We start from the raw sequence: 92,100 nt of genomic DNA, 5'->3' as shown, positions 1-92,100 counted from the left end.
CTATTTATATGATGGAATCGTGGAGATTGATACGAAGCTTACTGAGAATGCGCTTAGACCCCTTACAATCGGAAGAAAAAACTAGTTGTTCGCCGGGTCTCATAATGCACCACAGCGATCGGCGTGTATTTATTCCTTTATGCCTATCTGCAAAAAGCACGATGGGAATCCGGAGGAATGGTTAAACCATACCCTGCAGAATATTCTCACTATCAATCATAAAAACCTCCCGGATCTGTATCCACACAATTATAAAAAACTAAAGAATACCTAATAGATGTTCACCGCTAAGTTCTGTTATAAGTATATTCAGATTAACTTCCTAGATGTACTTGGTGGGGTGCATACGGTTTACTGGGTATTTGTGCAGGCGGGGGCTATGCAGCAAATGCAGCAATGAGCGAAAAAAGAATTAAAGCAGTGGTCACAGTTGTGGGCACTAATACGGGTAGGGCATTTAGAGAAACCAATTTTTTAGAAACATTAAAAGCTGTTTCTTCACAACGAACTATGGAAGCAAAAGGAGCAGTTCCAAGGATCACCAATTGGACACCAAATTCTGCTGAAGAAGCAACAAATGCAGGAATAAACGAATTGGATATGTTAGAGGCAATTGATTATTACAGAACATCAAGAGGGGAACACCCAACGGCTAATAACAAATTACTTTTTACAAGTATGGCAAATTTAATAAAGTTTGATGCTTTTCATCTAGCCGAAGTTTTGTTAACGCAGCCCTTATTTGTTATCGTTGGTGATAAAGTGGGTGCGTTTGGTTCTTACCGTGATGGTTTTGAGCTATATAATAAAGCCGCTTCGAAAAGCAAAAAAATACATATAGTAAAGGGCGCAAGTCATTATGATTTATATGACCAACCCCAAGCCACTACAGAGGCATTAGAAAATTTAGTGTCTTTCTTTAGCAATAATCTTTTAGAGAAATAATGACTATTTCTCTAAAAATAATAGGAATTGTTTTACTTATTTCAGGTCTCGTACTCGCTTTTAAACCAACTATAATCAGCAAAACCCCTTTGCCTAATAATTCATATCAAATCATTGAAATGCGGGTGGTTTGGGGTTTTCCAATAGGAGTAGGGATGTTGTTTATTTTCCATAATCAATGGGGCGATTTAAAATTAACCCTATGTGCACTATTAATTTTTCTAACTTTAGGAATTATCTTCGCTCGGTTATTGGGAATGGTTTTAGACGGTTTTTTAAAAAAACAATTGCTTTGGCTGACGATGGAAATTGTTGCTTTCATCTTTTTTGTAGTTTTATATAGATATGCAGACAATTAACTCTTTATCCGAATTTCATCGGTTATTATCCATTCCTCCTCCTGCGCATCCGCTGATAAGTGTGGTTTCAGTTTCAGAAATACACGCTGTAAATTCTGATTTGTGGATGCAGTTTTCTACCGATTTTATACGATCTCTATAAAAAACAATATTCAATCCAAAGTAAAATATGGGCAGCAGTATTATGATTTTGCCAAAGGAACAATAATTTTTACTGCTCCTAAACAAGTCCAATCCATTGAAGTGGATAAAACCAATGCTTTTAATGAAACGATTGGAACAGGATATGTGTTGATTTTTCATACCGACTTTTTGAAAAAACACCCATTGCAAAGCATCATTAAAAAATATGGTTTCTTTTCCTATGCGGTAAATGAAGCCTTGCACCTTTCTGAACAGGAAGAAAAAAATGTCGTTGAGATATTTCAAAAGATAGAGAAAGAATATCAGCATATCGACAAGCACACACAAGATATTATTTTATCGCAAATTGATTTGCTTTTAAATTATTGCAATAGGTTTTACGAACGCCAATTTATTACCCGAAAAATCGTAAATGATGATTTACTTTCTAAAATGGAAATGATGTTGAACGACTATTTCAATACTGGAGAAACACTAAAAAGAGGTTTGCCTACCGTAGAATATTTAGCCAATCAACTCAATTTTTCCGCAAATTACCTAAGTGATATGTTACGTTTGTTAACAGGGCAAAACGCCCAACAACACATTCACGAAAAACTAATTGAAAAAGCAAAAGAAAAACTTTTAACAACAAACTTGTCCGTCAGCGAAATTGCCTTTGAATTAGGTTTTGAACAATCACCATCATTCCACCGACTTTTCAAAAAGAAAACCGAAATGTCGCCTTTGAAGTATAGGCAATCGTTTAATTAAATTTTCCTTCCTGAATTTTTGTTTTTGTAAAGAATTGAAACCTATGTACCGCCAATAGTGTATACTCAAAGCAATAGCAATAAAAAGAACAGGCGGCCATTCTAGATTTCAGGTAAAGCTTATTTTCCAATGATCACTTTTCGATGTGCTATTCCCCAATCTGTAAGATTGTTAATGATGGTTTTTAGTGATTTTCCGTGTTCAGTAAGTTGGTATTGAACAGTCACGGGATGGGTATCTAAAACTTTACGTTTGACCAATTGGTTAATTTCCAATTCCTTTAATTCTTTACTCAACATTCTGTTGGAAATCCCATCGATGTCATTCAAAATATCGGAAAAACGCCTTTGGTTGTAATAACACATTGAGGAGATAATAGGTATTTTCCATTTTCCACTCAATACGTCCATTGAATCCTGTACGGCTCTCATTTCTTTCTTGTGTTCCTGTCCAAAATCGTTTGTATGACAATTCATAATGTTACTTTGTTACACCGGTGTTACTGTTATTTTTAGACACAAAGTTACTTAAAATAACTTCCCTAATATACCTTTGTCCCCATAAACATAACTAAATTTAAAAAAATGGATTTTACCAACAAAAATGTAGTGATTACAGGGGGTACCACAGGAATAGGTTTTGCAACCGCAAAGGCATTTATCGAGGCAGGAGCAAGCGTTTGGATAACCAGCAGAAGTGCCGATAACCTGCAAAAAGCAGCACAAAACCTTGGCAGTGCTAAACTGAAAACAGTGGTTTCAGACACTTCCAGTTTATCAGGGATTACTGTTTTAGAAAAAGCAATGGCAGAAAGCGGAAGCAAAATAGACGTACTTTTTTTAAATGCAGGAATAGCGGTATTCAATTCTATTGAGCAGGTAACTGAAATCGATTTTGATGCTCAATTCAACACTAATGTAAAAGGAAGTTTCTTCACGTTACAAAAATTACTTCCTCATCTTAACGATGGTGGAGCTGTACTATTTACTTCGTCAACTGTAGCAACAGCGGCCAGTCTAGAATCAAGTGTTTATGCTGCAACCAAAGGAGCACTCAATAAAATTGCCCAGGTTGCTGCCAATGAGTTAGCACCAAGAAAAATCAGGGTAAACATCGTAAGCCCAGGACCAACGCAAACCGAAGGTCTTGATGGAGTTGTATCTGAGGAAGCAAAGGATTACTTAGCTTCCACCACCTCTTTACAAAGATTGGGCAATCCCAATGAGATTGCAAACGCTGTTTTGTTCTTAGCTTCTAACAAAGCTAGTTTTATTACAGGAACAGAACTGCTGGTAGATGGTGGTGCCATCAACAACTTAATGAAATAATCTCGCTACACCTCTTATTCAATAAAAACCGCTGACAATAAAACTGTTAGTGGTTTTTGTTATTCCATTGGCAGGTGTAAGTTAGCCTACCATCTTGCTTACGATTTTAGACCGATCATCAATGAACTTGAACTAAGGACTAAAAAATATATAGAATTTAAATAGAAGGCTAAGACCAAAGCCTAGGGCAATTAGCAGGATCTTGAATTTAAATACGCTTATCCTTGATTTGCAAACTTTTTAAAGCGATGTACCCTATAGTTTTGTAAAAAAACAATTATGAAGAGTACACAAAAAGTTTGGTTGATTACCGGCGCCTCTAAAGGAATGGGACTTGAAATCACAAAAGCAGTTTTGAAAAATGGCGATAAAGTCATTGCAACTTCTCGAAATACGGACACGCTTTTAGAAAAAATTGAGCTTAACGCTATCCTAAAAGAACGAAAATTACAACTCGAGGATAATTTGCTCCCGTTAAAATTGGATATCACCAATGAAACCGCCGTAGAAAGCGCTATCTTAAAAGGCATAGAGAAATTTGGACAAATAGATGTTGTAGTCAATAACGCAGGATATAACCTGTTGGGGAATATGGAAGAACTAAGTGATGCCGAGTTTCGAAAAACAATGGATGTGAATGTTTTTGCAATGGCTCATATCCTTAGATACGTGTTGCCCCATTTACGAAAGCAACAATCTGGACATTTTATTAACACTGCTTCGATGATGGGGTATATGAGCTATCCGGGCAATGGAAGTTACAGTGCTTCCAAATATGCAGTTATAGGATTATCGGAAGCTTTGGCACAAGAAGTTAGGCCATTTGGCATTAAGGTGACCATTTTGGTACCAGGAACCTTTCGCACCAATTTTATGAATGAGGACACTCTAAATGTGGCACAACATAAAATAGACGCCTATAATTTAGATACACAGGTAGAACAGTTTACGGGGTTGGATGGCAAACAATTGGGAAATCCTAAAAAATTAGCACTGGTAGTCATTAAACTTCCAGAAATGCCCAATCCTCCTTTGCACCTTCCTTTAGGCTCTGATAGTTATAGAGCCATTGTAGAAGTTCGTAAAAATGAACAGAAAGAAATGGAAGAATGGAAAACCTTATCTTTATCTACTGATTTTAAGAAAAAATAAGTTGAAAAAAGCTGCTCCATATAAAATTGAGTCCATAGCTGAACTTCATAGGTTATTCAATTTGCCAACACCAATTCATCCTTTAATAAGTGTGATTGATTTTGAGCATTTAAAATTCGATGCCAATAAAATTTGGAACAGCTTTTATTATGGTTTCTATTGCGTAGCCATTAAAAAAGGTGCTTCCGGCAAGTTTCGGTATGGGCAAGGAGATTATGATTTTGATGAAGGCATAATGAGTTTTACCAAACCAGGTCAAATCTTTTCTGTTACGAATCCTACAGATGACCCTGTGTCTGGATATATGATGGTTTTTAAACCAGACCTTATACGTCATTACGAATTAGGAAAGAAGATTGGGAATTATGGATTCTTCTCTTATGCTACCGCAGAAGCACTTCACCTTTCTGAAAAAGAGGACAAGGTTATTATATCCCTGATGCATCAAATACATGAAGAAATAAAAACTAATATAGACTATTACAGCCAGGATTTAATAGTTTCGCATATTGACCTGCTTCTCAATTACGCAAAGCGTTTTCACAACAGGCAATTTCTAACGAGAAGTTCCATCAATAATGATATCGTAATAAAAATGGAAGCATCAATGGATGCATATCTAAAAAGCGATGCTACACAACTGGGTGTTCCCACAGTCAATTTTTTTGCAGAAAAACTCAATCTCTCTCCCAATTACTTAAGTGACCTCCTGAAAAATATCACCGGTAAAAATGCGCAAGCACATATTCAGGAATCCCTGGTAGAAAGAGCCAAAGAACTACTCTCGACGACCAATTTAAGTATAAAGGAAATAGCCTATGATTTGGGCTTTGAATACCCCCAATCCTTTAGTACGATGTTTAAAAAGAATACACAACAAACACCTTTACAATTTCGAGCATCATTTAATTGAAGAAATTACTACCGCTAACAAAGATGCTGAGTTAAAATCAAATCATTTAGCTCAATTTTGAAATAAAACCTTCATCATAGGGCATTCCGCTTTTTGCAATTACGAAGGCCTGTTTCAAAAGCTTGTTGTCCACTGCAATCAATGCTAGTTTTTCGTTTTTTTCTTTTCCCACAATCCGCTCATAGATTTCCCTCCAGGCCTTATTGTACTTGCAGGCTGAAAATGCGCATAGGAATAAGAGGTTACGAAGTCTCTGGTACCCTACCTTACTGATTCGTATCCTGCCCACCAACCACATCTTTTAAGTTCGCATAATTTTATTTACCTGGTTACTTTCTGGTAAGCTTGATCTAACCTTGCTGTAATTTCTTGTAGTGCTGTGGGTAGAGATTCCGGTCCTTATGGTAGATGGACATGATATTCTTCAGGGTATATTTGAGCCACTGATATAGATTCACTTCGTGTTTTTTGCAGATGGCAAAGAAGGAATAGATTACTGCGGCTCTTTGTGTTGCTGAATGAGAACCTGCAAAGAGGTAATTCTTTCTACCTGTAAGCTTTCCTTAATTATAACTACCTGATTTAGAGATTTTCAGTTTCCTGAATAAAACGCTAACTAATCGAAATCTGCTTTATCACAAATTCAGCCACTTATATGCATTGTGGCAAAGTTGTTGTAAATTTCCCCCGGTAGAATAACTAGTGGAAAATTGAAACGATTTATGAAAGTAAGTATTTGGTCAGATGTTAGATGTCCTTTCTGTTATATCGGAAAGAAGAAATTTGAAGACGCTCTTGAAAAGTTTTCAAATAAAGATGAAGTAGAAATCGTATGGAAAAGCTTTCAGCTTGACCCCTCTTTAAAGACAGATACGCACACTTCTATGCTGGATTATTTTGTGAAGACTAAAGGTGTAAGTGAAGAGCAGGCCATGCAAATGTTCAGTGGAGCTACAAAAATGGCAGAGGAAACAGGTATTGCCATGAATATTCAGAAAGGAATCCTGGCGAATTCTTTCAATGCACACCGCCTTATCCAATTTGCTAAAACCAGGGGCTTAGGGAATGAGGTTAAAGAAGCTCTCTTTAAAATTCATTTTGAAGAAGGGAAGAATATTGATGATATTTCTATACTCACAGAGGTTGCTGTATCTATAGGCCTGGATGCTGAAGAGGTTAAGCAGGTTTTAAAATCAGATGACTTTGCTTATGAAGTGAAACAGGACGAGATGGAAGCCCGTAATATTGGTGTAAGAGGAGTTCCATTTTTTGTATTTGATGATAAATATGCAATTTCCGGAGCCCAGCCAGTTGAAGCTTTCCTTCAGACCTTAGAAAAAGTCTGGGAAGAAAATAAATCTGAGCTTAAAATCTCCGAAGGGGATTCTTGTTCCAGCGAGGGAAACTGTGACTAAGAAACAAGTGACTTAAGCCATTATGCCTAGCTTTTCTTAGAATCCTTTAGATTAGTCATCGCTAAAAGAGAAATAAACGTACCGATACGTTTATACATATGTTAGGCTTTATTAAAAAAAATATGACTATACTGAAATTCTTATTTCATTATTATGGACTTGAAAATGGACCATTCCGAAAAATTACTGAATTTGGTTATGAAAAAGCTGAAGAAATCCAAAATCAAATCTCGAAAGGATGGAATAGTAAAGGACCAGAGAATTATATTAAATTAAGGGAAAATTTATCTAAAAGGGAGGTAAACTAAATAGAAATGACCCTTTCTATTTTACATTAGGAGAATGTGAGTGGGCGAAATCTTGGTACATAAATCCAGGTATTATAAAAATTCCTATAACTGTTTTTAAGCCTGAACATATAAGTTTTACTTATCCTGATCGTTATCATTTCAGTTATACGATGAGCCAAAACTTGAAACTTATAGAAAGGATTGTAACGGGCAAGTTTTTTTATTGAGTGAAATAAACAATCTGTTTAATAACTATGGACTGCCGACCGAGGAAAAATCACAAATTCAAGAAAGTTCAAAGTACGATAGATAATATATAGAAGTTCAAGTTTGGGATAGTGAAATAGTAAATGAATATAAAAACAAAGCCTAATAACTAAGTCTTCGTTCTAACATGAAGATCCTGCTGACTGGTGTTTTTGGAGAACGTTTTATTAGCATCCGTTAGGCTAGCGGAGTTTTGAGAGTAATACAGATGTAGTGCTTACGGCCAAACACCTCGAAAACCAATAATTGGCAAAAAAAGTCCCCTAACAGGCTATAAAAATAATGTTCTAAAAAAAACTATTTTTATAGCTATCGTTGTGTAACAAGCCGGAACATAACCCAAACTTCGAAAGAACAATTTATTTCAAATTATAAATTGATTATATTAGCCTGATGAAAATTAAAGATAGCATAGAGGCAAAAATGATTGATTTTACTTCGTTGTGTAGACTGTACAACGTGAAAAATCTATATGCTTTTGGTTCTGCTACCACGGATGATTTTGATGAAAGCTCAAGCGCATCGTGTTATTCAAGCATCGGGTAACATTGGCGGTTATATGTGGGGCAATACAAGAAAGACCGCTATTATCGGTTGGGAAAGTGCAAAAACCGATATTTTGGAAATGTAGCAAGTTTCGGGTTTTCTGCCATAATACACATTCCAATCTTTGCAACAGAAATTTTAAACAAAAAACAATGCAAAGATTTAAAAACAAATTCGCACTTATTACAGGCGGGACAAACGGAATGGGATTTGCAACAGCCCAACAATTTATCAAGGAAGACGGTAAAGTAATCATTACAGGGCGAAGTGCCGAAACAGTAAACAAAGCCGTTGAACGGTTAGGAAAAAAAGCGTTTGGAATTGTATCCAATGCAGGCAGTATGAAAGATATAATGCTTTTACACGAACAGGTTAAACAACATACGGAAAACATTGATTTACTTTTTGTCAATGCAGGTTACGGAAAATTTGCACCTGTTGAATTTGCCGATGAAACCCATTTTGACGAGTTGTTTAATATGTTGGTAAAAGGAACATTTTTTACAGTTCAACAAACTTTACCTTTAATGAAAAAGGGAAGTGCCGTTGTATTCAATACTTCATTTGTTACAGAAGTTGGAATGACCAATTTTTCCGTTTATTCGGCAGCAAAATCAGCCGTGCAATCATTTATTAAAACTTTTGCGGCAGAGTTTACTGAAAAAGGTATTCGTGTGAACGGCATTAGTCCGGGACATATTAAAACCAACATCTTTAATAATACAGGTTTGAACACTGAACAAATTGAGGGAGCAATTCAAAGCATTATTCCTACAATTCCTTTTAAAAGATTAGGTGAACCTACTGAAATTGCAAACGCTGTTCTGTTTCTTGCTTCGCAAGAAGCCTCCTACATTCACGGAACAGAATTAACAGTGGACGCAGGAATTTCAGTGATAAGATGATAAAGCAAAAGTTACAAAATACAGATTGGCAAAAAAAGTCCCTAACAGGCTATAAAAATAATGTTCTAAAAAAACACTATTTTTATAGGTATCGTTGGCAACAAAATGAAAAATCTAGGATTCATATTATTTCTTGGAATTTTTTCCTGTAAATCGGGATTTGACTCCTCTTCGACTTGTAGCCTTACCTTTCTTAGGACATCATAAAATTCGATAAATAGCTGAACCTTAAATATTTAATAAATTTGAATCGGCCAAGTATTGTACTTCGTGGCTAAGGCTAGCCCCGAATAATAAAATATCGGGCGGAAAAATCTTAAGCCATAGCATCCAAAAGGAAGCAACCGATTAAAAATAGCATTAAGACAGGCAGCAAATTCCATAGGAAACTTAAAAGACATGCATCTCTCCAATTTCTTTAAAAGGGTAGCTTTTAGAAAATGAAGTACAGTTGCAGTATCGGCTACAGCCAGGAAACTGGCAGTAATCGTTGGGAATATGATGGTGAAAAAAGTTCCCTACCTTTCACCAACAGAATATCTGTTCCTTGATCAAAAGCGAAAACTAAAGATGGTAGCAAGATTAAAGAAAAATATTGCTAAATTGGAGCTTAAACCTGAAGATCTGGGGTTTTCACTAACCTTAGTCTCTACAAACTAATTTAACGTTAGTCAGAATTTATCTAAAAACCGAAAAACAAATGAAAAAAAGCCTTGTCATCCTTTTGACAATAGTATTTTTTTGCAGTTGCAAGGAAAAAACTAAAATTGATACAAATGACGTCATTGCCAAATTTCAAGAGAATGCTGAAAATATAAATTCATTGGAATATCGAATGCAGAGAATTGACACTTTTGCTCAAGGTGGAACTGTGTGGAATAATTCTGGAGTTGCCCTAATCGAAAAAGATGATAATGATAAAGTTTTTGGATTTTCTTTTTATGGCAAAAGAGATGACATTGATAAAGAATATATTTATGATGCTGGAAATGGATTCGAAATATCTAAAAAAGATAAAACCTACGAAGTAAAACCTGGACATTTTGGATTTATTGGTAGTCCAGGAGGACAAATGGTTCACCAAAATATATTCAAAATTGACTCAATCTATAAAAGTGTTTCTCTTTCCGAAACAGAAAATTCCTATTTGCTTTCTTTCGAGTTTGAAAATGATATAGTTTACAATGTTTCCGATAGGACAAAGGTTTATGAGCTTAATAAAACGGATTTTTTTCCAATCCAGATTAAACAAAAATCAAATCAACTAGGGAACAAATCAGTTTCTATCGCAAAATTTAGCGATGTGAGAATAAATGAAAATGTCACAAATTCAATACATGATTTAAAACGAGATTTTCAGGATTATTCAATTATACAACCTGAAAAAAGAGAGCCAAATAAATTACTGTTAAAGAAATTACCAACATTAGAACTGCCTGATTTATTTGACAAAAATAAAATTGTAAAAATTAATAGTAACCAATTGACTTTAATAGACTTTTGGGAAGTCTGGTGTGGACCTTGTATCGCATCATTTCCTAAGGTGGAAAACCTAAAAAACAAATTTGTATCTGAACTAAACGTAATTGGAATAGTGTCTGAAGACCACGAAAATGCAACTAAGTTGGTAAGGAAAAAAGGAACAACTTTTCAAAACCTGATTGGAAATAATGACCTGGAAAAAGAATTTAGTGTCAATAGTTGGCCAAGATACTTTTTGGTAGATAAAAACGGAATTGTTCAAAAAGAGTATTTTGGATTTTCTGACCAAATCGAAAAAGATATTGAAGATTTTATAACCAAATAAAAACTAGTTACAATAACTCAGTCTTCGTGTGGTCGGTACGATCTAACATGAAGATCCTGTTGATTAGCAGTTATTTGGTAGTTTATTTTTTGATGAGCCTTTTAATCGTAGTCGTTAGGCCAATAAAGTTTGAGTTTTTATGGGGCAAACCAATCCATAAGACTGCTGAAATTTATACACAATTAGCTATAAAAACATTTAGAAAAAGAACAAAATCAGTTAGATTATAAAAACAGATTTATACAACTTTTTGGTTTATAGGTAGGAAACTATAAGAAAATGAAACACAAACTAGGGAATACAGAAATCGAAGATATCAATGCGACGCTGCCGCCGTTAGGTTGAAAGCTTAAAAGTTTAGAGTTAGAAAGTTCGAGTTTTAATTTTTCTATTATATCATTTTCAAATCACCCAGTTCTCTCCTCTTGTTTCTTGTTTCTAGAATCTAGCATGTTTTTATCTCTAGTCTATTTTCTAAATTCTAACAGCGAAGCGGTCTAACTTCTATATTCTAACAGTTTCAGGATAGATGCTATCGTAACTTACGATTTCTTCTCCTACTTTTTTATGAATTAGGCTACGATTTAATTCTTCAAGATTGGAACAACCGGCAGCTGCAAAAAGCTCTAGGAAATCTTTTAGGATTTCTTCGTGGTAATTTCTTACACGTTTCCACTTATCTTCTACCACAAGTCCTCTCATAAATTTAGGATCGTTAGAAGTTACTCCCGTAGGACATTGATTGGTGTTACATTTTAAAGCTTGAATACATCCCAATGCTAACATCATTCCACGAGCTGAATTACAAAGGTCTGCGCCTAAGCATAAAGCACGGAAAATATCGAAAGCGGTAAAGATTTTTGTAGCGGTAATAATCTTTATATCCTTTTTTAAATCATATTTTCTTAGCGTATCTACTACAAAAACAAGTGCTTTTTCCCACGGCATTCCCACATAATTTGAGAAATCAATGGGGGCAGCTCCCGTACCACCTTCAGCACCATCTACGGTAATAAAGTCAGGTTTTATTCCGGTGGCTTTCATTGCTTCGCAGATGTCAATAAATTCTTTTTTGTTACCAATACATAGTTTAAACCCAATAGGTTTTCCATTGGATAAATCACGGAGTTGTTGGATCCATTTCAGTAAACCTTCAGGGGAATCAAATGCAGAGTGTCCCGGAGGTGATAATACATCTGTATGTGGTTTTACTCCTCGTATTTCTGCAATCTCTTCGGTGTTTTTAGCTGCCGGTAATACGCCTCCGTGACCGGGTTTAGCTCCTTGGGAGATTTTAATTTCAATCATTTTTACTTCCGGATAGGCGGCAACTTTTTCATATTTTTCAGCTGAAAAATTTCCATCTTCTGTTCGACAACCAAAATAGCCGGTTCCTATTTCGTATACCAAATCACCTCCTTTTCTGTGGTAATCTGAAATACCACCTTCTCCGGTATCGTGGAAAAAGTTTCCAGCTTTTGCTCCTTTGTTAAGTGCCATTACCGCATTACTACTCAACGCACCATAACTCATTGCCGAAATGTTGAATAAGCTGGCAGAGTAGGGATGTTTACAATCCGGTCCGCCTATGGTCACTCGGGGAGCTTGATCTAGTTTTTTGGTAGGATAAATGCTGTGTTCCATCCAGGCATAGCCTTGCTGGGTAACGTCTAATTCGGTACCAAAAGGATGATTTTCTTTTTCTTTTTTGGCTCGCTCGTAGATATAACTGCGATGATTCTTGTCAATAGGTTTGCCGTCGGTATCACTTTCTACAAAATATTGGTGCAATTCTGGACCAATGAGTTCCAGTAGAAAACGCATATGACCAAGGACAGGGAAATTTCGGGTGATGGAATGCTTTTTTTGAACGATATCATAAATACCCAAGATAATGATAGCGGCTGCCATTATTGAAAATCCCCAGGCAGGCCAGATTGCCGTGCAAACGATGAGGGCGACAATAATTAATGCTATTGTTGTAAACCGTATAGCTTCTTTCATATTAAAATAGTGTTTGTGTAGTGTTATTAGTTATTTGGGTTGGACCTTTTTTTATCCTTCAGCAGGAAGTCCACCACATCTTCAAGTTCTTCTTTGGAAAGCGAACCTCCGTAAGCCGGCATATTTTCTGCCCCGTTTACGATTCTTATAATTATTTGTTCTTTAGTGAGCCTATTTTGAACATTGGTTAAATTTGGACCCCGAATTCCACCTTGATCATTAATCTTATGACAGTACAGACAACCTGCTGTATTGAATACATTGATACCTCGTTGCACTGAAGGTTTTGCTTCGGGTACGGTGGTATATTCTGAAAGTGGTTCGGCATCGAATTTTGGATGCCAAGGTTCTACATCTCCTATGTACCAAAGTCCGCAAATCGTAATAATTAAAAAAGCGACCGCGCCTATGGCCCAAGGTCTTTTTAGTGGACTACGTTCGCCGCCTTTGGATAAAAACGGAACGGCTAAAAGAACCGTGATGGTTAATACGGGTCCGAGCATAATGACATAAGAACCAATATTTCTGGGCATTAAGGCGAAAATGGCGAATATCCAGGTGAAATACCAATCGGGTTTAGGATCTACTTTTACATTCGTTAAATCTGGTGCGCCTACCAATTCGGGAGCGCCCACAAACCAAGCTATAAAAACTAAAACGATAAGTACTAGCGCGCTAAAACCGCATCTCTCCAAATAGCATTTGGGAAAAAGGGAACTCCTTTTTCCTTTAGCATATTTTCGTACCAATTTCTATAGGTTTTCGGATTTAAATAACGTCCGACTTTAGGTGGTTCAGAAATTCCGTTTCTAAACACCAAAAATAAGTGGTAGGCTACAAAGCTGAAAAGCAACGCGGGAATCACAAATACGTGAAGAGAGAAAAAACGATTTAATGTTTCGCCATTAATATTTTCACCTCCCATTAAAAAGTGGGCTATACTGTCACCTATCAATGGAATTCTTCCCATTTGTTCAGCGGCGACTACACTAGACCAAACCCCGTTATCATCCCAACGCAGTAATTGTCCCGTGAAGGCCATTACAATAGTGAGTGCCATTAGTACCACTCCGGTGATCCAACTCATTTCGCGTGGATATTTGTACGCAGCAAAAAGATACACACGAATCATATGCATCCCCATTAGCAATACCATTCCTGAAGCTCCCCAATTGTGCAAGCCTCTTATAAAACTTCCTAAAAAAGCTTGATTTTCTATGTATTGAAGCGATTGGTAGGCAACGTCTGCTGAGGGCTGATAGAGAAATGCTAAAGCAATTCCTGTAACTACCTGAATAATAAGACAGGATAGGGTGGCACTTCCCCAAACGTAATTCCATTTAGATCCCGGTGGCACCAAATGAGTGGTGAGTGGTTTCACCAATTCGCTTAGTCCTCCACGGTCATCTACCCAATTCCATATATTTTTTAAAGCCTTTTTCACGATGTTAGGTTGGTTATGGGGATGTTTTGTGTTTTAATCTGTACGTTATTGTTGTGTACTCTTACTTCATAATCAAACATTCCGCGGGGTGGGGGGCCTGCGGCCCAGGATCCATCTTTATGGTAAACTCCGCCGTGACAGGGACAAAGAAAGATTTCTGATTTTTCTACCCATCGTACGGGGCAACCTAAATGCGCACAATTTACCGATAAGGCTAAAAAGCTATCATCTTCTTTGCGTCTTACATAGGCTGCAGAACGTGCAATGCCACCACTCCATTCATAGGTCGAGGCATTTTCAAAAGTGACCATTTTTGTTTCGCCTATTTTGAAATCGGTTAATTTTCCTACGGAACGCCAGACTTCAGTTTTTTTCCTGATGATAGGATCTAGCATTGCAGCGACTAAAGGAAAAGACAGTACCGCGGCAAAAAAAGCTCCTACGCCCAAGGTGATCCTTGTCATAAAACTTCTTCTGTCTAGTGACTCCTTGTGGTTATTTGGTGGATTTTGATTTTCGCAATTACAAGCCATTATTCTTCATCGTGTTTAATTTCTTTATTGATTTCTACGATCCAGCCGATAAGTGCTACCACAAAAACGATAGCGCCCATTCCCGATAAAAACCAGTTGGTCAAGATTCCCCAAAAGATAAATACTATTCCAAAAGCCAGAAAGAATGGCCAATAGGTAGGTCTGGGAAGTTCTTCGGGTTTTGCTTTATATTTTTTTTCTTGGTTCATCATTTCCTTATTTCGTAGTGTGAATTATTGTTTCGGTTTTTTCTGTCGGATTTTCCTCGTACCAGTTCAGTAAAATAGAAACCGAAGCCAATACGTAAAGAATACAACCGGGCACCCACATTAACATTCCTGCTAATTCCTGATCTGCTCTTAAAGTTAAAGGAACCGGACTTCTTAAAGTGGTAAATGCTGTTAATGAACTGTTTAAGGTATCTGTGCTTGCAGAAAAAGCTACATATAATCCCAATAATGAGCAACTTACACAGGCTGTAAAAAGATAAATCACACTTTTTAAAGGAGCCAGGCGTTTGCTTTTAACAGGATTAAAAACCGGCAATGCAAATAATATTCCCGCAATAAACAATAAGCTTAAAATAAGACTTTCTGGTATAGCTGTGATCCAACTATCTTTAGTGGCGGTAATACCGCAAATGGCCGTTCCGGTTTCTGCGGAAAGAATGCCCGCGCTCAAAAAATGTCCGCCCCACATCATTACAGCACTTAACCACCAAAACATTAGGTAATAGTTTTTCGGTTGCTGTAGGATATTCAGCTTAAATTTTTCTGAAAATAAAATTGTATTTGATGGAATGGATTTTAAGAATAGGATAGGGGCAATCATCAACAAAACGATATGCTGAAGCATTGTAAGACTATGCAAACCATAGTCTCGGAGCAAGGCTATAGGAGAACCAAAACTTACATATCACAGGATTACCGTTACTATAAAATAAGCCTTTTGTGAAGTTTTTGTCTTTAAAAACAACAGGTATGCTACAATGGTCAAAACAGAAAGTATTATTCCTGCAAATGACCAGTTATCCGGAGTTATGAAAAAATCTGTATTTATCATAATAAAGGAGTTATGTACACAAAGTAAAAAACAAATAACCAGACAACATCTACAAAATGCCAGTAAACTTCAACACCGCCAAATCCGGCTATGGATACTCTTCTTAATTTTCCCAAACTCATTATTAATAAAATGAGCAGGGCCAAAATACCTAAAATTACGTGAAAGCCGTGAAAGCCGGTTAGGGTAAAGAAACTGGAACCAAATACATCTTTACTTAAGGTGATTTGTTCTTGATAAAGTCCTATGTATTCGGTGACCTGTCCAGTTATAAAAACAATTCCCAATACGATAGAAAGCAATAAGAAGATATTGAATCCTTTAAAATTTTCTTTGTTCAGGGCTCTTTTACTTATCATCAGGGTGCCACTGCTGGCAATTAAAAATAGTGTAAAAATCCCCGCCCTTACGGCATCGAGGTGTTGAGCAACCGTATCGGTAGCTTCCGTAAAATTCCGATAATATACATAACCAATGATAAGGGCAATGAAAAAGAACGTTTCAGAGCCGATCATTAGAAGCATTAATAATTTTCCTTTATCCTTCATCAATTAAGTCGCTTATCAGGATTATCGGGATTGGCCAAATCCCACAAAGGCCGTCTGCTGTGTACTCGCGGTACTTCTTCAAAATTCTTTAAGTCTGGTGGGGAGTTGGTCGCCCATTCTAAGGTCCAGGCCTCCCAAGGGTTTTTGGGAGCAGTACGTGGCTTTTTCAGGGTAATGAATAAATTCCACAGAAAAACAGCAATGGCCACAAACATCATTACCGCTCCCAAGGTAGAGATCATATTGAAAATTTCCCAAGATCCAAATCTTGATGGATAGGTATAAATTCTACGGGGCATTCCAAAAATTCCGAGTACGTGCTGAACAAGGAAGGTGAAATTAAAACCTATCACAAATAACCATAAATGCCATTTTCCTAATTTTTCTGAAAGAAAACGACCGCTAATTTTAGGAAACCAGTAGTAAATACCTGCAAAGATCCCAAAGGCGGTTCCTCCTAAAAATACGTAATGAATATGCGCTACTACGTAATAGGTATCGGTTAATTGCCAATCGATGGGAACGATTGCAAAAGAAGCGCCGCTTAACCCACCAATAGTAAAATCGATTAAAAAAGCTACGGCAAACATCATTGAGACCGTCATTCTAATACTTCCTTTATATAAAGTACCTATCCAGTTAATGACTTTTACTCCTGTTGGAATCCCGATCAGCATAGAACTTGCCGCAAAAAAACCGTTTACGGTATTGGTCATTCCCACCGCAAACATATGGTGAACCCACACGCCAAAGGCGAGTAGTGCAATGGCTACGGTAGAGGCAGCTACGAATTTATATCCAAAAATTTTATTTCTTGAAAAAACCGGGATCACTTCAGAAATAATTCCGAATGCCGGCAATGCTAAAATGTATACTTCAGGATGTCCAAACGACCAAAAGAAATGTTGCCATAATATGGCCGAACCTCCTGAAGAAGGAATAAAGAAGTGCGCATCAAATTGCCTATCGATAAGCATCATAAAAAGGCCTGCATTCAATAGGGGAAAGGCTGCTAATATTAAAAATCCATTGATAAATATCATCCAGGCAAATAGCGGAAGCATATTTAGTTTGATATCTGGGGAGCGTAGGGTTAAAATAGTGGTCACAAAATTAAGACCGGCACCTATACTTCCCATTCCGGTAAGAATAAGTCCTACCAAATAATAATCGACACCCTGAGTTGAAGAGTAGTTGCTTTCACTCAACGGCGCGTAATTGAACCATCCTGCATCTGGTGCGCCACCGGCAAAAAAACTAAAGTACATTAAGAATCCACCTAAACACGTCATCCAAAAACTAAAGGCGTTCAATCTGGGAAAAGCCATTTCGTTCGCTCCAATCATTAATGGGATCAGGTAGGTAGCAAGTCCGATGAGAGCAGGCATCAATACCAAAAAGATCATCGTGGTACCGTGCATCGTAAAAAGCTGGTTGTAAAATTCTGGTGAAATCAGATCGTTATCACCAACCGCTAATTGTGCTCTAATGAGCATAGCTTCCAGCCCACCGATAATAAAAAAGAAAAGGGCGAGCCATAAATACATAATGCCTAATTGCTTATGGTCTACTGAGCTTATCCAGAGTAGCCTTCCTTTATCTGAGGTGACTTCCGGAAGTTGATCTTCGCCTTCTTGTATGTTTATAAATAGACTCATTTAAGGTGTATAATATATTCTACGAGTGCATTGAGTTCTTGTTCAGAAAGGATAAAGTTGGGCATTTTTGCGCCTTCTTTTAACTTTTGTGGGTCATGAAGCCAAGCTCTTAAATTGGTAGCATTTATTTCTTTAAAATCTCCCAAAAACCGCTTTCTGCTTGCAAAATGGGTGAGATTTGGACCTATATTTTCGTTATACCTGGTTCCGTTGATTGCGTGGCAGTTGGTACAGGTTTTTTGCTCAAATAGGTTTCTCCCTTTTTCAAAAAGAGCACTGCCTTCAGTAATCACGGGTTCCAGTTGTTCTTCCTGCCATTTTTTAAAATTCGCTTCATCATCGGCAATAACCCGTATACGCATTCGTGCGTGCTGCATTCCGCAGAACTCACTACAAGTCCCTAAATACTCTCCGGGTTTTTCGGCATACATCCACATATAATTGGTCATTCCGGGAATCATATCTATTTTCCGACCTAATTCTGGCACCCACCAGCTGTGGATGACATCTGCGGAATTAAGCGCCAATAATACTTTTTTTCCTGCCGGAATATGAACTTCGTTAGACGTAATTACTTTACTATTTGGATATTCTGCTTCCCACCACCATTGATGCCCGGTGATGATAATATCCGGCTTAGGATCATCGGGTATGGTTTGTATCTCCTTCATCGACTGAACGGTAAAAAACATAAAAAATACAGTGATGAGAAAAGAAGTGATAAGGGCAAATACTTCGAATTTATGACTTACTGAACCGCTTTGCGGTTGATCTGTTGGACTTTTCGCTTTGTATTTGGTGGTGTATCTATACGTGAAAAAAATCACAAGCCCCAGAATTATAGCGGCTACAACGGCAAAAGACCAATATAGGAAATTAGTGTACTCCAGTACTTGGGTACTGTAAAAGGGTAATACTGCTATCATCTACTCTATAAGTGTTAACAAATATAATATTTATATTTTATGGGAAGTCTTTTCTATAATTTAAATGTTAAATTAAGTGAAAAAAATAACGTTGTATTTACAAATTAAATCTATTCTTACTCTTTTATTAATTTTAAGCTGTTTTTAACCGATAAACTGATAGGTATTTAAGTTGAAGTGTATAATGTGGAGAAAAGGGGTGTGGCGAAATTGGAAATTAGAGAAGTTAAGATAAATCTGGGAGTAAGATTTAAAATAAATCGATTTGAAAATAGGTTAGAGAGTGCACTGTGATCACAGTGAATTTGGCCAAAATTTTGAATGCCGATGAATGTATATTGTGTACTGAATACTGAAAAAAAACTTCTTCATTCCATTTAGGACCAACCTGGGATTTTCAATGTTGAATTGTGAATGGCTTTAAACTGTGAACCGTGAACTTTAAACCTTAGAACTTTCTACTAATTCTATTTTCTTGTCTTTGTTGCGTAGTATAATTGCTTTATATTCCCATTCTCCTGCATTACGAGCGGCTTTAATATCCATAACGCCATTTGCTTTACTTCCTTTAAACTTAAAAGTAAGTTCAACTTTGTTATGATCTTCGCTATACTGCACATCACCGTTTAAAAGGGAAAGGTTATCCTTTAAACTTATTGTGCCGAAGTAATCTGTAACTTTAGGGTCGTTATTCGCTATATCCAAAGCATCTTTATGAAGGCCTTCATCGGCATAGATTTCGGTAAAATTGGAAATATGAGTACCTAAATTTGTGGTAGAGAATGCTAAAATCAATAGTACTGCTATAATGCCAATACTAATTACCAACCATTTTTTCATGTGTTCAATTTTTGATTTTATTCGCTTCAAATAAAGCGCTTACCTCTGGTTTTTGAATCTCAATAATAGTTAAAATCCCGAGAACAATACCTAAAATACCAGTTAAACAGTTTATTACAGAAACTACAATTATAAACGTAGCATTTTTATGCTCTCTAAGATATTTAGCCGCTAAAAAGGTAAGTACGGTTATTAATAGAGAATAGAATAAAAAGACCTCCGAAAATAAAAAATATCAAGTTGAAGTAATTAAACGGAAAATCGTCGGGTATATCTGCATTGGTAAAAGCAACACCCATCACCATGTACATCAGGCCTACGAAGCAAATGAGTAAATTTAAAACTGCCTTTATAATGAATAAAATTCTATAAGTTTCTAAATTTCTTCCTGGCTCGACTTTTGATGATTCCATTTTTAATCAATGATGATTTATGAGCAATTTACTAATATTAGGCGATAACCGCCGGTTTTTTAGATAGGTATTTAAAGAAATTATAGGTATTTTTCAGAATAGTTTATAAATACTTTGAAATGGAAAATAAAAAGGAAAAACTTTTGATTCAATTTAATGAAGCTTTTGCTAATGGGAATCATCAATTTATGCTGGATCAGGTTACTGAAGACTTTCATTGGATCATGATTGGTAAAAAGGAAATTAAGGGAAAAACACAGTTTGCAGAGGCGCTTAAAGATATGAAAGAATTTAACAGTGAGCTGGAGCTTGTAGATGTCATTACGCATGGTAAAAAAGCCTGTGTTAACGGAAATATGAAGATAGTAGCTCCTAAAGCTGAAGATCAAAGCTTTTCTTTTTGCGATGTTTATGAATTTAACTCCTTTAAAGATCCCAAAATTAAACGGATGACGTCCTACGTGGTTGAGCGTTAATAATTCCGGAAATAATGAATATCAAAATCATGCAAAAAAACTATACATTATAAATTAGAGATCAACAATAACTACTACTACTATGAAAAAACTATTTCTTCCGGTCTGTGCTTTATTTGCCATGTCTTTCACCAGCGTCCCAAAAACTGAAATTTTAATATCTGATCGTTCTGAAATTTCAATAAAAGAAGGTATCAAAATGGATTTAAAGGAATACTTTAAAGAAACCAGAAAAACGATTGAAGATCATATTAATGGCCTTTCTGAAAAGCAGCTGAGTTTTAAACCTGCACCAAACCGTTGGTCGGTTAGTCAGTGTCTCGAACATATTATTAAAACCGAAAAAATGCTATTTGGAATGACCAAAGCCGCTTTAGAAGGTGATGCTAATCCAGAACGCAAAAGCGAAGTTAAAATGAGCGATGAAGATCTTATCGCTGGAATTACCGATAGATCTACTAAAGCTCAGGCGAGTGAGTCTTTAATGCCTAATGGAACTTACGAATCTCCAGAAGCCGCTTTAGAAGCCTTTGATGAACAACGCGATGAAATTATGGACTTTATCAACGATCAAACTGAAGAAGATCTAAGAAATCATATTTCAGATTCTCCTTTTGGTCCGGTAGACGGCTATCAATCCTTATTATTTATTGCTGGACACACGGCCAGGCACACATTACAGATTGAAGAGGTGATGCAGGCTGAAAATTTTCCGGAAGAATAAATATTTAAAATCGATAATAATTAAAAGACCATCCGGATGCGGTTGGTCTTTTTATATATGAAATTCTTCGGGGTATACTACAATTCCAAAAATATGCTTTGCAGCATCGGGTACTAGCTCCTTTAGCATAAAGTTCTTTTTTGGGACCTCAAAGGGCGCCTGAATATCAAAGTTTATAGCCGGTTCGTATTCAAATCTTGGATAATATTCTTCATGCCCCAGTACAATTACAAGTTTATAATCCAGTTCCCGTGCTTTTTGATGTGCCTGTTTAAGAAGCTTAGAGCCTATTCCTTTTGATTGAAATTCAGGTGAAACAGCCACGGGGGCTAGTGCCAAAGCAGGGAATTTATTTTTGTCGTTTTGGATGGTAATTTCACTTAGTAATACATAACCCACAAGTTTATTATCTACCTCAGCAACAAGCGAAAGTTCAGGTATAAACGCGTAAGATTTTCTGATGCGGTCTACTAAAAACTGTTCCTGGTGATCACTATTTGATTCATTTAGAAATGCAGCTTCAATAAGGCTAAAGACATCTTCGTGATCTTCGGGCTTTTCCTGTCTAATGTGTACTTCCATCTATTTCAAAAATTAAAGCAATGTAAGTAAATTAAATATATCTTACCGCTATTCAGCATTAATTATCAAAAGGGATTCTTCTGCATTTAAGCTTTCAATTTTTTCAGCATAACGATTATAGGCAAAACTATTTCCGCAGCAATTCATTTCATCAGCTTTACCAGTATTATTCACCAATAACACAGGAATTTTATAGTTGTCTGAAATAAACCGAAGACGATGTTCAGCATCTTTCATACCTTTTTTATGTTTAGCCACACTAGCCACGTAGAAATCAACTTTTTCTAAAATTATATCCTGTAGATGTTCTTCTACAGTTATTTCATAGCAAATGGCCAGTTTTATTTTTTTCTTCTGAAATTGGATTATAGAGTCACTTTTTTTTGGATGGAAAAAAGGGTGTTCATCCTCGTGTAAATATTGTTTAAAGTAAAACTGAATATCGCTTTTGGGCTTAAAAATAGCCATCGCAATATGAATTTTATTATTCAACTTTAAAGGTAACCCAAGGCCAATTGCCAGCTTATATTTGGTGCTATAATCTTTGAAAATTGTTAGTTTGCTGTCGTTTTGTTTAAATGCGAGCTCTCTTGCCAAATGCGGTTCGTAGTTGGTTAAAGAAAGTTCTGGGAAAACTATAAAATCTGCTTTTGCCGCAGCTGCTTTGTCGATATAATCGAGATGCTTTTTTATATTCGCTTTAATATTTCCCGATTCCGATTGCAGTTGGGCCAGTGCTATTTTCATTTCCGTTTAATCTTTTTTTATGCTGAATAGTTTTCCGTAGCTCAGGCAACGCCAACACCATTCTAAAGGACCAAATTTAAAGTACTGAAGCCACAATTGACTTAACACCACCTGAAATATAAACAAGACTGTAGCAGTAAGAAAGCATTGCAGTAAGCTCATTTTCTGATACATCGAAAATCCAATTCCGCTAAAAATCAACACTCCTATTAAGCTTTGAAAAATATAATTGCTAAGCGCCATCTTTCCAACGGGCTGGAAACGTTTCAAGAAACCGGTTAACTTTCCTGTAAACCACAACCACGCGATAAACCACATATAAAAAAGACCAAAAAGCGTATCGCAAATTACCATTAATTTAAGCCAGACAGGATTAAAAAAATCATCTTTGTAAAGATCGAAATTGGGTAAAATAAACAGAAAAATAATTCGGTATATAGTGGTAATAGTAAACAGCCAAATAAATGCATTTTTATTTTTTAAGATAAAATCTTTAAGCCTTAAAAGTTTACCCGATTTCACGAATGCTGCTCCTAAAAGCATCATGGAAAAAGCAATCGGCGCTAAAAACACCAACAAAACCGGGAGATTAGCGCAATATTCCAAAACCCTGAAAGTTAAAGCTTGTTTGTAGCTTCCATTTCTTAAAATCTTGGTGACCTTTTCGAAGTTATATTTTTCTAAAAACCTTTCAGGTGAATAATTTATCCGGGAGAACATATATTCAGCAATCAAATCATAAAGAGGAAATACTAAAATAAAAAGACATAATAGGAGTAAACATTTGCTATTTAGTTGATACAAAAAGTAGATAAAAATACCTAAAATCGCATAAAGATGAATCACATCACCTCCCCAAAGCACCAGGACATGTAGCATACCAATTACAAATAAAATAAGCATGCGTTTAAGCATAAAAAGGCTATTCTTTTTTCTATGCTTCAGTTTCTCAAGCTGCATGGCGATGCCCATCCCGAATAATAATGAGAATATCGGGAAGAATTTAGTGTAAAAAAATAGCTGTAAAATTCGTTGAATTAGCCTATCAAATCTTCCTGCCGACTGATCGTAATACATATCCTGATTCATAAACACCGCGTTCATGATTTCAATATTTACAACGAAAATTCCGAAAACCGCAACCCCACGCCAAATGTCCAGAATTTCGATACGAGTATCGGGAGTGACAGGGTTTAGGTTGGGTGATTTCATATTAAATTTATGTGGGTTGTAATTCAAAAATGGTGATTTCTGGTCGTACATTAAATCGCATCTGGCGCAAACATCCCAAGGCACGGTTTATATAGAGCGTTCTCCCATCATAAAGATCGATAATCCCGGCATCGTAACGTTTATTTTCTACCGGTAAAATAGGAGCTCTTAAAAAAGGCGGTTTACATTGCCCGCCATGGGTATGGCCACTTAAAATCCAGCCTTGATAACTATTCCAAACATCCAGATCACAAACATCTGGATTATGACATAAGGCTATATTCGCAGTTTTGGGATTATAATTTTGGGTAGCATTTTCAGGGTGAAAATTAATACCCCAATAATCATCTATTCCCAGAAAATGGAGGCCGTTTAATTCTTTGGTTTCATTTCTTAAAATTTGGATGTCTCGGGAAGCCAATTGATCGATTATATTTTGGGCCACGTGCGCTTCTTTATAGTCTATACCATAATCGTGATTTCCTAAAATTCCAACACTTCCTAAATTTCCTGTAGGAAAATAGGGTATAACTTCAGCAAGCTGCTCCAGATTTTTTGGTTCTTCATAGGTTACAAAGTCACCGGTATAGACTACAAAATCCGGGTCTAATTGCTGGGCTCGTTTAAAGGAATCTATAATGTACTGATAATCGAAAAAATCACCTATATGTACATCACTAATCTGCATTAGGCTTTTCCCGTAAAGATGCTTAGGCAGATTTTTAACCGGCATTTTGTGCCGAACAAACTCTAACCAAAATGGCTCAACCTGCCAGGCATACAGCCCTGGAATTGCTGCAATTCCGCCTAAAATGGCGAGCCTTTTTAAAAACTTTTTTCGTCTCATTTAGTCTATTTGAAGATCGGTATTCAAATCTAAATCGATAATTTTTAAATGTATATCCCTAATTTATTCAGGCATTTAATCCAACTATTATCTAATTAGTAAATATAAACAAATGAAAAAAATATAGGCGTTATTTTCGATTCTTAGCTTGTTGGCCTGTAGCCGTGATGATGATGAAAATTTAGATTGTACTCCAGACATGCATTAGTGCTTTTTATGAGCAGAACCAGGGAATAGCTGTGGCAGAATTTATGCCAGCAAAATATGCTATCGATGATGGTGAGCATCTGGTTTTTGCTAATCCTTTTATTGCTGAGCAATGTGTGAATATTGCAGATGATGATTACAGAGAAAACATATTCTTTGAAATTACTCCAGATCTAAAGGAATTTTGGTTACGACGATGAAGAGCTTTAATCGATAAAAGTGCATTTTGAAGCTTTTGGTACCTGGATAAATAATAATGCAATAACTATTGAGGGTGGTTTGATTTCGGGAAAACGAGTCAGCTTATCTCCCTATCATATTTATATAGATCTTGTAAATTTAGAAGATATCAATTTTAAAAAGATCAATTTCGAATCTGATTTAGTAAAGCAGGCTGAAAATTAAAAATATTAAGTAAATCTAATTTTTGCAGCCAATTAATTCCTATTATTAAGATATGATAAATTGCTTTAACTTATATATTTAATCTTATTGTGGTGGTGATTTCTACCAGTAATGAGAACTAAAAGGTTTGGATGTCTCAAAAATTATAATTGTTTTCCCGATTTATTGATCAGATCAATAGTCCGGGATTTTATTAAAATCTATTTATAAGGATCGCCACTGGCGGCAGTAACAATACAGATAAGATGTAAAATAATTCCGGGAAAAATGAATAAGATATAGCCTATGGTCACAAATATTAGCCATAAAATTCCGACTAAGACTTCGCCTTTATAAATATGCCCAACACCAGGAAAGAAAATACTAAGTAAAATTGCTACTCCTGCACTCCATTTTGGATAATTATTAATAACGGTTACTGGTGCTTGGGATTGTTGTGGGACGTTTATTCTGCCAGTATCAAAACGTTCGCCGCAATGCCAGCATTTAATTGCTTCAGATTTTATAGTTTCTGCACAATAAGGGCATTTTTTGGTTTGGTAATCCATAAATTTTTTAATTAATGATTTTACGTTTGGGCGATGAATGCTTATTTGGTTATAGGTATTAGTTTTATTGATTTTGTTACATACTTTAATCATTAACGATTATAAACAGTTATTTACATAAATTAATTTTTTTTGCATTTTGTTTTCTACTTTATCTTTTCCTTTTTTTATGGCTGTTTAAAACATAATGCTCATGAGTTCCTTATATTTTAACTTTAAATGATACTATATTACCCATAAATCAAGTTTTCATTGGTTATTGAACAAATATTTTACAACTTTACGCTAAACTCTCTACTTATACTTATGAATAGCAAATTATATTTCCTGATTTTATTGATTTTCACGGCAATTTCTTTAAAAGCTCAGGAAACTCAATTTACTCATGCCGATACGCTTAGAGGAAGTATTACTCCTGAAAGAGCCTGGTGGGACGTGATGCGTTATGACATTTCAGTAACACCAGATTTTGATAAAAAATATACTTCAGGATTTAATAAGATCAGCTATAAAGTAGTTCAGCAAGACCATCCTAATTTTATGCAAATCGATCTTCAGCAACCTCTGGTGATCGATAGTATTATTTACGATAAAAAGCAATCCTTAAGTTTTAGTAGAGAAGGGGATGTGTATCACGTAAAAACGCCTGCTCAAAAAATAGAATCTGAGCATGAAGTAAAAATTTATTTTAGTGGAAAACCGCACGAGGCGATTCGAGCACCCTGGGATGGTGGATGGACTTTTGCCAAAGACGAAAAAGGCAGACCTTGGATGACGGTTACCTGTCAGGGCCTTGGTGCTTCTATCTGGTATCCCAATAAAGATCATCAAAGTGATGAGCCAGATCATGGAGCTTCCTTAACAATGCGAATACCAAAGGATTTAATGGCGGTGGCAAATGGCCGAATGCTAAATAAGACCGAACATAAAGATGGTACGGTTTCTTATAAGTGGGGTGTTGAAAATCCAATAAGCAATTATACCATTATACCGTATATAGGACATTATAAAAACTTCTCTGAAGTATACACCGGGATAAAAGGCGACTTAGACCTTAATTACTGGGTGTTGGATTATAATTTAGAGAAAGCCAAAGATTATATGCCGACTGAAGTTCATAATCTTTTAAATGCTTTTGAATATTGGTTTGGGCCTTATCCCTTCTATGAAGATGGTTATAAACTTGTAGAGACAGAACATACCGGGATGGAGCATCAATCTAATGTCTCTTACGGAAACTGGTATGCCGGTGGTTATCGCGGCAGGGATTTATCGGGTACTGGTCTTGGTTTAACCTGGGATTTTATCATTATCCATGAGAGTGGTCACGAGTGGTTCGGGAATAATATTACCACTAACGATCTGGCCGATATGTATATTCATGAGAGTTTTACCAATTATAGCGAAACCCTGTTCCTGGATTATGTGTATGGCGAAGAAGCTGCGAACGATTATAACTACGGTACAAGAGCAGGAATCAAAAATGACAAACCAATTATTCCTGCCTATGATGTTAATGCGCAGGGGAGTGGTGATATGTACCCAAAAGGCGGAAATATGCTGCACAGCATTCGGCATAGTATGGATGATGATAAATTATTCAAGAATGTTCTTACCGGTTTAAATATGACCTTTCATAACCAAACGGTAGACGGTTCAGAAATCCTGGAATATGTTTCAGAGAAATCAGGTTACGATTATTCTAAAGTTTTCGAGCAATATTTAACCACAACAAAAATTCCGAAACTTCAGCTATATATAGATGCACCGAATAGTAAAATGTTTTATAAATATACCAATATCGTAGATGGTTTTAATTTACCATTGGTGCTAAAAGGCGACGAGGAAAAAATAAAGATTATCCCTTCATCAGAATGGCAAAGTGTAGCTATTCAGCATAAAAACCAGTATTTATTTACACCCTGGAGGATAGAGCGAATGTATTATGTAGATGTAGAATTACTCGATAATCGGGATTAAATATTCAGATCCCGATCCCTATAGCTATAGGGGATCGGGATACCTCGAATTAAGAAATAATTTTCTGATAAATACCCAATGGGTTTGAACAGAAACAGGTAACTAAAAAATGTAAGAATAGATGTTTTCAAAAGAAACTTATGTAGCGCGAAGAGAGAGCTTAAAGAAAAAAGTGGGATCCGGACTCTTAATATTCCCTGGGAATAAGGAAACCGGAATGAATTATAAAGACAATTGGTATCCCTTTAGGCAGGATAGTACCTTTTTATATTACTTCGGAATGAACCTTCCCGATCTTTATGTACTTATCGATTTAGATAATGATAAAGAGATCCTTTTTGGAGATGACCTTACTCCTGAAGATTTTGTTTGGGTTGGAGCAGTAGAACCTTTATCGACGTATGCTGAAAAATCTGGTATTGCTGAAGTACAGCCAATGTCAAGATTGGAAGCTTATATTAAAAACGCACAGCAAAAAGCTCAGCCTTTGCATTATTTGCCTCCGTATAGAAATAAAGTAACGATCGAGATCAGTAATCTTACCGGAATTCCGGTGAACGAAGTTGAAGCTAAAAAGTCGACTGAATTTACCAAAGCAGTCATCGCACAACGTTCTATAAAGTCTGCTGAAGAAATTAAAGAAATTCATAAAGCGGTGAACATTACTGCGGCCATGCATCGACATGCGATTAAATGGACGAAGCACGGGGTAACCGAAAAACAAATTGCCGGGGAGTTACAGGCCATTGCTATTGCCGGTGGCGGAAATATCTCTTTTCCTATTATTTTAACTAAAAACGGCCAATACCTGCATAATCATGCTACACAGGCGGTAGTAGAAAACGGAGATATCGTTTTATGTGACTGTGGTGCTGAGACGGCTATGAATTATGCGGGAGATATGACACGTTCTTTTCCGGTAGCCGAACGATTTACAGCTATTCAGCGAGAAGTTTATTCGATCGTTTTAGATGCTCACGAAAGCGCAGCCGCAGCATTAAAACCCGGCTATCGTTTTAAAGATGCCCATTTATTGGCGTGTAGCCGAATTGTAGAAGGCTTAAAAGGTCTTGGTTTAATGAAGGGCGATACGCAGGAGGCTGTAAATGCCGGTGCACACACTTTATTTTTTCAATGTGGTTTAGGCCATTTTATGGGAATGGATGTTCACGATATGGAAAACTTTGGTGAGCAGTTAGTCGGGTATACCGATGATCTTGAAAAGAGTACTGAGTTTGGACTTAAATCTCTGCGATTAGGTAAAGCACTGGAAGAAGGGAATGTACTTACTGTAGAACCCGGAATTTATTTTAATCCGTTTTTAATCGATTCCTGGAAAGCACAGGGAAAATATACCGATTTTGTAAATTATGACGAAGTCGAAAAGTTTAAAAGCTTTGGTGGTATGCGTGTAGAAGAAGACTTTTTGATTACTGCAAACGGAAAAGAACTGCTGGGAGATCCCCTGGCAAAAACAATACAAGAAATAGAAGAACTTAAAAACTCATAACTATAGAAAATCTGAAAATGCTATGAACCACTTTCTCTCCTTTAAATTTCTCCACTATTTTAGCCTTTTGTTCATAGCATTTTCTTTTTCATTACAAGCACAGGAATATCCTGAGTGGCAGCGTTTAGACATTTTATCTGTAAATACCGAAGATCCAAGGGCTCATTTTCATATTTATGATTCAGAAGCTGATGCGTTGACCGGCGAATACCAAAAATCTGGAAACTATAAAAGTTTAAACGGAAGCTGGAAATTTCATTTTGCGGCGGTTCCTGAAAAAAGACCCGTAGATTTTTATAAAACTGATTACGATGTAAAAGATTGGGACGATATTGAAGTTCCTGGAGATTGGCAATTACAGGGATACGATTTTCCGTTATATGTGAGTTCAGGTTTCACCTTTAAAATTAATCCGCCATTTGTAGACGCTACCTATAATCCGGTAGGATCTTATAAAAGAACATTCGATTTACCAAAGTCGGAATTCGATAAAAATGAAGACTATTTTTTACATTTTGGAGCGGTAAACAGTGCATTTTATGTTTGGATAAACGGAGAGAAAGTCGGTTACAAAGAAGGAACTAAAACTCCGGCTGAGTTTAAGATTACCAAGTATTTAAAACAGGGAAAAAACAGTATTGCGGTTGAAGTATATCGATGGTCCTCTGCAAGTTATTTAGAAGATCAGGATTTTTGGCGATTAAGCGGCATCGAGCGCGATGTGTATATCTACAAAACTCCTAAATCCCGAATTAAAGACTTTTTTGTAACTCCCGGTTTGGATAAAAATTATGATAAGGGAATTTTGGACGGATATGCGGTTATTGATGCAGAAAGTTCTCGTAAAAATCTTCAGGTAAATTTAAAAATCTGGGATGATGGGAAGGTAATTTCAGAAATAACAACACCAATTGGTGAAGCTAAAAGCGATACACTAAAATTTCATATTTCAGATCTGGACATAAAACATTGGTCGGCCGAAAAACCAAATCTTTATTCCTTAACATTAAATCTTAATGATGCCGACAAAACGCTAATGGCTACTTCAGCAAATATTGGATTTAGGACTTCAGAAATTAAAGGCGGACAACTTTTGGTAAATGGGAAACCGATTTTACTTAAAGGAGTGAATAGACATGAGCATGACCAATACGCAGGCCACGTGATCTCGCATGAATCCATGCTTCAGGATATTAAACTTTTTAAAGAATATAACATCAATGCCGTTCGAAACTCGCATTATCCTGCCGATCCATATTGGTACGAGCTATGTGATAAATATGGCATTTATATGATAGACGAGGCGAATCTTGAAAGTCATGGCTTTGGTTATGATGAGGATAAAACCCCTGCAAATAAACCAGAGTTTGAGAAAATGCATCACGATCGTATCGCCAGAATGATGCAAACCAATAAAAATCATCCTTCGATCATTATCTGGTCTATGGGGAACGAGGCTGGCGATGGTCCGGCATTCATAAAAAATTATCACTGGTTAAAGAAAAACGACCCTAGCCGTCCCGTGCAATATGAGCGAGCCGAGCGTGGTAAAAGTTTCCAGGAACCACATACCGATATCATTCCCTGGATGTATGCCAGCGTTGATTATATAAAAAATAACTACCTGGGCAACTATCCGGATCGACCATTTATTTGGTGCGAATATGCGCATGGTATGGGGAACAGTACCGGTGATCTTGTAGATCTTTGGGATTTTGTATACGAAAATCCACAAATACAGGGCGGATTTATTTGGGACTGGGTCGACCAGGGATTTGTAAAAACTGATAAAAACGGTGAGGAATATTGGGCTTATGGCGGGGATTTTGGACCAGATCGCTATAGGCATGATGCTAATTTTGTGATTAACGGATTAGTAAATCCAGATCGTACACCACATCCTGCACTTTACGAAGTAAAAGATGTTTATCAAAATGTAGCTATTAAGTTAAAAGACAAGCAGGCAGGAAATTTCACCTTTGAAATTGAGAATCGTTTCTTTTTTACCAATTTAAATGAATACGAAATCTTTTATGATTTAATAAAAGACGGACAATTTGTTGAGGGTGGCGGTCCCACAACGATCGATCTGGCACCTCAGAAAAAAACATTCCAAATCCAGGCGTTTAAACTAGAAAAAGGAGCAGAGTATTTTATAAATTTCTATGTAAAAACTAAGAATATTGGTGCTGTACTTGCTAAGGGTTATGTAATTGCCAAAAATCAAATTCAGCTTCAGCAAGGTAGTGAGGTAAAACTACCGGTTGTAGCTTCAGAGAAGCTGAAAACAAAAAATAAGGGCAAAAATCTTATAATTTCGAATATCGATGTAGAGGTTGTTTTTGATAAGAAAACGGGCGTACTTTTAGCATATAGATTTAAAGGAAAAAACCTGATCAAGAAAGGACCACAACCAGATTTTTGGCGGGCACCAACAGATAATGACTTCGGAAACAACTTTCAGAAACGGGCAAGAGCCTGGAAAGAAGCAACGGATAATCCTAAATTAATGGATTTCACTTCTGAAAAAAAGGATGGATATGTTGAAGTAAAAACGAACTATCAGTTAGATTCGGTTTCTTCTAATCTCAACATTACCTATAAAATTTACGGAAACGGACGTATTGAAGTCGGTAATGATTTTCAATTCAACGGCGGTACAGAAAAGCTAACTTCCTTGCCGAGATTTGGTAACTCCATGGTACTTCCGTTAGCCTACGATAACGTAGAATGGTATGGTCGCGGGCCTTACGAAAATTATTGGGATCGTAAAACTTCTGCTTTTGTAGGGATTTATAATTCGAGTGTAGAGGATTTATACGTACCCTACATTCGCCCGCAGGAAAATGGCTATCGTACTGATAATCGCTGGGTAAAACTTACGGATAATGAAGGAAACGGAATAAAATTCAGCGGAATGCCTTTGATTTCTTTTAGTGCATTAAGAAATCCAGTTTCAGATTTTGATCCGGGTATGGAAAAAGCACAACGACATACCACCGATATCAAACCTAAAGATGCGATTTATCTAAATATCGATTATAAACAAATGGGTGTTGGTGGAGATAATAGTTGGGGCGCAAAAACCTGGGAAAAATACCAGCTCAAACCTAAAAATTATAGCTATACCTATTTTATAGAACCGATTTTTGAATGATCTTTTTTAGTCATTTCGAGCGTAATGCAATGAAGTCGAGAAATCTATTTGTGTGAAAGTAAAAATTGAGTACTGAGAAGTTAGATTGTATATCGTTTCGCTGTAAGCGAATAATAAGTAAACTAGAGATTTTTTGATGCATGTTGAATGTTAATTTTTTTCTGTCATTTCGAGCGTAATGCAATGAAGTCGAGAAATCTATTTGTGTGAAAGTAAAAATAGAGTATTGAGAAGTTAGATTGTATATCGTTTCGCTGTAAGCGAATAATAAGTAAACTAGAGATTTTTTGATACATGTTGAATATTAATTTTTTTCTGTCATTTCGAGCGTAATGCAATGAAGTCGAGAAATCTTTAAGGAGTTAGAGTATAGAAAAGAGATTCATGGTTTATGCTCAATGTTCTTTTGTCATTTCGACAGAAGCATAGCGTATTGGAGAAATCTCTTTTAAATAGGTGTATTAATGTTGGATTCATACAGAAAGCTGAATTTTGAGGGATGCTTTTAAAAATGCAGCATGGGATATCACGTTAGCTATTGGGAGAAACGGAATAACTAAATAAGCTAGAAAAACCTTAATGTATATAGATCCCTCCACTACGCCTGCCTGCCGGCGAGGCAGGGTCAGGATGATGTTAGTAAGAATCAATAAAGGTATGATTATTAAAAGCTGAAACCATGCGCTAATAATCACAAATCAATTATAAAAAAATGGCTAAAAATTACCTTTTAAGAATAGCGGTACTGTTTTTCTTTTCCTCCTCAATAATTGCGCAGGAAGACCCTGAACTTTTAAGCTTAGAGCGTATTTATTCTTCATCAGAATTTAGTAGCGATTACCAGCGCCCTATTTTCTGGATAGAAAACGGAGATGCTTTTGTAAGTATCGAAAAAGATGATTCGGGTAATGATGAGCTTACTCGTTACATGAGTAAAAATCATCAATCAAATACATACCTGGCGGCTCAACATCTTGCTGTAAATGGTAAAAACCTGGCAATAGAGGATTTTTCGTTATCCCCCGATGGTAGCAAGGTACTTATTTTTACCAATTCCAGTCGGGTGTGGCGTTCCAATACCAAAGGTGATTTTTGGGTTTATGATTTTGATACCAAAGAATTAAAACAATTAGGAAAAGATTTTCCATCCTCATCGTTGATGTTTGCTAAATTTTCTGAAGATAATCAGTTTGTGGCCTATGTACAAGATTTCAATATTTATAAAGAAAATTTTAAAACGGGGGAAATTACTCAGTTAACTAAAGATGGTACCGGAGATATTATCAATGGAACTTTTGATTGGGTGTATGAAGAAGAATTTGGAATGCGCGATGGGTTTACTTGGAGCCCCGATGCTTCCAAAATTGCATTTTGGCAATTGGATGCTTCAGACATTGGTACTTTTTACATGATTAATTATACAGATTCGGTATATTCACAATCCATTGCACTTCAGTATCCAAAAGCGGGATACAATCCTTCTTCAGCAAAAGTCGGAATTGTAGATACAAAAACTTCCGAAATAAAATGGATTCCGATGCCGGGTGATCCTGTTCAGCATTATTTACCGGCAATGCAATGGCTTAGTGAAGATTTACTACTTATTCAGCAAATGAATAGGAAACAAAACCAACTCAATATTTTCACTTATAAGCCTTCAACAGCAGAATTGAAAAAAGTCTATACAGAAACTGAAGATACCTGGGTGGATTTACGTTACCCAGACATTTCATCTAATCAATGGGGGAATAATGATCAGTTAATCGTAGATAATGGAAAGGCATTTTTACGAATGACGGAAAATGATGGTTGGCGTCATATTTACAAAGTGGATTTAGCATCTGGCGAGAAAACAATATTAACGCCAGGTGATTATGATGTAGCGACCTATTATCAAACCGATGATAAAAATTTATATATCGTAGCCTCACCAGATAATGCCACGCAGCGCTATTTATACCGTGTGCCTTTAAATGGAAGCGGAAAGTTAACCAGAATAACTCCGCAGCAATTCAAAGGCGTAAATACCTACGATGTTTCGCCTAACGGAAAATATGCCATTCATAATTTCACTAATGTGAGCACACCAAATACAGTTAGTTTGGTGAGCCTGCCAAAGCATAAATCAGTAGAAACGTTAGTAGATAATGAACGATTAAAAAGTAAACTAGCTTCTTTAGCGTTGCCGGAAACGACTTTTTTTAACGTAACTACTGATAACGGTATCCAAATGGATGCTAGAATGACCAAACCTTTAAATTTTGATGCAAGGAAAAAATATTCTGTTCTTTTTCATGTGTATGGTGAGCCCTGGGGCGTTGTTGCCACCGATCAATGGGTTGGATTATATGAATTATTTATGGCGCAGCAAGGATTTGTGGTGATAAGTATAGATAATCGAGGAACACCAACGTTAAAAGGTAGCGATTGGCGAAAAAGTATTTATCAAAAGGTGGGAGTGATTAATACGAACGATCAGGCTGCAGCAGCAAAAAAAGTATTGGCAACTTATGATTTCTTAGATAGAGACCGAGTAAATGTTTGGGGATGGAGTGGTGGAGGCTCCATGACGCAAAATTTATTGTTTAGATATCCTGATGTGTACCAAACAGGTGTTGCGGTTGCCGGTGTTGCAAATCAGTTATTCTACGATAATATTTACCAGGAGCGTTATATGGGATTGTCCAGTGAAGATAAAGAGAAGTTTATCGAAGGTTCGCCGGTAACCTATGCGAAAAATCTGGAAGGAAACTTATTGCTAATCCATGGTACTGGCGATGACAATGTACATTATCAGAACATGGAGTATTTAGTAAACGAACTAATAAGACATAATAAGCAATTTGATATGATGGCGTATCCAAACCGATCTCATGCCATTTATGAAGGGAAGAATACTTCTATCCATTTATATACGTTGATCACCAACTATTTTTTGGAGCATAATAACATGTAATCAGGATTTAAATAGTAATAATTAATCGGTTTGCTGCCTGTACTGTGTAGGTGTAATCCCTTTTAGTTCTTTAAATTTTCGATTAAAATTAGCGATATTCTGAAATCCGCAAAGTTCAGAGATCGCTGAAATCGATAAGTCATGATCTTTATAGAGTAATTTGCAGGCATGTTCTATCCTTATTTCTATTAGAAACTGAAAAAAAGTTTTGTTGGTTCGTTTTTTAAAATATCGGCAAAAGGCATTTTTACTCATAAAAGCGATATCAGCGATATCGTCTAAAGATATATTTTCCTGAAAGTTATCCATGGCGTATTGAAAAACATCGTTCATTCGTTTTCCTTCATCTTCGGTATATTTTTTCTGATAAACAAAAGAGGATAGCGGCTGTCTTTCAGCATGTGTAAGTTCGTTTAGCAGTAATAATAAAGTGGCAACCCTTTCAATTTTACTTTGTCTTTTCAGGTTATTAAAAAGATGAAATTTCTTCTCATCAGCTTTAATTTTCATTCCGTATTCAGACTCATCAAAAAACTTCTGGATTCCGCTAAGATCAGTTAGGTTAAAGAATTCTTTTCCAAAAGACTTTTTTGTAAAAAACAGGGTATACATTATAGAATTTGGATGCGCTTCAGCATCACTTCTAAAAACATGGGGAATGTTTTCTCCAATAATAAGAATATCGTGGGGCTGATATTCGTTAATGCTATCCCCTAAGATTAGAGATCCGCTACCTTCCATAATGTAGCTAATTTGAATCTCTTCGTGTTGATGAAGTTTATCATAAAATACAATTTCATGATCTTCCTGGTAAACCAAGGCTTCCTTCTCTGGCTTAGGGATTTTAAAGGGCAGAACTTTCATTTGGCTTTAGTTTTTGTAAATATTATTAAAAAAAACTGGATTAGTCAATTTATATGATAATATAGTATCAGGTTTAGTTAATCACTACAAATTGAAAGCGATCTAATGCATATATTTTTGTTAAAAAATTAAACACATGGCAATAAAATGGGAAGGGGTAATGCCCGCAGTAACCACTAAATTCACAAAGGATGACGAACTGGATTTAGTAACCTTTGAAAAGAATATTAACGCACAACTGGAAGCAGGTGTAAACGGAATCATCTTAGGAGGAACTTTGGGTGAAGCTAGTACTCTTACACCGGCAGAAAAGGAAACGCTTGTAAAGAAAACTTTAGAAATTACAGCAGGACAAGTGCCGGTAATCATTAATATTGCCGAGCAGTCTACCAAGGAAGCCATTCAGGTCGCTAAAAATGCTGAAGCCTGGGGAGCGCAGGGATTAATGTTATTACCACCAATGCGTTACAAAGCTACAGACTACGAGACTGTAGTGTATTTTAAAGAGATCGCTAAAAACACATCTTTACCGATTATGATCTATAATAACCCTGTGGATTATAAGATCGAAGTCACTATCGACATGTTTGAAGAGCTTCTAGCAGATTGTCCAAACATTGAAGCCGTAAAAGAATCTACTCGTGATATTAGTAATGTAACACGTTTAAAAAACAAATTTGGTGACCGTATTAAAATCTTATGTGGTGTAGATACATTAGCTTTAGAAAGCATGGTTGCAGGCGCAGATGGTTGGGTAGCAGGCCTCGTTGCTGCTTATCCGGCAGAAACCGTAGCTATCTATAAGCTTGTAAAATCTGGTGATATTGCGGAAGCTTTAAGAATCTATAGATGGTTTATGCCATTACTGGAACTGGATATTTCTCCACAATTAGTACAAAACATAAAATTAGCGGAAGTGGCCACTGGTTTAGGAACCGAGTACGTGCGCGCTCCAAGATTAGTTTTACAGGGAGCAGAAAGAGAAAGAGTGCAGGGAGTAATTGACGCTGCAATGGCTGTAAGACCAGATTTAGTAGAATACAAATCTTTATAAATTAAGAAAAAAAGAAAGCATGATTACAGGAAAAAATTATATTGGTGAGGAGCTTTCCAGTAAAGGTGAAGTAACCTTTAAAACTTTTGATCCAAAAGAAAATAAAGAAACGGCCGCTATTTTTTATGAAGCTACACCCGATGAGGTTGATGCTGCTGTAGAAAAAGCGGCAGCCGCTTTTAAAGTATATAAGCAAAAACCTGATGCTGATAAAGCCGAATTTTTAGAGGCAATTGCTGAAGAACTTGAAGCAAATGCTGAAGCTTTAAAACAAATTTACAGAGTAGAATCCGGTTTGCCAGAAGGACGTTCTAATGGCGAATTAGCACGTACTGCCGGACAGTTAAGAGCTTTTGCAGAGATGCTTAAAGAAGGTAGTTGGGTAGAGGCGATAATTAGCAATCCCGAAGGAAAACCTGATATTCGAAGAATGCAGGTACCTTTTGGACCCGTTGCGGTTTTTGGAGCGAGTAATTTCCCCTTTGCGTTTTCTACAGCAGGAGGAGATACCGCTAGCGCATTAGCATCAGGTTCTCCGGTTGTCGTAAAATCACACCCCTTACATGCAGGTACGGGAGAATTGGTTTCTGAAGCAATTATAAAAGCGGCTAAGAGAACAGGAATGCCAGATGGTGTGTTTTCTAACTTAAATAGCAAAGGGATTGAAGTTGGAGAATGGCTGGTAAAACATCCAAAAATTAAAGCGGTTGGATTTACCGGAAGTTATAAAGCGGGTACTGCACTTTGTAAATTAGCTGCAGATCGTGCTGAACCTATACCGGTGTATGCAGAAATGGGAAGTATTAATCCCGTTTTGGCTTTACCTTCAGCCTTAGAAGAAAAAGCTGATTTTTGGGCTGAGCAATATGCAGGTTCTATAACCGCTGGATGTGGCCAGTTTTGTACAAATCCAGGATTAATTTTGGGAATAGAGAGTACAGACTTAAATAATTTTGTTGAAAAATTAGGAAAGAATTTATCGAATCTTGCACCTTCAGTGATGCTTAGCCCCGGAATCCAACATCAATATGAGGCTTCAAAAACGGAAGTTTTAGAGCAAGAAGGCTATTCTGAAGTTAGCAAGTATAATGGCGATCTTCAGCCAAATTTTGGCAGACAGCAAGTAATCACGGTTTCTGGTGCAAATTTCCTTCAGAATAAAAACTTCCATAAAGAAGTATTCGGTCCATTTTCAGTAGTGGTAAAATGTAAAGATAAAACCGAGTTAGGTGAAGTGCTTGAGCAACTAGAAGGGCAATTAACCGGTACAGTATTAAACTCCGAAGAAAAAGAACTAAGTGAATTTGCGACGATTATCGATACTTTAACCGATACGGTAGGCAGAATTATTTACAACAGTGTGCCAACAGGTGTAGAGGTTTGTGCGGCGATGACGCATGGCGGACCATTCCCGGCAACCTCTAATGTCAAATTCACTTCAGTAGGATTAACAGCGGTACAACGATGGGTACGCCCGGTTTCTTTTCAGGACTGGCCTCAGGCATTGCTACCACAGGCCTTAAAAGATGAAAATTCTTTAGGAATTTTACGTAATATCAATAATAAGTACACAACAGATAGCTTATAGACTTTAATGGCAAGAAAAACTTTTTTTTGTGTTGATGCCCATACTTGTGGGAATCCGGTAAGAGTGGTTGCAGGTGGCGGCCCTTTTATCGAAGGAAAAAACATGAGTGAAAAGCGTCAAAATTTTATGCGGGAATACGATTGGATTCGCCGTGGTTTAATGTTTGAACCACGCGGCCACGATATGATGAGCGGAAGCATTTTGTTTCCGCCTTCAGATCCCCAAAATGATTGCGGAATTCTTTTTATTGAAACCAGCGGATGCCTGCCAATGTGTGGGCATGGTACTATTGGTACGGTCACTGTTGCGATTGAAGAAGGCCTGGTTTCTCCTAAAAAACCAGGAACGCTTAGGCTGGAAACCCCCGCCGGACTCGTGAAAGTGAGTTACGTTCAGGAAGGAAAAAAAGTAAGGTCGGTTAAAATCGTGAATATAAAATCTTATTTGGCAAAAGAAAATATTACGGTGCATAGCAATGTTCTGGGTGAGTTAAAGGTAGATGTTGCTTACGGTGGTAATTTTTACGCTATTGTAGAGGTTCAGGATAACTTTAAAGGTTTGGAGCATTATCAGGCCAGTGAATTGATTACGTGGAGCAGGGAGTTGAGAAGCAAATTAAACGAAGCACATCAATTTATTCATCCGGAAGATCCAACAATTTTTGGTTTAAGCCATATCCAATGGACGGGGGCTGTGATGGATGAAACCTCTACTGCACGTAATGCTGTTTTTTACGGAGATAAAGCTATAGACCGTTCTCCTTGTGGTACCGGGACATCTGCAAGAATGGCGCAGTGGTATGCCAAAGGAAAACTAAAAAAAGGCGATCAATTTGTGCATGAAAGTATAATTGGTAGTAAATTTATTGGCAGAATAGAAGAGGAAACAGAATTAGGTGATAAAAAGGCGATTATACCGAGTATAGAGGGTTGGGCAATGGTAACTGGTTATAATAATATAGTTATCGATGATGAGGATCCTTATGCTCACGGATTTCAGGTACTTTAAATTTTAATCTATGAAAAAAGTTGCAATTATTGGAGGAGGAATTACGGGCTTATGTTCTGCTTATTACCTGGTTAAGGCCGGCTACGAGGTAACAATCGTAGATAAGGGTAATATCACAAAAGGAGCCTCTTTTATTAACGCCGGTTATGTAACTCCCAGTCATTTTGTACCGCTCGCAGAACCTGGTATGATTAATCAGGGAATTAAATGGATGTTCAATAATTCCAGTCCGTTTTACATAAAACCACGATGGGATATAGATTTCTTTAAATGGTCCTGGTATTTCAAAAAATCTTCAACCAAACAAAAAGTAGCCAAAGCTATTCCTGTGCTTAAGGAATTAAACGAAAAAAGTAAAGAACTTTACGAGGAGATGTTAGAATCTTTGGATTTTGAATTTCACATAGAGCGTAAAGGTCTGCTTATGGTTTATAAAAGTGCTAAGAATGAAGAACATGAAACTAAGCTTGCCGAAAAAGGAAAAGACTTAGGCTTAGATGTTAGTGTTTTAGATAAAAAAGCACTGCATGATTTAGAGCCCCAGTTTAGTGAGGATGTTATTGGTGGTGTACATTATGAATGTGATGCCCACAGTACTCCAAATCTTTTTATGAAAAACCTGAAGCAATGGTTAGAAAATAACGGTGTTCGGTTTGTTTTAGAGGAAGCGGTTACCGGTTTAGAAGTAGATGGAAAGACTATAAAAGCAATGCATACCAGTAAAAACAGCATCGAGGCAGACGAATTTATTATGGCAGCTGGAAGCTGGACTTTTCCTTTAGCTAAAAAATTAGGTCTGAATATACCTATCCAACCCGGTAAAGGCTATAGTATGAGCATCACCAGAGAAACCAATATTAATTTACCGGCTATACTTACTGAAGCAAAAGTAGCAGTTACCCCAATGAAAGGTTTTACAAGATTTGCTGGTACCATGGAATTATCGGGCGATAATAATATTATTTTACCCACTAGGGTAGAAGCCATAGCTAAAGCAGCTTCTAATTATTATTCAGGTTTTACCTTAACCCCTGAAGAGAAACAATCGGCCACCAGCGGATTACGACCGGTATCCCCGGATGGCTTACCATTTATTGGAAAATCTTCAAAATTCAAAAATTTGAATGTTGCTGCAGGTCATGCGATGATGGGATGGAGTCTTGGCCCGATTACTGGAAAACTAATTTCAGAAATTGTAGAAGGCAATCACACTTCAGTGTTATTAGAACCATTTGATTTGGAACGATTTTAGAAAAAAAATCTGTTTCAAATATTTATATAAGTTTTTGAGACTGTCACTTTTATAGTGATAGTCTTTTTTTTTGCTATGATTTTTCTGAGATCTGGATTTTGATATTATATGTAAAGATTATTCATAAATTACGTTAGATCTGATTGATAGATTTTGGGTATCTGCCATGGTATCATCTGTTTAACTTTTACCAAAAAGCAGCCATTAAATATTCTATTTCAAAAAAGGAAATACTCATCATTCTTTCTATAAAAATTTTAGAATAATACTTGTTAATATAGTATTATATAAAGCTAATTTTTTCACAAAAGGCTCCTTAATCTAATTGTAAGTTTATCCTCTAAATTTTAATGTTTATCCAGTTTTAATGGATTAAAATCAATCAAAACTCACAAAAATTTCAGTTATGATGAAAAAATTATGTTTTTATGTGGGAAAATTAAATGTTAAGAAAATGCAATATTCATTGCTTTTTTTAATGCTATTTTTTTCTCAGCTAAGTATTGCTCAATCACAATTTGAGGGTACGGTAATAGATGAAGGAGGTGTACCCATTCCAGGTGTTTCGGTAAAAGAAAAAAATACGGGTAATGGGACCGTTACAGATTTTGATGGTGCATTTTCTATCTCCACTAATTCGGATGATGCTATACTGATATTTTCATTCGTAGGATATAAAACTAAGGAGTTAAACACAAGCGGTCTAAGTGGTAATCTAAGTGTGACTTTAGAAGAAGATCTACAAGCCCTGGAAGAGGTTGTTTTAATTGGCTATGGAAAACAGGATAGAAGCCAGGTGACCAGTGCTGTTGCCAGTGTTTCTGAAAAAGATTTTAATCCTGGAAAAATACAGGATGCGGCTGAACTCGTTAAAGGTAAAGTAGCCGGTTTAGTGGTGACTAATAGTTCCGGAAATCCTAATGATGAATCTAATATTATGCTACGTGGGGTCACTACTTTAAATGGTAGTACAAAACCGCTTATTTTAATAGACGGAGTTCCTGGAGATTTGACAATGGTCGCTCCAGAAAATATTTCTTCGGTAGATGTACTAAAGGATGCCAGTGCAGCCGCTATTTATGGGACTCGTGGTGCTAATGGAGTTATTCTTATTAGTACAAAATCAGGAAGTTTTGATCGCAAAACCAGTGTAGTATATGATGCCTTTGTGTCTGTATCAGATTTTTATAAGGAAGCTGATTTTATGACTCCACAGGATATTCGGGATGGATTAACATCTTTTAGTGATGGAGGTTTCGAAACAGATTGGTTAGATGCGATTTCGCAAACAGGATTTATGCATAATCATGCTCTTACTATTAATGGAGGATCAGAACTAACATCTTATTCAGGAAATATTTCCTATAGAAAAGAAGATGGAACTATTAAAAAATCGAATAATGATCAATTAAGATTACAACTAAATTTAGAGCAATATCTTTTAAAAGATATTTTGAAAGTTGGTTTTAAAATCTTTTCTGAGCAGCGTAAAAGAACGCCTAATAATATTGAGGATAATGGGATTAGCAATATTTATCGCCAGGCAGTTATTCGTAATCCAACTTCCCCCATTTATGGTGAAGACGGAGATTATTTCGAAGAATTTGGACGATATCAATATTTTAATCCGGTTGCTATGAATAATGAGCTGATTGGGGAACGTGAGTTACGACGAACTAATATTACCGGTAATATTACTTTCGAACCAATAAAAAACTGGGTAACCAATCTTTTAATTGCAAAAAACCTTTCGGCTACAGATATTTCTACCTACACTACTTCCAGATATTATTCATCTAAAACTACTGGATTTAGTGGTAGTGCTTATAAAAGTTATGAGAAAAAAGAGGACAAATTTTTAGAACTTACTACTAATTACGAATTCGATATTAATACTGTTCATCGTTTTAATGCATTAGCAGGATATAGTTATAATTACTTTAGCAATAGTAATTTTTATGCCAGTAATTCAGATTTTCCTACAGATGGCTATCTATATAATAATATAGGAGTTGGTGCCAGGCTGAATGAAGGAAATGCCGGTATGGGTAGTGGAAAGTATGACTCTCGCTTAATAGGGTTTTTTGGAAGAATTCAATATGGTTATGAAAATCGATTTAATCTGCTTGCCAGTATACGTAGAGAAGGTTCTTCCCAGTTTGGAGACAACCATAAATGGGGACTTTTTCCTTCAGTATCGGCTGGTTGGACGCTTAGTAATGAAGCATTTTTGGAATCGGCTAGTTGGATCAATAATTTAAAACTTAGAGCAGGTTATGGAGTAACGGGGCAGCGACCTAATGCTAATTATCTTTCCTTAACCACCTATAATTATGATAGCAATTACGGAAATTTTGTAAATGAGGACGGACAATGGGTAGCTGGTTTAATGGTAACCCAAAATCCTAATCCAGATTTGAAATGGGAACGAACTTCTGAAGTTAACATTGGACTTGATTTTTCATTCTTTAATAGTCGTTTAGGGGGTTCCTTAGATGTATACAGAAAAGACACAGATGATTTGTTATACTCATATAATGTGCCTTTACCCCCAAACATCTACGGTCAAACACTGGCCAACGTAGGTTCGATTAGAAACCAGGGTTTTGAGCTAATGATTAATGCCCTTCCTGTAAGCAATGACGATTTTTCATGGGAAACTACGGTTACGCTAACACATAATGATAATGAACTTTTAAGCTTGTCTAATGATTTATATGAAACAGAAGATTATTTGGATGTGGCCTATGCAGGTGATCCGATTAATGTTCCTACCCATAGAGTTGAAGTAGGGCAGGCCATAGGAAATTTCTGGGGATTAAAATCGGTAGGAGTGACGGAAAATGGACTATTCCTGGTAGAAGATCCAAATACCGGTGAGGCTATTCCCTATTCCACAAGTCTTAACACTAACGATTATCGCCAGTATCTAGGTAATGGATTCCCTACTGTTTATATGGGATGGACCAATACATTACGATATAAAAACTTCGATTTAACCGCCTTAATTAGCGGGCAGTTTGGTTTTGATATTTTAAATACGCAACGTATGTTTTACGAAAATAATTCAATTCAATATAATCGTTTAAAATCTGCGGCAGACCCCGTTTATGGAGAACGTCCATTATCTGGAGCCCAAGCGCAGGCCTTTGTTAGCCATTATTTAGAGAAAGGGGATTTTGTAAAACTGGATAATATCACTTTAGGGTATAATTTTAAAATTGAAAAAATATCAAATTATATTTCTGATGTACGGGTGTATTGTTCTGCCAAAAACTTTTTAACTATTACTAATTATAGCGGAATGGATCCTGAATTAGCTAATAGAGACTTTTATGCCGCCGGGAACGACTTTAGGGATAAATATCCTACCATCAAATCTTTCACCATTGGTACCAGATTAAACTTTTAAAACTACATCATGAAAATTTTCAAAAATAAACTAATAAAATATACAGGAATAGCAGCCTTTTTTCTGACCTCGTTTTCCTGTACAGATCTTTCTGAAGATACCTATAGTATTCTTACAAACGAGGATATAGACTTTAATAACGAGCAGGACATTTCAAGATTAACGGGCTATGTATACAACCATTTGCGGTATACATACTGGGAATGGAATGGATTATTTGATATCCAGGAAGAGTCTTCTGATTTAATTATGACTCCCTTGCGTATAGGAGTGGGGTGGGGAGATTTATATATCTCTATGCATAAGCATGATTTTAATTCTAATATAGGGCACTTTAGTACAATTTGGGATAATGCTTATTCTGGCATCGGTTATGCCAATACTATTTTGGACCTTCCTGAAATTCAGGAAAATGCTTTACAAAGTGCCAGACTTCGTACCATGCGTGCATTATATTATTATATCTTATTTGATTGTTTTAGAAATGTGCCTTTAGAAACAACACAAGCTGTAGAAAGCGGTTACCTGCCAGAGCAGGCCAGTCCAGAAGAAGTTTTTGAATTTGTTGTATCTGAGCTTAATGCTGTGAAAGAAGATTTGGGAACCGAAAAAGTTTATGGCTATCCCAATAAATATGCAGCCGAAATGATTCTTGCCAAAATGTACCTGAATCATAATGCATGGTTCAACGATTATGGTAATAATGAATATTTTGAACTGGCTTTAGAACAGGTCGATGATATTATTAATAATGGTGGTTATTCTCTTTCACCAAATTATAAAGACAATTTTAAGGCCAATCTAGCTGGAAATAATGAGATTATTTTTGCAATTCCTTTAGATTACACCTATGCCAGTGGTAATTATTTGGTAAACAAAGCACTTACTAGTGAGGGTGCTAAAGCTTTTGGATACGACGGGTCTCCATGGAATGGCAGCTGTGCAGTGCCGCAATTTATAGATACCTATCATGAAAATGATTCGCGTTTAGAAGATACCTGGGCTTATGGGCAGCAATATCATTATGAAACCGGAGAGCCATTGAGGATGAATGCAGATGATCAGGGAGAAGTTAACCTGGTTTATACAAAAAGAGTACATTCTATAGATAATCCGGGAGCTTATATGATGGAAGGCTATCGTTTTGTAAAGAATGAAATTGTACCAGGTGTCGATGGAACTTATGGTGATGATGTACCCTTCTTTAGACTCTCAGACGCTATGTTTATCAAGGCAGAGTGTTTATTGAGATTGAACAGGGATCAGGCGGAGGCCGCAAGATTAGTAAGTGAAGTACGTGCGCGTGCATTTGAAGATGGAACCGAAGCCGTACGCTCTGTACAGGATTTAACCTCAGGAAGTATTTATGACTATGGACATAGAGAATATACCAGTGAAGGTGCTACCAACTACAGCAATCTTGTAGCTACTTACGAAGGAGGAGATGATATAGAACTAGGAGGCCTTCTAGATGATTTGGCCTGGGAATTTGTAGGAGAGCACCATCGTAGACAGGATCTTATCAGGTTTAGATTATCAGGGTCTAATACCAATGTTTATAATGGTAAATCCTGGTTTTGTAAAGATGCAGAACCTGAGGCAACATATAAAAATGTGTTTCCAATTTTTCAAACCTTTTTAGATGCTAATCCTAAGCTTCAACAAAATCCTGGATATTAAGATTCTGTTTTTTTAGACTATGAAGACGGAGTGATAATTGTCACTCCGTTTTATTTTGTAGAATCTATACTATAAGGTCGTAAAAGCATATAAAACTTATTAATTAATGTTAATATAATATAAATATATGTTAATGATCGATTTAAAATTAAACAGGTTTTCATTTAATTTTAAACTATGAAAACACCTGTTTACACCTATTTTATTTTTTTCCTGATTTCCCTAGTGGCCAGTGCCCAGGGGACAGTAGAGGATTATAAGAGAGCAGAATCTCTGGATACGCTTTTCAGAAATAAAGTCTTTAACACTCCAAATTCTTTCAACTGGTTAAACAAGAAGGAGTTTTGGTATAAAAACAATACCGAAAAAGGTAGTGAATATATTTTTGTAAATGCAGAAACTCTAGAGAAGGAAACAGCTTTCGATCATGAAAAACTGGCACGCGCTATTTCAAAATTAGTAGATAAAAAAATCAAAAGTTCAAAAATGGATATCACTAAGCTGGAATTTGATGAAGCTAAGTCGAATTTAAGATTCCAGTTAGATACCATACAATATAATTTAACTCTTTCGGATTATAAGCTTAGCGTCATTGATACCCTAGCTTCCAAAGATAGATCCAGAGGATACTGGGGAAAACGCGGGAACGAAAGAGAAGGTGATCCGGTACCATCGCCAGATCAGAAATATACCGCATTTATAAAAAATTCTAACCTGTATGTAAAAGACAGTAAAACCAAGGAAGAAACACAATTAAGTTTTGATGGTACAAAAGGATTCTTTTATTCCGCCAATATTATCTGGTCACCAAATAGCGAAAAAATTATAGCCTATAAAGTAAAACCGGGAGAAGAGCACAATATTTATTTTGTAGAGTCCAGTCCAAAAGATCAGTTGCAGCCAAAATTACACACCAGGGACTATACGAAACCGGGGGACGAATTAGATTTTAAAAGTCCGCAACTTTTCCATGTTTCTTCCAAAAAACATATTCCAATAGCGACAACTCTTTTTAACGCTCAATTTTCTTTGTACAATTACCAGTGGAAGGACGATAGTTCTTCGTTTACCTTTGAATTTAATCAGCGTGGTCATCAGGCATACCGGGTTATAAAAGTAGATGCTAAAACCGGAAAAGCCACAGCAATAATCGATGAAACAAGCCCAACTTTTATAGATTATAACGGTAAAAAATATCGTCATGACGTGAAGGGGAAAGACGAAATTATATGGGCCTCAGAGCGTGATGGCTACAACCATCTTTATTTGTATGATAGCAATACCGGGAAAGTTAAAAATCAGATTACTTCTGGAAATTGGCCGGTAAGGAAAGTAATAGAAGTAGATGATAAGAATAGAACAATTTACTTTACGGCAAGTGGGTTGGATAAAGATCAGGATCCGTATTTAATTCATTATTGCAGTATAGATTTCGACGGAAAGAATTTTACCCGTTTTACTACTGAAAATGGAAACCATAAAGTCACTTTTTCTCCAGATAAAGAATATTACGTAGATCAATATTCCAGAGTAGATATGCCGGCGGTTACGGTATTAAAGAAAGCAGGTAAAAAAAAGCCATTATTGACTTTAGAGAAAGCTGATCTTAAGGCCTTAGAAAAAACGGGATGGAAAACCCCTGAAGTCTTTACCGCAAAAGGTAGAGATGGTGACACCGATATTTGGGGAATTATTGTAAGACCCACCAATTTTGATCCTTCAAAATTCTATCCTATTATTGAATATATCTATGCGGGGCCTCATGATTCATTTGTTCCAAAGGATTTCAATAGTTATTACTGGGCACTGAGTTCTTTGGCAGAACTTGGATTTATCGTAGTGCAGATTGATGGTATGGGAACGTCTAACCGATCTAAAGCTTTTCATGATGTATGCTGGCAAAATTTAAAAGATGCTGGTTTCCCCGATCGTAAATTATGGATTACGGCAGCGGCTGAAAAATATCCTTATATGAACACTGATAAAGTAGGTATTCGTGGTACTTCTGCCGGTGGGCAGAGTGCCGGTGCTGCTTTGGTTTTTAATTCAGATTTCTATGATGTTGCCGTAGCTTCCTGTGGTTGCCATGATAACCGAATGGATAAAATCTGGTGGAATGAGCAATGGATGGGCTATCCAATTGGTCCCCATTATGCGGCAAACTCCAACATCGAAAATGCCGCCCAATTGAAAGGAAATTTAATGCTGATCGTAGGTGAAGTAGATGATAATGTAGACCCGGCATCGACCATGCAATTTGCAGATGCACTTATAAAAGCAAAGAAGGATTTTGATTTAGTGGTTTTACCGGGAGAAAACCATACTTCAGGAGGTGAATTTGGGGAACGTAAACGAAGAGATTTTTTTGTAAAACATTTGTTGGACGTTGATCCACCTTCCTGGGATCAGGTTTACAACTAGTTACGTAATCATAGAAATACGCTTAATTTTTTATACCGAAAGATTTATAATATGAAATTGTACAAAATTATCACCTGTTTTATTTGTGTTATGATTGTAGGACTAGTGCAAGTCCGCGCTCAGGGCGATCAGATTCTTGACGGAATTGGAGAGACAGGATTAATTGCGCGCTATGTTTTTGATAAAGATGCCAAAGACTGGTCACGTAATAACCTGCATGCAGAAATTAAAGGTGATGCCAAATTTGTAAAAGACGCGCTATTTAAAAATGTACTTGCGCTTTCGGGACAAGCTTATATCATTTTGCCTTCTTCAGCACTTAACAATGTAGAATCCATTAGTATGGCAGGCTGGATAAAGTTAAATGTTCCAACTTCAGATCAATTTTTTTTTGACTTCGGAAAAAATCAAAATGCGCATGCTTATGTAGCTCCTTTCGGAACAGGAAAAAATGAAAATTTCACAACTGCAGTTTCTGAAAACAGAAATAAAGATTACAAGTTATCATCTTCAAAAGTAGCACTGGCAAAAGATCGTTGGTCACATTTGGTATTGGTGATCGATGTGCCTTCAAAAACTATAAAAGCATTTGTGAACGGCGTTCAGGTTAGTCAGGAAGGAGAAATTGAACTTGAATTATCCGATATTTTTAATGTCGAATCTGGAGAAGAGAATCAGTTATATATTGGTAAGGCTATATCACAAAATAAGGCTTCTTTAGATGCCAGCATCCACGATTTCAGGATCTATAGAATTGGATTGACCAATAATCAGGTAAAAGGAATTTTTGAAAATGCCTTAAAAAAACGCGATGGTGTGGTAAATGAGCGTAAAGAACCTCAGGATAACCTGCCTGAATTCTCAAGGACAAGTCCGCAACTTTACAATGAATTTTTAGTTTCCGTAGATGATATCGAAGTGGAAACTCAGGTAGGCGTTTTACCACGATTGCCAAGAACGCTTAAAGCTACCTATAAAAATGGGCTAAAAGGCCCACAAGTAAAAGTAACCTGGCCGTCTCCCGATGATAACAGCGAAGTTTTAAAAACTGGAACCTATATCATAAACGGAAGTGTGGCCGGAACAGATTTGAAACCCAAAGCGACGGTGAATGTTGTAGAGAGTACAATCGCTGAAAAGCCGGCTAGAGCATTAGAAGCTTTTGATTTAGATCAGGTAAGTTTAGAGTCAAATGCAAACGGACAAAACACGAAATTCATTGAAAATCGTGATAAATTTATAAATACGCTGGCACAAACCAATCCAGATTCGTTTTTGTATATGTTTAGAAATGCATTTGGACAGGAGCAACCAGCGGGAGCAAAACCTCTTGGCGTTTGGGATACTCAGGAAACGAAACTACGTGGGCATGCGACCGGTCATTATTTAACAGCGATTGCTCAGGCATACGCCAGTACAGGTTATGATAAAGCTTTACAGCAAAATTTTGCAGATAAAATGGAGTATATGGTAAATACCTTATACCAATTATCCCAAATGTCTGGAAAACCAGCTGAAGAAGGAGGTGATTTTAATGCCAATCCAACAGCAGTTCCTATGGGGCCTGGAAAAGAAATTTACAGCTCTGATCTTAGTGAAGAAGGTATTCGTACCGATTATTGGAACTGGGGAGAAGGTTTTATAAGTGCTTATCCTCCAGATCAATTTATTATGCTTGAAAATGGAGCGGTGTATGGTACTGAAGAAACAAAAATTTGGGCACCCTATTATACACTACATAAGATCCTTGCCGGATTAATGGATATCTATGAAGTAAGTGGAAATGAAAAAGCCTTAGCTGTGGCTGAAGGCATGGGAGATTGGGTTTACGCGCGCCTAAGTGAATTACCAACCGATACGCTTATAAGTATGTGGAATCGCTATATCGCGGGTGAATTTGGCGGGATGAATGAAGCAATGGCTCGTTTATATCGTATTACCGGAAAAGATACTTATTTAGAAACCGCCCGACTTTTTGATAATATCAAAGTGTTTTTTGGTGATGCTAATCATTCGCATGGCTTAGCCAAAAATGTAGATACGTTTAGAGGTTTACATGCCAATCAGCATATTCCCCAGATTGTGGGGGCTCTAGAAATGTATCGGGATTCTGATAAACCGGAATATTTTAATGTAGCCGATAACTTTTGGGTAAAGGCAACCAACGATTATATGTACAGTATCGGCGGAGTTGCAGGAGCCAGAAATCCTGCAAATGCCGAATGTTTTATTGCACAGCCAGGCACCTTATACGAAAATGGCTTATCTGCCGGTGGCCAAAATGAAACCTGTGCGACCTATAATATGCTAAAACTTACCCGTAATTTATTTCTTTACGAGCAGCGTCCGGAACTTATGGACTATTACGAGCGTGGCTTGTATAATCATATTTTAGCCTCGGTAGCAGAAGATTCCCCGGCAAACACCTATCATGTTCCGTTGCGCCCGGGTTCCAAAAAAAGTTTTGGAAACCCTAATATGACCGGTTTTACCTGTTGTAATGGAACAGCTCTGGAAAGTAGTACAAAACTGCAGAATTCGATTTACTTCAAAGGAGCTGATAATAAAGCACTATATGTGAATCTTTATGTGCCGTCTACTTTGCATTGGCATGAAAACAATATAGAACTTACTCAGGAAACTAATTTTCCAAAAGAAGATCACACCAAACTCACGATTAATGGTAAAGGTAAATTCGACCTTAAACTACGTGTGCCGGGTTGGGCTACAAATGGATTTACCGTAAAGATCAATGGGAAGGATCAAAAAGTGAAAGCCACTCCCGGAACCTATTTAAGCCTTAGTAGAAAATGGAAAGATGGTGACACGGTAGAATTACAAATGCCGTTCGGTTTTTATTTAGATCCCATCATGGATCAGCAGAATATCGCAAGTTTATTTTATGGTCCTGTTTTATTAGCGGCTCAGGAAGATGAGCCAAGAACAGATTGGCGTAAAGTAAATTTTGATGCTGAAAATATTGGAGCTTCCATAAAAGGGAATCCGGAAGAACTGACTTTTGAAATTGACGGCGTGATGTACAAACCATTTTATGATACCTACGGAAGACATTCAGTTTATCTTGATGTCGATTTAGACTAGACATCTAAATATTTAAAAAAAACTTTTTAAATCATATAACCTAAATCATCGCATGAATAAATTATTAAGTTGCCTTTTCGTATTTGTAAGTCTTTCCGCCAGCATGTATGCTAATGAAATGATTGATGTGATTAACACATTTAGAGCCGATAAATTTGCGTTAAGGCGTACTTATACTATGCGCGAATCCAAAGAATATTACGAACGTTACAACCGGTTCTATGAAAATTGGGAGACCAAATTAAACAATATAGATTTTAATGAACTGTCAAAAGATGGAAAAGCCGATTATATACTTTTAAAAAATCTTATTGGAAAAGAGGAGTATCTCTTAAATCAGGATTACGATGCTTTTAAGGAAGTAGCTTCCGTTGTTGATTTTGCAGATGATCTATATGCTTTTATTCAGCAGCGAAGAAGAGGAACGCAACCCGATGCAAAAACATTGGCAATGGCTTTTAATGATGCTGAAAAAAGTATCTCAGAAAAAATAAAAGCGCTTAAAAGTAATCAATTTGAGGATTGGCTTAAAGCTGAAAAGGCTGCAGCTATAATCTCTTCATTACAAAGAGGTTTAAACGAAGCTTATAGTTTTTATTATGATTATGATCCAGATTTTACCTGGTGGATAAAAACTCCGCATGCCTCTTTGGATCAAAAATTAAAGGAATATACTGAATTTCTTAGGGAAAACTATTCAGAAGCAAGTCAAAAGGACGATGGTAGTGGAATTATAGGTCAACCGGTAGGGAGAAAAACCCTGATTAAAAATCTGGAATATGAGTTTATTCCTTATACGCCGGAAGAACTGATAGAAACGGCTGAAAAGCAATTTGACTGGTGTAAAGCTGAAATGATTAAAGCTGCCAACGAAATGGGCTATGGGAACGATTGGAAAGCGGCTTTAGAGCATGTAAAGAATACTTATGTGGCTCCTGGTAAACAACCAGAAGCGATCAATAATTTATATGATCATTCGGTAGATTTTATCGAAGAACGTGATCTTATCACTATTCCGGAACTAGCCAAAGAGACCTGGGGAATGATCATGATGACTCCGGAACGCCAAAAAGTGAATCCCTTTTTTACCGGAGGTTGGGAGATTAGTATTTCGTATCCCACTGAAGGCATGGAGCATGAGGATAAATTAATGAGTATGCGTGGTAATAATCCGAATTTCTCCTTTCCTACGGTGCAACACGAATTACATCCGGGGCATAATCTTCAGTTTTATATGAATCAACGTAACAAAGCCTATCGTAGTTCGTTTGATACCCCTTTTTGGATGGAAGGTTGGGCATTGTACTGGGAAATAAATTTATGGAACAAAGATTTTCCCAGAACACCTGAAGAAAAAATGGGAATGCTTTTTTGGAGAATTCACCGTTGCGCGCGAATCATTTTCTCATTAAAATATCAGTTGGGAGAATGGACGCCACAACAATGTATCAATATGTTAGTAGACGAAGTAGGGCATGAGTATGCCAATGCCGAAGCTGAAGTTCGCCGATCTTTTGCAACATCGTACACCCCGCCATTATATCAATTAGCGTATATGATAGGTGGACTTCAGTTTTATGCCCTTAGAAATGAACTTTTAGAACAAGGATGGACAGAAAAGCAATTTCATGATCGTGTCATGAAAGAAAACATAATGCCGGTAGCCGTACTTCGATTATTGTTGGAAGATAAAGACATTCCAAAAAATTATAAAGCGAACTGGAAGTTCTCAACCGATTTTAAATAATTCCCCTCAAAATTAAAAAATGAGAATATTAAACGTATTACGCTTTTTGCTCCTTACCGGTATAATTTGGTCGTGCGGCAAAGAAGATAATAAAGTCTTATTATCTCCGGAAAAGGAAACAGCTATAAAAGAAAGCCATTGGCAATACGAGCCATGGAGTGCCCCGGTACATTATACTGATGCACTTTCAGAGCAATTCAACTCTCAAGTACTTATGCTTTCTTCAGATACCTTGACTGCGGAACGCTGGTTTAAAAAGATAAATGTAAAACCTTTTGCAACTTATAAAGTAACCGGTTATATAAAAACCGAAGGGGTAGTAGGTGGCAGCGAGCAAAGTGGCGCTGGATTAGGTTTAGGGAAATTCGAATTTACCGGAGATACCATTTTTAAGGGGGATACCGATTGGACAAAGGTTGAAATGCAATTCTCTACAGCTATGGACGATAGTTTTATGCTGGAGCTTTTACTGGGAAAGAGAGGACAGGCAAAAGGAAAAGTTTATTTTGATCATTTTCAGTTAGAAGAAATCTCGGTTAAAGAGTTAAAACCTGAAATTACGGTAAATCTCGACAAAAAATTAGAACCCATATCGCCTTATATCTATGGTCAGTTTATCGAACACATGGGAAAATCTATTTATGGTGGAATGTGGGCAGAGATGCTGGACGATCGTAAATTTTATTATGTTCCCGGTACGGCGAAATCACCATGGGAAACGGCTGTTGATACCAACTTGGTTAAAATTGATAGTTCCTATTCTTATGCTCAGGGAAAATTACCGGTGTATCAGGTAAAAAATAGTTTAAACTTAAGACAACAAAAATTAGCCATTGTTTCTGGTAAAACCTATCAAGGCCGATTGGTTTTTAAAGGAAGTGATATTAAAGAAGTTTCTATTTCTTTAAACGGAAAAGAAGAGCATCTTGAGGTTTCAGACCATAATTTTCAGCAGCTACCATTTGAGATTTCTTCGGAAGAAACTAGCGATAATGCCGTTTTAGAAATTACTTTTAAAGGGAAAGGAAGGCTAACATTAGCAGCGGTTTCTTTAATGCCCTCAGATAATATTAAAGGCTTTCGCCCTGAAGTGATCGAATTAATGAAGCAATTAGACGCGCCAATTTACAGATGGCCAGGTGGAAATTTTGTTTCGGGTTACGACTGGAAAGATGGGATTGGCGATCCTGATAAACGCCCAACCAAATTTGAAAGAGCCTGGAATGGTTTAGAATACAATGATGTTGGGGTACACGAATTTATGGCGCTTTGTGAGATTTTAGACACCAAAGCCAATATTGCGGTTAACACCGGTCTTGGTACTGCTGAACTTGCTGCGAATGAGGTTGAATATTTTAACGGAGCTGTTTCTACAAAAATGGGCCAATGGAGAGCTAAGAATGGCCATCCAGAACCTTACCATGTAAAACTTTGGGCAGTAGGAAATGAGATGTTTGGCGATTGGCAATTAGGGCACATGCCTATCGAAGATTACGTAAAAAAGCATAATAAAGTGGCTAAAGCCATGTGGCAAGTAGATCCCGATATCGATCTGATCGCCGTGGGTTATCCCGGGAAATGGAATGATATGATGTATGAGAACAGTGGAGCGTATATGACTTATATAAGTGAGCATTTTTATAAGCAAAACTGGCATGCCGGTGGTTTACTAACCCACGTAAACCAGATGCCAGAAGTGATCTCGGCTGTGGCTGAAGAGCATCGCAGAGCACGCAAGGAAATTCCCGGGATAGCAGATAAGAATATAAAAATCGCTATGGATGAGTGGAATTACTGGTACGGACCACATGTGTATGGTTTATTAGGTACTCGTTATTTTTTAAGAGATGCATTGGGTATCGCTGCCGGATTGAATGAATTCTCTCGTCAGTCGGATATTTATTATATGGCCAATTATGCACAAACCGTTAATGTAATCGGAGCGATAAAAACGACTAAAACCGATGCATGGTTAGAGGGAACAGGACTAGTTTTAAAATTATACCGTAAAGAGTTTGGTACGCAGCCGGTTGAATTTAACGGATCGCCACAACCATTAGATGTTTCGGTTACTTTAACTGAAGATGGTGAATATCTGACGATTTCAGTAGTCAATGCGACGCATGAACAACAGGTTTTAAAATTAGATGGTCTTTCAGGAAGTATAGCAACTTCTGGAAAAGCATTTATCATTTCAGGGGAACATGATATGGTTTTTAATGATGAAGACAATAAGGAGCGCATCAGCATTACTGAAGCGGGCATAGAAATTTCAGAAAATAGTATTGCCGTTCCTAAGGAAAGTGCCGGGATCTATAAGTTTAAAATACATCAATAATTCGGCAATTTAAATAAGCATAAACAACTATAGTTTGGGATTGGACATTTTCGTCGCAATTCCTGATAATTGAGCAAACAATGAACATGAGAACGAAATTACAAACATTCCTACTATTGTTTTTAATAACGGTAAGGGTGAATGCGCAAGAGAAATCAACGTATTGGGATAACCTTAAAGATCGGGAATCTACTCTGGGGATAGAGGGTGGTTTTACTGAAGTAAAAACCGATGAGTTTACTTTAAAACTGGTAAATGCTTCACAAACCGTAGCCGGATTATATCCAAATTCAGATCCTGATTTTGATTTTACTACGGGTGAACGTATCGAAATTCGTGATAAAGATGGCATTTATTACATAGGTGATTTGAATTTCAGAATAAAAGGAGACAATGGCCAATGGGAATCATTTTCAACAGCTAAAAACCGAAAAAAGGTAGAAGCCTTAACGGTTTCTGGCGATGTCTTAGCTGCAGCAGATTTGAGTAATACTTTAGGTAACAACAATCCGCTTAGCATTAAAAGATATTATGAGAAAAAAGACGGGGCTTTAGTGTTGAGATTTGAAATTACAAATCCTACAAACAAATCTGTAGAGATTGGAGCCTTAGGAACACCAATGGCTTTCAATAATATTTTAGAAGGAAAACATCTTGATGAAACTCATGCTGACAATGTATTTTTTGATCCTTACATTGGTAAAGATGCCGGTTATGTAGAAGTAAAGCACCTTACCGGAGAAGGACAGGTTTTATTGGTGTTACCAGAGCAAAATATGCCTTTCGAGGCTTACCGTCCCTTAAATGATGATCCTACGACAAGAAGCATTGTTTTTGAAGGAGTACATGAATGGATGGCTTTAAGTAAAGCATATGCTGAAAAGGAGTGGAAAGGTAAAGAACAGTGGAACAAACCCACATCTTTGATTCTTAGAGGTGGGGAAACCAAAAATTTCGCATTGAAATTTGTCCTGGCACCTGGTATTAAAGAAATTCAGGATAAATTAATCGAAGAAAAACGACCAGTGGCAGTTGGCGTACCGGGTTATGTATTGCCAATGGACGTAAACGGAAAATTATTCCTGAATTATCCAGAAGACGTTGACAATATTTTAGTAGAACCCCAAGGTGCTCTTAAAATTACTGAAATCGATAAAAAAGGTGCCGGTTTTACCGAATATCAGGTAGAAGGGAAAATTTGGGGCAGAAGCCGTGTAACTGTGACTTATAAAGATGGTATAGAACAAACTATTAATTATAAGGTGATTAAGCCTGAAACCGAAGTTGTAGATGATTTTGGACATTTTTTAATGACGGAACAGTGGTTTGATCAACCCGATGAATTCTTTGGAAGAACAAATTCAGTGATCTCTTATGATTATGAAGACAAAAAGCAGATCACACAGGACAGTCGCGCCTGGGTAGCTGGATTAAGTGATGAAGGCGGTGCAGGAAGCTGGTTAGGAGCAATGATGAAACAGCTTATTCAGCCAGAAAAGGAAGAGATTGAAAAACTTCAGTTATTTATCGATGAAACACTTTGGGGTGGGATTCAGTATGATGAAGGAGATCGAAAATACGGTGTTAAAAAAAGTGTTTTCTTTTATGAACCTGATTCTTTACCAAAAGGCACCTATAGCGACTCGATAAACTATAATACCTGGGCTGCGTGGAATAAAAAAGGAGCAGACGATCCTGGAAGATCGTATAATTATCCTCATGTTGCAGCGGCCTACTGGGTAATGTATCGTTTAGCCAGATATCACGAAGGTTTAGTTGATAATCACGACTGGAAATGGTATTTGGGGCAAGCTTATCACACTTCTATTGCCATGTCTGAGTTAGCACCCTGGTATGCTGAATTTGGACAAATGGAAGGAACTGTTTTCTTAAACATTTTAAAAGACCTTAAATCTGAAGGTTTAACCGACATGGCGACTAAACTAGAAGCTTCGATGAAGAAAAGAGCCGATCACTGGAAATCTTTAAACTATCCCTTTGGTAGTGAAATGCCGTGGGATTCTACCGGGCAGGAAGAAGTTTTTATGTGGAGTGATTATTTTGGATATCAGCAAAAAGCCAATGTTACTTTAAATGCTATCCTGGCGTATATGCCCGTCATGCCACACTGGGCGTATAATGGAAATGCACGTAGATACTGGGATTTTCTTTATGGAGGAAAATTATCCAGGGTAGAGCGCCAAATTCATCATTATGGATCGGGTTTAAATGCGATTCCTGTTTTAAAAGCGTATCGCGATCATCCAGATTTTTATTTATTGAAAGTTGGTTATGGCGGAACTTTAGGAGCGATTTCGAATATCACTCAGGATGGTTTTGGATCTGCAGCTTTCCATTCCTATCCTTCGACCATGAGAATAGATTATTTATCGGGGGATTATGGTTCTAATTTCTTTGGCTATGCCCTTAATACCGCCACATATATCACAAAGAATAAAGATCTTGGATGGCTTTCTTTTGGCGGAAATATCGAGGAAAACGATGATGAAATAAAAGTGACACTAACAACGGCGGCTAAAAGCAAGATTTATTTTGAACCAAAAAAATTATGGTTAACACTGGACGCGGGTACTTTTAAAGAATTGATTTACGATAAATCTTCCGAAGAAATTGAACTGGTTTTAAATAAAAAAACCAGCGATAGCCCACAAGCTTATTTAAGAGTAAATAAAGAAATGAATTTAAAATATGATAACATGAACGGTGCCTATATAATTCCGTTATCTAAGAAGCCAAAAACTATCCTTTTACAGTAGTTCTATAGTTATATAGTAATAGTTTTTGAGTGTTAATTTTAATTAAGGAGAGGCCGAAAAGGCCTCTCTTTTTTTGCATAAGAATTGTTCCTTACTCATCCTTATTTTTCTTTAAATTATCCAGATCTGGAGAGGAGAAAGGATAACTTAAAATCTTTAAAAGACCTTTTTTTCTTATCAATTTAAATATTCCATAAGCCATCCATAAACTTAGTACTGAAATGATTCCTAAAGCCAGAATACCATAAATATTCGGAAAAGCATCATATAAAGAAAGACCTAAAAAAATAAAGGGTAAAATTGCTAATAAAGCGAGTACAAATCCGATAAGAGATCTCAAAAATAATTTCATTATACCTACAAATATTTCTATGAGGAAGTTAACTTAATTTTTTACCCTGTAAATTTTAAAAATTAAACCCATCAATTTAATTCATCTATAATCTCTTTCACTCTTTTTTCCAATTGTCTGGAATTGTTAGATACATTGATAACTTTTTTATTGGGATCGATAATGAGATAAGTAGGGAACAGGCGAATACTTAAACTGTCTAAAACATACTTTTTGTTCATTGGTAAGGTTTCAACCTGATAATTTTTGCCGTCTAAATAGTTGTTTAATGTATGTACTTCGTTTAGGGATATATTTAGAAAAGCGATATCGCGGTATTTATATTTTTGAGCGAGGGCTTCAATATCTGGAAGTTCTTTTTTACATTTTCCACAGGTGGTATACCAAAAATTAAGCACCAGATATTGATCTTTAAACTGACTTAATTGATAAGAATTTCCTTTTAAACTTTTAAGATTAAAATCTGGAAAAGGTTTATTTAATAATTTAAGATTGCGTAATTCACGGTCGGCTTTCTTAGCAAGTTGGTTACCAATCTCTTTATTACCATCTTCCGGTATTTCTATGAGTTTGTAAAAAGTAGTGTTTTCGGCAGAATTCATTCGTACCACCAAATATTTAGCCGTACTCAGTTCTTCTAAAAATTCTTCTTTACTTATTTCTTCAGAATTAGAATTTAAGGCATGGTAATCTTTACTGAGGTCGATATAAATCTTATCATATCTGTACCAGTTTAAAAACTGACTTTGAATGGTTGCAATATCCACATTTGGTGTCCCATATGATTGTGGTTTTTGATTACAACTGCTTACAAATAATACTATTGAAAATAGAAGAAATGCTGGTAATTTAATTTTTTTGATGATAAACATGATGATGATTTATGGTTGTGCCTTAATATAAGCCTTATTTTATAAATTTATGGTTTGATCTTTTCAGGATGTGCAAAATAAAAATACCTCATTAAAATGTACAATCTGTGTTGATCACCGTATGCTCATTTATGATTTCCGAAATTTGCTCCAGCTCTTCAGGGAGGTCATCGATACAAACTTCCTTGACAAAGGGATAGTTAGACATTCCGGAATTCCCAATATCATAAGCCGAAAATGTATTTAACACGGAACGGTTTTTCAGAATTAATTTTGTGATTCTATTTTCTGAAATATCAAGTTCTTCTAGTTCTTCAAGACAATGAAAATCGAATACATCCGGTTCCCCGCCTTCCAGGTAGCGCATATTTAATTTTTTGATTGAAGGTGCCTCGCAAAAATCAACTATAAGAAAACTATTTTCCATATTTATTTCTGCTAAATTTATACAGCCATTCATGTGAATTTTTATAAAATGAGTTGGATATTCCCAGTCCGCTGGTTCCGTTAAATAGCTTGGTCTATTATTGATGAGTTCCAGTTTGGTTAAGTTTTCCAGATTAGATAGATCCAGATCACTATAAAAATCAGATCCTAGATAATTCAATTTCAATGTTTTTAAATTGTGAAGAGCGGTAAAATTAGAAGTCATTTTGGTTGTACCAGTATTTTCGATATAACCGTTATCATCATTACGCGTAATATCCAGATATTTTAAATTGGAAAAATATTTAATTTCTTCCAGATTTACAGGACCTAAGATGATTTCATGATTAAAAGCAAGAATTAGGCTTTCCACTGCTTCGATTTCTTCAAGATCGATATTGCCATCCTTATTGAAATCGATGTTCTTATCTCCTACCTTATCGTTATTGGTATCTACGCAATTAGTTTGGAGTAGAGCATATCTAAAATTAGGATCCATAATCTCTATAATTTCTTCTAATTTTTCTGATGGAGACGGTTCGCAAGAATTCGTAAGGATAATAAGGACTAGAATTATAAAAGTAAGTAACGGTAAAGATCTCATAGATAATTAGGTTATGATAATGAAATAACGGTTTTGTCTAATGTAAACATACCTAAATTTCATTCAAATTGGATGATCTGAATACAATCAATTGAAATTTGTTAATTATTAATTACTAATAGAATTTCATTCTCAATCAACTCTTTCTCCTAATAGTAAAAAAATAAAAAAGAAGCTCTATTTAAAAAGGTGTCTAATAAGAGTAAAAATCATAAATATAACTGACTTTTATCATCTTTTTAAGGTGGCTTTCGAAATATTTTTGAGGTATTAATAAAATTTTAAAATTATGAGAAGATTTGTATTTACAACACTTGCTGCATTATTGCTTAGTTTTTCGTTTCAGGCTCAAGAAATAGACAAAACTCAGGATAATCCATGGCAGTTTAGGTTAAGAGGAGTAGTGGTTTCACCAGACGAAAAAGCTTCAATAGAAGCGATAGGTGGTGATGCAGATATTTCTACTACAGTTATACCTGAATTTGATATTACTTATTATTTTACTAAAAACTGGTCATTAGAACTTATACTTGGAACAACAAAACACGATGTAGAAGCTATAAATACTGCTGCAGGAAATATTGATCTGGGAAGTGTTTGGCTTTTACCTCCAACACTGACTTGTCAATATCATGTAACTTCATTGGGTAATTTTAAGCCTTATATTGGAGCAGGTTTAAACTATACTATTTTTTATAGTGTAGATGAAGGTCCGGTGGCAGATGATTTAGATTATGATAACAGTTTAGGCTTTGCCGGACAATTAGGTGTAGATTATATGATTAGTGATAAATGGTTTATTAACCTGGATGTTAAAAAATTGTTTTTGCAAACCGATGTTACCGTAAATGCCACTACTGCTTTAGATGCTACCGTTGGAGCCGACGTAGATATCAATCCATGGCTTTTTGGATTAGGTATTGGGGTTAAGCTGTAATTCCCTTGCCCGGTTACAAATTAAAAGCCGCCCTAATGATAAAAATGTTAAAATGATCAAAAATCCTGATCTATTTGACTTTTATCTTTTATGGCGGCTTTTTACAACAATTGTTTACATTTTTTAGGTGATAATCCCAGATTGGATGAAATAACTTACTGATTTTTTAATAAATCTACAGCTCTTTTTTGGCCTCTTTCTTTTGCTAAATCTAAGGCTGTTTTACCCGATGCATTTTTTAAAGATAAGTCAGCTTTATTTCTAATCAGTAATTCCATAATTTCTGTATAGCCATACTTAGCAGCTTCTCCAAGCGGAAAGTCACCTTCTTTATCTACAGTATTTACATTCGCTCCTTTATCAATTAAAAAGTGCACTACGTCATAATGGCCTTTAGAAGCCGCATGTTCTAATGGTGTAGCTCCATCCTCAGCTTTTACATCAATTTTAGCCCCATGTTCAGCTAAATACTTTATAATATTTAAATGACCATTTCTAGCCGCAATCCGAATAGGTGTAAAGCCTTTAAACGCATTATAGTTAACATCAGCACCATGATCAACCAAAAGTTTTACAATTTCAAAATATCCTTCCTGTGAAGGATAAATTAATGAGGTCAAACTCCCGGAGGATGTTTTGTTTTCTAAATCAACCGTTGCACCATTTTCCAATAAAAGTTTGGTTATTTCCTGGTTATTATTGGCTGTAGCTCTCCATAAAGGGAATAACCCATCCTCCGTATAAACATTTGGATCAGCTCCTTTTTCTAATAGCGCTTTTACTTTTTGTGCATCTCCTTTATCTACAGCTTTAAAAAGCTTCTGAGAAGATAAATTTGAACAAACGAGAACTAGAATTAATGCTAAAAAAGATTTTTTCATGATGATTTTGGTTGTTACGATTAAAACATAAGCTAATGAACAGGTAATAAGATTTGAACGCGTATTGCTTTAAATATAATGATATTCCTCCAACTTGAAACTTCATTTATATGATATCATATATTTCTATATAATATGTACATAGAACAGATTGTCTATGCTTTTTCTTGTAAGGGGCTTACTCTTTTTCGCTCTTATCAGCTAATAAAATTTTAAAGTAGTCGGCTACCTTCGAGGCTCCTGCTTTTCCTCCATCGTCAATATTTGATAATATAACTATGGTATAATGATCGTCGAGAAAATCCATTAACTCGCAATGAATCCCATACCATCCGCCGCTATGTCCAATAATCGTTTGATTATATCTATTATCGATATCAATCCCATATCCTAAATGCGTGTTATATCCCTTTACTTTAGGTTGCAGCATTAAATTTGTGGTAGCTTTGTTTAATAATTCATAGTTTCTTAAGGCTTTAGAGAATTTAAATAAATCTTCAATTGTTGAATAATAGAATCCGGCTGGTGATGCTTTAGTAAGATAGTAGTCATTTCTTTTTAAATTTTCACTTTTGCCAAATTCTGAAGTATATCCACTAGCTTTATTCTTTATAATTGAATCTACCTGAATCGCTGATGTTTTCGTCATACCCGATGGTTCAAGTATATGCTTTTGAATATAATCGTAGTAATTTTCGCCAGACAATTGTTCAATTAAGAGTCCCAGAACCACGAATCCTGATCCGCTGTAATTGTATTTAGTCCCTGGTGGACATAAGAGACTATCGTTTGCAAATAGGGAAATAAAATCTGAAATATTCTCATAGTCCTTATTTTTGATCATAGCCAAATCATTAACATAGAAATTATTTAGCCCCGAAGTATGCGTTAAGAGTTGATGTGTGGTCACCGAGTTCCTAACGATTTGGTTTGGATAATCCGGTAGATATTCTTCTATAGGCTTATTAAGCGCTATTTTACGCTGTTCGAAAAGTTGTAATACTGCCACAGCAGTAAACATTTTAGTAATAGAGGCTATATTGAATTTCGTATCAATTTGGTTTTTTACGTCATACTCTATACTAGCAAGTCCATAGGCTCTTTGAGCTATAATCGTGTCGTTATGTGCTACTAATATGGTTCCTGAAAATTCTGAGTCCTTTAGGTTATCCAGATAATTTTCAATTTGTGATGTTGTTGATTGTGCATAGTTTTTAGTACTGGCCAGGAATAAAACTACGGGTATTAAAAGGAAGAAGGCTTTAATTTTCATGAATGCCTGATTAAAGTTAGTAAACGATGGTGTATGATATTCTGTAAGTTGTGTTACATTTTAAAGTTATTATTTTTAAAATGAATATCACTGTTTCACAGAAACTATAGCTATAAAAAAATCAAATGCTCTTTTAATTGTAAATCAGTTCCTTGATCAATTCAATAAAAATTTGTCCGTTGGTAAATCTTTATAAAATCTTTATAAGTTAATACTTAAATTTACAAACAAAAGGTGCGTTCAATTCTTCACAGAAATATAAGTTTAGGTAAGCAATATGCCATAGGGATGTCTATTATTTTGCTAGCGTCGCTTACTTCTTACTTTTTTCAGGATTTTATGGGCTATAAAGTAGTTGCTTTAATCCTGTTACTAGCGGTTTCGCTTACCGCGGTAATTTTTTCTATTTTACCCGTACTGGTTTGTGCACTGTTAAGCGCGCTTATCCTCAATTTTTTCTTTATTCCTCCTGTACTCACCTTTAAAATTAATACGGCTGAAGATTTATTGTTGTTTTTAATGTACCTGCTCATCGCTATGATCAATGCTGTGCTAACTATCAAAATAAGGCAGATGGAGGATAAAAAAAGGGATGAAGCAGAAAAAGAGAAAACCATAGCCTTATACAATACCTTACTTAATTCTTTATCACATGAACTTAGAACTCCGATAGCGACGATATTGGGGTCTGTAGATACCATCGTTGAAAACGAAAAAAAATTGTCGAAAGAAAACATACAATCCCTTTATCATGAAATTTCGACTGCCGGAAATCGATTGAACCGTCAGGTTGAAAACCTGCTAAATATGAGTCGGTTAGATGCAGGTATGCTAAAACCTAATTTCGATTGGGTAGATGTGAATGAACTGGTGTTTATGGTCATAAATGAAAATACAGAAAGACATGAACTGCAAAACATAGTATTTGAACCCAACGATAATGTGGCTTTAGTCTTACTGGACGGTGGTTTTTTAGAGATGATCCTGTACAACCTTATCCACAACGCGATGCGTCATAATCCAAAAAACACAACTATTCTTGTATTATGCGATTATCGGGATAATAAGTTGGTTATAGATATTTCAGATAACGGATCGGGTTTCCCTAAAGACCAAATAGAACTGGTTTTTAATAAGTTCTATAAAATGAAAGGTACAGCTACCGGAGGTACAGGACTTGGCCTTTCTATAGTTAAAGGCTTTACAGAAGCTTTAAACGGAAAAATCACGCTGGAAAATATAAAGACGGGAGGCGCGCATTTTCATATTGAAATCCCTGCTCAAATATCAACCTTAGACATCCAAGAAAATGAATAATCCCAAAATTCTTATTATAGATGACGAGCCCCAGATTCGTAAATTATTACAAATAAATTTAGAAAGTAATGATTATAAAGTCTTTGAGGCCGGTACTGCCAAAGAAGGTATTTTGCTTGCTGCCCGCTATACACCCGATTTGATACTGCTGGATATCGGTTTACCCGATAAAAATGGTCATCAGGTCCTTCAGGAACTAAGACAATGGTTTAATAATCCCATTTTAATTCTTTCTGTTCAGGATAATGAAGCCGATATTGTATCGGCTCTCGACAATGGGGCAACGGACTATTTAACCAAACCTTTTCGTACCGGGGAATTATTAGCTCGTATACGTTCTGCGATACGTAACAGTCAAAATACCGATAATAACGCCATACTAACTACCGGGGATATTAGTATAGATTTTGTCGCCCGGATAATAAAAGTGCGTGAACATATCATTAAACTCACTTCTACCGAATATGAATTGCTTTTCCTTCTAGCCAGGAACGAAGGAAAAGTGTTAACCCATCACTATTTACTAAGAAAAGTATGGGGGCCTAGTTTTCAGTTAGAAACTCAATACCTGCGTGTTTTTATTGGTAACTTAAGAAAGAAAATTGAAGCCAATCCAAACCATCCAAAACACATTATTACCGAAAGTGGTATTGGGTACCGTTTTCAGTAATTAGCAGCGTCACCGAATGCTACTATCTTATTACGAAATGTTTTTAGCCCTGCCAGGAATATTATCTTACGAGCTTGATGATTATCTGGTTGCTGCGAAATTATAAAATAATTCTTCGGTTTATATCTGGGGGCTACCTCGACAATCTTTATAAAATCTTTATACCTTTCATTTAAATCTTGATTTTTAGTAAAGCAATCGCTGCCGAGATTTGTAACATCAAATAGCATTGGATCCATGATGACTTCATGTATGCGATAAAATTTATGTTATGAATGCTAAGGCAACTCACTTTTTTACTACAGCCCATTCCAAAATTATTATAGAAGTCTACGCTTCAATAAAAGATTTGCAGCATCAATTAGCACTTCAGGAATTAGAAGAGCTACGGGCGACTCTTAACTGTAATTTACTTATTCTTCAAAAAGTTGACGCTCTTATCGCTGCGCAATCTGCAACCGAGTTTGAAGGTAAACTTAAAGAAGCCCAGGCCTGCCTGAAGGCATTATTACTAACTTTTGAAGACGGGGAAAAACTACTTTTTGCCAGACCATCTGCGGTTAAAACAAGACTGCGGAATATCGAAAACCTCCTTCAGAAAATAGTTATTAATCCTAATTAAACTTTATATAAATGTTTAAAACAATACTTCAACAGATTGCTATTTTGCAATTAATCCTGGGAGGCGTTATCCTCGTTCCCGGTGTCGTTGCCGTTATCTATGGAGAGTGGTATTCATTACTGGGCTTCTGTATTTCTTCACTTATGATTTCAGGCATAGCCTACGGGATCTATAAAAGCCTTAAAAACGTAGAAGATCCACAATATCAACAATCTTTAATGATCGCAGCCTTAGGTTGGTTGATGATTATCGTTATGGGCAGTATTCCCTATTATATGATTGCCCAATTTACCCCTTTAGAAGTGATGCAGTCTTTTGTGCCGTCGGGATTAGAGTATGAGTCCAGTTTACTGAATTTCCGAAATCCCTTACACTGTTTGTTTGAAAGCACAAGTGCTTTTACCACTACGGGACTCACTATGTCTTATCACGAACCTTCTATAGGAAAATCATTAATGTTTTATCGTTGTTTCTCGCAGTGGATAGGAGGGGCAGGTTTTATCGTGATGGCACTAGCCATTTTTAAACAAATCCCAGGGCAATCTGCCCTTCTTTTGTATGGTTCTGAGGCCAGTGGCACCAAATTAAAAACCAATGTGATCCAAACAGCCCGTTCTATATGGAAAATATACGTTTTCATCACGTTTTTAATGGCCGTTTACCTGTTTATTGGCACTTATTTTATTTTGCCGGATTATCCAATTGCAGAAAATATTTTTGATGCTGTAAACCATGCGATGGCCGGCCAGTCTACCGGGGGATTTAGTACACTGGACGATAGTATTGCAGGTTACCAGTCGGCAAAAATGGAAATTCTTTTTTTGTTGCCCATGCTGGTTGGCGGCTTTTCTATTCCTTTTTTGTACAGGTTCACCATCCTGCAAAATTATAAACTGCTATGGCATGATATCCAAACCCGGGCTTTTATTATAGCTTCGGTTATAGGTGGGATTTTATTATCGGTTTTACTGATGAATTCAAACGGGGTATCGGATCCGGTACGTGAAGGTATTTTTCAATTTGTAAGCGGTTTATCCACTACGGGCTGGCAAACAGCGAATATTGGAGCATGGGATGATTTACCGGTGCTTTTTATGGTTGCTGGTGCCATGATTATTGGAGGTTCCGCAGGGGGAACAGTTGGAGGAATAAAAATTATAAGAGCCCTTCTACTACAAAAAGGCTTGCGCTGGCATATTAATAAAATCTTTGCTTCAGAGCATACCATAAAAAAGGTGAAATTTAATAATCGCTATCTACTTCCTGCAGAAATGAATGAGGAATTGGCCAGGGCAGGATTATTTACGCTTATCTACTTACTATTTGTGTTTTTTTCTACCTGTTTTACCGTGTATTTTATGCAAGATGGATATACCCTCGCCGATGCGATATTCGAATCGGCTTCAGCTCAGGGTACGGTGGGACTTTCTACAGGAATTTCAGATCCCTCTATGAACCCAGTACTGGAGTTAATATATATCATACAAATGTGGGCGGGAAGAATTGAAATCATTCCGATTCTGGTATTGGTGAGGGTGCTACTTTATGGTACAAAAATCAGAAACATTTAAATTTAAAAATCATATAAATATGAATATTATAATAGTTGGTGCAGGAAAAACTGGAAAGCATGTTATTGAAGCCGCACTTAAAGATCGTCAAAATGTTTATGTTATTGAAAAAGACGAGCGTATTGCTAATCTTGCGGCTACCAATTATGATTGTGTGGTCATTAATGCCGATGCCACAAATCCAGATACGCTAAAAGAAGCAAAGGCAGAGGATGCCCATGCCATCATTGTAACTACGAATGATGATGCGGTAAACTCGCTTGTTATCTTACTGGCAAAAAAAATGGGGATTACACGATTGGTAAGTTCGGTAAATAACGATGATCTTTTACCGGTTTTTGAACAATTGGGTATTGATACGGTAGAGAGCCCTTATCGCTTAAACGGTAAATACCTATATCGTGCCATGCTTGGGCCCAATGTAAAAGAGTTTTTGGATCTTGGGGATGGTTACGAGCTGTTGGAAATGATGGTTGAAAAAAACTCAAAGATCTCCAACCAGTATATAAAATCCTTATCTAAGGATAAAATTTTGCCCTCAGATTCTTTGGTGGTGCTTATCAAAAGAAACAATCAGGTTATTATTCCTGAAGGAGATACCCGAATTTTTGTTAACGATATCCTGGTGGTTTTATCCCGAAAAAATGTAGTTGCCGAAATTTCTAAAATTTTTGGAGCTGTTTAAGTATGTAAAACCGATCTCAGAATTGAAAAAGCGACCAATTTATTGAATTATAGTGAGGAAGGTTTATAACTGAACGAATAAGTCTAATAGACCTATAATTTGAGTGTTAAGCTAGTAGGGTGGAAGTGTAGCAGAATGCTATCTATACCTTATTAATCCGTAGCTTTTGAAATATATTTTTAAAGGGGCTCAGCATCGCATTTAATTATTTGGCACGATTGGACTACAACTCCAAACGATCCAGCTACTTTCTTTAGACTAGTATACAGCAACTTTGTCTTGTATAATTAATCTAAAAAAACATTAAAAAATGGAAAATGTAAAAGGAAAAGTCGTGGCAATTACCGGAGCTAGTAGTGGTATTGGCGAAGCCATAGCCAAACATCTTGCTTCATTAGGAGCAAAAGTGGTATTAGGAGCTAGAAGAACAGCCAAATTAGAAACCATTTCTAATGTAATCAAGGCAAATGGTGGTGAGGCCGTATATACCAAATTAGATGTAACAGTACCTGAAAGCCTTCGTGCTTTTGTAGATTTTAGCTTAGAATGCTATGGAACTTTGGATGTATTTGTAAATAATGCAGGATTAATGCCACTATCCATGATCAATAATTACAAGATTAAAGAATGGCACCAAATGATCGATGTGAACATTAAAGGTGTACTACATGGGATCGCTGCTGCTTTACCGGTATTTGAAGAAAAAGATAGTGGCCAATTTGTAAATATCAGCTCTGTAGGCGACCGTTGGGTGGGACCGACTTCTACAGTGTATAGTGCGACGAAATTTGCCGTGAGGGCAATTTCAGATGGTTTAAGACAGGAAGTAAGCCGCAATATACGGGTGGCATTAATCGCTCCCGGGGCTACCGAATCAGAATTACCCAATACGATTAGCGATCCCGAGTTAAAGAAAATGGCTATTGAAACTTTTAGAAAAGAAACAATATCAGGATTGGCTATTGCCAAAGCTGTAGCTTTTGCTATTGCTCAACCTGAAGATGTTGATGTAAACGAATTAGTTGTTCGTCCCACAGCACAAAAAAACTTATAATATAACCACGCAAACACCTCTTTAATGGCGAGTAGAACAATACCAGATACCAAGGATTATACAAAGATTATATAAGCGGGGCGGTTTACTGTTGTTGAATTTAAAGAGGGATATGGTATCAAAATAACACTTTATAAAAGACAATAATTTGTAATGTACTATTTAGTAAATTAGGAGCTATGGAAAAGACGTTTCGCTTCAACTCAATTGCTGAATTTCATACGTTTTGCAATTTGCCTGCTGCCGAGCATCCTCTAATCAGTTTGATTGATTATAGTAAGGTGAGCTATCCGGTAAATGAAACCCAATGGCAATGGATTCAGGAGTTTTATTCGATAGGATTGAAGCGAAATGTCAATGCTCGATTCAATTATGGGCAACAAGCTTATGATTTTAATTCAGGAGTACTCACTTTTGTATCACCCCTACAGTTTCTTAAGATTGAAATGAATCCTGAAGTAGAAGTAGAAGCTACCGGTTGGCTTTTACTCATTCATCCTGATTTTTTATTTGGTACCGATTTAGCTAAAAAAATAAAGTCGTACGATTTCTTTCATTATGCGGTAAATGAAGCACTTTTTTTATCAGAAAAAGAAGAAGAGGTGATTGTTGATTTATTGAAAAATATTCAACGGGAATACCAGTCCAATATCGACCGATTTAGTCAAGAGCTTATTATATCACAGTTATTGCAATTACTGATCTATGCAGAGCGTTTTTATGAGCGCCAATTTTTTACCCGTAAAAAAACGAATATGGAGTTGGTGGAGCAGTTTGAACAGGTCTTATCAAACTATTTCAATAACGGAAAGGCATTGCAAAATGGGATTCCATCGGTAACCCATATAGCAGATCAGCTGCATATCTCTGCCAATTATTTGGGTAGTGTTTTGCGGATGTATACTAAGCAAAATACACAACAACATATTCAGCATAGATTAATCGAATACGCCAAAGAAAAACTATCTACAACTCATCTTTCTGTTAGTGAAATAGCTTACGAATTAGGTTTTGAGCATCCTCAATCCTTTAGTAAATTATTCAAGAATAAAACAAATCAATCTCCATTGGAATTTAGACAATCCTTCAATTAATGACGAGGTTTTATATAAGGTGATCTTTCAAACGACTATATTAAATGAAGCGACAAGACCAAAATTTCCTGAGCAATATTTAAGTTTCGTCCAAATGAATTGGAATGTATAGACTACTTAGAATCTAAAAATAATTACAAGAATATCGATTAGCGAATTAATTAATTTATCAAAGAGACAAAAAATGTCTAATTACGTATTTACGATTAAATCAGTTTAATCAACAGGCCCAAATCCTGCGATCAATTACTTTTCTTTCAAAAGACTAGCCTTATTATACTCGTAATTCATGCGCGCTATATTTAGTACTGAAATATTTTCCGGACACTCTACCTGACAGGCTTCGGTATTAGAACAATGACCAAAAAACTCTTTTTCCATTTGTTCTACCATTTTTTTTATACGCAAATGAGTTTCCTTTTGACCCTGCGGAAGCAATTCCAACTGAGTTATTTTTGCACTAGTAAATAGGGCAGCGCTGGCGTTTTTACAACTCGCTACACAAGCGCCACAACCGATACAGGCGGCAGCATCGAATGCAGCCTCTGCTTCTTCATTAGATATTGGGATACTGTTGGCTTCCGGAGCCTGCCCGGTATCCACAGAAATATAGCCCCCAGAGGCAATGATACGGTCGAAAGCTGAACGATCTATTTTAAGATCGCGTACTATCGGGAAAGATTTGGCCCTAAATGGTTCAATGTAGATCGTGTCTCCATCTTTAAAAGACCTCATATGTAGCTGGCAGGTAGTAGTATTTTTTAATGGGCCGTGGGCAATTCCATTAATCATCATCCCACACTGTCCGCAAATACCTTCACGACAATCATGATCGAACTCTACCGGATATTCTCCTTGTTTGATCAGCTTCATATTAAGTGTGTCTAACATTTCCAAAAAAGACATTTCCTGGCTAACATGATCTAAAGTATAGGTTTGAAAGCCTCCTTTACTTTGATTGTCTTTTTGTCGCCATATTTGTAGATTAATTTTCATAGCTTACTATTTATAACTTCTTAGGGTTGGTTGTACAAATTCAAAAACTAAAGCTTCTTTATGTAATTTGGGATTTGAAGGTTCCTTATTCCATTCCCAGGCAGCAACATAGCTAAAATGTTCATCGTCACGTTTCGCTTCGCCATCTTCGGTTTGATATTCTTCCCTAAAATGTGCTCCGCAAGATTCCTCGCGATGTAATGCATCAATACACATTAATTCGGCCAATTCCATATAATCTGCTACGCGACCAGCTTTTTCCAGCTCACTATTTACTTCATTGATATCACCGGGTACCAGTAGGTTGGTGTTAAATTCTTCCCGTAGTTTACGGATGTTTACAATCGCTTTTTCCAGTCCTTGTTTAGAGCGGGAGAGTCCGCATTTATCATAAAGTTCGCGCCCCAGTTCTTTATGAAATTCTTCTGCTGTTTTTGTTCCTTTAATAGTTAAAAAATCTTGTAGTTGTTTCCTGGATTTTTCTTCAGCAACTTCAAATGCCGGATCTTGGATGTCTGTTTTTGGGACGTTTATTTCCCCTGCCAAATAATTAGCCAGCGTATATGGTAAAATAAAATAACCATCTACACAGGCTTGTAATAGAGAGTTAGCCCCAAGTCTATTCGAGCCATGGTCTGAAAAATTAGCCTCTCCAATAGCAAAGAGTCCTGGGATAGATGTCATTAACTCATAATCTACCCAAAGTCCACCCATCGAAAAATGGGCGGAGGGGGATATTTTCATGGGCTCTTTATAAGCATCTATACCTGTAATTTTATGGTACATGTCAAAAAGATTTCCATAGCGCTCTTTAATGACTTCTTTTCCGTATTCTTTTAAAGCCCTGGAAAAATCAAGATACACTGCATTTTTTAGTGTGCCCACACCTTTAGAGGCATCGATCTGTTCTTTAGCAGCACGAGATGCAATATCTCTTGGAGCCAGATTTCCAAAAGAGGGATATTTTCGTTCCAAATAATAATCCCTTTCTTCTTCTGGAATCGCATTGGGATGTCGACTTTCATCTTTATCTATTGGTACCCAAATACGTCCGTCGTTTCTTAAGGATTCAGACATTAGCGTAAGCTTAGACTGATATTCACCACTTTGCGGAAGTGAAGTAGGATGGATTTGAGTCCAGCTGGGATTTGCCATTAATGCACCTTTTTTATGCGCCCTCCAAATGGCAGAAGCATTACAGCCCATAGCAAGGGTAGAGAGGTAGTAAATTTTACCAAAACCCCCGGTAGCCAGTACCACGCAGTGAGCACCATGACGTTCAATCTCTCCGGTATCTAAATTTCTTGCAATAATACCTTTTGCTTTGCCCTCAATGATGACAAGGTCCAAGAGTTCATGCCTGGCAAATAATTTTACTTTTCCTGTATGTACCTGGCGCATTAATGCCTGATAGGCGCCTAAAAGTAATTGTTGTCCTGTTTGACCACGTGCGTAGAATGTTCGGGATACCTGCACACCACCAAAAGAGCGGTTACGTAAGTATCCTCCGTACTCGCGGCCAAAAGGAACTCCCTGCGCCACGGCCTGATCGATTAGGCTGGTAGAGCATTCTGCCAATCGATAGGTATTCGCTTCACGGGAACGAAAATCTCCTCCTTTTAAGGTATCATAGAACATTCGGTAAACGCTATCGCCGTCGTTTTTATAGTTTTTAGCAGCATTAACACCGCCCTGCGCTGCTACAGAATGTGCCCTGCGTGGCGTGTCCTGGAAACAAAAGCTTTTAACATTATATCCCATTTCAGCTAAGGAAGCCGCTGCAGAAGCACCGGCCAGACCGGTACCCACGACAATAACTTCTAATTTTTTACGATTGTTGGGATTAACCAGTTTCGCATTCTTTTTATAATTCTGCCATTTTTTTTCTAAAGGGCCGTCCGGTATTTTTGTTTGAAGTGACATTTCTATAGTAATTAGGATTTACAATAAATGGTGATAGGAATGATGAGGTATCCCAGAGTAATGACGATGGCAAAAACAAGACTTAGTATTTTTATTAGCCTGCTATAAAAAGAATGATAAACCCCAAGACTGCGGTGGGCACTAAAAACGCCATGTAATAAATGGAAACCAAGAGCCAGAAAAGCCAGGCTATAAAGCAACACATACCACAGCTCACCAAAGGAAGTTACCACAAGGCTATATAGATCTTTATATCCATTTTCATCAAAAGGCAGTTGTCCTCCATATTTATAAGCATACCAAAAATCTTTAAAATGAATGACAAGAAAAAGGAATATTATAATCCCTAAAAACATCATATTTCTAGAATACCATGTACTCGCCCTGGATCGTCTATTGTATTGAAGACGGGGACCATTAGCCTTTTTCGACTTTATACGTAGATAAATAGCATCGATCGTATGGGCCAGGATGCAGCCATAGAGTACATAAGCAATAATTTCAACAAGTATATTCGTAGATAGGAAATTGCTGTACCAGTTATATTGTAACCGCGCCTGTTCTTCTGGTAACAATAGTTGCAAGTTTCCCAATAAATGTATGATCAGGAAAAAAGACAGAAAGAGACCTGTTAAGGCCATTAAATTTTTTCTTGTTAAGGTATTTTTGAAGTAAACAATCATAATTGAAATTATTTAAAAGCAATTTGATATTGAATTAAAATTTTGGAACCGTCGTATTGCCTACTGCCGGGGATATTGGTTTGATAATCACTAATAACACCTACTAAAGATAATTTAGAACTGTAATCGCCTACATAAACCAAACTCAGCATAGGAATATGTTCACGTAGAATACGTCCGCTTTTCTGAATATTTTCATCCAGATACTCTTCTCGAAAACTAAATTCCAGCGCTTGCAACCATGAGTTATTTACGCCATATTTTAAGTGAAACAAAACGTACATTCCTTGTGATCGGTAATTTTTAAGTGGCTCGTTAACCTCCTGATTTGCTTTTTCAAATTCCAGAAAATTTGTGCCATTTTTATATTCAGTATGCATATCCAACTTCCAGTTTTTGTTAAAAAAATAGCTCAATTTAGCATCAATTCCATAGGCATTGGCATGCCTATTCTCATAGTTGGCAACTGCGCCGTTGATGCCTAGTTGTAGGTACGACAAGGGAAAATATTCCAAACGAAGTGCGTAATTTTCCGTATTCGGCTTATTGTGGAAATTGTTTTTTATCCTACCGTTATAGGCGGTAAAATAATAATATACAGGTATTTTTTGCGGTAATAAATTGCCGTAAACTGCAGCTCCTATCTGGAAACTTTGCCAGGTGTTTTTACCAAATAAACTATACTGGTTAGACCATTTATAAGAATTGTTCAATTGAAAGGGATAAGAGTCTTCCAAACCAAAATAGGGCCTGAACTGTCCTAATCTTAAATTAAAAAAATCGTTACCCGCATAATTTATAAAGGCATTTTCCAAAATCCGGTTAGTGAGATTTTCATATTTAAAATCTGCCAAATTCACCAGGATAGCACCAGAAAACCTGTTATTAATTTTAAACGATGTAGACAGGCGAACATATTGCATTTCGAATGAGCGCCGTACGATTTTTTGATTTTCATCATCATTAGCAATATGGTGTAAGCCGGTATAATCCAAATTTTCTGTAAGAGATACACCATAGCGTCCTACAATCAACGATTGCAAATTAATAGCGCTATTTGCAAGACCTTGTTTTTGAATGATTTCCTGGGGGTAGCAAGCTGTTGTATATACAAGAAGTAATAGCACGAGCAAGATTGAATGAACACATAAATGGCCCAGCATAATAAGAGATTTTAGTTTTTATAATGGCTTATCAAAGTGCGAAAAACTACAATTGTGAGCATTATTTAATAAGGATAACGTTTTTGTGTAAAAAATTGTTTTTACAAAATCATAAAACAGAAATAGTTGAGGTATGTAGCTGCCTGTTACTTTCAAATATCCGTAGTCATATGTTTGAGATTACTATTTGTTTTGACCTTTTTCAGCAGTTTTCTTAATCAGAATTTCAAAACTTTATATATGGATTTTATAGGTTAAAAAGAAGACCGAGGTTAAAATGACCTCGATCTTCTCCAACAAAAAACCAATAAGAACCTTACAAATCTGATGGTATTTTATGATGCTCATCAATTAGTGGGCCTCCTTCCATAATTTCCTGACTTGCTTTTGCAGCAAATTTCTCAAAGTTTAAATGGAAGGAATGTGCTAATTGAATTGACTTTTGAATATACGTTCCTTTTTGAAGCCATGTATTGATAGGGTTCAGCATTTCAGAAGGTACCCCGGCACAGTATTTTGGCATGGATAATCCAAATATTGGGTGTGTTTCATAATCCACATCAGCTAGATGTCCATTCAATATCTCACTGATCATTCGTCTGGTGTATTTTAATTTTATTCTTGATCCAACCCCGTAAGGTCCGCCACTCCATCCGGTATTTATTAACCAAACATTTACGTTAGCTTCCCGCATTTTTTTGCTTAACATTTCAGCATAAACTGTGGGATGTAAAGGCATAAAAGGTTCTCCAAAGCATGCAGAGAAAGAGGGGACAGGTTCAGTTATTCCGGCTTCGGTACCCGCTACTTTCGCAGTATATCCTGAAATAAAATGGTAAGCTGCCTGTCCCGGGCTAAGTTTAGAAACGGGAGGAAGAACACCAAAGGCATCACAGGTTAAAAAGAATATGTTTGAAGGATTCTCGCCATAAGAATTTTCCTGAATATTTTCTATATGTTCTATAGGATAACTCACCCTGGTATTTTGAGTAATACTACTATCCAGAAAATCTACTTCCCCGTTTTCATCAAAGACAACATTTTCTAATAATGCCCCCGGTTTAATAGCTCTAAAAATGTCTGGTTCGTTTTCTTCGGTTAGGCCGATTACTTTGGCATAACAGCCTCCTTCAAAATTAAAGATTACATTGTCTGGTGTCCAGCCATGCTCATCGTCACCTATTAATTTTCGCTCGGGATCGGCAGAAAGGGTAGTCTTTCCTGTACCGGATAATCCAAAGAATATTGCGGTATCACCATCTTGCCCCACGTTAGCAGAGCAGTGCATAGGCAATACATTTTTCTCTTTAGGAAAAATTAAATTCAAGGCAGAGAAAATTCCTTTTTTCATTTCTCCGGTGTAAGCAGATCCACCAATTAAGGCTACTTTTTTAGTAAAATTAAGAATACTGAAGTTTTCTGCTCGCAGGCCATATTTTGTAGGAGATTCTTCTAAATAACCCGGCACACAAAGTACTAGCCATTCTTCTTCAAATTGTTCCAATTCTTCCTCGCTTAGTCGTAAAAACATATTTTTTACGAAAAAATTGGACCATGGATATTCAGTAATTGTCCTTACATTCATTCGGTATTCCGGAGATGCACAAACATAGCCGTCATGGATATAAATTTCTTTACCTTCCAGATAATCAGTTACACGATTATAAAGCTTATCGAAATTTTCAGGAGAGATGGGTTTATTTATTTTTCCCCACCATACATTTTTAGTGTACTCGTCCTGAACCAAAAATCGATCCTGAGGAGATCTACCAGTAAACTTACCGGTATTTACGGCTAGAGTTCCGTTTTGGGTTTGTCTTCCCATTCCTTTTTTTAAGGTTATTTCTTGTAGTTCTTCACCGCTAAGGTTCCACTGTACCTTATTGTTTTTTAATCCGTATTTTGTAAGGTCCTGTGTTTTTGGATAATCTAAAAAATTACTCATGGTTATGAAATTATATGTGAGACATGTAAAACGATCAGATAAATTATATCAATTATGAAATAAAAAGTAATATGGCATATTAATAACGCCTTAATCTAAAATCAATAAAGGCTTTTCGCTATATATGGTCAGGATGTTAGTTAATTTGCCTTGTGAGGCCTTATCTTTTGCCAAATGCGTTTTAGGCATTATGGCAAGCATATCAATATGCTGTTTTTCCAGGTATTGATTAATACCTTCTACGATATCTTCATTGGCGATAAAGGTATGATGGGAATAGAACATCTCTAAAAAGTACTCTATTGTTTTTTCATTGAATTCATCATATTCAGAATCTCCCATCATCTTTTTATCCCTGCCAATGGTTAATAAATTCACCTTTGCATTAAAACGTCTGGCGATTTCCAGCAAGGTAAAAAGTACATTTCTATCTGGAATTTTTTCTTCTCCCGTGGTTAATACGATGTTTCGCAAATTAAAACCCTGTGATTTCTCGGGGATCACCAGTACCGGCATATCTACCTCTCTAATAAATTTAGAGGTATTGGAGGTCATATCTTTTCTGAATACTTCTGTGCCTCTGGTTCCTACAATTACTAAATCAATTTGTAATTCTTGGCGCAGCGCTAAAGCCAGGGTAGTTAATCTTCCGCGTTTTACTAATGGTTCTATTTCTGGATATTCAGGTTTATCATATTCATTAATGATACTTTTTAATTTTTTATGAGCATCGTCTTCATTGGTATGCTCGTCTATCAAATGCAACAGATATATCTTTAATATTGGTTTTTCATGCATCGCAAATTCAACTGAATACTTAAGAGCGTTTTCAGAAGCTTTGGAAAAGTCGAATGGGATAAGTAAGGTTTTCATAATTAAAAGGTTTAAGATGGATTGTGTTAGCGTTACTTAGCTAATTAATTGTGATCTCTAAAATCAAACACTATAGGAAGTGAGTATGAAATTCTCACAGGTCTATTCCTTTGCATACCAGGGGTCATTTGGGGTAAACTTTTAATTACCCGTTCAGCTTCTTGTTCCAACAAAATATGCGGAGCTCTAGATTTAATTTCTGATACTTTACCAAATTCGTCTATTTTGAATAAGACAATGATTCGGTTTTTACCAGAAACACCGGCTTCGGTGCCTATTTCAGTATTAAAATTTGTCCTTACAAATTCATCTATTTTTTGGATCATACATTGTTTTCGTGCTTCATTATCCTTTAAATCTTCGCAACCCGGATAGATAGGAACTTCTTCGACAAAAACAAATGGTACCTGCTCGATTTCTTCTTCCACCTCACTTCCTGAAATATCTGAAACTTCAGCAATAACATTAATCTTGATATCCTGATTACTTTCTGTAGAGGTGATTTCATCTTCTTCAATATCTATATCATTTTCGACCAAATCTATAATTTCAGGAACCTCTGGCGCAGGGGGTGGAGGTGGGGGAGGCGGAGTATTCATTTGGGTTACTGGTATTTCTAAAATTCTTTCTTCTTCCACTTCCATAATAAAATTATCCTGGCTGGTAACATTATAGGTTCGCATCTCGATCATAAAGTAAACAGAGGATAGCACTATGATTAGCCCAATTTGAAAAAAAATCAAACTTCCTCTATTAAGGTCAGCTTTTGGATTTTTCTTGGTTTTCATGGCATTTGGCTTAAATATTAACACTCAGTGATTATTTTCTAAGGAAAAATTTCCTTTAAATAATTTCCTGCCTATCGCACCCATTTTTAAAATATTAAAAAATCAAACTTTAATATTTCGTTATTTTCCATAATAAAGGTATGAATTGTCCTGAGTGAAAAAACTGATAAATATCAGCTTATACGGTCAATTTTTTATTTTGAGCTTATTTTAGAAGCAGTTGTTTTTAAAATGTATTGCTATTGAATCCCGGGATCGATAATTACTGGGATTACCGGTTTGTTTCTAACCAAAATAGAATCATTAAAATATCAAATAGCTATCGGGATCGGGATGCCTGGAATTAGAAAAAAAATAATAAATATTTTCTGGACATTCTTTGAAGTACTTTCCTTCAAAACCTGATAATTATCAACTTAAAAGCGCAGGCGTTGTTTTAATTTTAATCTGAACTTTAATGCGTTTAAAAATGGAATTTTTAAATAATAGTTATTTGATACTCTTTTTGATTATCTGTTTAGGTTTTATGCTAGGGAATCTAAAGGTGAAAGGCATTTCATTAGATATTTCTGCGATTATTTTTGTGGCCTTAATATTTGGACATTTAGGCGCTACGCTACCCGATATTTTAGAAAAAATAGGGCTTATTTTATTTATCTATACCATTGGCCTCCAGGCAGGACCTGGTTTTTTTGAGGCATTTAAAGACCAGGGGAAAAACCTTATAGTTATAGCGGTTGTCGTTGTGCTTTCTGCAACCTTGCTTACGTATATTGCTATCCTAATATTTGATATCGATAAGCCAATTGCTATTGGCTTACTTTCCGGCGCCTTAACCAGTACCCCCGGATTAGCTGCGGGAATAGATGTTACCAAATCTAATTTGGTCTCTATAGGGTATGGAATAGCATATCCATTGGGAGTTATTCTCGTTATCATTTTTGTAAGGCTCTATCCCCAATTATTTAAACTGAATATTGATGATCTGGAAAAAGAATACAAACAAAAAATGACCGCTCATCAAAAACCTATATTTACTCGTAATTTTATTGTAGAAAATAATAGTGCCATAGGAATGAGCATAGAGCAGCTTGGTGTTAGAGAAATGACTAAAGGTATTATTTCCAGAGTTAAACATAACGACCATGTTTTTACCCCAACACCACAAACCGTATTACATAAAAACGATTTACTTAAAGCTGTGGGAACAGAAGATGCATTAAAACGAATAGGGCTTTTAATTGGTAGTACTACAGATGAAGAACTTTATTTTAACGAAGAATATGTAGTACAGTCTTTTTTAATTACCAAACCCCAGGTGGTCAATAAAAATCTTACACAGTTAAATTTAAGAGCTAAATACGATGCTACGATCACGCGATTAAGACGTAGTGGGATTGAACTTTCTGCCAGTCCCCGTACAAAATTGCAAATGGGGGACAAGATTACGCTGGTTTGTGCAAAAAATCATATCCAAAATATTTCTGAAATTTTAGGGGATGATAATACGAACTTATCAGATACCGATTTTTTTCCTATCGCTACAGGAATTGTCCTAGGAATACTAATTGGTCAAATCTCCCTAAATTTTGGGGCTTCTTTCCAGTTTAGTCTTGGGTTAACAGGAGGGATACTAATTGTAGCCATGCTATTGGGTCGACTAGGAAAAACAGGGCCGGTTTTATGGAGTATGAGTGGAACGGCGAATAATCTTTTGCGACAACTAGGACTAATGCTTTTTTTAGCTTCCGTAGGAACTAAAGCCGGTGCTACATTTGTGGAAACTTTTAATCAGTATGGAATTAACCTATTTATTGTGGGAGCAGTTGTTACGTTTTTTCCAATGCTTTTAGCCACTATAGTCGCCCGAATATTTTTAAAATTAAATATATTATCGATGTTGGGCACGCTTACAGGGGCGATGACCAGTACACCGGGACTTGCAGCCACAGACTCGCTTACAAAAAGCAATGCCCCCGCGGTGGCATATGCTACTGTTTACCCAATTGCTATGGTATTGCTTATCTTATGTATACAACTGTTAGGGCGTTTATAAAAAATCCTATGCTGAAGTGATTTTTATCTTTTAGCTGTAAGAAAGGTATTTGTAAGTGTATAATCCTGATTGTTTTTAGAAAAAAAGATATTCATTTTAGATTTGCTATTATAAACCAGTCATTTGACGCAACTAATGAAGTGAAAAAGGATCTACAATGTAAGGCCTTTAAAATGAATGCTTAGCAAGCATGATCTAATCCAGGTGAATAATGACCTTATTTTTATGTGTAATGTTAAAATATGTCCTCTTACATAAAATAAAGCTTTCCTACCCATATTTCATTTCAGTAGGTGGCAGTCAAAAAAAATTAATTTTTCAAGCTTTTATTTTGTGAATGTATCTTTCAAATTGTTTTTTAATTTAAATTTGATAAACAATCTTTTAATAAATTTTATATGTTTAAAAAATTACTAATTGTAGTCGCAATATTGACTACTATGATTTCTTTTAGCCAGGAAATTAATTTTGGTGTACAAGGAGGCTACATCAATATCGAGGGAAAATCTTCTAACTCTTTAGAGGATATTTCTACTTCAGGAAATTCCTCTGGATTTTATCTGGGTGCATTGGTTGACTTTACCTTATCAGATCATTTTCATTTACAACCTTCTGTTAATTATGCCAATGCCGATGATGTTAATTTTATAATCGTTCCGGTTCTTGCGCAGTATTACATACAAGATTCTGGCTTTTATCTTCAGGCAGGACCGCAAGGTACTTTTTTGCTAGACAACGTTTCAATAGGAGGAATCGATCTTTTAAATACTTTTGGGCTGGATTTAGCTTTTGGTGCGGGTTATAAAATTAATTCTAATTTTTTCGTAGAAGCAAAATACAGTTTTGAACTAACGAACAGGTTTTCAAAAGAGGTAAAAGATGCGGCTGATTCTGAGGGGATCGATGTTGATTCTGAATTTAATGCATTTAGTATAGGACTAGGATATAAGTTTTAAAAGATCCAGAATCATATTTAGCAAACGAGGAAGGGAATACTTCCTCGTTTGCTTTTTTTATAGGTGAAAAGCAAGTTGATTTCATTCCTATAGCTAAACTTTAAAAGACTCTCATTAAACATCTTTCTTTTTTTTAATTACAACCGGGGCAGGCAATCAGGATGGTGTTCAGAGAAATATCTGGACGTGCATTATTTGCTTTTAACAACATAAATTTGTTAATTGTTGCAATTAAGTTTGAGGCATCTGATATTCACTCATTTTTTAAATTTCTTAAATGCATAAATTATCTATTAAAACAAAAGCAACAGCACTAATTTCCTTAATATTCCTTGCAATCGGAGGCTTCCTGTTAAAAGAAGAGAATAATGCTTTTATCACAATTATGATTGTTAGTATTATTGTTGTAGCTGGATTAAGTAATCAAATCTTCAAAGAAAGAAAGTTACACGCAAAATCATCTTAGAAAAGATTCAGGAATAATTATTCGAAACCTCGAGTAAAAAACAATAAAAATCTTGTTTTTTACTGCAAAGAGTGATGAGTGCAACTTTTAAAAAGAATGTTTATCTTTGAGATTATGAGCACAGCAACAAAAACCAGTCATATCGGTAGAAAGATCAGCCGAATCAGAGAACTTCGAGGGATGAAGCAGGAAGCCCTTGCCGCAGAATTAGGGATCAGCCAACAAAGTGTATCCAGTTTAGAACAAAGCGAGCATATTGAAGATGAAAAGCTTGAAAGAGTGGCGAAAGTGTTAGGGGTGAGTAAAGAGGCTATTGAGAATTTTAGTGAAGAAAATTTGATATATAATATTCAAAATAATTATGAAGGCTCTAATAAAGGAGCTTCGTCTGTAAGTGTTTCTAATTTGAATTGTACGTTTAATCCTTTGGATAGGTTAGTTCAGGCTTATGAAGAAAAAGAAAAACTTTACGAAAGATTGTTGAAAGCTGAAAAAGAGAAAGTGGCTTATTTAGAGAAATTACTGGATAAGAAATAGTGAAAAAGAAAATATTTAAGATTTGAAAAAAGTGTCGATAGCCGGATAATATTCCGGTAAATCGGCACTTTTTTATTTACAAAACGAGTTGTATTTAATTGCTAAAAAAATTCAATCAAAATCATCTTTTAAACATCATGAAACAATTCACAAGTTTAATATTATTATTTTCCGTAATATGCTTTGCCCAAAATAAAAGCTATAGTATTAAAGGAACAATCAAAAACGCCGCATCCGATTATCTTTATATAATAGGGGAGGATTTTATTGATAGTACGAAGATTAAAGATGAAAAATTTGAGTTTAAAGGTCAATTTGATCATCCTAAAAAGATTAGTTTATCCACAAAGAATACAAGGCGTAGCGATGGAATATACTTGGAAAACTCTGATTATGAAATTGATTTGGAAGTAATTCCCGGTGATAAATCGATGTCAATTATACATCTTACTGGAAAAAGTAAAACTCAAAACCTTAAAAATGAGTTTGTATCTTTTTACGAATCAAATTATGATCAAAAGGATTTTGGACGTAAAGTGTACAATAAATTAGATACCTTAATTTCGGCATACCCTAAAAATCCATTGATAGGAGAAATGCTAGCGGCTATTGTTGAGCAAGGAGGAATTCTATCATCTTTTGAAGCTAGCGACTTATTAGACAAGCTAGACTTAAAATTCCAGAATAAATCTTCTATAAATGATATTAAAGTAAATATCAAAAAATATGAAAAATTTGAAATAGGCTCGAAACTACCTACAATTATTTTACCTAATGAGAATAATAAAATGGTAGACATTTCTAAGAGCAATGCTAAACTAACATTTATTGAATTTTGGTTTGTTGGATGCACACCATGCATGGAAGCAATACCAAAGCTAAAAGAAGTATACAAAAAATTTAATACTGAAAATGTAGAAATTATATTTATTGCTATACAAGAAAATAAAGAAAGCTGGAAAAATGCTCTAGAGAAATTCGATATGCCCTGGAAAAATCTAATTTGTGTGGATAAAACTAGTAACAAGACTATTCAATCTTTGCAAATTCAATTTTATCCATCTAGTTTTTTAGTAGATAAGAATAATCAGATTTTAGGTGTAAACTTAGAACCAATCCAACTAAAGAATAGATTAAAAGAGTTGCTTGCCGAAAAATCTTGATTTATAAATGGAATTTTTATCTATCCGCACCTAAATATAGTCGAGTGGACGGCTCCGCCAACAAATGACGGAGTGCACCTCTCATGCCAACGTACCCTTCGACTTCGCCCAGGATAAACCAAGCGGGGCTCGTATACGGGGTTCATTCATCTTTTCAATTGCTTTCACCAATGAAAATATTCCACCTTTAAACAATAGGTTAGGCTACAATACGCAAGCAGGTAGGGCCACAATCTTTACTATCTGGTTGTTTGTAAAAAGGAAATTTTTTCTTCAATATGATTTTTTTTTGGCTAAGGAATATTGATTAAAGAATTCAGAAACATCAGTTATTTTTCACTTCTCAATATTTTTTCGATATTTTCTAAGGCTATTTCACCCGCTCCCTTATATAGAATTTTTAGTTTGTCATTAAGTAAAATAAATGTAGGATAACTTTCTACTCTCAAATCAGTTATTATACTTTTCCTATTGTTTCTGTCCACGTATGCATGATTCCAATACATAGCCTCTTTCTCAGAATAATCCTTAACATCTATAGATTCATCTAATGCAATACTGATAATTGAAACGTTGTCATTTTCCTGATGGAATTTTTTAAGATTTGGTAATAATTCTAGACATGGTACACACCATGTGCCCCAGAAATCTAATAGAATAAACTTTTTCCCTTTTGAAAACTCTTTGATTGTTGTCGTATCTTTAGTCAAAGATGTAAGGTTATAATTCTTCATCTTAACACCTAGTCTTCTACCGTGATACACATCAATATTCTTAATCAAACTAAAATATAATTTTCGAAAATTATCGCTAAGAGAATCAATTTTGTAGAAATTGTCTTCTAATATTAATGTATCTCCTACTGAAAAATAAAAATTTTCATTAAATACTTTGTCTTGGTCGGATAATGATATATTTATTGGTTTGACTAAAATTAACGTTCTATTCTTCACAAATCCTTGAATAGCTACATCATAATCTAAGGTATCGATTCTTAGTTGACCTTTCATAAAATCCATAAGTTCAAAAGAAGCAGCTAAAGACTTGTTTAAAGAATCTTTCAGAAATTTAGCATAAATACTATTTGAATCTGGGAATATTCTAATATATCTTTTAGAGAAATTTGTAGATACTGAATCATTTAGATTGTATTTAAATTCGACAACTGAATCTATATTTTTTATAGATTCATCCTTATTTTTAGGAAACGAAAGGATAGAATCATCACTAAAATCTTTATTGTTATTTAAATCTGCTATTATTATTTGTTTGTTTCCCCTAAAACCTGATATAATATTTAAGTTATGGGAGTTTTTATCATAAAACATTTTTAGAGAGTCTCTATAAAAGCTTAGATCTTTATTATCATCACTATATAATGCAATCTTTCCAAAAAAGTTCCCAGATTTAAAACTCTCTGTTTGTATTAAAAATGTATCTAATTTTGGAATTCCTTTAAAGTTTTCAAGCTTTTCTAAATAATACTTTTTTGAAATTTCAGCAGTTGAAAAAACTGGATATGTAGAATATAATTTTGGGAAAGAAAATTTGTTTTGAGGCTTTTGGGAGACCAATGATAGTTCTACGACTGGGTGATCCATGGGATTATGCTTTGGAGTATTACAGTCAACATTTATAATTAATAGTAATATTGAAATGAAAAGAATTAATTTTTTCATATATTGATTATTAAAAAGATAATTAAAATAAAAAAAATCAATTTACCAAGTATTGATAACTTGATTCTCAATTCTAATTAAAAATTATACCCATACACACATTAATTGTACCTTTACCAGGACATGTCTTACTTGCATCTTGAGGCTTTCATTTATCAGCTTCGCCAGTACAATCAGCATCTGATTTACATTCATCATCGCAATCACCCTTAGATATAGTACCTGCAAAAATAGATTTTAACTGCTTTTTCTGAAGTAGATTATCTACTTCAGAAAATAAATGAAGAATTTAAACAATTATATAAAAGCTCATCCTTAAAAGTGCAAGTTAAAAATGAAGAAATTCCAACTAGTGAGATAGAATCTTCCCAAAATTTTATTAAACCTTTAAATATCATTGGAACTCCTGCAATCTATATAGATAATTATAAGCTTCCGAGCTGTTATAGCTTAAATGATATTTTAGTTATTTATGACCGAAATCTTTAGAAACGAGAATATTTTTTTTAGAAATGAAGCCTTCAAAACAGGAAAACCTTTAGCTAAGTTTTCAACCCTTCCAGGAAGAAGCCTCTCTATATCCTTTTTCGAAATTCTCATATAAAGATTTTAATGTCCTAAAATTATTCTCGTAATATGGAGTGTAATTAGCTTCAAGTTTTTCTAAATATTCTTTCAGGCTCGCTTTATCTCTCTCAAAAAATGCTAAAGTTCCTTTATAATACCACCAAAATAGTTCATCATCTTTTTCGGATAGACCATCCATTGATCGATTTAGATAAAAAATTGCTTTTTCATAATCATTTAAATATCCGTAACTCCGAGCAATATGTAGATAATCTAAGTGCTTATTTCTTGTCGAGTCTGATTGCACTTGATATAATAGATGACTAGCCACTTCTAAATACTCTCCGTCTCTATCCATTTGATACCAGGCAGGTTCAGATTTATTTTGTCCAAAGGTTAAAGCAGGAATAACAAAGTATATTATAAGTAAAATATGTTTCATTTTGTTTTTTAATGTATACGATATCCGAAGTTGTTTCTTCGCAATTTAATAAAAAAAGTCAAATCAGGGACATTCACATAGCTTTTAGAAAATATTATATTCGGGGTAGCTTAGCTGCAACATTCTGTCTTCCAATATTTTACCAGCTCCAGGATTCTGATCGAGTTGTTTTTTCAACCTGTACGCCAATTTAAAATATGAGCGTTAAAAGCCTATGCTTTTTCGTTATCTAACTTGCTTTTCAACAGGTCTTAAACCAAGGATTTTGCCCAACGGTTTGTAGTTTAGTAGACAAGGAGAGTTTCTCTCCGAGAATGCTAAAAGTGAAAAAAAAGTAAGGGCAATTTCTTCCAGACCATTCCATTGAAAAACTAGGATTGAAACTTAACCTCGGCAGGATTCAAACCCTGCAATTTATTGCAGCACTTTAGTATTGTGAAAAAATCTCTATTTTGTGTGGTATGAGTTATCAAATAAAAGGGAGCCATACTGTAAGTCATTTGACTTGTCATATTGTTTGGGTTACAAAATATCGATATAATGACTTAGAGGAGATATTCAAATTCGTTGTCGTGAACTTTTGATCGAAATTTGTGAGTCTGAAGGAATAGAAATTATGAAAGGTGTTGTAAGTTCCGATCATGTTCACCTGCACATTGAATATGCATCAAAGTTGAATGTAAGTACCATATTGAAGAAGCTAAGGAAGAACATCACGAAAGCTTCAACAAGAATTTCCAAAATTGAAGGAACGCTATTGGGGACAACATTTCTGGGCAAGTGGTTATGGTGTTTGGAGTACAGGTCATATTACTGATGAAATGGTCAATGACTATTTAGAACATCATCGTCGAGATTCGAGTGATAATTCCAATTTTATATTGGAATAGTAAAAGGGGACTTTTAGTCGCCAGTATTAATAAACCTCTGTACTTGCAGTGCAGAGTTGTTTAGTTAAATGATTTTCAATACTTTATAATTTATTCGTAAAACGTTTGTTACTAAAATTTGCAGTAAAACCTCTGGGAAGCCCTATAAACAGGCACTTTTTTACAGCAAATTTTACGGAAAAATGAAAATTCAGCTATAATTTGGATAGTCCTCACCATATTTCCTTGCACTATGTTGCAGTCAAAACGGTTCGTCAAAATGATCTTAAACATAAGCCAAAAGCAAACAAAAATACAGATGGATTGAAGCGGAAAATTTGCTTTTGGCTCATGTTCGCCTCTATCCTGAAGCTTTTTTTATACAAATCCGTAGGAACAATTCTTTTACAAACATTCTTAAAAAAATAAAGCACTTAAAAAGCTGATTTTTAAACTTATGCAAGTGATTTTTTTTGACCATTGAAATCATTTTTTTGAAATTTCAATTGAATAATTATATATATTCGCTCAATTAAACAACTTCTAATGAACGTTTAACCAATTATTAGTCAATACTCTAAACTAATGATTATGAAGAAAGAAATTTTATTTATTATGACCGCGATTATAATCGGATTAAGCGGTTGTAGTCCAAAAATTTCATCAAATATTACTAATCCAAAATCAACATTATCATCCAATGAAGAAGTAGCCTTTTTAAACGTCGAAGATCCCTTGCCTGAAAACCTTGTAAAAATAGGAGAATTGAGATTCCAAGATTCAGGATTTTCCGCAGATTGTAGCTTTAATAGCCTATTAAATAAAGCACGAATAGAGGCTAGGAAAAATGGAGCAAACATCGTAAAAGTAACTAATAAGAAAAAACCAGATTTATGGAGCTCTTGTTATCGGCTTAAAATAGACCTTTATAACTATAAGGGTGATGTTTCAAACTTAGAACAATATGAATTAAAACTTGACTAATTATAACATGAGTACTTTTTTTAAAGTAGCAGCTATTTGCTTAGCATTGACATTTAACAGTTGCGCAACTATTATTTCCGGATCTAGACAGGAAGTATTAATTAATTCCAACCCTAAAAAAGCCTTGGTGTCTATTAATGAAATAGAAATGGGGCAAACACCGATTCAGAAGAAACTGAAAAGAAATCAGGAATATAATGTTATACTCAATCTTGAGGGATATAAACCTTATCGAACAACTTTAGAAAAAAAATTTAATGCTTGGTATGTAGGCAATGTCTTAATTGGAGGCATTATTGGGCTTGTTGTAGATCCTATTACCGGAGCCATGTATAAATTAAAACCTGAAGAAATTAATGGACATCCTAAAAAAGGGACTACTTATAGAACGGACAACGGTATGCTGTTTATAACTATTAGTATGGAAGTAGATCCTGATTGGGAGAAAGTAGGTCAATTAGAGCGATCTGAATAACATCTTGGTATATATCTACGGAAAGACTCAATTAAGTTGAGTCTTTTTTTATTTGCGAATATTAAAGAGTCTTTTAGGATGTTTATAACATGTTATCCAAGATAGTATGGTTGCATATAAAAATCACTAATATTATTATTAGTTCGTCGGGGTGGCAGAACGCTTTTAAAACGCTGAAAACCCCAGTATTTGTATGGTTTCACGCAGTTCTAGTTTTTTGAACTCACGATTAACTCACAATTTAAATAGAACGTATTGGTGCAGTTTGATATTCTGACCTAATCAAATATACAAATAATTAGATTATGAATCCTGTCTAATTTATTGAGGAAGTAAAAGATCCGACTCCAAAAAAATCAAAGATTTTGCATCGAATCTGGTCAATCCGGAAAGTTTAGAACAAAAACCAATTTACTTTTTTCATCTGGAGCATTTTCCTTTTGCCGGCGAAAAGAAAAAATAGTGAGATCAGGATGAAATGGTTTATTCTCAATTTTATTTACTTCTTCCAGCGCCATCGCATTACCTTTTGATGCTACTTCATTCAGTTTTAAAATTATAGAGGAGCTATAAATAGCAAAGCGGTTTATGCGCTCCGGTTAATTTTTAAGCTTGATTTTTGCATCGAAAGGTAAGGTGATGTAGGAAGGATTTTTAAATAATTCTGAAAACCTGATCGGTGAATTTTAGTTACCGCCTAGCGGACTTGAGTCAAAAAGCTTTTTCGATCGTATTCTTTTAATATTTTAAGCTTTTTGGCTCGTGTCTAAGACAAATTGTAATAAACCTCTTTTGCTGAAATGGAGCTTTTGCGAAGTGGAGGTAAAAGTGGTAAGTGGGTTTGAATTTCAGTTTTCCGTGAAATTTGTCGCAAAAAACCACCTATTTACGGGGGTTGCGAGTGCATTTGTCGCAAAATACGTGAAAAATGATAGGATTTAAATTCGTAATTTATTGAATTTCAATGTATTAATGATCTGTAACATCGCTTCGCGTGTTACCCTCTTGCTATTCCCCCTTAGTTTTACGAACACACTTATTTAGGAATTATATATATGTTAGTGAGTTTCTGTAATTGTTAACTTTCTATCGGGGAATACTTCCCCATAATAATAAACTGTGACCGAACTGATAGGAACGAATTATACGCTATTCAAAGCTTCGGGCTGATACTTATTTGATAAAAGCCCTTGTTAGTTATCTCCGGAACGGCATCAGATGGAAAATCAGGTTTTAAGACCTTTTAATTTAATAGGAGTTCAACATCCTTTTCGTTAAAGAAAATTTCAACATTTTAAAGGGTAATCGTATATAGACATATAATTATCCTTTTCTTTTAAAGATAACGAAAATTTCGCCTGGGTTACTCATAGGTCTATTTTATTCAAGGGATTATTAAAAAGCTCACATAAAGTTTTATTTCGGCAAGTTCCAGACAGGACATCCACCTCTTGGCAATGGTTAGAGGAAATTCAGAATAAATAGAAAAATTACAGTATACGAGAACCGTAGGTATTTTTACGTGGAAAGAGGTAACGGAAATTAATCCCGTGTCTCCTCTCTCATTCATTTAAAATACCTCGCTAAATTAAAAATGAATTTAATTATTCATTTTTGCTCACCACCCCGGTCTGGTTAAGAGCCGTTTTCAGACCGTGGGCGAGTTTCTCGGCTGGGCCCACACCCCAATAATGTAAAAAGAATATTCTTGGTTCTTCATACACCATGTGATTATGTACTGCCACTACTTCAATACCGTTTTCTACAAGGGCTTTTATAACAGGGGCAATTTCATCGGCAAGCATGGTGAAATCTCCTGCAACAGCAGCTTTTTCTGGAGTCCCCTGCCAGCTGGCCCAGGTATTAAATCCCATAAAAGTACTAACAGGAGCTCCGTGCTCCCTAAGATCAACATCTGGCCTCCCTATTGTAATCTTATAAACTCCATTGTTAAGATTACCTGAATGTCCTATAATATTATCTATTCTATCAGTATCCAGCGTATTCTCGACTTCACTAGGTTCGGAAGCTGCAGGATTCCCACCACGCACTTCCACAACCTTATCGAATAAAGCTTTTACTTTTTCTGCAAGTACTCCTTCTTCACCCATACCTCCAATATGCATGTACATGACATTGGGATTATTCCTCACAAAATGATTATGGATGGCGGTAATAGTCAATCCCTGTCTTATTACTTCCTGTTGTACCGGCCACAAATCATCTTCAGTCACCACTATATCGCCCATGACCATTGCTCCCTCTTTAATCGCAGAAAATGCTGCCCAGCTGCCTAGTCCCATCGGGGGGATGATTTTAAAACCATCAACC

General features: G+C 35.9%; 77 protein-coding genes and 5 pseudogenes (1 of these 82 cut by a window edge). 48 read left to right on the top strand and 34 right to left on the bottom strand.

Annotated elements, in window-relative coordinates:
• From AC13DP_RS06080 to AC13DP_RS06065, 4 genes and pseudogenes are all read left to right on the top strand, one after another.
• Positions 1-274: pseudogene (locus AC13DP_RS06080) on the top strand (IS66 family transposase); the annotation flags it as partial.
• A 122-nt stretch (positions 275-396) separates the two neighbouring features.
• Positions 397-945, top strand: a complete 549-nt coding sequence (locus AC13DP_RS06075; protein WP_347407606.1) for an alpha/beta hydrolase — start codon at positions 397-399, stop codon at positions 943-945.
• Positions 945-1,304: a DUF4345 family protein gene (locus AC13DP_RS06070; protein ID WP_347407607.1), complete on the top strand. Its 360-nt coding sequence runs from the start codon at positions 945-947 to the stop codon at positions 1,302-1,304. Before AC13DP_RS06075 ends, AC13DP_RS06070 begins: the two co-directional genes overlap by 1 nt.
• 243 nt (positions 1,305-1,547) lie before the next feature.
• Complete coding sequence (locus AC13DP_RS06065; RefSeq protein ID WP_347407608.1) at positions 1,548-2,201, top strand: helix-turn-helix domain-containing protein; 654 nt, start codon at positions 1,548-1,550, stop codon at positions 2,199-2,201.
• Between the two features lie 119 nt (positions 2,202-2,320).
• Here the strand turns inward: AC13DP_RS06065 and AC13DP_RS06060 are convergent, their stop codons facing one another.
• Positions 2,321-2,677 (bottom strand): winged helix-turn-helix transcriptional regulator, encoded by a 357-nt coding sequence (locus tag AC13DP_RS06060; RefSeq protein WP_228251267.1) that lies wholly within the window; start codon positions 2,675-2,677, stop codon positions 2,321-2,323.
• 108 nt (positions 2,678-2,785) lie between these two features.
• Here AC13DP_RS06060 and AC13DP_RS06055 point away from each other — a divergent pair, with 108 nt between their 5' ends.
• The 3 genes from AC13DP_RS06055 (at position 2,786) to AC13DP_RS06045 (ending at position 5,594) form a co-directional block, all read left to right on the top strand.
• The gene (locus AC13DP_RS06055) at positions 2,786-3,529 is read left to right on the top strand and encodes an SDR family oxidoreductase (RefSeq protein ID WP_347407609.1); all 744 of its coding nucleotides are present in this window, start codon (positions 2,786-2,788) and stop codon (positions 3,527-3,529) included.
• A 279-nt stretch (positions 3,530-3,808) separates the two neighbouring features.
• On the top strand, positions 3,809-4,681 hold the full coding sequence (locus tag AC13DP_RS06050; RefSeq protein WP_347407610.1) for an SDR family NAD(P)-dependent oxidoreductase: 873 nt from the start codon (positions 3,809-3,811) through the stop codon (positions 4,679-4,681).
• A complete protein-coding gene (locus tag AC13DP_RS06045) occupies positions 4,617-5,594 on the top strand; it encodes a helix-turn-helix domain-containing protein (protein WP_347407611.1) in 978 nt (325 codons plus the stop codon). The genes AC13DP_RS06050 and AC13DP_RS06045 overlap by 65 nt, the downstream gene beginning before the upstream one ends.
• A gap of 46 nt (positions 5,595-5,640) precedes the next feature.
• Here AC13DP_RS06045 and AC13DP_RS06040 read toward each other — a convergent pair.
• A pseudogene (locus tag AC13DP_RS06040) lies at positions 5,641-5,880 on the bottom strand (IS110 family transposase); the annotation flags it as partial.
• A gap of 64 nt (positions 5,881-5,944) precedes the next feature.
• A pseudogene (locus tag AC13DP_RS06035) lies at positions 5,945-6,145 on the bottom strand (IS66 family transposase); the annotation flags it as partial.
• 129 nt (positions 6,146-6,274) lie between these two features.
• Between AC13DP_RS06035 and AC13DP_RS06030 the strand changes: the two are divergent.
• The 6 genes and pseudogenes from AC13DP_RS06030 to AC13DP_RS06005 all read left to right on the top strand — a co-directional run bounded on the left by AC13DP_RS06030 (position 6,275) and on the right by AC13DP_RS06005 (position 10,824).
• Positions 6,275-7,009: a DsbA family oxidoreductase gene (locus AC13DP_RS06030; RefSeq protein WP_483067443.1), complete on the top strand. Its 735-nt coding sequence runs from the start codon at positions 6,275-6,277 to the stop codon at positions 7,007-7,009.
• A gap of 122 nt (positions 7,010-7,131) precedes the next feature.
• Positions 7,132-7,317 carry a hypothetical protein gene (locus AC13DP_RS06025; protein WP_148211674.1) on the top strand — a complete coding sequence of 62 codons (186 nt, stop codon included), beginning with the start codon at positions 7,132-7,134 and terminating at the stop codon, positions 7,315-7,317.
• Positions 7,318-8,086: 769 nt separating this feature from the next.
• Positions 8,087-8,197, top strand: a pseudogene (locus AC13DP_RS06020) (cysteine methyltransferase); the annotation flags it as partial.
• Between the two features lie 67 nt (positions 8,198-8,264).
• Complete coding sequence (locus AC13DP_RS06015; protein WP_347407612.1) at positions 8,265-9,017, top strand: SDR family oxidoreductase; 753 nt, start codon at positions 8,265-8,267, stop codon at positions 9,015-9,017.
• Positions 9,018-9,249: 232 nt separating this feature from the next.
• Positions 9,250-9,369, top strand: a complete 120-nt coding sequence (locus AC13DP_RS06010) for a transposase (protein ID WP_483067442.1) — start codon at positions 9,250-9,252, stop codon at positions 9,367-9,369.
• A gap of 348 nt (positions 9,370-9,717) precedes the next feature.
• Entirely contained in the window at positions 9,718-10,824 is a 1,107-nt protein-coding gene (locus tag AC13DP_RS06005; RefSeq protein WP_347407613.1) for a TlpA family protein disulfide reductase, read from the top strand.
• A 504-nt stretch (positions 10,825-11,328) separates the two neighbouring features.
• Here the strand turns inward: AC13DP_RS06005 and AC13DP_RS06000 are convergent.
• The 10 genes and pseudogenes from AC13DP_RS06000 to AC13DP_RS05955 form a co-directional block, all read right to left on the bottom strand.
• Positions 11,329-12,828, bottom strand: a complete 1,500-nt coding sequence (locus AC13DP_RS06000; RefSeq protein WP_150544822.1) for an FMN-binding glutamate synthase family protein — start codon at positions 12,826-12,828, stop codon at positions 11,329-11,331.
• A 26-nt stretch (positions 12,829-12,854) separates the two neighbouring features.
• Complete coding sequence (locus AC13DP_RS05995; protein ID WP_483067440.1) at positions 12,855-13,463, bottom strand: c-type cytochrome; 609 nt, start codon at positions 13,461-13,463, stop codon at positions 12,855-12,857.
• Between the two features lie 32 nt (positions 13,464-13,495).
• A complete protein-coding gene (locus tag AC13DP_RS05990; protein WP_347407615.1) occupies positions 13,496-14,272 on the bottom strand; it encodes a cytochrome b in 777 nt (258 codons plus the stop codon).
• Complete coding sequence (locus AC13DP_RS05985) at positions 14,269-14,805, bottom strand: QcrA and Rieske domain-containing protein (RefSeq protein WP_148211670.1); 537 nt, start codon at positions 14,803-14,805, stop codon at positions 14,269-14,271. The genes AC13DP_RS05990 and AC13DP_RS05985 overlap by 4 nt, the downstream gene beginning before the upstream one ends.
• Positions 14,805-15,017 carry an aa3-type cytochrome oxidase subunit IV gene (ctaF, locus tag AC13DP_RS05980; protein ID WP_347407616.1) on the bottom strand — a complete coding sequence of 71 codons (213 nt, stop codon included), beginning with the start codon at positions 15,015-15,017 and terminating at the stop codon, positions 14,805-14,807. Before ctaF ends, AC13DP_RS05985 begins: the two co-directional genes overlap by 1 nt.
• 4 nt (positions 15,018-15,021) lie before the next feature.
• Positions 15,022-15,708 (bottom strand): annotated as a pseudogene (locus tag AC13DP_RS05975) (cytochrome c oxidase assembly protein); the annotation flags it as partial.
• 155 nt (positions 15,709-15,863) lie between these two features.
• Entirely contained in the window at positions 15,864-16,415 is a 552-nt protein-coding gene (locus AC13DP_RS05970) for a cytochrome c oxidase subunit 3 (RefSeq protein WP_013070891.1), read from the bottom strand.
• Positions 16,415-18,073, bottom strand: a complete 1,659-nt coding sequence (gene ctaD / locus AC13DP_RS05965; protein WP_347407617.1) for a cytochrome c oxidase subunit I — start codon at positions 18,071-18,073, stop codon at positions 16,415-16,417. Before ctaD ends, AC13DP_RS05970 begins: the two co-directional genes overlap by 1 nt.
• Positions 18,070-18,999 (bottom strand): cytochrome c oxidase subunit II, encoded by a 930-nt coding sequence (gene coxB / locus AC13DP_RS05960; RefSeq protein WP_347407618.1) that lies wholly within the window; start codon positions 18,997-18,999, stop codon positions 18,070-18,072. The genes ctaD and coxB overlap by 4 nt, the downstream gene beginning before the upstream one ends.
• Before the next feature lie 441 nt (positions 19,000-19,440).
• Positions 19,441-19,839: a cytochrome c oxidase assembly factor Coa1 family protein gene (locus AC13DP_RS05955; protein WP_272956992.1), complete on the bottom strand. Its 399-nt coding sequence runs from the start codon at positions 19,837-19,839 to the stop codon at positions 19,441-19,443.
• A gap of 532 nt (positions 19,840-20,371) precedes the next feature.
• Between AC13DP_RS05955 and AC13DP_RS05950 the strand changes: the two genes are divergently transcribed.
• Complete coding sequence (locus AC13DP_RS05950) at positions 20,372-20,728, top strand: nuclear transport factor 2 family protein (protein WP_013070886.1); 357 nt, start codon at positions 20,372-20,374, stop codon at positions 20,726-20,728.
• 82 nt (positions 20,729-20,810) lie between these two features.
• The gene (locus AC13DP_RS05945; RefSeq protein ID WP_339812723.1) at positions 20,811-21,452 is read left to right on the top strand and encodes a DinB family protein; all 642 of its coding nucleotides are present in this window, start codon (positions 20,811-20,813) and stop codon (positions 21,450-21,452) included.
• 51 nt (positions 21,453-21,503) lie between these two features.
• Here the strand turns inward: AC13DP_RS05945 and AC13DP_RS05940 are convergent, their stop codons facing one another.
• From AC13DP_RS05940 to AC13DP_RS05925, 4 genes are read right to left on the bottom strand one after another with little or no spacing between them, the layout of a single operon-like run.
• The gene (locus tag AC13DP_RS05940; RefSeq protein WP_347407619.1) at positions 21,504-22,034 is read right to left on the bottom strand and encodes a GNAT family N-acetyltransferase; all 531 of its coding nucleotides are present in this window, start codon (positions 22,032-22,034) and stop codon (positions 21,504-21,506) included.
• Positions 22,035-22,082: 48 nt separating this feature from the next.
• The gene (locus tag AC13DP_RS05935; protein ID WP_339812724.1) at positions 22,083-22,781 is read right to left on the bottom strand and encodes a carbon-nitrogen hydrolase family protein; all 699 of its coding nucleotides are present in this window, start codon (positions 22,779-22,781) and stop codon (positions 22,083-22,085) included.
• 6 nt (positions 22,782-22,787) lie between these two features.
• On the bottom strand, positions 22,788-23,993 hold the full coding sequence (locus AC13DP_RS05930; protein ID WP_347407620.1) for a DUF418 domain-containing protein: 1,206 nt from the start codon (positions 23,991-23,993) through the stop codon (positions 22,788-22,790).
• Positions 23,994-24,000: 7 nt separating this feature from the next.
• On the bottom strand, positions 24,001-24,840 hold the full coding sequence (locus AC13DP_RS05925) for a metallophosphoesterase (RefSeq protein WP_339813941.1): 840 nt from the start codon (positions 24,838-24,840) through the stop codon (positions 24,001-24,003).
• A 239-nt stretch (positions 24,841-25,079) separates the two neighbouring features.
• Between AC13DP_RS05925 and AC13DP_RS05920 the strand changes: the two genes are divergently transcribed.
• Positions 25,080-25,247 carry a hypothetical protein gene (locus AC13DP_RS05920; protein ID WP_339813943.1) on the top strand — a complete coding sequence of 56 codons (168 nt, stop codon included), beginning with the start codon at positions 25,080-25,082 and terminating at the stop codon, positions 25,245-25,247.
• A 19-nt stretch (positions 25,248-25,266) separates the two neighbouring features.
• Positions 25,267-25,452, top strand: a complete 186-nt coding sequence (locus AC13DP_RS05915; RefSeq protein ID WP_483067439.1) for a hypothetical protein — start codon at positions 25,267-25,269, stop codon at positions 25,450-25,452.
• 200 nt (positions 25,453-25,652) lie between these two features.
• Here AC13DP_RS05915 and AC13DP_RS05910 read toward each other — a convergent pair whose 3' ends face one another.
• A complete protein-coding gene (locus tag AC13DP_RS05910; protein WP_339813945.1) occupies positions 25,653-26,093 on the bottom strand; it encodes a zinc ribbon domain-containing protein in 441 nt (146 codons plus the stop codon).
• Positions 26,094-26,306: 213 nt separating this feature from the next.
• On the opposite strand from AC13DP_RS05910, the gene AC13DP_RS05905 reads away from it, so the two are divergent.
• The 4 genes from AC13DP_RS05905 (at position 26,307) to AC13DP_RS05890 (ending at position 35,603) form a co-directional block, all read left to right on the top strand.
• Positions 26,307-27,980: a M1 family metallopeptidase gene (locus AC13DP_RS05905; RefSeq protein WP_347407621.1), complete on the top strand. Its 1,674-nt coding sequence runs from the start codon at positions 26,307-26,309 to the stop codon at positions 27,978-27,980.
• Positions 27,981-28,101: 121 nt separating this feature from the next.
• Positions 28,102-29,490, top strand: a complete 1,389-nt coding sequence (locus tag AC13DP_RS05900) for an aminopeptidase P family protein (RefSeq protein WP_347407622.1) — start codon at positions 28,102-28,104, stop codon at positions 29,488-29,490.
• 67 nt (positions 29,491-29,557) lie between these two features.
• Positions 29,558-32,647 (top strand): beta-galactosidase, LacZ type, encoded by a 3,090-nt coding sequence (gene lacZ, locus AC13DP_RS05895; RefSeq protein ID WP_347407623.1) that lies wholly within the window; start codon positions 29,558-29,560, stop codon positions 32,645-32,647.
• A gap of 712 nt (positions 32,648-33,359) precedes the next feature.
• Positions 33,360-35,603, top strand: coding sequence for a S9 family peptidase (locus tag AC13DP_RS05890; RefSeq protein WP_483067438.1), 2,244 nt, complete (start codon positions 33,360-33,362; stop codon positions 35,601-35,603).
• Between the two features lie 21 nt (positions 35,604-35,624).
• Here AC13DP_RS05890 and AC13DP_RS05885 read toward each other — a convergent pair whose 3' ends face one another.
• A complete protein-coding gene (locus tag AC13DP_RS05885; protein ID WP_013070874.1) occupies positions 35,625-36,467 on the bottom strand; it encodes a helix-turn-helix domain-containing protein in 843 nt (280 codons plus the stop codon).
• Between the two features lie 136 nt (positions 36,468-36,603).
• Here AC13DP_RS05885 and AC13DP_RS05880 point away from each other — a divergent pair, with 136 nt between their 5' ends.
• The 11 genes from AC13DP_RS05880 (at position 36,604) to AC13DP_RS05830 (ending at position 58,846) form a co-directional block, all read left to right on the top strand.
• On the top strand, positions 36,604-37,521 hold the full coding sequence (locus AC13DP_RS05880) for a dihydrodipicolinate synthase family protein (protein ID WP_483067437.1): 918 nt from the start codon (positions 36,604-36,606) through the stop codon (positions 37,519-37,521).
• Positions 37,522-37,540: 19 nt separating this feature from the next.
• A complete protein-coding gene (locus AC13DP_RS05875) occupies positions 37,541-39,109 on the top strand; it encodes an aldehyde dehydrogenase (NADP(+)) (RefSeq protein WP_483067436.1) in 1,569 nt (522 codons plus the stop codon).
• A 6-nt stretch (positions 39,110-39,115) separates the two neighbouring features.
• The gene (locus AC13DP_RS05870) at positions 39,116-40,117 is read left to right on the top strand and encodes a 4-hydroxyproline epimerase (RefSeq protein ID WP_228251363.1); all 1,002 of its coding nucleotides are present in this window, start codon (positions 39,116-39,118) and stop codon (positions 40,115-40,117) included.
• Positions 40,118-40,127: 10 nt separating this feature from the next.
• A complete protein-coding gene (locus AC13DP_RS05865; RefSeq protein ID WP_228251364.1) occupies positions 40,128-41,369 on the top strand; it encodes an NAD(P)/FAD-dependent oxidoreductase in 1,242 nt (413 codons plus the stop codon).
• 406 nt (positions 41,370-41,775) lie between these two features.
• Positions 41,776-44,781, top strand: a complete 3,006-nt coding sequence (locus AC13DP_RS05860; RefSeq protein ID WP_483067435.1) for a SusC/RagA family TonB-linked outer membrane protein — start codon at positions 41,776-41,778, stop codon at positions 44,779-44,781.
• A gap of 9 nt (positions 44,782-44,790) precedes the next feature.
• Positions 44,791-46,461: a RagB/SusD family nutrient uptake outer membrane protein gene (locus AC13DP_RS05855; RefSeq protein WP_013070868.1), complete on the top strand. Its 1,671-nt coding sequence runs from the start codon at positions 44,791-44,793 to the stop codon at positions 46,459-46,461.
• A gap of 177 nt (positions 46,462-46,638) precedes the next feature.
• Positions 46,639-48,882: a S9 family peptidase gene (locus tag AC13DP_RS05850; protein WP_483067434.1), complete on the top strand. Its 2,244-nt coding sequence runs from the start codon at positions 46,639-46,641 to the stop codon at positions 48,880-48,882.
• A gap of 51 nt (positions 48,883-48,933) precedes the next feature.
• Positions 48,934-51,984, top strand: coding sequence for a beta-L-arabinofuranosidase domain-containing protein (locus tag AC13DP_RS05845; RefSeq protein WP_483067433.1), 3,051 nt, complete (start codon positions 48,934-48,936; stop codon positions 51,982-51,984).
• Between the two features lie 52 nt (positions 51,985-52,036).
• Positions 52,037-53,731: a DUF885 family protein gene (locus tag AC13DP_RS05840; protein WP_483067432.1), complete on the top strand. Its 1,695-nt coding sequence runs from the start codon at positions 52,037-52,039 to the stop codon at positions 53,729-53,731.
• 19 nt (positions 53,732-53,750) lie between these two features.
• The gene (locus AC13DP_RS05835) at positions 53,751-56,069 is read left to right on the top strand and encodes an alpha-L-arabinofuranosidase C-terminal domain-containing protein (RefSeq protein WP_483067431.1); all 2,319 of its coding nucleotides are present in this window, start codon (positions 53,751-53,753) and stop codon (positions 56,067-56,069) included.
• Between the two features lie 86 nt (positions 56,070-56,155).
• On the top strand, positions 56,156-58,846 hold the full coding sequence (locus AC13DP_RS05830; RefSeq protein WP_483067430.1) for a DUF5695 domain-containing protein: 2,691 nt from the start codon (positions 56,156-56,158) through the stop codon (positions 58,844-58,846).
• A 91-nt stretch (positions 58,847-58,937) separates the two neighbouring features.
• On the opposite strand, the gene AC13DP_RS05825 is transcribed toward AC13DP_RS05830, so the two are convergent.
• The 3 genes from AC13DP_RS05825 to AC13DP_RS05815 all read right to left on the bottom strand — a co-directional run bounded on the left by AC13DP_RS05825 (position 58,938) and on the right by AC13DP_RS05815 (position 61,100).
• Positions 58,938-59,198, bottom strand: a complete 261-nt coding sequence (locus AC13DP_RS05825; RefSeq protein ID WP_483067429.1) for a hypothetical protein — start codon at positions 59,196-59,198, stop codon at positions 58,938-58,940.
• Positions 59,199-59,269: 71 nt separating this feature from the next.
• Positions 59,270-60,070: a TlpA family protein disulfide reductase gene (locus AC13DP_RS05820; protein ID WP_483067428.1), complete on the bottom strand. Its 801-nt coding sequence runs from the start codon at positions 60,068-60,070 to the stop codon at positions 59,270-59,272.
• Positions 60,071-60,161: 91 nt separating this feature from the next.
• Positions 60,162-61,100 carry a hypothetical protein gene (locus tag AC13DP_RS05815; RefSeq protein WP_483067427.1) on the bottom strand — a complete coding sequence of 313 codons (939 nt, stop codon included), beginning with the start codon at positions 61,098-61,100 and terminating at the stop codon, positions 60,162-60,164.
• Positions 61,101-61,389: 289 nt separating this feature from the next.
• On the opposite strand from AC13DP_RS05815, the gene AC13DP_RS05810 reads away from it, so the two are divergent.
• Positions 61,390-62,037: an OmpW/AlkL family protein gene (locus AC13DP_RS05810; RefSeq protein WP_272959424.1), complete on the top strand. Its 648-nt coding sequence runs from the start codon at positions 61,390-61,392 to the stop codon at positions 62,035-62,037.
• A 155-nt stretch (positions 62,038-62,192) separates the two neighbouring features.
• On the opposite strand, the gene AC13DP_RS05805 is transcribed toward AC13DP_RS05810, so the two are convergent.
• On the bottom strand, positions 62,193-62,918 hold the full coding sequence (locus tag AC13DP_RS05805; RefSeq protein WP_483067426.1) for an ankyrin repeat domain-containing protein: 726 nt from the start codon (positions 62,916-62,918) through the stop codon (positions 62,193-62,195).
• Positions 62,919-63,096: 178 nt separating this feature from the next.
• Positions 63,097-64,191 carry a serine hydrolase domain-containing protein gene (locus AC13DP_RS05800; protein ID WP_483067425.1) on the bottom strand — a complete coding sequence of 365 codons (1,095 nt, stop codon included), beginning with the start codon at positions 64,189-64,191 and terminating at the stop codon, positions 63,097-63,099.
• 234 nt (positions 64,192-64,425) lie between these two features.
• Here AC13DP_RS05800 and AC13DP_RS05795 point away from each other — a divergent pair, with 234 nt between their 5' ends.
• From AC13DP_RS05795 to AC13DP_RS05765, 7 genes are all read left to right on the top strand, one after another.
• Positions 64,426-65,508, top strand: a complete 1,083-nt coding sequence (locus tag AC13DP_RS05795) for a sensor histidine kinase (RefSeq protein ID WP_228252479.1) — start codon at positions 64,426-64,428, stop codon at positions 65,506-65,508.
• Positions 65,501-66,178, top strand: a complete 678-nt coding sequence (locus tag AC13DP_RS05790) for a response regulator (protein ID WP_013070854.1) — start codon at positions 65,501-65,503, stop codon at positions 66,176-66,178. The genes AC13DP_RS05795 and AC13DP_RS05790 overlap by 8 nt, the downstream gene beginning before the upstream one ends.
• 271 nt (positions 66,179-66,449) lie before the next feature.
• Positions 66,450-66,800 carry a hypothetical protein gene (locus tag AC13DP_RS05785; RefSeq protein WP_483067424.1) on the top strand — a complete coding sequence of 117 codons (351 nt, stop codon included), beginning with the start codon at positions 66,450-66,452 and terminating at the stop codon, positions 66,798-66,800.
• Positions 66,801-66,811: 11 nt separating this feature from the next.
• Complete coding sequence (locus tag AC13DP_RS05780; protein ID WP_013070852.1) at positions 66,812-68,371, top strand: TrkH family potassium uptake protein; 1,560 nt, start codon at positions 66,812-66,814, stop codon at positions 68,369-68,371.
• Between the two features lie 19 nt (positions 68,372-68,390).
• Positions 68,391-69,056: a potassium channel family protein gene (locus AC13DP_RS05775; RefSeq protein ID WP_013070851.1), complete on the top strand. Its 666-nt coding sequence runs from the start codon at positions 68,391-68,393 to the stop codon at positions 69,054-69,056.
• Between the two features lie 310 nt (positions 69,057-69,366).
• Positions 69,367-70,110 (top strand): SDR family oxidoreductase, encoded by a 744-nt coding sequence (locus AC13DP_RS05770; protein ID WP_228251383.1) that lies wholly within the window; start codon positions 69,367-69,369, stop codon positions 70,108-70,110.
• 179 nt (positions 70,111-70,289) lie between these two features.
• Positions 70,290-71,204, top strand: coding sequence for a helix-turn-helix domain-containing protein (locus AC13DP_RS05765; RefSeq protein ID WP_228251384.1), 915 nt, complete (start codon positions 70,290-70,292; stop codon positions 71,202-71,204).
• 246 nt (positions 71,205-71,450) lie between these two features.
• Here the strand turns inward: AC13DP_RS05765 and AC13DP_RS05760 are convergent, their stop codons facing one another.
• From AC13DP_RS05760 to AC13DP_RS05730, 7 genes are all read right to left on the bottom strand, one after another.
• Positions 71,451-72,200, bottom strand: a complete 750-nt coding sequence (locus AC13DP_RS05760) for a succinate dehydrogenase/fumarate reductase iron-sulfur subunit (RefSeq protein ID WP_013070848.1) — start codon at positions 72,198-72,200, stop codon at positions 71,451-71,453.
• Positions 72,201-72,206: 6 nt separating this feature from the next.
• Positions 72,207-74,123 carry a fumarate reductase/succinate dehydrogenase flavoprotein subunit gene (locus tag AC13DP_RS05755; protein ID WP_347407638.1) on the bottom strand — a complete coding sequence of 639 codons (1,917 nt, stop codon included), beginning with the start codon at positions 74,121-74,123 and terminating at the stop codon, positions 72,207-72,209.
• A gap of 11 nt (positions 74,124-74,134) precedes the next feature.
• Entirely contained in the window at positions 74,135-74,806 is a 672-nt protein-coding gene (locus AC13DP_RS05750) for a succinate dehydrogenase cytochrome b subunit (protein ID WP_228251387.1), read from the bottom strand.
• A gap of 8 nt (positions 74,807-74,814) precedes the next feature.
• A complete protein-coding gene (locus tag AC13DP_RS05745) occupies positions 74,815-75,969 on the bottom strand; it encodes a porin (protein ID WP_228251388.1) in 1,155 nt (384 codons plus the stop codon).
• A gap of 316 nt (positions 75,970-76,285) precedes the next feature.
• Entirely contained in the window at positions 76,286-77,914 is a 1,629-nt protein-coding gene (pckA, locus tag AC13DP_RS05740) for a phosphoenolpyruvate carboxykinase (ATP) (RefSeq protein WP_013070844.1), read from the bottom strand.
• Positions 77,915-78,004: 90 nt separating this feature from the next.
• Positions 78,005-78,787 (bottom strand): universal stress protein, encoded by a 783-nt coding sequence (locus tag AC13DP_RS05735; protein ID WP_228251389.1) that lies wholly within the window; start codon positions 78,785-78,787, stop codon positions 78,005-78,007.
• 44 nt (positions 78,788-78,831) lie between these two features.
• Positions 78,832-79,575 (bottom strand): energy transducer TonB, encoded by a 744-nt coding sequence (locus tag AC13DP_RS05730; RefSeq protein WP_483067423.1) that lies wholly within the window; start codon positions 79,573-79,575, stop codon positions 78,832-78,834.
• Positions 79,576-80,044: 469 nt separating this feature from the next.
• On the opposite strand from AC13DP_RS05730, the gene AC13DP_RS05725 reads away from it, so the two are divergent.
• The 5 genes from AC13DP_RS05725 (at position 80,045) to AC13DP_RS05705 (ending at position 84,753) form a co-directional block, all read left to right on the top strand.
• Positions 80,045-81,631 (top strand): aspartate:alanine exchanger family transporter, encoded by a 1,587-nt coding sequence (locus AC13DP_RS05725; protein ID WP_228251391.1) that lies wholly within the window; start codon positions 80,045-80,047, stop codon positions 81,629-81,631.
• 398 nt (positions 81,632-82,029) lie between these two features.
• Positions 82,030-82,587 (top strand): porin family protein, encoded by a 558-nt coding sequence (locus AC13DP_RS05720; RefSeq protein ID WP_228251392.1) that lies wholly within the window; start codon positions 82,030-82,032, stop codon positions 82,585-82,587.
• A gap of 277 nt (positions 82,588-82,864) precedes the next feature.
• On the top strand, positions 82,865-83,053 hold the full coding sequence (locus AC13DP_RS05715; protein ID WP_041578736.1) for a hypothetical protein: 189 nt from the start codon (positions 82,865-82,867) through the stop codon (positions 83,051-83,053).
• Between the two features lie 114 nt (positions 83,054-83,167).
• Positions 83,168-83,590: a helix-turn-helix domain-containing protein gene (locus tag AC13DP_RS05710; RefSeq protein ID WP_049771518.1), complete on the top strand. Its 423-nt coding sequence runs from the start codon at positions 83,168-83,170 to the stop codon at positions 83,588-83,590.
• Between the two features lie 137 nt (positions 83,591-83,727).
• Positions 83,728-84,753 carry a thioredoxin-like domain-containing protein gene (locus AC13DP_RS05705; protein WP_483067422.1) on the top strand — a complete coding sequence of 342 codons (1,026 nt, stop codon included), beginning with the start codon at positions 83,728-83,730 and terminating at the stop codon, positions 84,751-84,753.
• A 329-nt stretch (positions 84,754-85,082) separates the two neighbouring features.
• Here the strand turns inward: AC13DP_RS05705 and AC13DP_RS05700 are convergent, their stop codons facing one another.
• Complete coding sequence (locus AC13DP_RS05700) at positions 85,083-86,432, bottom strand: TlpA family protein disulfide reductase (protein WP_483067421.1); 1,350 nt, start codon at positions 86,430-86,432, stop codon at positions 85,083-85,085.
• Between the two features lie 550 nt (positions 86,433-86,982).
• Positions 86,983-87,441: a hypothetical protein gene (locus tag AC13DP_RS05695; protein WP_483067420.1), complete on the bottom strand. Its 459-nt coding sequence runs from the start codon at positions 87,439-87,441 to the stop codon at positions 86,983-86,985.
• A gap of 580 nt (positions 87,442-88,021) precedes the next feature.
• Between AC13DP_RS05695 and AC13DP_RS05690 the strand changes: the two genes are divergently transcribed.
• From AC13DP_RS05690 to AC13DP_RS05680, 3 genes are all read left to right on the top strand, one after another.
• Positions 88,022-88,258 (top strand): transposase, encoded by a 237-nt coding sequence (locus tag AC13DP_RS05690; RefSeq protein WP_483067419.1) that lies wholly within the window; start codon positions 88,022-88,024, stop codon positions 88,256-88,258.
• A gap of 643 nt (positions 88,259-88,901) precedes the next feature.
• Positions 88,902-89,294, top strand: coding sequence for a hypothetical protein (locus tag AC13DP_RS05685; protein ID WP_483067418.1), 393 nt, complete (start codon positions 88,902-88,904; stop codon positions 89,292-89,294).
• Between the two features lie 7 nt (positions 89,295-89,301).
• On the top strand, positions 89,302-89,769 hold the full coding sequence (locus tag AC13DP_RS05680; protein ID WP_483067417.1) for a PEGA domain-containing protein: 468 nt from the start codon (positions 89,302-89,304) through the stop codon (positions 89,767-89,769).
• Between the two features lie 1,604 nt (positions 89,770-91,373).
• Here the strand turns inward: AC13DP_RS05680 and AC13DP_RS05675 are convergent.
• Positions 91,374-92,100 carry the 3' portion of a DUF1259 domain-containing protein gene (locus tag AC13DP_RS05675; protein WP_008615549.1) on the bottom strand. The gene runs 248 nt beyond the window's last position, so the window shows 727 of its 975 coding nt (coding positions 249-975); the start codon falls outside the window, past its right edge; it ends in the stop codon at positions 91,374-91,376.

The organism is Zunongwangia sp. L-65, from assembly GCF_056859415.1.
Note: the sequence above shows the minus strand (reverse complement) of the source record. Positions and strands in the feature narration are given on the sequence as shown.

What these genes read in the sequence shown, in the direction of transcription:
- AC13DP_RS06075 (WP_347407606.1), top strand. Translation starts at nt 397, where the DNA reads ATGAGCGAAAAAAGAATTAAAGCAGTGGTCACAGTTGTGGGCACTAAT.
- AC13DP_RS06070 (WP_347407607.1), top strand. Translation starts at nt 945, where the DNA reads ATGACTATTTCTCTAAAAATAATAGGAATTGTTTTACTTATTTCAGGT.
- AC13DP_RS06060 (WP_228251267.1), bottom strand. Translation starts at nt 2,677, where the DNA reads ATGAATTGTCATACAAACGATTTTGGACAGGAACACAAGAAAGAAATG.
- AC13DP_RS06055 (WP_347407609.1), top strand. Translation starts at nt 2,786, where the DNA reads ATGGATTTTACCAACAAAAATGTAGTGATTACAGGGGGTACCACAGGA.
- AC13DP_RS06050 (WP_347407610.1), top strand. Translation starts at nt 3,809, where the DNA reads ATGAAGAGTACACAAAAAGTTTGGTTGATTACCGGCGCCTCTAAAGGA.
- AC13DP_RS06045 (WP_347407611.1), top strand. Translation starts at nt 4,617, where the DNA reads ATGAACAGAAAGAAATGGAAGAATGGAAAACCTTATCTTTATCTACTG.
- AC13DP_RS06025 (WP_148211674.1), top strand. Translation starts at nt 7,132, where the DNA reads ATGACTATACTGAAATTCTTATTTCATTATTATGGACTTGAAAATGGA.
- AC13DP_RS06015 (WP_347407612.1), top strand. Translation starts at nt 8,265, where the DNA reads ATGCAAAGATTTAAAAACAAATTCGCACTTATTACAGGCGGGACAAAC.
- AC13DP_RS06005 (WP_347407613.1), top strand. Translation starts at nt 9,718, where the DNA reads ATGAAAAAAAGCCTTGTCATCCTTTTGACAATAGTATTTTTTTGCAGT.
- AC13DP_RS06000 (WP_150544822.1), bottom strand. Translation starts at nt 12,828, where the DNA reads ATGAAAGAAGCTATACGGTTTACAACAATAGCATTAATTATTGTCGCC.
- AC13DP_RS05985 (WP_148211670.1), bottom strand. Translation starts at nt 14,805, where the DNA reads ATGGCTTGTAATTGCGAAAATCAAAATCCACCAAATAACCACAAGGAG.
- ctaF (WP_347407616.1), bottom strand. Translation starts at nt 15,017, where the DNA reads ATGATGAACCAAGAAAAAAAATATAAAGCAAAACCCGAAGAACTTCCC.
- AC13DP_RS05970 (WP_013070891.1), bottom strand. Translation starts at nt 16,415, where the DNA reads ATGAAGGATAAAGGAAAATTATTAATGCTTCTAATGATCGGCTCTGAA.
- ctaD (WP_347407617.1), bottom strand. Translation starts at nt 18,073, where the DNA reads ATGAGTCTATTTATAAACATACAAGAAGGCGAAGATCAACTTCCGGAA.
- coxB (WP_347407618.1), bottom strand. Translation starts at nt 18,999, where the DNA reads ATGATAGCAGTATTACCCTTTTACAGTACCCAAGTACTGGAGTACACT.
- AC13DP_RS05955 (WP_272956992.1), bottom strand. Translation starts at nt 19,839, where the DNA reads ATGAAAAAATGGTTGGTAATTAGTATTGGCATTATAGCAGTACTATTG.
- AC13DP_RS05950 (WP_013070886.1), top strand. Translation starts at nt 20,372, where the DNA reads ATGGAAAATAAAAAGGAAAAACTTTTGATTCAATTTAATGAAGCTTTT.
- AC13DP_RS05945 (WP_339812723.1), top strand. Translation starts at nt 20,811, where the DNA reads ATGAAAAAACTATTTCTTCCGGTCTGTGCTTTATTTGCCATGTCTTTC.
- AC13DP_RS05940 (WP_347407619.1), bottom strand. Translation starts at nt 22,034, where the DNA reads ATGGAAGTACACATTAGACAGGAAAAGCCCGAAGATCACGAAGATGTC.
- AC13DP_RS05935 (WP_339812724.1), bottom strand. Translation starts at nt 22,781, where the DNA reads ATGAAAATAGCACTGGCCCAACTGCAATCGGAATCGGGAAATATTAAA.
- AC13DP_RS05930 (WP_347407620.1), bottom strand. Translation starts at nt 23,993, where the DNA reads ATGAAATCACCCAACCTAAACCCTGTCACTCCCGATACTCGTATCGAA.
- AC13DP_RS05925 (WP_339813941.1), bottom strand. Translation starts at nt 24,840, where the DNA reads ATGAGACGAAAAAAGTTTTTAAAAAGGCTCGCCATTTTAGGCGGAATT.
- AC13DP_RS05910 (WP_339813945.1), bottom strand. Translation starts at nt 26,093, where the DNA reads ATGATTAAAGTATGTAACAAAATCAATAAAACTAATACCTATAACCAA.
- AC13DP_RS05905 (WP_347407621.1), top strand. Translation starts at nt 26,307, where the DNA reads ATGAATAGCAAATTATATTTCCTGATTTTATTGATTTTCACGGCAATT.
- AC13DP_RS05900 (WP_347407622.1), top strand. Translation starts at nt 28,102, where the DNA reads ATGTTTTCAAAAGAAACTTATGTAGCGCGAAGAGAGAGCTTAAAGAAA.
- AC13DP_RS05890 (WP_483067438.1), top strand. Translation starts at nt 33,360, where the DNA reads ATGGCTAAAAATTACCTTTTAAGAATAGCGGTACTGTTTTTCTTTTCC.
- AC13DP_RS05885 (WP_013070874.1), bottom strand. Translation starts at nt 36,467, where the DNA reads ATGAAAGTTCTGCCCTTTAAAATCCCTAAGCCAGAGAAGGAAGCCTTG.
- AC13DP_RS05880 (WP_483067437.1), top strand. Translation starts at nt 36,604, where the DNA reads ATGGCAATAAAATGGGAAGGGGTAATGCCCGCAGTAACCACTAAATTC.
- AC13DP_RS05875 (WP_483067436.1), top strand. Translation starts at nt 37,541, where the DNA reads ATGATTACAGGAAAAAATTATATTGGTGAGGAGCTTTCCAGTAAAGGT.
- AC13DP_RS05870 (WP_228251363.1), top strand. Translation starts at nt 39,116, where the DNA reads ATGGCAAGAAAAACTTTTTTTTGTGTTGATGCCCATACTTGTGGGAAT.
- AC13DP_RS05865 (WP_228251364.1), top strand. Translation starts at nt 40,128, where the DNA reads ATGAAAAAAGTTGCAATTATTGGAGGAGGAATTACGGGCTTATGTTCT.
- AC13DP_RS05860 (WP_483067435.1), top strand. Translation starts at nt 41,776, where the DNA reads ATGATGAAAAAATTATGTTTTTATGTGGGAAAATTAAATGTTAAGAAA.
- AC13DP_RS05855 (WP_013070868.1), top strand. Translation starts at nt 44,791, where the DNA reads ATGAAAATTTTCAAAAATAAACTAATAAAATATACAGGAATAGCAGCC.
- AC13DP_RS05850 (WP_483067434.1), top strand. Translation starts at nt 46,639, where the DNA reads ATGAAAACACCTGTTTACACCTATTTTATTTTTTTCCTGATTTCCCTA.
- AC13DP_RS05845 (WP_483067433.1), top strand. Translation starts at nt 48,934, where the DNA reads ATGAAATTGTACAAAATTATCACCTGTTTTATTTGTGTTATGATTGTA.
- AC13DP_RS05840 (WP_483067432.1), top strand. Translation starts at nt 52,037, where the DNA reads ATGAATAAATTATTAAGTTGCCTTTTCGTATTTGTAAGTCTTTCCGCC.
- AC13DP_RS05835 (WP_483067431.1), top strand. Translation starts at nt 53,751, where the DNA reads ATGAGAATATTAAACGTATTACGCTTTTTGCTCCTTACCGGTATAATT.
- AC13DP_RS05830 (WP_483067430.1), top strand. Translation starts at nt 56,156, where the DNA reads ATGAGAACGAAATTACAAACATTCCTACTATTGTTTTTAATAACGGTA.
- AC13DP_RS05825 (WP_483067429.1), bottom strand. Translation starts at nt 59,198, where the DNA reads ATGAAATTATTTTTGAGATCTCTTATCGGATTTGTACTCGCTTTATTA.
- AC13DP_RS05820 (WP_483067428.1), bottom strand. Translation starts at nt 60,070, where the DNA reads ATGTTTATCATCAAAAAAATTAAATTACCAGCATTTCTTCTATTTTCA.
- AC13DP_RS05815 (WP_483067427.1), bottom strand. Translation starts at nt 61,100, where the DNA reads ATGAGATCTTTACCGTTACTTACTTTTATAATTCTAGTCCTTATTATC.
- AC13DP_RS05810 (WP_272959424.1), top strand. Translation starts at nt 61,390, where the DNA reads ATGAGAAGATTTGTATTTACAACACTTGCTGCATTATTGCTTAGTTTT.
- AC13DP_RS05805 (WP_483067426.1), bottom strand. Translation starts at nt 62,918, where the DNA reads ATGAAAAAATCTTTTTTAGCATTAATTCTAGTTCTCGTTTGTTCAAAT.
- AC13DP_RS05800 (WP_483067425.1), bottom strand. Translation starts at nt 64,191, where the DNA reads ATGAAAATTAAAGCCTTCTTCCTTTTAATACCCGTAGTTTTATTCCTG.
- AC13DP_RS05790 (WP_013070854.1), top strand. Translation starts at nt 65,501, where the DNA reads ATGAATAATCCCAAAATTCTTATTATAGATGACGAGCCCCAGATTCGT.
- AC13DP_RS05785 (WP_483067424.1), top strand. Translation starts at nt 66,450, where the DNA reads ATGAATGCTAAGGCAACTCACTTTTTTACTACAGCCCATTCCAAAATT.
- AC13DP_RS05780 (WP_013070852.1), top strand. Translation starts at nt 66,812, where the DNA reads ATGTTTAAAACAATACTTCAACAGATTGCTATTTTGCAATTAATCCTG.
- AC13DP_RS05775 (WP_013070851.1), top strand. Translation starts at nt 68,391, where the DNA reads ATGAATATTATAATAGTTGGTGCAGGAAAAACTGGAAAGCATGTTATT.
- AC13DP_RS05770 (WP_228251383.1), top strand. Translation starts at nt 69,367, where the DNA reads ATGGAAAATGTAAAAGGAAAAGTCGTGGCAATTACCGGAGCTAGTAGT.
- AC13DP_RS05765 (WP_228251384.1), top strand. Translation starts at nt 70,290, where the DNA reads ATGGAAAAGACGTTTCGCTTCAACTCAATTGCTGAATTTCATACGTTT.
- AC13DP_RS05760 (WP_013070848.1), bottom strand. Translation starts at nt 72,200, where the DNA reads ATGAAAATTAATCTACAAATATGGCGACAAAAAGACAATCAAAGTAAA.
- AC13DP_RS05755 (WP_347407638.1), bottom strand. Translation starts at nt 74,123, where the DNA reads ATGTCACTTCAAACAAAAATACCGGACGGCCCTTTAGAAAAAAAATGG.
- AC13DP_RS05750 (WP_228251387.1), bottom strand. Translation starts at nt 74,806, where the DNA reads ATGATTGTTTACTTCAAAAATACCTTAACAAGAAAAAATTTAATGGCC.
- AC13DP_RS05745 (WP_228251388.1), bottom strand. Translation starts at nt 75,969, where the DNA reads ATGCTGGGCCATTTATGTGTTCATTCAATCTTGCTCGTGCTATTACTT.
- pckA (WP_013070844.1), bottom strand. Translation starts at nt 77,914, where the DNA reads ATGAGTAATTTTTTAGATTATCCAAAAACACAGGACCTTACAAAATAC.
- AC13DP_RS05735 (WP_228251389.1), bottom strand. Translation starts at nt 78,787, where the DNA reads ATGAAAACCTTACTTATCCCATTCGACTTTTCCAAAGCTTCTGAAAAC.
- AC13DP_RS05730 (WP_483067423.1), bottom strand. Translation starts at nt 79,575, where the DNA reads ATGAAAACCAAGAAAAATCCAAAAGCTGACCTTAATAGAGGAAGTTTG.
- AC13DP_RS05725 (WP_228251391.1), top strand. Translation starts at nt 80,045, where the DNA reads ATGGAATTTTTAAATAATAGTTATTTGATACTCTTTTTGATTATCTGT.
- AC13DP_RS05720 (WP_228251392.1), top strand. Translation starts at nt 82,030, where the DNA reads ATGTTTAAAAAATTACTAATTGTAGTCGCAATATTGACTACTATGATT.
- AC13DP_RS05715 (WP_041578736.1), top strand. Translation starts at nt 82,865, where the DNA reads ATGCATAAATTATCTATTAAAACAAAAGCAACAGCACTAATTTCCTTA.
- AC13DP_RS05710 (WP_049771518.1), top strand. Translation starts at nt 83,168, where the DNA reads ATGAGCACAGCAACAAAAACCAGTCATATCGGTAGAAAGATCAGCCGA.
- AC13DP_RS05705 (WP_483067422.1), top strand. Translation starts at nt 83,728, where the DNA reads ATGAAACAATTCACAAGTTTAATATTATTATTTTCCGTAATATGCTTT.
- AC13DP_RS05700 (WP_483067421.1), bottom strand. Translation starts at nt 86,432, where the DNA reads ATGAAAAAATTAATTCTTTTCATTTCAATATTACTATTAATTATAAAT.
- AC13DP_RS05695 (WP_483067420.1), bottom strand. Translation starts at nt 87,441, where the DNA reads ATGAAACATATTTTACTTATAATATACTTTGTTATTCCTGCTTTAACC.
- AC13DP_RS05685 (WP_483067418.1), top strand. Translation starts at nt 88,902, where the DNA reads ATGAAGAAAGAAATTTTATTTATTATGACCGCGATTATAATCGGATTA.
- AC13DP_RS05680 (WP_483067417.1), top strand. Translation starts at nt 89,302, where the DNA reads ATGAGTACTTTTTTTAAAGTAGCAGCTATTTGCTTAGCATTGACATTT.